96 protein-coding genes, 1 tRNA gene and 3 pseudogenes (1 of these 100 running past the window's edge) are annotated in these 115343 nt (G+C 40.3%); 38 read left to right on the top strand and 62 right to left on the bottom strand.

The window, feature by feature from the left end:
- A protein-coding gene (locus MTN97_RS08745; RefSeq protein ID WP_138627283.1) for an efflux RND transporter periplasmic adaptor subunit crosses the window boundary here: on the bottom strand, nt 1-757 show its 5' portion. It extends 260 nt beyond the left edge of the window; only the first 757 of its 1017 coding nucleotides appear in the window; its start codon is at nt 755-757; its stop codon lies beyond the left edge, outside the window.
- 220 nt (nt 758-977) lie between these two features.
- On the opposite strand from MTN97_RS08745, the gene MTN97_RS08740 reads away from it, so the two are divergent.
- Nucleotides 978-1415 carry a hypothetical protein gene (locus tag MTN97_RS08740; protein WP_248474193.1) on the top strand — a complete coding sequence of 146 codons (438 nt, stop codon included), beginning with the start codon at nt 978-980 and terminating at the stop codon, nt 1413-1415.
- 56 nt (nt 1416-1471) lie between these two features.
- On the opposite strand, the gene MTN97_RS08735 is transcribed toward MTN97_RS08740, so the two are convergent.
- Nucleotides 1472-2479 carry a rhodanese-related sulfurtransferase gene (locus MTN97_RS08735; protein WP_248474192.1) on the bottom strand — a complete coding sequence of 336 codons (1008 nt, stop codon included), beginning with the start codon at nt 2477-2479 and terminating at the stop codon, nt 1472-1474.
- A 205-nt stretch (nt 2480-2684) separates the two neighbouring features.
- Here MTN97_RS08735 and MTN97_RS08730 point away from each other — a divergent pair, with 205 nt between their 5' ends.
- On the top strand, nt 2685-4007 hold the full coding sequence (locus MTN97_RS08730; RefSeq protein ID WP_248474191.1) for a DEAD/DEAH box helicase: 1323 nt from the start codon (nt 2685-2687) through the stop codon (nt 4005-4007).
- Nucleotides 4008-4009: 2 nt separating this feature from the next.
- The gene (locus MTN97_RS08725) at nt 4010-4840 is read left to right on the top strand and encodes a S1 RNA-binding domain-containing protein (protein ID WP_248474190.1); all 831 of its coding nucleotides are present in this window, start codon (nt 4010-4012) and stop codon (nt 4838-4840) included.
- A gap of 55 nt (nt 4841-4895) precedes the next feature.
- Here MTN97_RS08725 and MTN97_RS08720 read toward each other — a convergent pair whose 3' ends face one another.
- From MTN97_RS08720 to gyrA, 10 genes are all read right to left on the bottom strand, one after another.
- Entirely contained in the window at nt 4896-5270 is a 375-nt protein-coding gene (locus tag MTN97_RS08720; protein ID WP_248474189.1) for a hypothetical protein, read from the bottom strand.
- A 90-nt stretch (nt 5271-5360) separates the two neighbouring features.
- Nucleotides 5361-6065 (bottom strand): orotidine-5'-phosphate decarboxylase, encoded by a 705-nt coding sequence (gene pyrF / locus MTN97_RS08715; protein ID WP_248474188.1) that lies wholly within the window; start codon nt 6063-6065, stop codon nt 5361-5363.
- Nucleotides 6066-6098: 33 nt separating this feature from the next.
- Nucleotides 6099-7235, bottom strand: coding sequence for a lipopolysaccharide assembly protein LapB (lapB, locus tag MTN97_RS08710; RefSeq protein ID WP_069439429.1), 1137 nt, complete (start codon nt 7233-7235; stop codon nt 6099-6101).
- Between the two features lie 2 nt (nt 7236-7237).
- On the bottom strand, nt 7238-7519 hold the full coding sequence (locus MTN97_RS08705; protein ID WP_036982773.1) for a lipopolysaccharide assembly protein LapA domain-containing protein: 282 nt from the start codon (nt 7517-7519) through the stop codon (nt 7238-7240).
- Between the two features lie 21 nt (nt 7520-7540).
- Nucleotides 7541-7828 carry an integration host factor subunit beta gene (gene ihfB / locus MTN97_RS08700; RefSeq protein ID WP_008114744.1) on the bottom strand — a complete coding sequence of 96 codons (288 nt, stop codon included), beginning with the start codon at nt 7826-7828 and terminating at the stop codon, nt 7541-7543.
- 67 nt (nt 7829-7895) lie between these two features.
- A complete protein-coding gene (gene rpsA / locus MTN97_RS08695; RefSeq protein WP_002961176.1) occupies nt 7896-9563 on the bottom strand; it encodes a 30S ribosomal protein S1 in 1668 nt (555 codons plus the stop codon).
- Between the two features lie 95 nt (nt 9564-9658).
- Nucleotides 9659-10369 carry a (d)CMP kinase gene (cmk, locus tag MTN97_RS08690; RefSeq protein ID WP_069439428.1) on the bottom strand — a complete coding sequence of 237 codons (711 nt, stop codon included), beginning with the start codon at nt 10367-10369 and terminating at the stop codon, nt 9659-9661.
- A 107-nt stretch (nt 10370-10476) separates the two neighbouring features.
- Complete coding sequence (gene aroA, locus MTN97_RS08685; protein ID WP_214552421.1) at nt 10477-11754, bottom strand: 3-phosphoshikimate 1-carboxyvinyltransferase; 1278 nt, start codon at nt 11752-11754, stop codon at nt 10477-10479.
- The gene (gene serC / locus MTN97_RS08680; RefSeq protein ID WP_069439426.1) at nt 11754-12836 is read right to left on the bottom strand and encodes a 3-phosphoserine/phosphohydroxythreonine transaminase; all 1083 of its coding nucleotides are present in this window, start codon (nt 12834-12836) and stop codon (nt 11754-11756) included. The genes aroA and serC overlap by 1 nt, the downstream gene beginning before the upstream one ends.
- 115 nt (nt 12837-12951) lie before the next feature.
- Nucleotides 12952-15651 (bottom strand): DNA topoisomerase (ATP-hydrolyzing) subunit A, encoded by a 2700-nt coding sequence (gene gyrA / locus MTN97_RS08675; RefSeq protein ID WP_069439425.1) that lies wholly within the window; start codon nt 15649-15651, stop codon nt 12952-12954.
- Between the two features lie 178 nt (nt 15652-15829).
- Between gyrA and ubiG the strand changes: the two genes are divergently transcribed.
- From ubiG to yfaE, 5 genes are all read left to right on the top strand, one after another.
- Nucleotides 15830-16540, top strand: a complete 711-nt coding sequence (gene ubiG / locus MTN97_RS08670; RefSeq protein WP_248474187.1) for a bifunctional 2-polyprenyl-6-hydroxyphenol methylase/3-demethylubiquinol 3-O-methyltransferase UbiG — start codon at nt 15830-15832, stop codon at nt 16538-16540.
- The gene (locus tag MTN97_RS08665) at nt 16540-17220 is read left to right on the top strand and encodes an HAD family hydrolase (RefSeq protein ID WP_248474186.1); all 681 of its coding nucleotides are present in this window, start codon (nt 16540-16542) and stop codon (nt 17218-17220) included. The genes ubiG and MTN97_RS08665 overlap by 1 nt, the downstream gene beginning before the upstream one ends.
- A gap of 410 nt (nt 17221-17630) precedes the next feature.
- On the top strand, nt 17631-19913 hold the full coding sequence (gene nrdA, locus MTN97_RS08660; RefSeq protein ID WP_248474185.1) for a class 1a ribonucleoside-diphosphate reductase subunit alpha: 2283 nt from the start codon (nt 17631-17633) through the stop codon (nt 19911-19913).
- Nucleotides 19914-19986: 73 nt separating this feature from the next.
- The gene (gene nrdB, locus MTN97_RS08655) at nt 19987-21117 is read left to right on the top strand and encodes a class Ia ribonucleoside-diphosphate reductase subunit beta (protein ID WP_036982786.1); all 1131 of its coding nucleotides are present in this window, start codon (nt 19987-19989) and stop codon (nt 21115-21117) included.
- Nucleotides 21117-21389: a class I ribonucleotide reductase maintenance protein YfaE gene (gene yfaE / locus MTN97_RS08650; protein WP_069439423.1), complete on the top strand. Its 273-nt coding sequence runs from the start codon at nt 21117-21119 to the stop codon at nt 21387-21389. The genes nrdB and yfaE overlap by 1 nt, the downstream gene beginning before the upstream one ends.
- Before the next feature lie 109 nt (nt 21390-21498).
- Here the strand turns inward: yfaE and MTN97_RS08645 are convergent, their stop codons facing one another.
- The 3 genes from MTN97_RS08645 to MTN97_RS08635 all read right to left on the bottom strand — a co-directional run bounded on the left by MTN97_RS08645 (nt 21499) and on the right by MTN97_RS08635 (nt 23046).
- The gene (locus MTN97_RS08645) at nt 21499-22095 is read right to left on the bottom strand and encodes a DUF1287 domain-containing protein (protein WP_138627291.1); all 597 of its coding nucleotides are present in this window, start codon (nt 22093-22095) and stop codon (nt 21499-21501) included.
- A 27-nt stretch (nt 22096-22122) separates the two neighbouring features.
- Nucleotides 22123-22260 (bottom strand): hypothetical protein, encoded by a 138-nt coding sequence (locus MTN97_RS18130; protein WP_248474184.1) that lies wholly within the window; start codon nt 22258-22260, stop codon nt 22123-22125.
- Nucleotides 22261-22620: 360 nt separating this feature from the next.
- Complete coding sequence (locus tag MTN97_RS08635) at nt 22621-23046, bottom strand: tetratricopeptide repeat protein (protein WP_008112472.1); 426 nt, start codon at nt 23044-23046, stop codon at nt 22621-22623.
- Nucleotides 23047-23253: 207 nt separating this feature from the next.
- Between MTN97_RS08635 and MTN97_RS08630 the strand changes: the two genes are divergently transcribed.
- Nucleotides 23254-23643 (top strand): YkgJ family cysteine cluster protein, encoded by a 390-nt coding sequence (locus MTN97_RS08630; protein WP_248474194.1) that lies wholly within the window; start codon nt 23254-23256, stop codon nt 23641-23643.
- Between the two features lie 151 nt (nt 23644-23794).
- Nucleotides 23795-26185: a TonB-dependent receptor gene (locus MTN97_RS08625; RefSeq protein ID WP_248474183.1), complete on the top strand. Its 2391-nt coding sequence runs from the start codon at nt 23795-23797 to the stop codon at nt 26183-26185.
- 78 nt (nt 26186-26263) lie between these two features.
- On the opposite strand, the gene MTN97_RS08620 is transcribed toward MTN97_RS08625, so the two are convergent.
- The 6 genes from MTN97_RS08620 to MTN97_RS08595 form a co-directional block, all read right to left on the bottom strand.
- Complete coding sequence (locus MTN97_RS08620; RefSeq protein ID WP_008112467.1) at nt 26264-26881, bottom strand: FKBP-type peptidyl-prolyl cis-trans isomerase; 618 nt, start codon at nt 26879-26881, stop codon at nt 26264-26266.
- A gap of 69 nt (nt 26882-26950) precedes the next feature.
- Nucleotides 26951-27274 (bottom strand): hypothetical protein, encoded by a 324-nt coding sequence (locus MTN97_RS08615; RefSeq protein ID WP_138627297.1) that lies wholly within the window; start codon nt 27272-27274, stop codon nt 26951-26953.
- 114 nt (nt 27275-27388) lie between these two features.
- Nucleotides 27389-27479, bottom strand: a tRNA-Ser gene (locus MTN97_RS08610).
- 98 nt (nt 27480-27577) lie between these two features.
- Nucleotides 27578-27955, bottom strand: coding sequence for a hypothetical protein (locus tag MTN97_RS08605; RefSeq protein ID WP_024601029.1), 378 nt, complete (start codon nt 27953-27955; stop codon nt 27578-27580).
- Nucleotides 27956-28158: 203 nt separating this feature from the next.
- The gene (locus tag MTN97_RS08600; RefSeq protein ID WP_248474182.1) at nt 28159-28707 is read right to left on the bottom strand and encodes an NAD(P)H nitroreductase; all 549 of its coding nucleotides are present in this window, start codon (nt 28705-28707) and stop codon (nt 28159-28161) included.
- A gap of 557 nt (nt 28708-29264) precedes the next feature.
- A complete protein-coding gene (locus MTN97_RS08595; RefSeq protein ID WP_248474181.1) occupies nt 29265-31226 on the bottom strand; it encodes an FAD-dependent oxidoreductase in 1962 nt (653 codons plus the stop codon).
- Nucleotides 31227-31548: 322 nt separating this feature from the next.
- Between MTN97_RS08595 and sppA the strand changes: the two genes are divergently transcribed.
- Together sppA and ansA are read left to right on the top strand one after the other, a co-directional pair.
- The gene (sppA, locus tag MTN97_RS08590) at nt 31549-33414 is read left to right on the top strand and encodes a signal peptide peptidase SppA (protein ID WP_248474180.1); all 1866 of its coding nucleotides are present in this window, start codon (nt 31549-31551) and stop codon (nt 33412-33414) included.
- 69 nt (nt 33415-33483) lie between these two features.
- The gene (gene ansA / locus MTN97_RS08585) at nt 33484-34494 is read left to right on the top strand and encodes an asparaginase (protein WP_248474179.1); all 1011 of its coding nucleotides are present in this window, start codon (nt 33484-33486) and stop codon (nt 34492-34494) included.
- A 67-nt stretch (nt 34495-34561) separates the two neighbouring features.
- Here ansA and gndA read toward each other — a convergent pair whose 3' ends face one another.
- Nucleotides 34562-35935: an NADP-dependent phosphogluconate dehydrogenase gene (gndA, locus tag MTN97_RS08580; protein WP_248474178.1), complete on the bottom strand. Its 1374-nt coding sequence runs from the start codon at nt 35933-35935 to the stop codon at nt 34562-34564.
- Between the two features lie 350 nt (nt 35936-36285).
- On the opposite strand from gndA, the gene pyk reads away from it, so the two are divergent.
- On the top strand, nt 36286-37722 hold the full coding sequence (gene pyk / locus MTN97_RS08575) for a pyruvate kinase (RefSeq protein WP_036982801.1): 1437 nt from the start codon (nt 36286-36288) through the stop codon (nt 37720-37722).
- Between the two features lie 61 nt (nt 37723-37783).
- On the opposite strand, the gene MTN97_RS08570 is transcribed toward pyk, so the two are convergent.
- The 10 genes from MTN97_RS08570 to thrS form a co-directional block, all read right to left on the bottom strand.
- Complete coding sequence (locus MTN97_RS08570; protein ID WP_008110464.1) at nt 37784-38608, bottom strand: LytR/AlgR family response regulator transcription factor; 825 nt, start codon at nt 38606-38608, stop codon at nt 37784-37786.
- Nucleotides 38605-39678 (bottom strand): sensor histidine kinase, encoded by a 1074-nt coding sequence (locus tag MTN97_RS08565; RefSeq protein WP_008110465.1) that lies wholly within the window; start codon nt 39676-39678, stop codon nt 38605-38607. Before MTN97_RS08565 ends, MTN97_RS08570 begins: the two co-directional genes overlap by 4 nt.
- 258 nt (nt 39679-39936) lie before the next feature.
- Entirely contained in the window at nt 39937-41493 is a 1557-nt protein-coding gene (locus tag MTN97_RS08560; RefSeq protein WP_008110467.1) for a SulP family inorganic anion transporter, read from the bottom strand.
- A gap of 114 nt (nt 41494-41607) precedes the next feature.
- Nucleotides 41608-42066, bottom strand: coding sequence for an Lrp/AsnC family transcriptional regulator (locus MTN97_RS08555; protein WP_008110469.1), 459 nt, complete (start codon nt 42064-42066; stop codon nt 41608-41610).
- Between the two features lie 84 nt (nt 42067-42150).
- Nucleotides 42151-42792, bottom strand: coding sequence for an MBL fold metallo-hydrolase (locus MTN97_RS08550; RefSeq protein WP_248474177.1), 642 nt, complete (start codon nt 42790-42792; stop codon nt 42151-42153).
- Nucleotide 42793: 1 nt separating this feature from the next.
- Nucleotides 42794-44611 (bottom strand): M14 family metallopeptidase, encoded by a 1818-nt coding sequence (locus MTN97_RS08545; RefSeq protein ID WP_248474176.1) that lies wholly within the window; start codon nt 44609-44611, stop codon nt 42794-42796.
- 306 nt (nt 44612-44917) lie between these two features.
- Nucleotides 44918-45280 carry a 50S ribosomal protein L20 gene (gene rplT, locus MTN97_RS08540; RefSeq protein ID WP_008110477.1) on the bottom strand — a complete coding sequence of 121 codons (363 nt, stop codon included), beginning with the start codon at nt 45278-45280 and terminating at the stop codon, nt 44918-44920.
- Between the two features lie 15 nt (nt 45281-45295).
- The gene (rpmI, locus tag MTN97_RS08535) at nt 45296-45496 is read right to left on the bottom strand and encodes a 50S ribosomal protein L35 (RefSeq protein ID WP_004587840.1); all 201 of its coding nucleotides are present in this window, start codon (nt 45494-45496) and stop codon (nt 45296-45298) included.
- Nucleotides 45497-45708: 212 nt separating this feature from the next.
- A complete protein-coding gene (gene infC / locus MTN97_RS08530; protein ID WP_008466946.1) occupies nt 45709-46269 on the bottom strand; it encodes a translation initiation factor IF-3 in 561 nt (186 codons plus the stop codon).
- Nucleotides 46270-46328: 59 nt separating this feature from the next.
- A complete protein-coding gene (thrS, locus tag MTN97_RS08525) occupies nt 46329-48239 on the bottom strand; it encodes a threonine--tRNA ligase (protein ID WP_248474175.1) in 1911 nt (636 codons plus the stop codon).
- 564 nt (nt 48240-48803) lie between these two features.
- On the opposite strand from thrS, the gene MTN97_RS08520 reads away from it, so the two are divergent.
- Together MTN97_RS08520 and MTN97_RS08515 are read left to right on the top strand one after the other, a co-directional pair.
- Entirely contained in the window at nt 48804-49250 is a 447-nt protein-coding gene (locus MTN97_RS08520) for a DUF3010 family protein (protein WP_248474174.1), read from the top strand.
- 330 nt (nt 49251-49580) lie between these two features.
- Nucleotides 49581-51314 carry an AMP-binding protein gene (locus tag MTN97_RS08515; protein ID WP_248474173.1) on the top strand — a complete coding sequence of 578 codons (1734 nt, stop codon included), beginning with the start codon at nt 49581-49583 and terminating at the stop codon, nt 51312-51314.
- Nucleotides 51315-51359: 45 nt separating this feature from the next.
- Here MTN97_RS08515 and MTN97_RS08510 read toward each other — a convergent pair whose 3' ends face one another.
- From MTN97_RS08510 to MTN97_RS08480, 7 genes are all read right to left on the bottom strand, one after another.
- Nucleotides 51360-51938: a GGDEF domain-containing protein gene (locus MTN97_RS08510; RefSeq protein WP_248474172.1), complete on the bottom strand. Its 579-nt coding sequence runs from the start codon at nt 51936-51938 to the stop codon at nt 51360-51362.
- A gap of 709 nt (nt 51939-52647) precedes the next feature.
- Entirely contained in the window at nt 52648-54000 is a 1353-nt protein-coding gene (gdhA, locus tag MTN97_RS08505; RefSeq protein WP_248474171.1) for an NADP-specific glutamate dehydrogenase, read from the bottom strand.
- A gap of 387 nt (nt 54001-54387) precedes the next feature.
- Nucleotides 54388-54861, bottom strand: coding sequence for a DUF1456 family protein (locus tag MTN97_RS08500; protein ID WP_248474170.1), 474 nt, complete (start codon nt 54859-54861; stop codon nt 54388-54390).
- A gap of 98 nt (nt 54862-54959) precedes the next feature.
- Entirely contained in the window at nt 54960-56204 is a 1245-nt protein-coding gene (locus MTN97_RS08495) for a lipoprotein-releasing ABC transporter permease subunit (protein WP_248474169.1), read from the bottom strand.
- On the bottom strand, nt 56194-56892 hold the full coding sequence (gene lolD / locus MTN97_RS08490; RefSeq protein ID WP_036982810.1) for a lipoprotein-releasing ABC transporter ATP-binding protein LolD: 699 nt from the start codon (nt 56890-56892) through the stop codon (nt 56194-56196). Before lolD ends, MTN97_RS08495 begins: the two co-directional genes overlap by 11 nt.
- Nucleotides 56885-58102: a lipoprotein-releasing ABC transporter permease subunit gene (locus MTN97_RS08485; protein ID WP_248474168.1), complete on the bottom strand. Its 1218-nt coding sequence runs from the start codon at nt 58100-58102 to the stop codon at nt 56885-56887. The genes lolD and MTN97_RS08485 overlap by 8 nt, the downstream gene beginning before the upstream one ends.
- Before the next feature lie 134 nt (nt 58103-58236).
- A complete protein-coding gene (locus MTN97_RS08480; protein WP_171034725.1) occupies nt 58237-59109 on the bottom strand; it encodes a LysR family transcriptional regulator in 873 nt (290 codons plus the stop codon).
- Between the two features lie 130 nt (nt 59110-59239).
- Between MTN97_RS08480 and MTN97_RS08475 the strand changes: the two genes are divergently transcribed.
- Both MTN97_RS08475 and fghA read left to right on the top strand, forming a co-directional pair.
- Nucleotides 59240-60361 (top strand): S-(hydroxymethyl)glutathione dehydrogenase/class III alcohol dehydrogenase, encoded by a 1122-nt coding sequence (locus tag MTN97_RS08475; protein ID WP_248474167.1) that lies wholly within the window; start codon nt 59240-59242, stop codon nt 60359-60361.
- Nucleotides 60362-60427: 66 nt separating this feature from the next.
- Nucleotides 60428-61270, top strand: coding sequence for an S-formylglutathione hydrolase (fghA, locus tag MTN97_RS08470; protein WP_069439408.1), 843 nt, complete (start codon nt 60428-60430; stop codon nt 61268-61270).
- On the opposite strand, the gene MTN97_RS08465 is transcribed toward fghA, so the two are convergent.
- Nucleotides 61224-61556 carry a hypothetical protein gene (locus MTN97_RS08465; protein WP_248474166.1) on the bottom strand — a complete coding sequence of 111 codons (333 nt, stop codon included), beginning with the start codon at nt 61554-61556 and terminating at the stop codon, nt 61224-61226. The genes fghA and MTN97_RS08465 overlap by 47 nt on opposite strands.
- A 270-nt stretch (nt 61557-61826) precedes the next feature.
- Between MTN97_RS08465 and MTN97_RS08460 the strand changes: the two genes are divergently transcribed.
- Both MTN97_RS08460 and MTN97_RS08455 read left to right on the top strand, forming a co-directional pair.
- Nucleotides 61827-62243 (top strand): MgtC/SapB family protein, encoded by a 417-nt coding sequence (locus tag MTN97_RS08460; RefSeq protein WP_036982817.1) that lies wholly within the window; start codon nt 61827-61829, stop codon nt 62241-62243.
- 127 nt (nt 62244-62370) lie between these two features.
- A pseudogene (locus MTN97_RS08455) lies at nt 62371-62849 on the top strand (DUF1624 domain-containing protein); the annotation flags it as partial.
- On the opposite strand, the gene MTN97_RS08450 reads toward MTN97_RS08455, so the two are convergent.
- On the bottom strand, nt 62841-63272 hold the full coding sequence (locus MTN97_RS08450) for a hypothetical protein (RefSeq protein ID WP_069439406.1): 432 nt from the start codon (nt 63270-63272) through the stop codon (nt 62841-62843). The pseudogene MTN97_RS08455 and the gene MTN97_RS08450 overlap by 9 nt on opposite strands.
- A gap of 281 nt (nt 63273-63553) precedes the next feature.
- On the opposite strand from MTN97_RS08450, the gene gloA reads away from it, so the two are divergent.
- Complete coding sequence (gene gloA, locus MTN97_RS08445) at nt 63554-64081, top strand: lactoylglutathione lyase (protein ID WP_248474165.1); 528 nt, start codon at nt 63554-63556, stop codon at nt 64079-64081.
- A 73-nt stretch (nt 64082-64154) separates the two neighbouring features.
- On the opposite strand, the gene htpX is transcribed toward gloA, so the two are convergent.
- From htpX to bioB, 5 genes are all read right to left on the bottom strand, one after another.
- Entirely contained in the window at nt 64155-65018 is an 864-nt protein-coding gene (gene htpX / locus MTN97_RS08440) for a protease HtpX (protein WP_248474163.1), read from the bottom strand.
- Between the two features lie 139 nt (nt 65019-65157).
- On the bottom strand, nt 65158-65841 hold the full coding sequence (gene bioD, locus MTN97_RS08435) for a dethiobiotin synthase (protein WP_036982820.1): 684 nt from the start codon (nt 65839-65841) through the stop codon (nt 65158-65160).
- Nucleotides 65842-65859: 18 nt separating this feature from the next.
- The gene (locus tag MTN97_RS08430) at nt 65860-66678 is read right to left on the bottom strand and encodes a methyltransferase domain-containing protein (protein ID WP_248474162.1); all 819 of its coding nucleotides are present in this window, start codon (nt 66676-66678) and stop codon (nt 65860-65862) included.
- Nucleotides 66675-67829 carry an 8-amino-7-oxononanoate synthase gene (locus MTN97_RS08425; RefSeq protein WP_036982824.1) on the bottom strand — a complete coding sequence of 385 codons (1155 nt, stop codon included), beginning with the start codon at nt 67827-67829 and terminating at the stop codon, nt 66675-66677. The genes MTN97_RS08430 and MTN97_RS08425 overlap by 4 nt, the downstream gene beginning before the upstream one ends.
- Nucleotides 67830-67884: 55 nt before the next feature.
- Nucleotides 67885-68925 carry a biotin synthase BioB gene (gene bioB, locus MTN97_RS08420; protein WP_069439402.1) on the bottom strand — a complete coding sequence of 347 codons (1041 nt, stop codon included), beginning with the start codon at nt 68923-68925 and terminating at the stop codon, nt 67885-67887.
- Nucleotides 68926-69019: 94 nt separating this feature from the next.
- On the opposite strand from bioB, the gene bioA reads away from it, so the two are divergent.
- The 6 genes and pseudogenes from bioA (at nt 69020) to MTN97_RS17900 (ending at nt 75543) form a co-directional block, all read left to right on the top strand.
- On the top strand, nt 69020-70321 hold the full coding sequence (gene bioA, locus MTN97_RS08415; protein WP_248474161.1) for an adenosylmethionine--8-amino-7-oxononanoate transaminase: 1302 nt from the start codon (nt 69020-69022) through the stop codon (nt 70319-70321).
- A 180-nt stretch (nt 70322-70501) separates the two neighbouring features.
- Complete coding sequence (locus MTN97_RS08410) at nt 70502-71314, top strand: hypothetical protein (RefSeq protein WP_036983462.1); 813 nt, start codon at nt 70502-70504, stop codon at nt 71312-71314.
- Entirely contained in the window at nt 71315-72361 is a 1047-nt protein-coding gene (locus tag MTN97_RS08405) for an extracellular solute-binding protein (protein ID WP_036982831.1), read from the top strand.
- On the top strand, nt 72361-73860 hold the full coding sequence (locus tag MTN97_RS08400) for an iron ABC transporter permease (RefSeq protein WP_036982834.1): 1500 nt from the start codon (nt 72361-72363) through the stop codon (nt 73858-73860). The genes MTN97_RS08405 and MTN97_RS08400 overlap by 1 nt, the downstream gene beginning before the upstream one ends.
- A 13-nt stretch (nt 73861-73873) precedes the next feature.
- Nucleotides 73874-74884, top strand: coding sequence for an ABC transporter ATP-binding protein (locus tag MTN97_RS08395; RefSeq protein WP_248474159.1), 1011 nt, complete (start codon nt 73874-73876; stop codon nt 74882-74884).
- 30 nt (nt 74885-74914) lie between these two features.
- Nucleotides 74915-75543, top strand: a pseudogene (locus tag MTN97_RS17900) (CatB-related O-acetyltransferase).
- Nucleotides 75544-75546: 3 nt separating this feature from the next.
- On the opposite strand, the gene MTN97_RS08380 reads toward MTN97_RS17900, so the two are convergent.
- Complete coding sequence (locus MTN97_RS08380; RefSeq protein ID WP_013464982.1) at nt 75547-75981, bottom strand: AAA family ATPase; 435 nt, start codon at nt 75979-75981, stop codon at nt 75547-75549.
- A 291-nt stretch (nt 75982-76272) separates the two neighbouring features.
- Between MTN97_RS08380 and asnS the strand changes: the two genes are divergently transcribed.
- Complete coding sequence (asnS, locus tag MTN97_RS08375) at nt 76273-77670, top strand: asparagine--tRNA ligase (protein WP_013464983.1); 1398 nt, start codon at nt 76273-76275, stop codon at nt 77668-77670.
- Between the two features lie 145 nt (nt 77671-77815).
- Here asnS and MTN97_RS08370 read toward each other — a convergent pair whose 3' ends face one another.
- From MTN97_RS08370 to MTN97_RS08355, 4 genes are all read right to left on the bottom strand, one after another.
- The gene (locus MTN97_RS08370; RefSeq protein WP_248474157.1) at nt 77816-78145 is read right to left on the bottom strand and encodes a hypothetical protein; all 330 of its coding nucleotides are present in this window, start codon (nt 78143-78145) and stop codon (nt 77816-77818) included.
- Nucleotides 78146-78274: 129 nt separating this feature from the next.
- Complete coding sequence (locus MTN97_RS08365; protein WP_248474156.1) at nt 78275-78586, bottom strand: hypothetical protein; 312 nt, start codon at nt 78584-78586, stop codon at nt 78275-78277.
- 118 nt (nt 78587-78704) lie between these two features.
- On the bottom strand, nt 78705-79631 hold the full coding sequence (locus tag MTN97_RS08360) for an electron transfer flavoprotein subunit alpha/FixB family protein (RefSeq protein WP_248474155.1): 927 nt from the start codon (nt 79629-79631) through the stop codon (nt 78705-78707).
- Nucleotides 79632-80381 (bottom strand): electron transfer flavoprotein subunit beta/FixA family protein, encoded by a 750-nt coding sequence (locus tag MTN97_RS08355; protein ID WP_013464986.1) that lies wholly within the window; start codon nt 80379-80381, stop codon nt 79632-79634.
- Nucleotides 80382-80600: 219 nt separating this feature from the next.
- Here MTN97_RS08355 and MTN97_RS08350 point away from each other — a divergent pair, with 219 nt between their 5' ends.
- From MTN97_RS08350 to MTN97_RS08320, 7 genes and pseudogenes are all read left to right on the top strand, one after another.
- The gene (locus MTN97_RS08350; protein WP_248474154.1) at nt 80601-82247 is read left to right on the top strand and encodes an electron transfer flavoprotein-ubiquinone oxidoreductase; all 1647 of its coding nucleotides are present in this window, start codon (nt 80601-80603) and stop codon (nt 82245-82247) included.
- A gap of 101 nt (nt 82248-82348) precedes the next feature.
- Complete coding sequence (locus MTN97_RS08345) at nt 82349-82813, top strand: acyl-CoA thioesterase (RefSeq protein ID WP_024602547.1); 465 nt, start codon at nt 82349-82351, stop codon at nt 82811-82813.
- 249 nt (nt 82814-83062) lie between these two features.
- Nucleotides 83063-83632, top strand: a complete 570-nt coding sequence (locus MTN97_RS08340; RefSeq protein ID WP_248474153.1) for an outer membrane beta-barrel protein — start codon at nt 83063-83065, stop codon at nt 83630-83632.
- Between the two features lie 172 nt (nt 83633-83804).
- Complete coding sequence (tsaA, locus tag MTN97_RS08335; protein ID WP_138627650.1) at nt 83805-84509, top strand: tRNA (N6-threonylcarbamoyladenosine(37)-N6)-methyltransferase TrmO; 705 nt, start codon at nt 83805-83807, stop codon at nt 84507-84509.
- 129 nt (nt 84510-84638) lie between these two features.
- The gene (locus MTN97_RS08330) at nt 84639-86363 is read left to right on the top strand and encodes a proline--tRNA ligase (RefSeq protein WP_214553274.1); all 1725 of its coding nucleotides are present in this window, start codon (nt 84639-84641) and stop codon (nt 86361-86363) included.
- 331 nt (nt 86364-86694) lie between these two features.
- Entirely contained in the window at nt 86695-86958 is a 264-nt protein-coding gene (locus MTN97_RS08325; protein WP_248474152.1) for a hypothetical protein, read from the top strand.
- 97 nt (nt 86959-87055) lie between these two features.
- Nucleotides 87056-87370: pseudogene (locus MTN97_RS08320) on the top strand (IS110 family transposase); the annotation flags it as partial.
- 400 nt (nt 87371-87770) lie between these two features.
- Here the strand turns inward: MTN97_RS08320 and MTN97_RS08315 are convergent.
- The 6 genes from MTN97_RS08315 to MTN97_RS08290 all read right to left on the bottom strand — a co-directional run bounded on the left by MTN97_RS08315 (nt 87771) and on the right by MTN97_RS08290 (nt 99831).
- Nucleotides 87771-89489 (bottom strand): alpha-amylase family glycosyl hydrolase, encoded by a 1719-nt coding sequence (locus tag MTN97_RS08315; RefSeq protein WP_248474151.1) that lies wholly within the window; start codon nt 89487-89489, stop codon nt 87771-87773.
- A gap of 25 nt (nt 89490-89514) precedes the next feature.
- Nucleotides 89515-91917: a glycoside hydrolase family 15 protein gene (locus tag MTN97_RS08310; RefSeq protein ID WP_248474150.1), complete on the bottom strand. Its 2403-nt coding sequence runs from the start codon at nt 91915-91917 to the stop codon at nt 89515-89517.
- 36 nt (nt 91918-91953) lie between these two features.
- Complete coding sequence (locus tag MTN97_RS08305) at nt 91954-93444, bottom strand: MFS transporter (RefSeq protein ID WP_248474149.1); 1491 nt, start codon at nt 93442-93444, stop codon at nt 91954-91956.
- Nucleotides 93434-95293: an alpha-amylase family protein gene (locus MTN97_RS08300; RefSeq protein WP_248474148.1), complete on the bottom strand. Its 1860-nt coding sequence runs from the start codon at nt 95291-95293 to the stop codon at nt 93434-93436. Before MTN97_RS08300 ends, MTN97_RS08305 begins: the two co-directional genes overlap by 11 nt.
- Before the next feature lie 138 nt (nt 95294-95431).
- Nucleotides 95432-96925 (bottom strand): tryptophan halogenase family protein, encoded by a 1494-nt coding sequence (locus tag MTN97_RS08295; protein WP_248474147.1) that lies wholly within the window; start codon nt 96923-96925, stop codon nt 95432-95434.
- 104 nt (nt 96926-97029) lie between these two features.
- Entirely contained in the window at nt 97030-99831 is a 2802-nt protein-coding gene (locus MTN97_RS08290) for a TonB-dependent receptor (RefSeq protein WP_248474146.1), read from the bottom strand.
- A gap of 641 nt (nt 99832-100472) precedes the next feature.
- On the opposite strand from MTN97_RS08290, the gene MTN97_RS08285 reads away from it, so the two are divergent.
- On the top strand, nt 100473-102113 hold the full coding sequence (locus MTN97_RS08285) for an alpha-glucosidase family protein (RefSeq protein ID WP_248474145.1): 1641 nt from the start codon (nt 100473-100475) through the stop codon (nt 102111-102113).
- Nucleotides 102114-102173: 60 nt separating this feature from the next.
- Here the strand turns inward: MTN97_RS08285 and MTN97_RS08280 are convergent, their stop codons facing one another.
- On the bottom strand, nt 102174-102728 hold the full coding sequence (locus tag MTN97_RS08280) for a TIGR00645 family protein (RefSeq protein ID WP_248474144.1): 555 nt from the start codon (nt 102726-102728) through the stop codon (nt 102174-102176).
- A gap of 243 nt (nt 102729-102971) precedes the next feature.
- Between MTN97_RS08280 and MTN97_RS08275 the strand changes: the two genes are divergently transcribed.
- On the top strand, nt 102972-103214 hold the full coding sequence (locus MTN97_RS08275) for a hypothetical protein (RefSeq protein WP_010389786.1): 243 nt from the start codon (nt 102972-102974) through the stop codon (nt 103212-103214).
- A gap of 165 nt (nt 103215-103379) precedes the next feature.
- Here MTN97_RS08275 and topA read toward each other — a convergent pair whose 3' ends face one another.
- Entirely contained in the window at nt 103380-106088 is a 2709-nt protein-coding gene (gene topA, locus MTN97_RS08270) for a type I DNA topoisomerase (RefSeq protein ID WP_248474143.1), read from the bottom strand.
- A 253-nt stretch (nt 106089-106341) separates the two neighbouring features.
- Entirely contained in the window at nt 106342-109053 is a 2712-nt protein-coding gene (locus MTN97_RS08265; RefSeq protein WP_248474142.1) for an Ig-like domain-containing protein, read from the bottom strand.
- Nucleotides 109054-109238: 185 nt separating this feature from the next.
- Here MTN97_RS08265 and MTN97_RS08260 point away from each other — a divergent pair, with 185 nt between their 5' ends.
- A complete protein-coding gene (locus tag MTN97_RS08260; RefSeq protein WP_013464802.1) occupies nt 109239-110570 on the top strand; it encodes a dicarboxylate/amino acid:cation symporter in 1332 nt (443 codons plus the stop codon).
- 72 nt (nt 110571-110642) lie between these two features.
- Here the strand turns inward: MTN97_RS08260 and sohB are convergent, their stop codons facing one another.
- Together sohB and MTN97_RS08250 are read right to left on the bottom strand one after the other, a co-directional pair.
- On the bottom strand, nt 110643-111659 hold the full coding sequence (sohB, locus tag MTN97_RS08255; protein WP_138626862.1) for a protease SohB: 1017 nt from the start codon (nt 111657-111659) through the stop codon (nt 110643-110645).
- Nucleotides 111660-111759: 100 nt separating this feature from the next.
- Nucleotides 111760-114198, bottom strand: a complete 2439-nt coding sequence (locus MTN97_RS08250) for a VolA/Pla-1 family phospholipase (protein ID WP_248474141.1) — start codon at nt 114196-114198, stop codon at nt 111760-111762.
- Between the two features lie 207 nt (nt 114199-114405).
- Between MTN97_RS08250 and MTN97_RS08245 the strand changes: the two genes are divergently transcribed.
- A complete protein-coding gene (locus tag MTN97_RS08245) occupies nt 114406-115152 on the top strand; it encodes a YciK family oxidoreductase (protein WP_248474140.1) in 747 nt (248 codons plus the stop codon).
- Nucleotides 115153-115343 lie beyond the last annotated feature (191 nt).

Here is a 115343-nt window from a genome sequence, read left to right as displayed (position 1 = left end):
GAACACGAAAACTCATGCCGGGTAAAAACTTTTGCTGCGGGTTTTCAAGCTGCGCTTTTACACGTAAGGTGCGAGTTTGTGGGTCTATTCGTGAATCTAGATAAGCAATTTTTGCGTTTACAGCATTTTGTGACTGCCAAGGGAATACTTTTACATTGCCTTTATTGCGCAGCATATAAACGGCCGATTCTGGGGCGTTAAAGTTTATATATAAAGCACGCGTATCATCAATACTTGCAATCGCCGTTTGGGGAGTAATTCTGTCACCCACTTCAACGTCGGTAAGTCCCATAGTGCCGTTAAAAGGCGCACGAACTTGGCGGTCTTCAAATTCTGTTTCTGCTTGGGTAAGGGTCACTTTTGCTAATTCAACAACTGTTTTTGCATCATCCACATCACTCTGTGGCACAGCCCCTTTTGCTTGGCTTTGCTTTAAACGTGCGAGGGTTCTTTGGGTGTCAGCAAGTTTTATTTTTGCCTCTTCAAGTGCCGCTTTTTGTCTGCGTGAATCAAGTTCGAGTAACACATCACCGGCCTTTACGCTATCACCCGGTTTAAAATGCACCGCCGTTACTTTATCGCCCACAGCCGGATATAAAATAACCGAATGAATTGCTTCGGCGTTACCGACAGCCTGAACTTGCTCTTTAGCACGTTCCATCGCTACCTGCTCCACCACGACATTGGCACTCTTTACAGATAAACTTAACGACATTAAAGAAAAAAACACGCTGGTAAAAAGAATTCGCGATTTCAAAGGAGCACCCTAATTAATTATTATTTGCATTATGTTACGCAGTTTAACAGCTCTATGATCAATAAATAGCTAAGTACGATAAATTAGCAAAACAATAAGCTGAAATTAAGCATGCTTGCCACTCTACATATTTTTACAGCTGCATACAAAATCCACACATATTTAAATTACATTTATGACTATGATTTAGCTCATCAATATTTTTAATAAAGGCACATTTATGAAAAAGAGTTTAATTATGGTGATCTTGCTATCAGGCTGTGCATCACAAGGGGTTGATCGGGCCGATCAAAATCAAGTCGTTAAACGTTATTATGCGTCTGTTGAATCAATACAAAAAGTAACACTCTCCTCAGAAGTGGGGACTGGAATAGCTGCTGGTGCGGGGTTTGGCTTTGTAGATAGCTTAGATGGCAACAAAGAAGAAATGATTGGCGGCGCGATTGTTGGTGGATTAGTCGGTGGATTATTTACTGCTTTATTTGAAGGGGGTAATAGCGCGTATCAGTATAATTTATATGCTGCTGATAAAGGTGAATTTACCGTTATTCAAAAGAAAAAGCTCGATAAAAACACAAAATGTGTGCTCGTCAATGCTGCAAATAAGGTCACGCTCTCTACTACAGATGCAAGCAATTGTGAAAAGAGTATAAAATAAAAAACCTCAGTTAAGACTGAGGTTTTTTTTAATAACGTACAAACTAAATGTACCGCTTATTTATTTCGCTGTGCGTCTTTTTGCGCTTTTTTAGCTTCTTTACGTTGTTGTAAAACAACTTGTGCTTCGTTACCAATGTGGCCTTCACCGCGCGCTTGAGCAAGCTCTATTTGCTTTTGGCGCTCTGCAAAGCGAGCGCGTTGTTCATCGGTTACATTGTCAATACAGTGGTGACACGACACCCCTTCCATGTATTCTGGCTTTTGCTTTTCTTCTTCTGTGATAGGCATGCGACATGCATGACACTGATCGTATGAGCCTTTTTGTAAGTCATGATTTACCGCTACACGGTTATCAAATACAAAGCACTCGCCTTCCCACATGGTTTCTTCTTTTGGCACTTCTTCTAGGTATTTTAATATGCCGCCTTCAAGGTGGTATACCTCATCAAAACCTTGCTCTTTCATATAGGCTGTTGATTTTTCACAGCGAATACCACCAGTACAAAACATGGCTACTTTTTTATGTTTTGATGGGTCTAGGTTTTCTTTGGCCCACTGAGGGAATTCACGGAATGTTTTAGTGTTTGGGTCTACTGCGTTTTGAAACGTACCAATTTCAATTTCGTAATCATTACGGGTATCAACAAGGATCACCTCTGGATCAGAAATAAGAGCATTCCATTCATGTGGTTTAACATAACTGCCCACTACTTTTAATGGGTCTACGCCTTCAACACCCATAGTCACAATTTCTTTTTTCAGCTTAACTTTAGTGCGGTAAAACGGGCATTCGTCATCGTATGATTCTTTCGTTACGATGTCATTTAGATTCTCTTGTGTATCTAACCATGCTAGTAAGTTATCTATTCCTTGGCGTTTAGCTGATACAGTACCGTTAATACCTTCAGCAGCAAGTAATAAAGTACCACGTACTTCGTTGGCTTCCATTACTTCTAAGAGTGGTTTACGTAGTGCTTCAAAGTTTGGTAAAGCTACAAATTTATACATAGCACATACTACAAAGTGCTCGTTTGTTACATCATTTTTATGAACAGCAGTCATTTTGCTTCCTATTTTGCTTTGATAGCCTTAAGTGGCGTTTACCGAATCGTAAATCCGGCGCATATGGGGCGCGTATTTTACGCTTTTTTTATTTAAATGCAAAAAAATGGATGATAATGCGCTTTTTACTGTTAGCGCAGTAGCTCAGTGGGCTATAATGCGCGAATAAATTTATACAGACTTGCTCATATTGGAGAAACATACATTGCACTTTACTGATCTTGGGATTGATACTCGCCTAGAAACACAATTAGCGCACCAAGGGATCACCCAGCCTACCGATATTCAAGCTCATGCTGTGCCAACGGCACTGGCGGGACATGACATTTTCGCTCAGTCAAAAACTGGGTCAGGCAAAACTTTAGCGTTTTTATTACCGGCTGTGCAGCGTGTAATGAAACAAAAAGCACTCAGTAAACGTGATCCTCGTGTACTTATTGTTGCTCCAACTCGTGAGCTTGCGACCCAAGTTTTTACTCAACTTCGATTACTTATTGCCGGTACCAACATAAAGGCCGTTAAAATCCTCGGTGGCGAAAATTTTAACGACCAAATTAAAGCACTGCGTAACGACCCTCATTTTGTTGTCGCCACACCTGGGCGTTTAGCCGATCATTTAAAGCAACGTTCATTACAATTAAGTGGCCTAGAATTACTTATATTCGATGAAGCTGACCGTATTTTAGATTTAGGTTTTACCGATCAACTTAAACTAATTAATGAACTGGCCGATCATCGTCTTCGTCAAACTTTATTGTTTTCGGCGACATTAGATCATGCTCAAGTTGATGCGTTATCGCGTAATTTATTAAAAAAACCAAAACAAATTATGCTCAGTGCGGCCAATGAACAACACAGTGATATTAAACAAACATTGTACTTAGCTGACCACCTTGATCATAAAGAAGCACTGCTTGAGCACTTTTTAAACCAAGATAACGTTGGCCAGTGCATTATATTTACTGCCACACGAGCTGATACCAGCCGTTTAAGTGAATCATTAAATAGTAAAGGCTTTAAATCTGTCGCATTAGCTGGGGATTTAACTCAAGGTAAGCGCCTTGATATTATGGATGCGTTTAGCCGTGAAAACTTTAAAATATTAATTACTACAGATGTTGCTTCGCGCGGTTTAGATTTACTCAGTGTTACCCATGTTATTAACTTTGATTTACCGAAACACGCCGAAGAATACGTTCATCGTATTGGTCGTACTGGTCGTGCTGGTTTTAAAGGTAACGCATTATCACTTGTGGGCCCTAAAGATTGGGCAAGTTACTTGGCAATAAAATCATTTTTAAATGATGAGTTATCGTTTGCTGCTGTTGAGGGTTTAAAAGCGAAATTTAAAGGCATTAAAGAGAAAAAAGTAGCGCCAATTAAACTGACTAAAAAAGCAGTGACTACTGATAAGCTACAGCCAAAACGAAAAGCAAAACCGAAAAAGCCAACGACCCCAATTAAAGCACCTCTTAATATTGATGGTGATACCCCGATGCGTCGTAAAAAAAAGCCTGAGCAGGAATAATTATGAGTTACCTAGGAACCACCCAAACCCTTTTTGTTAAAGAAGTCAGCAACGAAGGTGCCTATTTAGATGGGCATGACTTAGGTGAAGTTTTTTTACCTAAACATGAAATAAAACATGAGCTTGAAGCTGGCGATAGCATCAGCGTATTCATATTTTTAGATAATGCAAACCTGCCGACAGCCACAACTAAAAAGCCGCATGCTCAAGTCGGTGAATATGCCCTACTGCGTGTAAAAGAAATAAACAGCATAGGCGCGTTTTTAGATTGGGGCTTAGAAAAAGACGTACTCGCACCGTTTAATGAACAAAAACCACGTATGCAAGAAGGCTACTCATATTTAGTACGTTTATATCTTGATAACGCCAGTCAGCGTATTTGTGCCTCAACTAACTTTAACCGTTTTTTATCAAAAGATGAGCCTCAGTATAGTCATTTACAAGAAGTTGACTTAATTGTTGCAGGCAAAACTGATATTGGTTACAAGGTGCTTATTGAAGAATCTCATTTTGGCGTCGTGTTTTACAACATGGTGTTTAAGAACCTGTTTGTTGGTCAAAAGCTAAAAGGATTTATTCAAAAGGTACGTGAAGACGGAAAAATTGACGTCATACTTGAAAAACCAGGCATGGGTAAAGTAAGCAAGCTTGGTGAAAAAATAATGGAAAAACTAAAAGATGAAGGTGGCATATTAGCCATAGGCGATAAGTCTGAACCTGAATTAATTAAAAAAGTATTTTCGACCAGCAAAGCAAACTACAAAAAAGCCATTGGCGGTTTATTTAAACAAGGCTTAATTGATATTGAAGCTAAGTCTATTCGTTTAAAATAATTAAATAAAAAGCCACTTAAATTTTAAACCTAAGTGGCTTTTTAGTATCTGAAATTTATAACCTAATGTTTTTATAAGGTAAGGTACAGCGAGAATATTCATTTGAATATTCAATTAATACTTTTTTAGAATCTAAATTTAATGGCGCTAGCCTAAAAACTTTTTCTGTACACTCATTTTGCATTTCATCATGTGTCGCAACACAGTCTCTGCTGCTAACATCTATTCCTGCTAACACACCTTCATTGGTGTAACACAGATGCTGGGCATAATTTTGAGCAATTTTTTTAAACTTGAATAAATCAACGGGGTAACCAGATACCAAGTCAGTAACGTTTGAAACATCATCATACACTTTAGTTGAAAAAACATATTTATTAACAGCAAGGCCACTAATGATAATTACAACTAAAAATATTATTATACGCAAATCAAATCCCTCACTGCACACCCGTAATTTAAATGTAGCACAAAGAAAAGCAGTTGTAAGGAACTGCTCTTAATTATGCTAATTTTAAATTTAAGCTATTGATTCATTTACATCATTTAGTACTTTTACAGGGTTTTGTGCCTGGGTGATCGGACGCCCAATCACTAAATAGTCACTACCCGCTTCAATCGCTTCTTTAGGTGTCATAATACGTTTTTGATCGCCCGCATCACTGTCCGCTGGGCGAATACCTGGCGTAACTAATTTAAACTCTTTCCCTAAAGTAGCCTTTAAACTTTGCGCTTCTTGCGCGGAACAAACAACACCATCAAGCCCTGCTTGCTTTGTCAATTTAGCTAAATGCATAACTTGCTCTTGGGGAGATTTAGTTATACCTAAACGCTCAAGTTCAGCTTCGTCCATGCTGGTTAATACAGTTACTGCAATAAGTAATGGCGCTTTGTCGCCAAACTGCTCAAGTGCTTGTTTAGCTTTATGCATCATTTCATAACCGCCCGATGCATGTACATTGACCATCCATACACCCATTTTAGCCGCAGCAGTCACCGCTTTAGCAACGGTATTTGGAATATCGTGAAACTTTAAATCTAAAAATACATCAAAACCTAAATCGACCAATTCTTTAACAAATGCAGGACCAAAATAAGTAAACATTTCTTTGCCCACTTTTAATCGACAGGTATCTGGTGATAACTGTTTTACAAATGCTAAAGCAGTTTGCTGATCATCATAATCAAGCGCGATAAGAATTTTTTTTGATTTTTCGAAAGACATAACTATCCTACTAGTGAGCGAAAAGTATAAAGATTAAAATCCGTCTAAGCCTCTGCTAGGCACAATGGTTTCCCAGTGTTTACATGAAGGGCAATTCCAATAAATGGTGTAGCTAGTAAAGCCACAATGCTGACATTGAAAGTCGGGCTTAGTAGCGATATATGAGGTAACAAGTTTATCTATTTGATTAAGCACATCTTTTGTATTTTTATTTTCGGCGCTCATTAACTGCAATAAAAAACTAAAACCACGAATTGTGGGCTGACGTTTTAAACTATCAGTTAAAAACTCAAAGGCTTGTTCTGTATGGCCTTGCTCAAGCAACGCTTGGCAGTGTTGTATTTTTATCATTACTCCACCTTTTTCTAATAACTCCGCAACGAGTTCATGAAACTGATGGGTTAATTTTAGTTGCTTATAACTATGCGCTAACTTTTCAATAAACAATGGCGCAAAAAAAGTAAATTGGCAGATGAGTTCTCGCCAATAGTAAATTGCTTTTACGTAATCTTCTTTGGTGTAAGCTGACAGTCCAAGCTCATATAAAGGCCTAATTGTTTTAAAGTTTAAACTGATGGCTTTACGCATAAGTTGTGGGTTATTACTGGCAATGGCATGCTCACAGTAAAAATTAGCGATGGCTTTAAAGTGTTGTTCTTTTGAAAAAAGCTCAGTATGCGCTTCAAACATATTAATGCCTTTTTCCCATTCACGGGTTTGTGAATATAAAGAAATAATAGGATCGAGTGCATCTGCATGGCTATTTTTTACCAGCCATATTAAATGTTCCTCTGCGCTGTCTAATAAGCCAGCCATAATATAATCTTCGGCTAGTTCTAAACGGCTATTAGCGGCTTGTTTTTCGTTAAGGCTTGGGTGTTTTAGCAGCAGTTCGTGAATTTTTATTGCGCGGTCAAGCTCACCACGACGGCGAAACATGGTTGCTAAAGTAGAGTAATGTTCAACAGAGTCAGCAGCTACTTCGAGCAAATTAATTAAGTGCTCAAGCCCCTGATCTTCTTCTCTATCCAGTAAAAACTTTAAGCCTTTACTGTACTCAGAAGTAATTTGACGATTAAACTGATGAGCCTGATTTTTTGCACTGTTTTTCCCCATGATCCAACCATATCCGGCAGCAACGGGAAGCAGTAAAAACAACAGCTCAATCATAATTAGGTGTCTTTGTTGGCAATACGCTTATTATTATCTTTTTCAGGCGTTAATTGCTTTTTTAAACGGTAATTTTGCCACTTTAATTGCGTGAACAATTTAAAACTCACAAAACAACCCACTACAACACCTAGCAAAAAGCAGATACTTAGTATAACGGCTAAAGGTAATGTATTACTGGCTATTATGTAGTTAATTTGTGTTAATTGTGGATTTTGCGAACCCAATACAAACGCACCAATTAAAAAAAGTGCCGCCAGAATAATTTTTAATACCTTGAACAAGTAACTACTCCAATAATTTTACTAAGCAATGCTCTCGTTTACACGGTCACGTAGTTCTTTGCCTGGCTTAAAATGAGGTACATGCTTACCATCTAACTCTACAGTTTCTCCTGTTTTAGGGTTACGGCCTGTACGAGGCGCACGGTAATGCAAAGAGAAACTTCCAAAACCTCGGATCTCAATACGATCTGAAGAAGATAATGAGCCGGCCATTTGTTCAAGAATCTCTTTAACAGCGTTCTCAACATCTTTCACAGGAATATGTGAATGTTGTTCAGCAAGTGTTTCTATCAGTTCTGACTTAGTCATAGCGTTTCCTTAAAAAGAAATAGTGGAAGGGCATAAACTGCCCTTCCAATTAAAAGACTATAATTAATTAGTCTTTTTGTGCATTTGCGAAAGCAGCTGCCATTGCGTTTTCAAACACTGGCTCTTCTTTCTTAAGCTTCTCTAGTACTTCTTTCTCTTCTGCTTCGAAAAGAGCTTTAACAGATAAGCTTAAAGTGCGGTTCTTACGATCAACACCAACGTATTTAACTTCAATCTCGTCGCCTACAGAAACAACAGTAGTTGCATCTTCAACGCGCTCTTGAGCGATATCAGCTACACGGATGTAACCTTCAACGCCTTCGATAAGTTCAACAGTTGCGCCTTTCGCATCAACTTCAGTCACTTTACCTTTAACAATAGCACCTTTTTTGTTTGCATCAAGGTAGTTATTGAATGGGTCAGCTTCGATTTGCTTAACACCTAGAGAGATACGTTCACGCTCTGGGTCAACTTGCAATACGATAGCAGTGATTTCGTCGCCTTTCTTGAATTCACGTACAGCTTCTTCGCCAGGTGTATTCCAAGAAATGTCTGAAAGGTGTACAAGACCATCAATACCACCGTCAAGACCGATAAAGATACCGAAGTCAGTGATTGATTTGATCTTACCAGTAACTTGGTCGCCTTTGTTTTGTAGACGAGCAAATTCCTGCCAAGGATTAGCAATACATTGCTTAAGACCAAGAGAAATACGACGACGCTCTTCATCGATTTCAAGAACCATAACTTCAACAGTGTCACCTAGAGAAACAACTTTTGAAGGGTGGATGTTCTTGTTAGTCCAATCCATTTCAGAAACGTGTACTAGACCTTCAACGCCTTCTTCGATTTCTACGAAGCAACCGTAATCAGTAAGGTTAGTTACACGACCAGAAAGCTTAGAACCTTCTGGGTAACGACCAGCGATAGCTGCCCATGGATCTTCGCCAAGCTGTTTAAGGCCTAGAGATACACGAGTTTTATCTTTGTCGAATTTAAGAACTTTAACTGCGATTTCGTCGCCAACATTAACGATTTCTGAAGGGTGCTTAACACGCTTCCACGCCATGTCAGTGATGTGTAGTAGACCATCAACACCACCAAGGTCAACGAATGCACCGTAGTCAGTAAGGTTCTTAACGATACCTTTAACTTCTTGACCTTCAACAAGGTTAGCAAGAAGCTCTTCACGCTCTTGTGAGTTTTCAGATTCGATAACTGCACGACGTGAAACAACAACGTTGTTACGTTTTTGATCAAGCTTGATTACTTTAAATTCAAGCTCTTTGCCTTCAAGGTGAGTTGTGTCACGTACTGGACGAACATCAACAAGTGAACCAGGTAGGAAAGCACGGATTGAATCAACTTCAACTGTGAAACCGCCTTTAACTTTACCGTTGATAACACCAGTAACAGTTTCTTGCTCTTCACATGCTTTCTCAAGACGGATCCACGCTTCGTGACGCTTCGCTTTCTCGCGAGAAAGGATAGTTTCACCGAAACCGTCTTCGATTGCATCTAGTGCAACATCTACTTCGTCGCCTACAGCAACTTCTAGTTCACCAGCAGCATTTTTGAACTGCTCTGCAGGGATAGCACTTTCTGATTTAAGACCAGCATCTACAAGTACAATGTTATTCTCGATAGAAATAACTGTACCTTTAACGATAGAGCCTTGCTCTGCTTCAAAACCCTTTAAGCTTTCTTCAAATAACTGCGCAAAATTTTCTGACATACGAATATACGTCTCATATATTAATACCAATAAGCAACCATGCTGCATGGGGTTGTTAAAATAGCACTGGCATCCTGCTGGTGCATAAAATGTATTTAGCTTCGTTTAGGAAGCTTACCTTCTGAGATGCTCGCATCTAATAAAGTTATAACTTTATCAAACACTTGCTGAGCGTTAAGCTCGCTAGTATCAAGCTCAATCGCATCCTCTGCAGGTACAAGCGGCGCAACGGCACGATTCATATCGCGATCATCACGTGCTTGAATGTCCTGTAATAGACCACTTAGTGTAACATCAAGCCCGCGCTCATTCAACTCAACAAAACGTCTGCGAGCACGTTCTTCTGCACTTGCGGTTAGAAATATCTTTAATGGCGCATCTGGAAATACCACAGTGCCCATATCGCGGCCATCGGCAATTAAACCGTTTTCTGTTCTAAACGCACGCTGGCGGCGAAGCAACGCTTCTCGAACACGCGGTAATGCGGCTACTTTAGACGCTGCAGCACCTACTTCTTCATTTCGAATAGTGGTTGTGACATCTTCGCCTTCTAAAATAATCTTTCCTGCATTAGTGTCATTGTCTATCAAAAACTGCACATCAAGATTTGCAGCTAGTGGGACAAGTGCTTCCTCGTTATCTAAAGCAATTTGGTGATGAAGTGCTGCAAGTGATAGTACGCGATAAATTGCTCCGCTATCTAACACATCCCAGCCTAATTTTTCAGCCAATAGGCGACAAACAGTTCCTTTACCAGAACCACTTGGGCCATCTACGGTGATTACGGGCATTAATAACGCCGGCATTTAAAACCTCCTTCAATGCACACCAAAATAAACCGCCACATTATACGCCAATTAATAAAGATTATCCGCTTTTAGTATGTAACTTTTTATAAATACTTATAAATAGCTTATTTACTGACAGATGCTAACACTTTGAAAAATTTTGGGAATGTCTTATAAGTACAAGCCGGATCGTTAATCGTTATAGGCTTGCCCCCTACCGCTACCATTGCAAAGCACATGGCTATACGGTGATCGTCGTAGGTATCTACAGCCACATTATTAAAATGTTTTGGCGGTGTGATCTCAATAAAGTCGTGCCCTTCAACCACGTTAGCCCCTACTTTTTTAAGCTCGGTGGCCATCGCATGTAAACGGTCAGTTTCTTTTACCCGCCAGTTATAAATATTACGAATAGCGGTTGGCCCTTTTGCAAACAAGGCAACAGTCGCCAGGGTCATTGCAGCATCAGGTATAGCATTAGCATCAATATCAATACCGTTAAGCTCACCTTTACGAACAACTAAACGCTCGTCATACCAATCAATTTTGGCACCGACCTGCTCCATCACTTTAGCAAAGCCAATATCACCTTGAACTGATTTAGCGCCGACGCCTTTAATTTCTATTTCGCCACCGGCAATTGCTGCAGCAGCAATAAAATAAGAAGCCGATGAAGCATCACCTTCAACCATTATGCGCTCAACAGCTTGGTATTGCTGAGCACCTTTAACGAAGAACGTGGTGTAATTATCATGCTCAACAGCCACACCAAAGCGCGCCATCACATCCAGAGTAATATCAATATAAGGCTTAGAGACTAAGGTGCCTTTAATTTTAATGTGTGTATCGCCTTTAAATAACGGCGCAGCCATGAGCAGCGCCGTTAAAAATTGACTTGAAATACTGCCGTCAATTTCGACTTCACCGCCGGCTATTTGCCCACCGATAATTTTAAGTGGTGGGTAATCTTTATTTTTTAAATAACTAACATCCCCCCCGAGCGCTTGTAAAGCATCAACTAAATGCCCTATAGGGCGCTCTTCCATGCGCGGCTCGCCAATTAATTCATATTCACCAGATACTGCAGCAAGTACCGCAGTTAGAGGACGATACGCAGTGCCTGCATTTCCTAAAAATAATGGCTCATTGGGCGTTTTAAATACACCGCCGACCCCTTCCACAGTTGCCACAGTACGATCATCATTAAGGGTTACATTAACACCTAATAATTTTAATGCACCTAGCATATGGCGAATATCATCGCTATCAAGCAGGTTTTCTACAACGGTAGTCCCTTGAGCCAGCGCAGCTAATAATAAAATACGGTTTGATAGGCTTTTAGACCCAGGTAGAATAACACTGCCATTAACACGAGAAATTGGCTCTAAGCGTAGTTGTTCCATTAGCTGTGCTCCTTAGCAAATGCCGCCATAAAATCTACCAATGCTTGTACACCTTCAAGTGGCATAGCATTATAAATGCTAGCACGCATACCACCCACTATTCTATGCCCCTCTAGGGCAAGTAAACCGGCTTCTTTAGATTGCGTTACAAACTTTTCGTTTAAGCTTTCATCATTTAACCAAAATGGTACATTCATACGAGAGCGACAATGCGGCGCAACTTTATTGGTATAAAAAGGCGATTCATCAATAAAGTCATAAAGCAGCTTAGCTTTAGCAATATTTTGTGCTTCCATTGCTTTGACGCCACCATTTTGCTCTAGCCATTCAAATACTTCGGCTGCTAGGTACCACGCAAAAGTAGGCGGTGTATTAAACATGCTGCCTTGTTTTGCCTCAAGGGCGTAATCTAAAATACCCGGCTTAGCGAGCCCTTCACGCTCAAGTAGCGTTTTGCGAACAATCACAATAGCAATGCCCGACGGACCGATATTTTTTTGTGCACCCGCGTAGATTAAATCAAATTTATTAACGTCGATTTCGCGCGATAAAATAGTCGATGACATATCGGCCACAATCGGCGCCGTTGGATGACTGGGTACATCAAATATTTCAAGGCCGTCTACGGTTTCATTCGGGCAATAGTGAATGTAAGACGCATCTGCAGGTAAAACCCAATCGGCTACCTGCTTAATAGAAAACAGGCCGTTATCATCATTGCGCACATCAACAGCGTGTGTATTTGTAAACTTATCGGCTTCGCTGGTTGCACTTTTTGACCACACGCCGTTCTCACAATACACCGCTTTTTTTCCATCAACATGGAGGTTTAAAGGCACGGCACTAAATTGTCCTCGACCGCCGCCGTGCATAAACAGCACTTCAAACTCATCACTAATATTCATTAAACGACGCAGACTAGCTTCACACTTAGCCGTTAATGCTAAAAATTCTTTACTGCGATGGCTCATTTCCATTACTGAAACGCCAAGCCCTTGCCAGTCTAAAAACTCTTTTTGTGCTTTTTGCATTACAGCCGGTGGTAACATTGCAGGGCCTGCACAAAAATTATATATACTCATTACCTTTTCCTCATTCCAGTAATTTACTGTTTAACTTGAATTAAACTAATTCAAGTGTCTTTAGTTTTTTTCAACCATATAAAAAAAGCGGCCAAGGCCGCTTTTTTCAATCTAATTATTCTGAAGGAGGATTGTCATCCGCCACTTCATCAATAACTGTATCTACTGTTTCAACGTCTTCGATATCAACTAAGTCACTTTCAGTCACTTCAATCTCTTCGATACGTTGTAAACCAACTACTTGCTCTTCGTCAATAGTTCTGATCAAAATAACACCTTGGGTGTTACGTCCAACCGTAGAAACTTCATTAACGCGAGTACGTACTAAGGTACCACGATTCGAAATAATCATTATTTCGTCGTTGTCATCAACCTGTACAGCACCAACAACAGCACCGTTACGCTCACTCACTTTGATTGATACAACACCTTGTGTTGCACGACTCTTCGATGGGTAATCTTCAAGTTGAGTACGCTTGCCGTAACCATTTTCTGTCACTGTTAATATTGCGCCATCATTCTTTGGTACAATAAGTGATACAACACGCTGATCGTCTGGCATCTTAATACCACGAACACCCGTTGCAGTTCGGCCCATAGGACGTACACCTTTGAAACGGATTTCAGGTTTGCCTTCTTCGTCTAGTACTGGGTTACCATTTTCATCAACGACAGCCGTTTCTTCAGCCTCTTTAAAGCGAACAACTTTACCCGCATCAGTGAACAACATAATTTCGTTGCTGCCATCGGTAATATCAACACCGATTAAGCTATCACCTTCGTTTAAGTTAACCGCAATGATTCCGCTTGCACGTTGACGACTGTATGCCGTTAATGGCGTCTTCTTAACCGTACCGAACGCCGTCGCCATAAAGATGTATTTATCATCTTCATAATCGCGTACTGGCAGGATTGCAGTAATACGTTCATCTGCTTCAAGTGGTAATAAGTTAACAATTGGCTTACCGCGCGCTGCACGACTGGCAAGTGGCAACTGGTATACTTTAAGCCAATATAAACGACCCGCTGTAGAGAAACAAAGAATAGTATCGTGAGTGTTGGCAACCAATAAACGTTCAATGAAATCTTCATCTTTCATCTTAGTTGCTGACTTGCCTTTACCACCACGACGCTGGGCTTCGTAATCACTTAACGCTTGGTACTTAACGTACCCTTCGTGTGACAAGGTCACAACCACGTTTTCTTCGTTGATTAAATCTTCAAGGCTTATATCGTGTGCAGCGGCATTAATTTCAGTGCGGCGCTCATCACCATATTGCTCTTTAATTTCAACGAGCTCATCACGAATAACTTCCATTAAACGTTCCGGACTTGCCAAAATTAATAATAGTTCGGCAATTAGGTCGAGTAACGATTGGTACTCAGTTAGAATTTTTTCGTGCTCAAGACCAGTAAGTTTGTGTAAACGTAAGTCTAATATTGCTTGGGCTTGCTGCTCAGAAATATAATACTGACCATCACGAATACCCAGTTCGCTTGCTAACCAATCTGGGCGTGCTACGTTGTCTTCGCCTGCTTTATCAAGCATGGCTTTAACATTACCTAATTCCCAAGGACGCGCTGTTAGTGCAACTTTTGCTTCAGCGGGCGTAGGCGACTTACGAATAAGTTCGATAATTGGGTCAATGTTTGCCAGTGCAATCGCTAAACCTTCTAGCGTATGTGCACGGTCGCGAGCTTTGCGTAAATCAAATACCGTACGACGGGTAACAACTTCACGGCGGTGAATAATAAACTCTTCAAGCATTTCTTTTAAGTTGAAACACTTGGGCTGGTTATTAATTAACGCAACCATATTCATACCAAACACAGTTTGTAACTGAGTTTGTGAATAAAGGTTGTTTAGAATAACTTCACCTACGTCACCACGTTTGATCTCAATAACGATACGCATACCGTCTTTATCTGATTCATCACGTAATGCGCTGATCCCTTCAATTTTTTTATCTTTAACTAGCTCGGCGATTTTTTCAATCAAACGTGCTTTGTTAACTTGGTAAGGGATTTCATGAACAATAATTGTTTCACGGCCGGTTTTCTCATCGGTTTCAATCTCAGCTCGCGCACGCATGTACACTTTACCGCGACCGGTTTGATAAGCTTGTTCAATGCCTTTTTTACCGTTGATAATTGCCGCAGTTGGGAAATCTGGACCTGGAATATAATCCATTAACTCGGTAATGGTTAACTCAGGGTTTTGAATAAGCGCTAAACAGCCATTCACTACTTCTGTTAAGTTATGTGGCGGAATATTTGTCGCCATACCAACAGCAATACCTGACGAACCATTAACTAACAGGTTAGGTATTTTAGTCGGTAATACATCAGGAATTTGCTCTGTGCCATCGTAGTTAGGCACAAAATCAACCGTTTCTTTTTCAAGATCGGCTAATAATTCGTGCGACATTTTTGCCATACGTACTTCTGTATAACGCATTGCCGCTGCTGAATCACCATCAACCGAACCAAAGTTACCCTGACCATCAACTAACATATAACGAAGAGAGAATGGCTGAGCCATACGTACGATGGTGTCATAAACTGCACTGTCGCCGTGTGGGTGGTATTTACCGATTACGTCACCGACCACACGGGCCGATTTTTTGTAAGGCTTGTTCCAGTCATTACTAAGCTCGTTCATTGCAAACAAGACGCGGCGGTGAACAGGTTTTAAACCGTCACGTACGTCTGGTAATGCACGTCCTACAATTACACTCATGGCGTAATCTAAGTAGGAGTTTTTTAACTCGTCTTCAATATTGACTGGCAGAATTTCATTGGCGAGATCAGTCATTTGATATCACATTCCTTCAGTATCAGCTCTTAACAACCCAGTATTAGGTATTAAGAGTGTTTGTTATTATTTCTAAGCAGCCATGCTATCACAATTAATTTTAATTTACAGGCGCAAAACTTTGCGATTTATCAATTTAGGCCTATATAATGGCCTCAGATTGACGAGGAAGTATTTTATGACCGAACATCAAAATGTAGATAACGCAGAAATAGCAAAGTTTGAAGCCATCGCAGAGCGTTGGTGGGATTTAGAAGGCGAATTTAAACCCTTACACGAAATTAATCCATTACGATTAGATTTTATCGCTGACAAAACTAAAGGGTTATTTGATAAAGAAACCCTCGATGTAGGATGTGGTGGCGGTATTTTAAGTCACAGCATGGCACGAATGGGCGCAAACGTAACAGGTATCGATATGGGGCAAGAGCCTTTAACTGTCGCCAAGTTACACAGCTTAGAAACAAGTGTCCCCGTTGAATATATAAAAGTACCTGCAGAACAATTTGCTGATGAGCACCCTGAGCGCTTTGATGTGATCACTTGCATGGAAATGTTAGAGCACGTCCCCGACCCCGCTTCTATTATTCATGCGGTCGCTAAATTAGCAAAACCTGGGGCCGATGTTTTTTTCTCTACTCTTAATAAAACCCCAAAAGCTTACTTATACGCTATTGTCGGTGCTGAAAAACTGTTAAAAATGGTCCCTGAAGGTACCCATGATCATAAAAAGTTTATTAAACCTGCACAATTAATTGCATGGGCAGAGCTAGCTGGCTTAAAAGTACGTGCCAGTGCTGGTTTAAGTTATAACCCGCTTTCTAAGCAATACACAATGAATGATGATGTAAGCGTAAATTATATGCTGCATTTTGAGAAGTTAGTGTAATGGCAAGCTCGCAAACACCTGCTAGCCCAATTGAATATCAAGCACTGCTGTTTGACTTAGATGGCACTTTACTTGATACCGCTGATGATTTAGGCGCTGCACTTAATAGTGTGCTGCATAATCATCAACAACACCAAGTAGGCAGTGATATATATCGCCCCGCAGCTTCAAATGGCGCAGCAGCCTTACTTGCTGCTGGTTTTAAAGAAGGCTGGGCGCAACAACCGCAAGAGCAACTTTTAGCAGAGCTAGTTGCACACTACGCTGCCAATATTGCCACCCATACCCAATGTTTTGTTGGTATAGAGCAACTACTCATTGCACTTGGTAATAAAGGAATACCTTGGGGCATTATGACAAATAAGCCTGGTTTTTTAACCGATCCTTTAGTCAGGGCCATTCCTGCGTTAAAGAGTGCGCAAATTGTGATAAGCGGTGATACCTTAGCAGAATCTAAGCCTTCACCCCTTCCTTTATTACATTGTGCTGAGCAAATGAGTGTTGATCCTTCGCGTTGCCTGTATATAGGTGATGCACAGCGGGACATACAAGCAGGAAAAGCTGCGAATATGCACACCGCTACCGCACTGTGGGGATATGTACCGAGTGTAGACGAAGCACTGGCTTGGAATGCAGATTTTAATTGGCATAGCCCTATAGATGCTTTTAACCACATATAGTGCCATGTTAATTAATAAACACTACATATTGTGATTGTGTTAGTTTTTACGCAAAGCTTGATGATAAAAAAAGCAGACAAAAATTTTTTTTAAAAAGCGTAAATTTAATCTTTCCTTAGTTGATTTTTACAAATTTCAACTTAACCGAATGATCAAAGGTTAATGCCTACTAACACAATTACGTTATCCCAACGTTATCCACAATGAGAGCGGTTTCTGTCCCTTGCAAAAGATCACAGACCACACTATCTTGTGATCTCTAATTTGAACAACACCAGATATTGTGGCTAAATGTTATTCAATTAAATTTACCTAAGCGGTATAAATAACAATAAAAGAATAGGCACTAGGCATTTTAAGTGCACTCATTGGTCAAAAATATTTAATTCCCAAGGAATACAGGCAAAACTATGAACCAACAGTTATCTGTAAGCAAACGTGACGGCCGTAAAGAGCCGCTTGATCTAGACAAGATCCATCGCGTTATTGAATGGGCCGCCGAAGGTTTAAATAACGTTTCGGTTTCACAAGTTGAACTTAAATCGCATATTCAATTTTATGACGGTATTCGTACTAAAGACATCCACGAAACGATTATCAAAGCCGCTGCGGATCAGATTTCTAAAGAATCGCCTGATTATCAGTACCTTGCTGCTCGTTTAGCTGTATTCCATTTACGTAAAAAAGCCTATGGCCAGTTTGAGCCACCGCGTCTTTTTGACCATGTTACTAACATGGTTGAACAAAAACGCTACGATGCACATTTACTCGTTGATTACACAGAACAAGAATTAGATGAGCTAGATGCGTACTTAGATCATTCTCGCGATCTTAACTTTAGCTATGCAGCAGTAAAACAGCTTGAAGGTAAATACCTAGTTCAAAACCGTGTAACCGGTGAAATTTACGAAAGCGCGCAGTTTTTATATATCTTAGTGGCTGCAAGCTTATTCTCTGATTACCCTCGTGAGACACGTATTGATTACATCAAACGTTTTTATGATGCGGTTTCATTATTTAAAATTTCTTTACCTACGCCAATTATGTCGGGCGTACGTACGCCAACACGCCAGTTTAGCTCATGTGTACTTATTGAATGTGGCGATAGCTTAGACTCAATTAACGCTACATCATCAGCAATTGTTAAATACGTCTCTCAACGTGCTGGTATTGGTATTAATGCAGGTCGTATTCGTGCACTAGGTAGCCCTATTCGTAACGGTGAAGCGTATCACACTGGCTGTATTCCGTTTTATAAGCACTTTCAAACAGCGGTTAAAAGCTGTTCGCAAGGCGGTGTACGTGGTGGCGCAGCAACCCTTTTCTACCCGCTTTGGCATTTAGAAGTTGAAAACTTATTAGTGCTTAAAAACAACCGTGGTGTTGATGATAACCGCGTACGTCACTTAGATTACGGCGTACAGTTTAATAAACTCATGTACTCACGTTTAATTAAAGACGATTACATTACGTTATTCAGCCCCTCTGACGTGCCTGGCCTTTACGATGCATTTTTTGAAGACCAAGACGAGTTTGACGCGCTATATGTAAAATATGAGCAAGACGAGTCAATTCGTAAAAAACGAATTAAAGCGATTGAGCTGTTCTCTATGTTTGCTCAAGAACGTGCTAGCACGGGTCGTATTTACTTACAAAACGTTGACCACTGTAATACACACAGTCCGTTTATCTCAAAAGTGGCTCCGATCCGTCAATCTAACTTATGTTTAGAAATTGCGTTACCAACTAAGCCTCTTAACAACGTGAATGATGAAGAAGGTGAAATTGCACTTTGTACATTATCTGCGTTTAACTTAGGCGCCATTGAGTCTTTAGATGAACTAGAAGAGTTAGCTGAGCTTGCAGTTCGTGCACTTGATAACCTACTTGATTTTCAAGACTACCCTGTGCCGGCAGCCAAAAATGCCACTATGGGACGTCGTACGCTAGGCATAGGCGTTATTAATTACGCATACTACCTAGCTAAAAACGGTAAGCGTTATTCTGATGGCAGCGCAAATGCGCTTACGCACAAAACATTTGAAGCGATTCAGTACTACCTAATGAAAGCGTCTAATGAGCTGGCAAAAGAGCGTGGAGCGTGTCCTAAATTTAACGAAACAACGTACTCACAAGGTATTATGCCAACGGATACGTACAAGCGTGATTTAGATAAAATTTGTGATGAACCACTTCATCTTGATTGGGATACGTTACGTGCCAGCATTAAAGAGCACGGTATGCGTAACTCAACACTGAGCGCATTAATGCCATCAGAAACATCATCGCAAATATCTAATGCAACCAATGGCATTGAGCCACCGCGTGGCCATATTAGTGTTAAAGCAAGTAAAGACGGTATTTTAAAGCAAGTTGTCCCTGAGTACGAACGCCTTAAAGATAGCTATGAGTTACTGTGGGATATCCCATCTAACGATGGTTACTTACAATTAGTAGGCATAATGCAGAAATTTATCGACCAAACGATTTCAGCGAATACTAATTATGATCCAAATAAATACGAAGGCGGTAGAGTACCTATGAAAGTCTTACTAAAAGACTTACTTGGTGCCTACAAGCTAGGTGTTAAAACACTGTACTACCATAACACCCGTGATGGCGCATCAGATGCACAAGAAGACGCTCCAGAAGTGGAAGATGATGATTGTGCAGGCGGCGCGTGTAAAATTTAATAGTTAAACTTAAAGCGGGCGCCTTGCCCGCTTTGTCCTGACAGTTTTAGTGATAGTTTTTTGAGTGATAAACATGTCTTATACTACTTTTAGCAGAAATCATAATAACCAAATGCAAGAGCCAATGTTTTTTGGTCAAACCGTTAACGTGTCACGTTACGATCAACAAAAATACCCTATTTTTGAAAAGCTGATTGAAAAACAATTGTCTTTCTTTTGGCGTCCTGAAGAAGTTGACGTAAGTAAAGACCGTTTAGACTTTCAAGCGCTTCCCGAACACGAAAAGCATATCTTTTTAAGTAACTTAAAATACCAAACGTTGCTTGATAGTGTTCAAGGCCGTTCGCCTAACGTTGCACTATTGCCAATTGTGTCAATTCCTGAGCTTGAAACATGGATTGAAACATGGGCGTTTAGTGAAACCATTCACAGCCGCTCATACACACATATTATTCGTAACGTAACCCAAGCGCCTGAACTCATCTTTGACGACATTGTTAGCAATGATAAAATTAGTGAACGTGCCGATGCCGTAACCACTTATTACGACGATTTAATTAACTCAGTGTCGCTTTACAACCTTTACGGTGAAGGCAAACATGACATTAATGGTGAAACTGTTGTGGTTAACCTATTCGAGCTGAAAAAGAAATTGTACCTGGCAATGATGTCAGTGAACATATTAGAAGCCATTCGCTTTTACGTGAGTTTTGCGTGTTCATTTGCGTTTGCAGAGCGTGAGCTAATGGAAGGTAATGCTAAAATTATTAAGCTTATTGCCCGTGATGAAGCGCTTCACCTTTCAGGCACTCAGCATATTTTAAATATTATGCAAGATGGCAAAGACGACCCTGAAATGGCAATTGTTGCTGCACAGTGTCGTGAAGAAGCAATCAAAATGTTTGTTGACGCTGCAGAGCAAGAAAAAGAATGGGCAGAGTACCTGTTTAAAGATGGTTCAATGATTGGCTTAAATAAACATATTTTATGTCAGTATGTTGAATACATTACCAATGCGCGTATGACCGCGATTGGTCTGCCTGCACAGTTTGATAATAACAGTAACCCTATTCCATGGATCAACTCATGGCTTGTTTCTGATAACGTGCAAGTTGCTCCACAAGAAGCGGAAATTAGCTCATACCTTGTAGGTCAAATTGATTCACAGGTTGATGCAGCTGAATTTGGTGACTTTGATTTATAATGACTGATAGAATCACTGCAAGTGTCACGCTTGCAGATAACAGCCAGTGCTTAGATTTTACCGCTGGCTGCCCTTCTCTTTTACACTGCTTAGAATCGAATAAAATTGATGCTGCTTACCAGTGCCGTGAGGGATATTGTGGTGCGTGTCGTGCTACGCTTGTCTCTGGTGAAGTAAATTACAATGAAGAACCATTAGCCTTTGTGCGTGATGGTGAAATACTGTTGTGTTGCTGCAAGCCCAATGGTGATATCAGTATTAATTTAAAGTAACTGCATTGAGGTTAACAAACCACACAGTGTAATGCCTAACAGTTCACTTTATTCACTTACCTGTTTGCTGCAATTATTACTCAAGTAATCACTATTATAGCCGTGTTATTTACTCTGAATAAGCAGTAGGTACAAATCGGTAATGACCCGTAATTGTATGAGCAAAAAGCATATCGCTCATTTCAGGTCCGCGACCAATATTGTGCACAATAAGCGGGTGACCACTGTCCTGCGATATTTGATTAACAACCATACCTATGTGCGGTAAATTGCCTGGCAGCATCCAAGTGACTATGTCACCGGTTTTATATTCTGCTGCATTAAGCGATTTAGTTAACACTTGTGCATGCCGCTCAAAATAAACCTGTAAGTTAGGTACACGTCGATGATCAATGTTTTTATCTGGCTTGGTTAATCCCCAAATACGCTTAGAAGGATATGCACGAAAATTATTCTGCATGTCTTCATGAACTAACTTTTGTAAATCTATACCAAGCTGTCGATACGATCTAATTATAACATCAGTACACACACCAATATTAGCGGGCACATCGCCACCAGGGTATTCAAGCCTATGATAGGCGCCATCGTAAGTTACTTGTTGCGTTGTTCTATGGATCAATGCGTTGACAATATCATGATTAAAATCGGCTGCCTTTACATCAAAGGCAAGTAAAACAAGCGGATAGAGAATAAAGCGCGACATATAAATTCCTTTTATAATATTTATTAACTAAAGCTGTTGAGTAATATAGTCAGGAATATTAAGTTTATTTCCATTGCTGGTAAAGTGCGCACCAAGTTTATAGGCCATTTTTTCAAGCGGAGTATCATCATAACCACAGGTTTGGATTTCATTGATATAGCGCATAATAAAAGCGTGAGCACCGAGCTCGCGCCATTGAACGACATGAGCCAGCTCATGAAAATGCACTCTTAAATTACGCGCAACATGAGGTAATATGTAATAAGTGTCTTTATAGGTGATCCTGCTACATCCAAAGCCAGCAAATTCGCTAGCAAATGTATCACAGCATATTCTTTGATCAACTACTCGCTATTCGTTTTATCAATCCATTGTTCTATTTGCGCTAGCATGTTTTCTCCAAAAAATTGCTTAGTGACTTAATTTAAGCATAAACATTTAATGACGCAGAATTTGCTTTTATCAAAAAAAAGCGCCAATGGTATTATTACTGACGCTGATTATTAATAATGGCTATAAAGTTGTCTAACCTTCTTCTTCAACCAATGATTCTAATAACTCATGGATCTCTGATTTTAATTCTTTGTCTTCAATTTTATTCGCACTGATTTTAGCATCTTGCAGATTTTTAATTGCCGCTTCTTTATCACCCAGCTCAAGCTGTAAAGTAGCCATAGAAAAGGCAACAGACGACATATGATCTTTGTTATTAATTTCTATCGACTTCTGTAACGCTTTTTCGTAAGTCTCGATAGCTTCTTCTAGCTCTTCGGTAAAATCTGCTAATGTTTCCCACTGAACAGGGTGATCTTTCGCTGTATTTTCGTTTTCAATACAAATAGCTTTTAGCTCAGCATATAAAGATTCAAACTGTTTAGTATCATTTTTATTAGCCGCTGCCATCAGCTTTTCCGCCAAATCGTGAACCGCTTTGTATACTTTAGTATTCATAATTACTCGCTACCTTATTGACGCGCCTTTTTTGACTTATTAAAGGCATCGTATTCGAAATATATTCCCTAATAGTACATTATTATTAAGCGCTGCGTTGTTACAAAAGTATTATAAGCGATAAAAACAGAGGTTTAATTTAAAAACCTGGATATTACAGTGCTACACTTAACACTTAATTTAAGCGCAATAGTAAATACCTACCCTATGCAAAATTGCAATCAATGCGGTAAATGCTGCACAAAATATGGTGCGGCAGATTTAGATACAAATCAGGATGAAATTGCAATGTGGGCGTTATTCAACCCTAAAATATTTCAATACGTTAAAAACGATAAATTATGGTTTGACCCAACAACGGGTGAGCAATTAACGCAATGCCCATTTTTAGAGCTTGCCTATAGAGCATCTCCTGAAGAAAAAGATAAATATACTTGCAGTATTTATCATGACCGTCCTCAAGATTGCCGACACTACCCAAGTTTAATTTCAGAAATGATAAATGATGAATGTGAAATGCTTGAACCTGTCGATAAACAAAATCATTTTAAAGCACAAAAAAAGTTAGACATACTAATGATAGACAGTCGCTCTTAAATTTGACTGTAATAATACCGTGCTAGACTAAATTTATCGCTCTATTGTGTTATTCAACGCAAATTTTAAAGTTATAGTATAACATTGTTGATACCATAATTTTGTAGTGTTATATTATATCACAACATAACAACCACGATTCGAAGTAATTATGACTAAGCTAACACTCATATCCTCAGCGCTACTGTCTGTTTTGTGTTCTCACTCTGCCCTAGCAGCAACGATTAACGGCACAGTAACAGATACAAAAATGCAACCCATTGCCAATGCCACAATTCATGTTCATGGAAAGTCACAAAGCGTGAAAAGCAATGAACAAGGTCAGTTTAGTATTGACATAGATGCTAAAAGCCAATTACATATTAGTAAAGATAACTACATCGATTCACGTATATCACTTGAGAATGTAGACGATACAATTACTGTTACATTAAAGCCGTCTTCGGTTGAAACTGTAGTTGTGTATGCCTCGGCACTGCATAAAAATAGCTTAGAAATGATTTCACCTGTAAGCGTACTATCAGGGGATGAACTAAAAAATAAAGCGAAACCGACCCTCGGTGAAACACTTAAAGGAATACCAGGAGTAAACGCGAGTTATTTCGGCCCTGTCTCTTCAAGTCCGATTATTCGTGGCCTAGGTGGTCCTCGTGTTAAAATTACTCAAAACGGTTTAGATAGCAGTGATGCATCACGTATTGGTCCAGATCACGCAACATCAAGTGATAGCTTAGCCGCTGAACAAATTGAAGTACTACGAGGCCCAAGCACCCTACTTTATGGCTCTGGTGCGATTGGTGGTGTGGTAAATGTGGTTGATAACCGTATTCCAACCAATAATACTGACACACTCTCGGGAGCGGCGCAATACACACACGATACCGTTTCAAATGCGAACACCTATGCTGCAAAATTAGAAACAGGCAGCAATAACTTTAATTTTCATTTTGATGGCACCAAACGCAGTGGTGATGATTATCAAACGCCTCGCTTTAACCTACCGGATGAACATGAAGCAGGTGAAGTACACATTGAGGGCGATGAAGAAACAGCCACTTCAGTTGAAAATACCTTTATCGACAGTGAAACAGTAAACTTTGGTACCAGCTATGTCGGTGAGCATTTTACTGTTGGCTTTTCATACGGCAATATTGAAACAGATTATGGCATTCCTGGGCATTCACATGATCACGGTCATGCCCATCAAGAAGAAGGCGATCATGAAGATCATGCGGATGAAGAACATATAGAAACTCCCGTTTATGCTCATTTAGAGCAAGATCGTTGGCAAGGACTGGTAAGTTATGCATTTCATGATAACTGGATTGAATCTATTAACCTTCGTCTTGGCTACACCGACTATACGCACAGTGAAATTGAAGATGGCGCGATTGGCACCACATTTAGTAACGAAACCACTGAAGCACGTTTAAATGTAGAGCATCAGTTAGGCCAATGGCATGGCATGATTGGCTATCACTATAGTGAATCTGATTACGATGCAATTGGCGAAGAAGCGTTTACGCCTGCAAGTGTCACTACCACTCATGCGTTATATTTACTTGAAGAACGCACATTTGGCGATGTCACCGTAGAGCTTGGCGCCCGCCTAGAAGATTATGATATCAAAAGTGATGTAGATATACATCAGCACAGCCATGATGAACAACCTGTATCGGCAGATGAGACTATTAACTACACCCAAAGCTTTACTAATGTAAGTGCCTCAGCCGGTGCGATTTGGGAGTATATGCCAAGTCACAACCTAGCCGTTAGCTTATCACATTCAGAGCGTGCGCCACTTTCAGCTGAATTACTCTCTAATGGTTTGCATGTTGCCACAGGTACTTATGAGCTTGGTTTGGGCTATCATATTGAAGGGGCCGAAGCGCATTTTGAACCTGAAGAAATTAAACAAGAAACCTCTACCAATCTTGATATTAGTATACGTCGTTTTAGCGGTGACTTTGGCTACACCGTCAACTTTTTCTATAACGATATTAAAAACTTTTATTATCAACAAAACACCGGATTAGTGTTTGATGAGATGGATGGCTTTGAGTCTGCTGCCAATGGACACAGCGATGCAATTGATGTTTATCAATTTACCAGTAAAGATGCGCAGCTTTATGGTTTTGAATTTGATGCACATTATCAAATAAACCCCAGCGCCATGGTAAAAGTATTTGGTGACTCTACTCGTACCAAACTAAAAGATAATGAAGGTAATTTACCACGTATCCCTGCCAATAAATTGGGCTCAGAACTACAATATACCCTAGGTAATGCGCAATTTACCTTAACAGGAACCCATTACTTTGAGCAAAATGATATTAGTGCTTACGAAACGGCAACGGATGGCTATACATTAATTGATTTACAAGCCAATTATCAGCTTGATTTAGGTGCAGTGGATACACAGCTCTACTTAAGTGTTGATAATATTACGGATGAGCTTGGTTTCGTGCATAGTTCATTTATTAAAGATACGGCACCTCTTCCTGGGCGTAACTTCCAATTTGGCGTTAGAGGCTACTTTTAAAACGCGCTCATTTTTAATCAGACAATAAAAAACCGCATTCAAAATAATGAATGCGGTTTTTTTATAACTAAATTCTAATTAAAGAATTGCGTGTAACTCAACGTCAAATACAAGTGTTGAGTAAGGTGCGATTGCAGCACCGGCACCACGTTCACCATAAGCAAGCTCATGAGGAACGTATAAACGCCATTTAGTACCTACTGGCATCATTTGTAATGCTTCAGTCCAACCTTTGATCACGCCACCTACTGGGAATTCAGCAGGTTGACCGCGCTCGTATGAGCTATCAAAAACCGTACCGTTTACTAAAGTACCGTGGTAATCAACACGTACTGTAGACTCTGCAGTTGGCTTTTCGCCTTCACCTGTAGCAAGTACTTCGTACTGAAGACCTGACTCAGTAACTGTAATTTCAGGACGTTTTGCGTTTTCTTCTAAAAATGCAATACCTTCAGCAGCCAATACTTTAGCTTCTTCTTCACGACGAGCTTGGATCTCTTCGTTGATTTTCTCAAATGCAGCTTGGATCTCAGGGATCTCTACTTGAAAAGCACTGCCTGCATACGCATCTTTCATGCCTTCAAATACTGAATTTAAGTTTAAACCTTCAAAAGGGTTAGCCTTAAGTTGCTCACCCATTTGTAAGCCAATACCGTAACTTGCTTTTTCAGCATCTGTAGTAAAATTATCTGACATAATGTGTTATTCACGTTTTGTTAGTTAAAAGACCCGTATATGCTATCACAAAACAAAAGCCGTTTGGGGCTAGTTTTTATTGAGTTTTTCTTTAATTAAACCAATAGCAAAGGTACATACAGGTAAACTGAGCAAAATTCCAACAAGTAAGCTCATCGGCAACAATCCAGCCACGCCGATCAACAAAAGAGGCACAGCCACCAAACCGATAATGCCAATGTAAAACGCGCCCCACACTGGCCAAAAATGATCGTATTTTGTGATTAAATGCCCGGATAAAAGATTAAACCCGATGCCATATAAGAAAGTCATCATCAGCGCATTATCTGGGTATGCATCAATGGCCATTTTTTGTAATAACGATATGGCACTTTGGTAACAATAACCAAACACAGTCCATAGCAGGATGTGCTTAAGTAAACGTTTAGAAAAGGATAACTCCGGGGACTGTGACATAATAAAGCTCCAGATAGCAAAAAACCGCCAATAAGGCGGTTTTTTAAATAATGGTGGAGAGATAGGGATTTGAACCCTAGAGGGGCTATAAACCCCTGCCGGTTTTCAAGACCGGTGCATTCGACCACTCTGCCATCTCTCCGTACGGCGCGCATAATAAGATCATACGCTTAGCTTGTAAAGCCCTATTTTACTAAAACCGCTTAAATAGTTAAATATTAATCAGGATAGTCATAAACCCTAGTAATATTGTTTAGGTCTGCGGGCAATCCAAGAACATACTAAACACACCAGTAAGCTGGCAGTTAAAAATGCAATACTTTGAAATATTAAATCGAAGCGGTTTAAATCATCACTTGGGATCACAACTAACACAAACGAAGGTAGGACGGTGAATAATAGAACATAGCAGCATATTTTAAAGGCTCTGCCAAAATCAAATCGTCGAGACTGTTGCATCCACCATGTTAGCAGTACTAGGACACCCATCGCAGTTGCAGCAATAAAGTGAGCTGCTTGTGTATTCATTGCAACATAAAATGTCGCAAGCGCGCCAACAACACCCCAGATTGACCAAGCAAACCAGTTTTCTTTTTCACGTAAAAATAAATTTCCCATCATTTTCGTCTTCTTTATCGTTATTATTGGTAAGACTTTCCATACATTACCAAAAAACAACCGATTAAAAAACAAACTGAAGAAGATTTATTGCGTATGGTGCTTCCGTGCGCTTCTCGCAGCTACAATATTAACCGCGGTAGTGTAACACGATTAACTTAATAAATTATGACTATGTTGAATATAAAAAGTTCATCCTATTGCTACAAAAAACTAAAATAGTTTTCTGGTTTATGGCGCGGTGACTTTTTACACTCAACTGCTGGCGTCCCTAAATACAAATAACCCACTATTTCATCATCATTGTTTAAGTTAAGCGCTTGTTTAACACTGGGGCTTTGTGCAAAGTATCCTGTGCGCCAAATACCGCCAAGCCCTTGTGCAAATGCGGCTTGTTGCATAGCCAGCACGCCACAGCCTGCACTTTGAACTTGTTCTATTCTTGGTACTTTTGGATGTTGTTGATATTTTGCAATGGCAATAATGACCATGGGTGCTCTAAGGGGTAACTCTTTAGCACGATTAATTACTTTTTCAGCTTGCTGCTCGGCCAAAGCGCTTTGATAATAAATTTCACCCAACTTATGACGTGCATCCCCTTGAACAATAATATATTGCCAAGGCGCAATACAGCCATGATCGGGAACTCTGAGCCCAGCCTGCTGAATAATGTTTAGTTGTTCTTCATTAGGGCCTGGCTCTGTCAGTTTTGCATCTGACTGGCGGGTTAATAAAAGCTCAATAGCATCCATTATAATTACTCAAAAGACAAAACAATAGCATACCATTGAAACCCTTAGGTTAAAATATAATGGGCACCCCGCTGTTATTATTTGCTTATCAAGAAAGTACCAAGGTTAAAAAGCACACAAATAATATTGCAACCCAAATAGCCGTGTATTTGTGCCATTACAAAGTGGCGCTCGCCTTTTGCGTGTAATACCAATCCGCAATAATACTTAATCATTTTACGGGGCTAAACGTGTCGCTATCTGTGTTAAAAAATTCTCATTTAGAACAACTAAATAGCGAATTTTTTGCCTAGCTATCAACACGTTTTTCCAGCCTCAAAATAGATCACTTAATTAAGCGAATTGGTATAAATAATTAGGTTGAACTAATGAGAGGCTTTATAGATTTAATTTTGCCAGTTAAGCGTTGTAGCCGAGACACCATTGAAAATCGTAATAGCGTATTTATTAGTTATACAAGGAATGGGGTAAGGTAAAAAACAACAATATAAGGGTCTGATTATAAGTTAACTATCTTTAAAAAATAATCAGACCCGTGTACTTACTTAAATTGCATATTAGATACTGCGTGCAACTTGTAAGGCTTCGAATATAGCGCGCTTGGCATCAATAGCCGCTGCTAGTTTAGCGCCACCAATAACATGAACCTTGGCATTCTCTGCTTGCGCCTTAAATAGTTCGTCATTAGACACTTGGCCAATACAAGCAATCACAGTATCAACTGGCAATACTTGTGTTTCGCCAGCAACACTGATAGTTAGGCCGTTTTTATCAAAACGATGGTACTGACAATTGGCAATTTGCTTAACGCCATGTTGTTTAGCAACTTGACGATGTATCCAACCGGTTGTTTTGCCTAAATCACCACCAAAGCGCCCTTCACTGCGTTTAAGCATATAAAGTTGACGCTCATCTTTATGAGGCTGAGCATCGCACTCTATTCCCCACTGGGTTTTAAAGTCGCTGATACTTTGTGATTTATGTTCACTTAAAAATGCCACCATATCAAAACCGATACCGCCTGCGCCTAAAATCGCAATCGAATTACCAAGTTCAACCTCACCGCGAATGACTTCATCGTAGGCAAAAACACGTTTGTCATCACTACATTCTATAGAGGCTTCACGTGGCCTTACACCCGTGGCAAAAACCACATCATCAAACTGGCTTAGCATACCGTCATCAAATGCTTTGCCTAATTCAACGGTGACGTTTAAACGCTTAAGTTCATTGGTAAAATAAGCCAATGTATGGTTAAAGTCTTCTTTACCTGGTATCTGCATGGCTAAATTAAACTGCCCACCCATATGCTGCTTTTGGTCAATAAGCGTTACATTGTGACCTTTTTGAGCTAAGTAGCAACTTGAAGAAAGCCCAGCAGGACCCGCTCCAACCACTAATACATTTTTAGCTGTTGCGGCTTTTTCTAGAGGGTAATCAAGTTCAAAACCCGCTTGTGGGTTCACTAAGCACGTAGCACGTTTACCTTTAAATACATGGTCTAAACAGCCCTGATTGCACCCTATACAAATATTAATATGTTCAGAGCGCTTGGCTTGATATTTATTAAAAAAATCGGGATCTGCAAGTAAAGGGCGCGCCATAGAGATTAAATCAGCCTCACCCGCCGTTAAAATATCATTAGCAATCTCTGGTGTATTAATGCGGTTTACGGCAATAACAGGCACGCTAATGACATCTTTCAAACGCTTTGACGCTTCTTTAAATGCGCCTGGGGGTACCATGCTTGCAATTGTCGGTACCCGTGCTTCATGCCAACCAATGCCAGTATTAAAAATATCAACACCTGCTTTTTCAAGTGCAATAGCTTGTTGTGTTACTTCCTCAGGAGTTGAGCCATTAGGAATTAAATCGATTACAGACAGTCTAAAAATAATTAAAAATTTATCTGAAACTTTAGCTCTTACTGCTTTTACAATCTCAACAGCTAAACGCATTCTGTTTTCAAGACTACCACCAAACTCATCGTCTCGTTTGTTTGTATGCGGTGCCATAAATTCATTAATTAAGTAACCTTCAGAGCCCATCACCTCAACGCCATCGTAACCTGCTTTTTCTGCTAAATATGCAGAGTGAGCAAAATCTTCAATGGTTTTTTTGATTGAACTTAAAGACATAGCCTTAGGTTTATAGGGATTGATCGGTGCTTTTATAGCACTTGGGGCTTGATTGAATGGATGATAGGCATAGCGCCCAGCATGCAATAACTGCAGGCAAATTTTACCACCATGTTGATGAACAGCTTGTGTATAAGCACGGTGTTTAAAAACATCATAATAACTATTAAATGATGATGAAATAGGCGTTAACTTGCCGCGAAGATTAGGGCTATATCCCCCCGTAATGAGCATTGCTGTGCCACCTTTAGCACGTGCTTCATAAAAAGCACGTAGGCGTTTACGATTATGCCACCCCTCTTCGAGGCCGGTATGCATTGATCCCATTACTAAACGGTTGCGTAGTTGTGTGTGTTTTAGTTCTAATTTTTGTTCTAACATCCTGTGCCCCAATAACTGGTCTAACCTGTGTGCATTTAGTCAATTCTGCTTTAATGACCAACAATAAGCAATATATGAGCAGATTAAACTTAATAATTTTTTAACTTAAAACCTGTTGACTGCGTTTATCTTGACCAATAGCGTGAGTTAAAAGTAGTGACTACAGCCATAATTTCAGTAATTATTTATTAAATAAACACGTGTTTAATTTCAAGTGTAATTGAATTTATAAATGTTTCGTTACGATTTAGCAGTTAAATTTATTTATATTCTACGCTAAGATGGCAATAACGTTTTAGCTGTACCAATTTAAGGAGCTATTTTGATAGCAAAGGTATTTAAAGGTATATGGACGGGGATCAACTTCTCACGTCGTTTAATACTCAACGTATTGTTTTTATTTTTGGTCGTCATTTTTATCGTATCGGTATCAAGTGACGGTGATAAAATTATTGTCGAAGAGGGCTCTGTTCTTAGACTTAACCTTAATGGCCCTATTGTCGAAGAAAAAACCTATATAGACCCTGTTGAAGCCGCTATTAATGATGCAACGGCCAGTACTGACTCACCCAGTGAAATATTGCTCGACGATGTAGTTGAAGTAATTAATCAAGCAGCACAAGACTCACGTATAAGCGCTATTTTGCTTGATTTACAAGAAATGCCAAAAGCACATTTAAATAAGCTCAAACAAATTACACAGGCACTTGAAACATTTAAAGCAACTGGTAAAAAAGTGATTGCCTCAGGGTATTACTACACCCAAGCACAATATTACATTGCCGCACATGCAGACGAAATTGCGATGCATCCTTATGGTAGTGTGCTTATTGAAGGCTACGGTATGTACCCGCTTTACTTCAAAGACGCATTAGAAAAATTAGAAGTCACTCAGCATATATTTCGTGTAGGTACCTTTAAATCGGCCGTTGAACCGTTTATCAGAAACGATATGTCAGAGGCAGCTAAAGAAGCTAACCGCGTATGGCTAGGTGCTTTATGGAATGAATATAAGCAAGACGTTAGTGCTGTACGTCCTTTTGATGAGTCAAACTTTGATGAAACAATGGATGTTTATTTAGCTAAAATGCAAGCCGCTAATGGTGATGCCGGTAAATATGCACTGGATAACCAATGGGTTGATTCATTAAAAACCAATCAGCAAATTCGCCAGCAGTTAATTGAATTGGTTGGAGAAAATGAAGATGGTAAAACATTTAAACAAGTCTCTTTTGGTGAATACTTAAGTTTAGTAAAACCGCCTATTGAATTTGATAACCCTATGACTGAAAAAGTGGCTATTGTGGTTGCTAAAGGCACCATTGTTGATGGTGAACGCCGTGCTGGTGAAATTGGTGGTGATTCAACTGCAGCCCTCCTTCGCAAAGCGCGACTTGATGACAAGGTTAAAGCGGTGGTTTTACGTATAGATTCAGGCGGTGGCAGCATGTTTGCCTCAGAAGTAATTCGTGCTGAAGTACTTGCACTTAAAGCTGCTGGTAAACCCGTTATTGCATCAATGAGCTCAGTAGCTGCATCAGGCGGTTATTGGATTGCATCGGCGGCCAATGAAATTTGGGCAGCGCCGAGTACAATTACCGGTTCAATTGGCGTATTTGGTACCTTTATGACATTTGAAGATACTCTCGCTAAAATAGGCGTGTATTCAGATGGCGTAGCGACCACCGAATTGGCAGGTTTTTCAATCACTCGCCCACTTAACCAGAAAATGGCTAAAGTTATTCAAATGAGTGTTGAAGAAGCGTATGGACGCTTTTTAGATGTGGTTGCTGAGGCACGTAATATGACCCCAGAGCAAGTTGATAAAATTGCCCAAGGTCGGGTATGGATTGCCTCTCAAGCTCAAGAGCTTGGTTTAGTTGATAAACTTGGTAATAAACAAGATGCGATTAAAGCAGCTGCTGAGCTTGCTAAGCTTAACTATTATGACGTTAAAACAATTAAGCAATCGCTTAGCCCACAAGAAAAAATGCTTCAAGATATCTTCAGCAGTACCGCCGTTAAATCAGTACTTGGGCTTGAAACACAAAAAACAGCAGTATTAGCCAGCCAAGCTAATCTGCAAAGTGTTATTAAACAATTAAGCAGTGAAGTAGAAAACCTAAATGATTATAACGATCCACAAGGTGTTTATGCCCGCTGTTTAGAGTGTACAGTTGCACAATAGTGCCTTAACAGGCTGTATTGATTAGCAGTTAGCGTTATACTAAGCCCAGTTTTTTTACTGGGCTTTTTTATGAAACGTAAACGCATTTATATCGCTTACACTGGCGGTACCATAGGAATGAAAAAATCAATTCGTGGCTATATTCCTGCTGAAGGGTTTTTAACCGAAACCGTGGTTAATAACGCAGAGTTTAATCGTGAAGAAATGCCATTATTTGATATTCATGAATACTGCCCACTTATAGATTCTTCAGATATGTCACCGACTCATTGGCAACTCATCGCCGATGACATAAAAAGTAAATACCAAGATTACGATGGCTTTGTGGTACTGCATGGCACCGATACTATGGCCTATACTGCATCAGCTCTATCTTTTATGTTTGAAAACTTAACTAAACCTATTATTGTAACCGGCTCACAAATTCCGCTGTCTCAATTACGCTCAGATGGTCAAGTTAACCTCCTTAATGCCATGTATTTAGCAGCTAACTACCCCATTGCAGAAGTCAGCTTATTTTTTAATAATCAGTTGTTCAGAGGTAATCGTGCAACTAAAGCCCATGCAGATGGGTTTGATGCATTCGCCTCACCTAACTTAGAGCCGCTTGCGCTTTCAGGTATTAATATTCAGCTGATCAAAGGGCAATTAAGCCCGTATGTAGAAAATGAACTCCAAGTTACCCCTATTACACCGCAAGCTATTGGCGTGCTGTATTTATACCCAGGGATCAGCAAAGAAGTAGTAAAAAGCTTAGTTAATGGCAATATTAAAGCCCTCGTACTGCTAAGCTTTGGCGTAGGCAATGCGCCACAAGACCCTGAGTTTTTAGATATTCTGGATGAAGCAAGTAAGCGGGGTGTTATAATTACTAATTTAACCCAATGTTTAAAAGGTCAAGTGAACATGGGCGGTTATGCCACGGGTAATGCGCTGTTAAGCATAGGCGTGATCAGCGGTTACGATATGACCTTAGAAGCATGCTTAACTAAACTGCATTACTTGTTTAGTCAAAACCTAGAAATCGAAACAATTCGCCATTTAATGCAAGATAACCTGCGTGGTGAGCTGACCCGTTAAGTAATCAGTTAAGCGAATAACAAAAAAGGACGCTATATAGCGTCCTTTTTTGTTTACTTAGATTTTATTAACGAACTTTTGCGTCAATATCAACTAAGTCAGTTAAATGACACGTTTCACCACTGTGAGTTTTAATGCCGTGCTCACCAAAGTAATCACGCTGGGCTTGAACTAAGTGCCCATTACTTGGTGTTGTTAGCGTTGCTAAGTAGGTTTGTGTTGCACTAAGCACAGGAAACGCCAGACCCGTCATAACGGCTTGGCCAGTCACTTTACGCATCGCTAATGACTCTTTTTCAAGCGTGTCAATAAACTCAACGCCTTGCGCTACACTATCAAGGTAATCAGCACGGATAATACACCCTGCACGCCATGTTTGTAGCGTTTTCGCTAAATCAACTTTCCATTGATGAGTTCGTGAAGCGCCTTTAATTAATGCAAGTCCTTGACGGTATGCCAACAGGCTCGCAAGGGTAAATGCATCTTTAAGCTCGTCTAAATCAATATCTACTTGCGTGGTATTTTGTGCGCTGTACGTCATTTCTTGTGCGGCAGTGGTATTACACGCATTGGTTAAATGACGAGCTTGTACAGCAGCCACTAGCGACGGTACCGCAATACCTAATTCAAGGGCGTTTTGTGCTGTCCATAAACCGGTGCCTTTTGCGCCTACTTTATTGTCAATTAAATCTACAAGCGGAATATTATGCGAATTTTCAAGTGATAAAATATGGCTTGAAATTGACAGTAAATAGCTATTTAGCTGCCCTTGAGACCATTCGTTAAATATCTCTGCAATTTCTTTAGGTGAGCGATTAGTGCCGTGACGAAGTAGCTGATACACTTCAGCAATCAGTTGCATGAGTGCGTATTCAATTCCATTGTGAACCATTTTTACAAAATGGCCGCTGGCTGACTGGCCCACACGCGCAAAACACGACTCGCCTTTATAGCTTGCAGCAACCTTTGTAAACCATGGCTCGACACGCTCCCAGCCACCTTCAGAACCACTGGCCATCATAGCTGGACCGTGACGTGCACCCTCGGCACCGCCTGAAATACCCATAGTGGCAAATTCAAACTTATCTTGGTATTTGAGCTTACGGTTAATACCGTCTTTGTAATTACTGTTGCCACAATCAACAATAATGTCACTACACTGAACACCCGCTTCAATAAGCTCGTTGCAAACCGCATCAACTAACTCACCAGCAGGCACAAGTAATAAAATAGAACGCGGTGCTTCTAAACGCCTAACCATATCCCCTAGATCAGAGACAATGTGAAGTTTATCAGCCATGCCTTGTGATTTAGCACAACTTAGTAATTCTTCACCCGCATTTGGGTTTTTGTCATAAGCGACAAGCGTTATCCCTTTTTCAATCAAGTTCAGGGCAAGATTTTTCCCCATAACGCCTAACCCTACTAATGCAACTTGCATTTAGTGCCCTCCTCGGTAACAACTATTTGGTTAGTAAATTAAAATAATACCGCGTGCATTATACTCAGACCGCAGCCATGAGCAAAGCTACATGCATTTATTACAGTTAAAATAAACGCCGCAATTATATCAAACAACCGCTCTCTCAGGGGAAGAAATAGCAGTGCTATTTAAATTTTTAGATCATTGACGCCCTGTGACACCGGTGTCATAATGATGACATATTCATTTTGTATATAATAGTCGCAATGTTATAAAAATTGCATAAAACTAAAGATTGCTCTTTATTAGTAATCGCTAAAAACAAAATAACCGTCAACTTGCTTAAAAAAAGCACACAGGAGAATTTAATGTTAAGACGTACAAAAATAGTCGCGACACTTGGACCTGCAACAGATAGAGATAATAACTTAGAAAAAATTATTCGTGCAGGCGCAAATGTCGTTCGATTAAATTTCTCACACGGTGTTGCACAAGATCACAAAAACCGTGCACAAGCTGTTCGAGATATTGCAACTAAACTTGGTAAGCACATCGCGATTCTCGCTGACTTACAAGGCCCAAAAATTCGCGTTTCAACCTTCAAAGAAGGCAAAGTGACCTTATCTGTTGGTGCAAAATTTATTCTTGATGCCAAAATGGAAAAAGGCCAAGGCGATATTAACGCCGTCGGTATTGACTACAAAGAGCTACCACAAGATGTTGCCCCTGGTGATTTATTGCTATTAAACGATGGCTTAATTCAACTTACCGTAGAAAGTGTTGAAGGTCACTTAGTTCACACCATTGTGACTGTTGGCGGCGTCCTTTCTAATAATAAAGGGATTAACCGTTTAGGTGGTGGCTTAACGGCACCTGCATTTACGGAAAAGGATAAGGAAGATTTAATCACCGCTGCTGAAATTGGTGTTGATTACATTGCGGTTTCTTTTCCTCGCAGTGGCGATGATATGCGTTATGTACGTTCATTAGCGGAGGCTGCAGGCTCTAATGCACAGCTTTTAGCTAAAATTGAGCGTGCTGAAGCAGTAGAAACACAAGAAGCAGTTGATGACATTATTTTAGCGTCTGACGCTGTTATGGTTGCCCGTGGCGACTTAGGTGTTGAAATTGGTGATGCTGCACTGATGGGTAAACAAAAACTTATTATTCGTCGTGCTCGTTCATTAAATCGTACCGTAGTAACCGCTACGCAAATGATGGAATCGATGATCGATAACCCTATGCCAACACGCGCAGAAGTTATGGATGTTGCCAATGCAGTACTTGATGGCACAGATGCAGTGATGCTTTCTGCTGAAACAGCCGCTGGTGATTACCCGGAAGAAACCGTTGCGACTATGGCGCGTGTTTGTTTAGGTGCTGAATCGCAAAAAGAAACACACGTTTCTAAACATCGTTTAGACAGCCGTTTTTCTTCTAATGCCGAATCAATTGCCTTATCAGCTATGTATGCAGCTAACCACTTAGACTCTGTTAAAGCGATTATCACGCTTACTGAGTCAGGTAGCACGGCAAAATTGATGTCGCGTATTAGCTCTGGACTGCCTATTTATTCACTTTCACGTCATGCAAGTACATTAGGTCAAACAGCACTGTATCGTGGTGTTTACCCTGTATTTTTTGACTCTACAAAATGCGAAAAAGATAGCATGGTTAAAGATGCATTAAGCACACTCGTAGCCGCAGGCTCTTTACAAGCAGGCGATACCGTGATCATTACCCACGGTGATGCGATGGAAACGATTGGTGCAACCAACACGATGAAAATAGTCACGGTTTCGTAATCGTAACACGCATAAAAAACGCGAGCTAAAAGCTCGCGTTTTTTTATGCTATTTATTAAAGTTAGCTAGCTAATGCTGCTTTTACTTTATCACGGTAACTTCTACTTACTTTAAGCTCTTGTCCGTTATCTAACACTAATAAATATTCACCACTAACCTGAGTTACCAGCTTGCTAATTTGTTTGGTGTTAACAATCGCGCTGCGATGAACACGTACAAATAGGCTTGGATCCAATTCTTGTTCAAGCTCTTTCATAGTTTTACGTAATATATGCGTTTGCCCATCTTGGCAATGCAGACACATGTAATCACCTGCAGCATCTACCCACTGTATAGTAGCAACGGGTACTCTGACAATTTCCCCCTGCTCTTTTACAGCCAATGACTCAGGATAGCGACGATCAGTTAAAGTATCGCCAGTGGCTAATTTCTTTAGAATTTCTTCGCAGTTATTACCTGTTATCCCTGCTACGAAACTCGCTAGTTTTTTCTTATGGGCGTTATCCTGCTGAGTTTTTAAATAGGTATGCACTTTTTCTACCGCCTGTTTTAATCTGTTATCATCAACGGGTTTTAAAATGTAATCTAAAGCATGAATTTCAAATGCTTTAACAGCAAAGTGATCAAACGCCGTAACAAACACAATGGCAGGTAAATCTTTACTGCTTTCACTTAAAGCACGTGCGACTTCAAAACCGTTCATACCAGGCATTTGAATATCAAGAAAGACAAGATCAATTTTTTCGTTTTTACAACTTTCAATCGCATCAAAACCTGAGCTACACAGTTTGATCACTTCAATATCAGAAAACTCTTCAAGCCTGACGGCTAAACCTTTACGTGCTAATGGTTCATCATCAACAATAAGCGTTTTTATTCTTGTCATTTCTTCACAGCCTTCTCAAACGGGACACGCAGATTAACTTTTAATCCACTTGGCGTATTATGTGATAATACAAACGAGTAATTATTTTCGTAGAGCGTTTTTAATCTGTCTCGGGTGTTTGCCACCCCTACGCCTTGTGCATTAACTAACTGACCATTTTCAATATCAGTGCCAGGCCCATTATCGCCCACTTCAAGTAATAATTCATTAGCAAAAACTTGCGCTTTTATATCAATAACACCACCTTCTGACATATGGGCAATGGCGTACTTAATGGCATTTTCGATGATCGGTTGTAATATTAAGCTTGGCACTAATGCTTGTTTGGCCTGCTCACTCACGTCCACATTAACTTGTAAGCGCTCATCAAAACGTACACGTTCAATTTCTAAATAGAGCATTAATGCATGTAACTCTTGCTCCAGCGGCACTTTTTTAATTGGATCAGTATTAAGCGTATAGCGTAAAAAGTCACTCAATTTAGATACCATCAAGTTAGCATCTTTATTTTCTTTTACCAAAACTAAGGTTGATATTGCATTGAGCGTATTAAACAAAAAATGAGGATTTAGCTGGTATCTAAGCATTTTTAACTGCGCTTCGTGCGCCATTGTGGTTGCTTTTAAGGCTTTTTGACGTTCACTTTGTAATAACTGGTAATACTTAACACCAAAGTACAAACCACTCCAACACAAAATAATATAAACAGAATCAAGTCCTTGTTGTAAATAATAAAACCATTCTTCAGGACGGTATCCGTGGCGATAAATTTCCCACAGGTTAAACTTTTGCACCACGGCCCATAATGTACCGGTTATATAAGAGGCGCCAAATACAACAATAATTAATACCCAAGGTGAGGCATTCCAAATTTTGCGATAAATATAACGCAGAGGCACAGTCATTAAACAGCCCGCATAGGCATTTAGTAAAATAACGAATACGTAAATATCACGCATTTCGAATACTTTAGAACCAATGTAGTTAACTAACGCATAACCTATCCAGCCTGCAATTTGCAAAAGCCAGAAAAAACGTTGTCTGTTATCAATTAAAGACTGCCAATTCAAAATTAATTATTACCTTGTAAATTTGTCACTATTATATCGATTTATCGTCAGGTATAGCACTACCAACTGTCTTACTTTTTAATAGCCCTATCGCAAACAATAAATTAAATAAATACAGGATGGATGTTCAGTTCTGGTTTAGTTGTTACATTAGACAAACTAAAACTCGTGTTGCAATTACCCCTGGCGGATGGTTTAAAACGCATAAAAAAAGCGAAAGGCATCCACCTTTCGCTTATCAATGTTTACTTTTATTTTTCAAGCAAGCTTATCTGAAGCAACTTTATAAGTCGGATCTTCAATTACGTTCACTTCAACTAAGTCACGTGCTTTATGAAGTAGTTCTGTACAGTCTTTACTTAAGTGACGCAGGTGCAGCTTTTTACCCGCTTTATTGTATTTGTCAGCTAAACTGTCGATGGCCTCAATCGCACTATGATCCGCAACGCGGCTGTATTTAAACTCAACAATCACATCTTTAGGGTCGTTCTTAACATCAAATAAATCAGCAAAGTTTTTAACCGAACCAAAAAATAAAGGCCCATGTAGCTCGTACACTTTTGAACCTTCTTTATCAATATAGTTAGTTGTGTAAATATGTTTTGCATGCTGCCATGCAAACACTAACGCAGAGACAATAACACCTACACACACCGCAATCGCAAGGTCGGTAATAACCGTTACACCCGAAACTAATACAATTACAAAAGCATCAGATAAAGGCACACGTTTCATCATTTTGAAACTCGCCCATTCAAATGTACCCAGTACCACCATAAACATAACCCCAACTAATGCGGCCAGTGGAATCATTTCGATTAAGCTTGAAGCGAAGATAATAAATGCCAGTAACATCAATGCGGCACTAATACCTGATAAACGCGAACGTCCACCTGAATTAATATTGATCATGGATTGGCCAATCATGGCACAGCCACCCATTGCACCAAAAAAGCCACATGTGACGTTGGCCGCACCTTGGCCAATACATTCTTTATTAGAATGGCCACGGGTTTCTGTAATTTCGTCAATCAAGCTTAGCGTTAACAGCGATTCAATTAAGCCAATTGCTGCTAAAATAAGCGCATATGGAAAGATAATTTGTAGTGTTTCTAAATTAAAAGGCACCATAGGAATATGAAACTGTGGTAAGCCACCGGCAATGGTTGCAGCTTCATTTCCTGTCATGCCTTTTAAGAAATCAAGTACCGTACGTGCTTCTAAATCAAGACCAATCACTAAACCCGTTACAGTAACAATAGCAACCAGTGATGAAGGCACCGCGGTAGTTAATTTTGGTAAAAAGTGAATAATTGCCATCGTTAGCGCCACTAAACCTAACATGATGTAAAGCGCACTGCCCGTCATCCACATTTGGCCGCCAGCACCATCAGGCACTTTAAACTGTCCAAGCTGGGCTAAAAATATAACAATCGCTAAACCGTTAACGAAACCGAGCATAACAGGATGTGGAACCATACGAATAAATTTACCGAGCTTAAATACCCCAGCCAATATTTGTAGTAGCCCCATCAGCAACACAGTGGCAAATAGGTATTCCACTCCGTGATCAAGTACTAAACTTACCATCACAACCGCTAATGCACCGGTTGCACCCGAAATCATACCCGGACGACCACCAAAAATAGCCGTAATTAAGCCCACAATAAATGCAGCGTATAAACCAACAAGAGGTTCTACATTTGCAACAAAGGCAAATGCAACAGCTTCTGGGATCAAGGCAAGTGCCACTGTCAATCCAGAGAGAATATCGTTTTTAGCAGAGCTTGGCGCTCTGCTGAGTAAGTTAAACATTGAGTTCCTCAGTTTTATTTCGCTAACAAAAAAAGCGCTAGATTTTATCGAATTAGCGCTCATTTCACAATTATAGTTAATTCAGCCTGTGTGTTTTTAGCTGCTTAGTAAAGTTTAAAGTGGCAGTGCTGTGCTTCGTTTAACACACGTCATGGTCACATTAGAATGAACCTCTTGTACATATTCTAAGCTAAGCAAGTTATCGCGTACAAAGTGCTCATAACCTTCTATGCCTTGAGAAATAATACGCAACATAAAGTCCATAGTGCCAGCCATGGTGTAACATTCAGTCACTTCATCATAGCTAAGTATTAATTTTTCAAACTCAGCTAAATTCTTTTTACCATGGTTTGATAAACGTACATGGGCGTAAACCAACATATCAAAGCCCAGCTTTTTTTCATCAAGCAGTGCGACTTTACTTTTGATATAGCCATCTTGTTCTAATTTAGCAATACGACGCCAACAAGGAGACTGAGAAAGTCCGACTTTGTCTGCAATCTCAGCAGTTGATAAACTTGCATCTTGTTGTAAAAGTGCCAATATTTGGCGATCTACGTGATTTAGAGACATTTTATTTCTTATTTATCTAATAAATTGGTTAAATTATACAGCCTTTTTAAAAAGCAGTCTGCTTATTTTTAACAAATATGCACATCAACCAAACTGGCCACTTACAAATGGGTTAGTAGCCTGTTCATGAGCAACATGGGTGTTGTTACCATGACCACTTAAAATTGCAGTGTTCGGTGGTAATGTCATGATATGTTGCACTATAGAGTCGATTAGCTGCTTGCTGTCGCCTCTAGGAAAGTCGGTACGCCCTATTGAACCTTTGAAAATAACATCCCCGACGATAACCGTATTGTGTGCTTGTTGATAAAACACAACATGCCCTGGTGTATGCCCTGGGCAATGAAGTACTTTAAATTCAAGCAGCCCAACCTTGATACTATCACCATGAGCTAACCATTCATCAGGATAGAAGGAATTGATCGGTTTAAAGCCAAACATAGTGGCTTGCATCGGTAAATTGTCGAACCAAAAACGTTCATCCTCATGAGGCCCAATCATTTTTATCTTGTGTTGCTCGCGTAAATTATGCGCAGCGCCCACATGATCTAAATGCCCATGGGTTAACCAAATCGCTGCCAATGATAAATTATGCTGCTTAAGTGCTGCATTAATTTTGTCAGCATCACCGCCAGGGTCAACCACGACAGCTTGCTGGGTTTGTTCACATACTATAATGCGGCAATTTTGCATAAACGGGGTTACGGGAATAGTGATTATTTTCATCTTATATTTCTTTATCTTTTTGTGCTGGAATAACTATATTCTCTTCGTATGACATTAAAATTGGGTATTTTAAATAAGCTTGATCATAAAATGGGCTATGCTCATATAACCAATTTAAACGTGCATCAGCGTTCTTAGCAAAGTCTTTATCTTGGTTTACTTTTTTATCAAATTCTTGGGCTAATTTTGGGTCATCAGCAAGCATTTTTTCAGCAAACGGTATCAAAGCATAATTTTCCATATATTCAGTGCGCTGAAAAATACTATTAAACTCCCCCCAAGCAAAAAATGAATCTGGTGCCTCAGGATGTAGCAAGTGGACAGCTAACTCTCCTACCTTTTGCTGTGTACTCACTTCAAACCAACCATCTAAATCCACACTTGTAGCTGGTACATAATCAAAACTAGCCGACACTCTAAAACGCCCTTCAAATGGCGCTTTATCAAAACTATATTGCGCTACTTTTGCCATTTTTAATGGCTGAGTGTTGGCACCACTGAGCTTATTAACTGACACCCCATGCAGGACTAATTTCTCAATAATATCGGTGTAAACAGGTGGAATAAAAAATGATTTTGGTACTTCAACCCTGTGCTGCACCTCTTTTTGCCAAAAAATAGGCAGCTTGTCATAATCTTGTTTTTTACCCAAATAGCTTACTTCTTGTTGATTTGACAATGGGCTCAGGCTTTTAGAATAAGCAATACCTTTAAACGCGATATGATCAGGCTGCTCAGAGTAACCACGCTTAACAATTAATTGCTTAGGAACAAATTCTTGTTCTTTTTTTACTGCATTAGCGAGTTTATCTTTATGCGCTGATAATGCTTCAATAGCACCATCTATAAACACATAAGTCCCTAACACGCGTTGTTTGTATGGCTTTAAAGAATGGTTTTCAACTAAAATGGTAGGCAATGACTTTAAATCACCCCACCCGTTTGAAAACCGCGGTGTGGCAACCCAACCGGCCAGCCCCGATTTAAATTCTTGCTTATCCATAACGAACACTAAAGGGCCCGGAATATGGCCTTGCTCAGCGAGAGTTTGATCAATCACTGGTTTAAAATAACGGTTAAGCGCATCTGAAATGGCAGGCGACTCGCTAGCAAATACTGGGTTATAGCCGTAGGTGACATCGTATTGGTAATCAGCCCCATCAGTCACATGTACGTCTATATATAAATTCGGATTATAATCGTTAATGACTGCAAGTACGCTTTTAACCTCGGGGGTATCTAATTTAGTGAAATCACGATTTAAATTAAGATTATTTGCGTTTGTTCTAAAACCCATTTTGACAGGGCCACGCTGATTAATACGATTAAACGCACTACTACGCTCGTGACCATCAACGTTTAATATTGGAATAAATAAAATGTTTACCTTTTTTAATATATCGCGTCGTTTACCCGTAGCAATATCTCTAAGCAACATAAACATTGCATCTTTACCATCAATCTCACCAGCGTGAATACCAGCCTGAATAAGCACGGTTGGTTTGGTGCTATTGGCCATTTGCCCCGCATTAAAAAAACCTTGTTCGCTGGCAATCAACATTTTTATTGCTCGTTTACTATTACTATAGCCAATCGTTTTTGATTTAAATTGAGTGGGATTCGCCGCTACCAACCTATCAACAAATGCCATGGTATCAGCATAATTAGGAGACGAGACACCCGCAGAAATTTCAAAGTCTGTGGTTAAAGGTCCCTGTTGTTGTAATAGTGAGGTACTACTACCTTCCCATGGTAATAATGGCGGTAAATGATCGCTATTTGCCATACTTGCAGATAAAACCAATAAACTTATAAACATATACTTCTCTAGCAAACGCATTAATTAAAGAAATTATAGCAATTAAAGCTTTTTAGATGCCAAAACTGCGGTGGTTCAACAAAAAAATGCAGCCAACTGCAGTTCCCTTTGATTATTTGCTCAAGTACTGATAAAAACATAATTAATATCAACCTTAAGAGCAACAATGAACATGCCTAAAATTCTGGTTTAGCTAATTTAAGTTAAATGGATACACGGCACTAAAAGGTATGGCATAGCTAAAACTGTAGATTACAGGCACAAAAAAAGGAGCCATGGGCTCCTTTTCATTACTTATACAAAAACTTAAGCTGCCGCTAGGCCTTCTTTTGCTTTTGCTACAAGCGCTGCGAATGCAACTTGGTCGTAAACAGCGATATCTGCAAGGATCTTACGATCGATTTCTACAGATGTCTTTTTAAGACCATTGATAAAACGGCTGTAAGACAGACCATTTTGACGTGAAGCAGCATTGATACGTGCAATCCATAGTTGACGGAAAGTACGTTTCTTAGCACGGCGGTCACGGTAAGCGTATTGACCCGCTTTAGTAACAGCCTGGAAAGCTACGCGGTAAACACGTGAACGTGCTCCGTAGTAACCTTTCGCTTGTTTTAAAACTTTTTTGTGACGTGCACGTGCGACAACGCCGCGTTTAACTCTTGCCATTTCTAAAAACCCCTATTAAGCGAATGGTAACATACGTGAAACTAGACCATGGTCATTTTTATGAACCATCATCTTAGGACGTAGGTGTAACTTACGCTTAGAAGTTTTCTTAGTCAGAATGTGACGAAGATGCGCTTGTTTACGCTTGAAACCGCCAGAAGCAGTCTTTTTGAAACGCTTAGCTGCGCCTCTGTGACTTTTTAGCTTGTAAGCCATTGCAATAACTCCAATTGTATTGCTTTAAAATTAGTAAGAAGGCGTGAGATATATTGCTATAGCTCCACTTTAAAGGCCTAACTTACTGCTATGTTCCGGTGAAAACCCGATATAAATACCGCAATTTTACTTTAAAACCGGTTAACTCAGGTGGACATTTTCATATCACTTGCAAACCTGAGCTAAATTCGGTGCGTATTATCGCCTAATTATTACTTTTTAGCAACCGGCGCCATCATCATAACCATTTGACGGCCTTCAACACGATTTGGGAAAGATTCAACAACTGCTAATTCTTCTAAATCGGTTTTAATACGGTTTAATAATTCGATACCAATTTCTTGGTGAGCCATTTCACGACCACGGAAGCGGATAGTTATCTTAGCTTTATCGCCAGCTTCTAAGAACTTGCGTAAGTTGCGTAGCTTAACCTGATAATCACCTTCATCCGTACCTGGACGGAATTTGATTTCTTTAATCTGGATCTGCTTTTGCTTCTTCTTCTGCTCTTTTAGTTCTTTGCTTTTTTCAAAGATGAACTTACCGTAATCCATAACCTTACAAACAGGCGGCTCAGCATTTGGACTGATCTCTACAAGATCAACACCCGCTGCATCAGCCATAGCTTGCGCGTCTTTTAATGACTGAATTCCAGCTTGTTCGCCGTCGATGTCGATTAAACGAACTTCTTGCGCTGTAATTTCTTCGTTAATACGATTTTTTTGAGCTGTTTGTTGCCCTTTCTTGCCGCCTCTAATAGTACGTTCCTCCAAGAATATCAATAATATAAGCGTGTAGCTGGCTATTTTTGCTTGCCCTACACGCTCGATTTTTACTGTCGATTTTTGATTTCTTCACTGATTTTAGCTACAAAATCATCGACATTAAATTTGCCTAGGTCTTCACCTGTGCGAGTTCGTACTGCTACTTCTTGTTGCTCAACTTCTTTGTCGCCAACAACCAATAAGTAAGGAATACGCTTAAGTGTATGCTCACGGATTTTAAAGCCAATCTTCTCATTTCTCAAGTCAGCAGCGGCTCTAATTCCAAGTTTATTTAATTTTTGTACAATTTCCTGAACATACGGTGCTTGTTTATCGGTGATATTCATAATCACCACTTGCTTAGGCGCAAGCCACGTTGGGAATAAACCAGCATACTCTTCTGTTAAAATACCGATGAAGCGCTCAATAGACCCTAATATAGCGCGGTGTATCATAACAGGTGTGCGACGTTCGTTATTTTCAGCCACATATGTTGCGCCTAAACGACCCGGTAATGCAAAGTCTAGTTGCACTGTACCACACTGCCACGCTCTGTCTAAGCAATCGTACAAAGTAAATTCAATTTTAGGACCATAAAACGCCCCTTCACCTGGTAGGTAATCAAATTCAATGTCATTTGCCTTAAGTGCATCAGCAAGTGCAAGCTCAGCTTTGTCCCACATTTCATCTTCGCCAATACGTTGCTCTGGACGAGTTGAAAGTTTAACTACAATTTTTTCGAAACCAAATGTTTCATAGGTATCGTAAACCATTTTAATACAGGCCGATACTTCATCCATGATTTGCTCTTCTGTACAAAATACATGAGCATCATCTTGGGTAAAGCCGCGTACACGCATTAAGCCATGAAGCGCGCCTGATGGCTCGTTACGGTGACAACAACCAAACTCAGCCATACGTAGTGGTAAGTCACGGTATGATTTTAAACCTTGGTTAAATATTTGTACATGGCCTGGGCAATTCATTGGTTTAATTGCGTATTCACGCTTTTCAGATTCCGTGGTAAACATGGCTTCTGAATATTTTTCCCAGTGACCTGATTTTTCCCACAAAGAGCGATCCATCATCATTGGACCTTTCACTTCTTCGTATTGGTACTCACGTAATTTTTCACGCACAAAGTCTTCTAGCTCGCGGTAAATGCTCCAACCATCGTTGTGCCAAAATACCATACCTGGCGCTTCTTCTTGCCAGTGCCATAAATCGAGTGCTTTACCGATACGACGGTGATCGCGCTTCTCAGCCTCTTCTAAACGCTTTAAATACGCTTTAAGTTGCTTTTTATCGCCCCATGCTGTGCCGTAAATACGCTGTAGCATTTTGTTTTCACTATCACCGCGCCAGTATGCGCCGGCCACTTTCATAATTTTGAAGTTTTGACAAAATTTCATGTTTGGCACATGAGGACCACGACACATATCGATGTATTCTTCGTGATGATATAAACCTGGACGGTCATCTTGTGCGATATTTTCGTCTAGTATTTCAATTTTGTATGTTTCGCCACGCGCTGCAAAAGTGTCGCGCGCTTCTTGCCAGCTAACGGTTTTTTTCACTACGTCGTAGTTTGTTTTTGCAAGCTGTAGCATACGTTTTTCAATGGCATCAAGATCATCTTGAGATAACGAATGTTCCATATCAATATCGTAGTAAAAACCGTTATCAATTGTTGGACCAATCGCCATTTTTGCATCAGGGAAAAGTTGTTTAACAGCATGACCAATTAAGTGCGCACACGAGTGGCGAATAATCTCTAGGCCATCGTCGTCTTTTACGGTAATGATCTCAAGACGAGAATCGTCACTAATTAAATCACACGCATCTACGCGTTCGCCATTAACACGACCCGCAATGGTGGCTTTAGCAAGACCAGGGCCTATATCGTTTGCTACATCAAGCGTGCTTACAGGGTTTTCAAAACTACGCTGACTACCGTCAGGAAGAGTAATAACTGGCATTATAAATCCTTACATACAGTGGTGACACCTACAATGTATCACGTGTATTTTTAATTAATTAAATGAGAATGACTCGACAACGCTTTTACGAATAAGCATTGACTATTTTTCGCCGTAAATGGCTAATGTAGATGCTGAGTCTGCTCAACTACAAGAAAGTTATTGTCGCGTGCTGCAGCATTAATTACAAGTTTTAAGCTATTAAAAACCACCCAATTTTACCATAAAAATGCAATTAATAACGTTTAATAAGAGTCTGCTGAGTTTTCAGTATTAGGATTTGTTCAATCTAGGGGCGATTTAGTTAAAGCCCGGGAGCTATCACTTGGTGCTAAGTAAAAATTGAGCAACGCTCACACCTGTTTAAAGTAAACAAACCATAGCGCTGTCTTAGCTAAAAAAGGAGGGCTGCACATTTAGCCGCAAAGATAAACAGACCTTGTTACATCAAAATGACGAATGGACGTTAAGCGCTAACAATAACACCACTGTAAGTGCTTAAACTCGCATTTTAATGCGTGTTGCGTATAATAACGGGTAATTAAGTTATAGTAGAGATTAGCAATGAGAACATGTGGTGTAGAAATTACCGGTAGTGATGTACTACTTTGTATTTTAAGTAAAGATAATGACGTTTTTGATATTCGTGATGTACGCCAAACACGCTTTACCTTAGGTAACGGTAACGACACTGAAGTAATGCGTAAGTTTCAGTTTGATTTTGCCAAGTTAATGCAAGATTACCAAATTGATTCGGTTGCCATTCGCGAACGCCAACCTAAAGGTAAGTTTGCTGGCAGCGCTAAAGGATTCAAAATGGAAACCGCTATTCAGTTAATCGATAGTCTCGATGTACGCGTGTTTTCAACCACCGAAATAAAAGAACAAGTAAAACGTAATCCAATCCCCATCGCGTTTGAAGACACCGGTCTGAAAAAGTATCAAGAAAATGCATTTGTTAATGCTTACGTTTACATCATGAAAAAAACGTATCGCAGCGACGAAATGTAAATTAATTACACCCTCATAAAAACGCGTATTCGCTAGAGAGTACGCGTTTTTTTTGTTTAAATTCTATATAAAAACAGTAATACCAATTCGCTTAACTAAGTGATCTAATTTGAGGGAGGAAAATCGTGTCGATATCAAGGCAAAAATTTCGTTAGTTAGTTGTTCTAAATGAGAAATTTTTAACACAGCTAGCGTCTGATTTGCCCCCTCAAAATGATTTAGTATTATTGCGGGTTGGTATAATACATTAGTCTAACCCCCTTTCCTTTGTCGACAATTCGTGTTTATTTAAGCAGCAGGCCTCCCAAAAATAAAAACATGGAGTATGTCATGAAAGCGACACAAAAAGTGATAAAAGAAGTAGAGCAAATAAACACTATACCGCTATCAAGCAGCTATTTTAAAGGCATTCAGAGCACACCATTAGTAGAACAAACCATAGGCGATTACTTTGACACCATTGTCGACAATAACCCAGACGCTCTGGCCGTAGTCGTTGCCCATCAAAATATCCGTTTAAGCTATAAGCAATTTCAACAGCAGATTAATCAACTTGCTATGGGGTTACTGGCTTTAGGGGTAAAACCTGGTGAACGGGTCGGTATTTGGTCACCGAACAATATACAGTGGTGCTTAACACAATTTGCCACCGCTAAAATAGGTGCCATTATGGTATGCATTAACCCAGCGTATCGTCCAAGTGAACTGCAGTATGCACTAAACAGTGTGGAATGCTCTACGCTTATTACCGCCACTGAATTTAAAGGCAGCCACTATATTAATATGCTGCAAAGTTTAGCACCTGAGCTTAGCCGTTGTAACAAAGGTGAGTTAACCGCAGCCAAATTACCCTCTTTAAAAAATGTAATTTGTATTGGTGATAAACCCGTCGATGGTATGTTCTCATTTAATGAGGTTATGAGCATGCCCACCGATGCACATAAATTAGAACTTCAAGCGGTGGCTAAAACCCTCGATTGCAATCAAGATATCAATATTCAATTTACCTCTGGCACCACCGGAAACCCTAAAGGGGCTACGTTGACACATAAAAATATATTGAATAATGCGCTTTTAGTCGCACAAGCTATGCACTTTACTGAACATGATAGGCTCTGTATCCCTGTACCGCTTTATCACTGCTTTGGCATGGTTTTAGGCAGCTTATTGTGCGTAAGTAAAGGCGCTGCAACTATTTATCCAAGTGATTCTTTCGATCCAAAAACCACATTGGAGGTGGTACAACAAGAAAAATGCACCGGCCTTCATGGTGTACCCACTATGTTTATAAGCGAATTAGAGCTTAATAACTTTAGTGATTACGACTTAAGTACATTACGAACCGGTGTTATGGCAGGCTCAACCTGCCCCGAACAAGTTATGCGTAAAGTACAAACACTCATGAATATGAACCAAGTCGTTATAGCCTATGGACAAACAGAGTGTAGCCCAATCAACAACATCACTGAAACCGACTCATCAATTGAGCGTCAAGTCACCACCGTAGGACGAGCGCTTGCACACACTGAAGTAAAAATTATTGATGAAGTGGGTGAAGTTCAAAAAATAGGCCAACCCGGTGAAGTTTGTAGCCGTGGTGCCGGCATTATGCGCTGCTATTGGAACGATGAAGAAAAAACCAAAGCCACTATCGACAATGAAGGCTGGCTGCACTCGGGCGATTTAGGGGTAATGGACAGCGAAGGCTTTGTCAGCATTGTTGGCAGAATTAAAGACATGATTATTCGTGGTGGTGAAAACATTTATCCGCGTGAAATTGAAGAAGTGCTTTACACCTACCCGGGTATACAAGACGCCTCTATTTTTGGCATTAGTGATGAAAAATTCGGTGAAGAAGTCTGTGCTTGGATCCAACCCAAAGAAGGTGAAGTGCTTGATGAGCAAGCAATTCGTCTGTTTTTAAAGGACAAACTCGCCTACTTTAAACAACCTAAATACATTCGCTTTGTTGAAAATTACCCGATGACGGTAACCGGCAAATTGCAAAAATTTAAAATGCGTGAACAAATGCAAGAAGAGCTCGCCGAATCTGCATTTTCGTAATCCGATTAAATGCAAAGCACTATCAGCTTAGTGCTTTGCATTGTCTTACTCAATTTCAGGTTGTTTAGGGTCAACACTATCGGTAATACTGATATTTCGTCCTGCATTTTTAGCTTTATAAACCCCTACATCAGCTGTTGCCAACAATGATTTAATAGAAGGTCTGTATGTCGTGTATTGATCAATTGCAATACCGGCAGAGACAGTAATACGGTTAAAGGGTGAATACTGATGTGCAATCGGATCGTCTGCGAAGCGTTTAGGTAAGTCATTCAACCAGTCTAGCTCATTCGCTTGCAATGTTTTTACCAATATGAATTCTTCACCGCCAAAACGCACCACAATATCAGCGTCACAATGTTTTAGACGGTTTGCGACTGCTACTAATACGTTATCTCCCTCTAAGTGGCCGTAGTTATCCTTATAATTTTTAAAATAGTCGACATCAATCATGGCTAACCCTAAATATTGTGATGGCGCTAACTTGTTAATTAATGCTTTACAGCGTCTATCAAAACTATGCCGATTATGCATACCTGTTAATTGATCGGTATTGGCTTTTTCAGTTTCAAATAATTCCGCTTTATATTGCTTTCTTAACAGGGAATCTAGTTGGTATTGCACTATGGCCAATACAATAACTATGCTGAAATAAAAATGAAGTGTCCACGCAATAGAAGTAGAAGAAAAAAGCTCAATAAATATCTAGGTAATACCAATTAATGACCATAATATCCGTTTATGTCCTAAGTGCAGCATCGGTATGGCTATAAATGCAGCTGCTACAAGCATAGGCCCTCCCTCTCTCAACTCACCGTAACGCTGAACATATACCCAGAAGAAATAACTAAATAAAAAACAAAATAAAACCGCATAACTAAAAAAGCGCAAATGTAAGTACTCTCAACTTAGTGTTTTATTTATAATAATGAGAATTATCGATAACAACACCATGACTAGACGTAAAATTGTTATGGTTGAATTGGCAGGCTCTTGTTGATTAAACCAAGACATAAAAAATAAAAGACAATAAAAACAGTGTTACGAGGTAGAGTGATGCATCAGCAAGACGCATTGAGCTTTTATTAAGTTGATTTTGGAAGTCGTGCTCTGTCGCACTTGAAAAATAAAAAATTGCGGGAATAAGACGCACCTGCACTCTCCTTAATAAGCTCACTGATCCTTATCCACACTATAGTTTATTGTTATTAATTAGCGAGTTAAATTTACCTTATTAAATAATATTAAACATTATTTTTGCTATACCCTGAACAATCCCTATTCAGGATATAACGAATAAAAGTAGAGAGTTAATTAAATAGCCGAGGCGCTACTATACAACGCCTTGTTCAATCATTGCATCGGCTACACGTCTAAAACCGGCGATGTTAGCGCCTAGTAATAGATTACCGGGCTGATCAAATTCTTTTGCGGTGTCGTTGGCTGTGGTGAAAATATCTTTCATTATTTGCTTAAGCTTTTCATCAACTTCTTCAAACGTCCAGCTTTGCATACTGGCATTTTGTGCCATTTCTAATTGGCTGGTTGCTACCCCACCGGCATTCGCTGCTTTGCCAGGGCCATAAGCTATTTTTGCTTCAATAAAGCAGTCAATCGCCTCTTTGGTTGAAGGCATATTCGCCCCTTCACTAACTAAAATACAACCATTTTCAAGTAGTGCTTTTGCATCAGCTTGGGTCAATTCATTTTGTGTGGCACAAGGAAAAGCCGCATCCGCACTGTAACGCCATACAGCATGACCATCCTCTGGGTAATCATCGCAAGGGGTATACTTGGCTTGTGAATGACTATCTAAGTAGTCACTTAAACACCCTCTTGATTGCTCTTTGAGCTGTTTTATCAGCTTTAAATCAATACCATTCTCATCGTACAAAGTGCCTTTTGAGTCACTACAAGTAATTGGTGTTGCACCAAGTTGATATAACTTTTCCATGGCATAAATAGCCACATTGCCTGAGCCTGAAATTAAACAGCGTTTTCCTGATAAGCTGTCATCACGATCTTCAAGCATATAGTTAGCAAAATAAACTGCGCCATAACCCGTTGCTTCTTTGCGAGCAAGCGATCCGCCCCAAAGTAAGCTTTTACCGGTTAGTACGCCTTCATAGCGCCCTGTTAAGCGTTTATATTGGCCAAACATATAACCAATCTCTCTGGCACCTACGCCAATATCCCCTGCAGGTACATCGGTTGTAGGACCAATGTGGCGATATAACTCGGTCATAAAGGATTGGCAAAAACGCATTATCTCGCCATCAGAGCGTCCTTTAGGATCAAAATTAGCGCCTCCTTTTCCACCGCCTATAGGCAAACCAGTCAGTGCATTTTTAAAAATTTGTTCAAAGCCTAAAAATTTTATGATGCTGGCATTTACACTTGGATGAAAACGTAAGCCGCCTTTGTAAGGGCCCAGCGCTGAATTAAATTCGATTCGGTAGCCTTTATTCACTTGAATATTGCCCTCGTCATCAACCCAAGGCACGCGAAACATTAACTGGCGCTCTGGCTCTACCATTCTTTGAATAATTGCTTGTTGTTGGTAATGACTGGTTTGCGCAAATATAGGCTCTAGCGAGTCTAGCACTTCTTCTACCGCTTGATAAAACTCACATTGCGCAGGGCTCGTCTGCTTTAATTGCGCAATTGTTCTGTGTATATAATTCATATTTATTCTTCCATGTAGGTATTTTTTAATTTGAAATAGGAAAAATGATCAATGCTATTGCTAGTGAAGAAATTAATTATCCGATCATTATTTTTACACTTTAACATCATAGATAAACTGGATGCACGTGTTTGATGTTGAATTAAATTGTTGTTTCTTTTGTATAAAAACTCATTAAAAAAGAATTTATATGCTAAAAACAGCCGTTTGAATGAATAACATGTTAAAAGTATTAAAAAAATAGTAAAACAAAATACGACTCTACACTTTTGCGAGAGCGACAAAATAAAATGCTTTATGAGACTGAAGTTGTAGAAGAATAGACTGATAATTGAGTAAATGTGGAGAGGTCAAAATGGAGGTTGTATTCAACCTCCATAAAATACATTAAGCTTTTTCGCCATCTGGGCGAAAAGTACGCTGTACACCGGTTAAAAATAAACGCAAGATTTGATCGTTACACACACGGTAATGCTTGTTTTCAACTTTACGTGAAAATGCGCTTAGCTCATGTTTACTTAAATCAAAATCAACCAACGCCAAGGTCGCGATCACATCTTCTGCTTTCATATTTAAAGCAATACGTAGCTTCATAAAAATAATATTGTTGTTCAATTTACTTTCAGGCTCTGGCTGCTCACCTTCAAGCTTGCCGCGCTTGGTATTTATAAAACCATTTAAAAATACCGCAAATTCAGTGTCACTTATTGGGGTATACCCAGGCTCGCCCTCTTTAGTTAACCATGCAATCACCTGCTCAGTGCTTACGCTCTGCGCTGCTGCGGCGAAAACATCAACCATAGCTGAATCTGTTAAATCAAAGGTGTAGCGAATACGGCGTAAAATATCGTTATTTGTCAAAGTAAATTCCAAGGTAAATAAGTGCTCAGCAAACAAACGCTGTTAAGTAGCGGCGCAGTTTATCAGAGTTACACTTAGTGCCCTATTAAATACTGTCTTTAATTACCCAATACTTTTGCCGGATCAACTCGTGTTGCTTGCCATGCTGGATACAGCGTCGCCAATATTGCAAGCACAAAGGTGGCAATAACAGTTAACACTATATCTTGCCAAACTAATTTACTGGGCAAAAATTCGATAAAGTACACACCTTCTAGCGGGTTTTCACCCAGTAACAAGCTCAGCCAAGTAAATAGCTCACTAATATTAATTGCTAAAATCACGCCAACAATTGAGCCTAAAAGTACACCCACAAATGCTTGGGTTAAGCCTTGCATGACAAAAGTAGCCAATATGGTACTGTCTTTGGCACCCATGGTTTTTAAAATAGCAATATTGCCTTCTTTTTCACGCACTTCCATTACCAGTGAAGACACAATATTGAAACTCGCCACCGCGATAATTAAAAACACCACAATATAAACAATCGTGCGCACCATTTGAATATCTTGATACAAGCTACCTTGCGTTCTAAGCCAACTCGAAATATACACATAATCGGTAATAGTCTGGCCAACACGAAGCGCTATTTGATGCGCCGAAAACACATTATCAACACGCAAGCGTAACCCTGTTACTTGGCTTTGATCATAGCCTAAGGTTTGTTGTGCTTTGTTAAGATGAATAAAAGCAGCGCTGCTGTCGATTGGTCCGCCCATTTCTATAATGCCCGCAAGCGTGAGGGTAACACGTTTTGGGGCGAGTAATGACCGGCCTTTTTCACTAATTTGCGGGATTAACAAGGTCACGTTATCACCTAATGCGATATTAAGTTGCTTAACAATTTGCTTGCCTAAAATAACATCATCACCTGTTAACTGGCTGACTAATTTACCTTGTGTAAATTGGTTGATGGCTGACACGTCACCTTCCAACGAAGGCTCAACACCTCGGATCTCAACCGCTTTTAATTGGCTTTTAAATTGCGCCATACCATTAACGGCAATAAATGGGGCTGCGCCTGTTACGTGTGGTTGCTGTTTTAACTTTTCGACTTTGCTAGGCCAATCGGCAATCGGCCTACTTGGGGCAACATATTCAACTTGCGGCACGACACTTAATAAACGATGAACCAATTGTTGTTCAAACCCATTAATCACCGATAACGCCACAATTAACACTGCAACACCAAGTAAAATACCGATAGTGGATGCTTTGGCTATAAAACTTACAAAGGCATTTTTTTCATCTTTATGGCCTGAATAGGCTCTAAAGCGTTTACTAATAAAGGCACTAAGCAACATGGCTAGACTCTTTTATCGTTAGTTTACCATCATCTAAGTACGCTATTTTACCCAGCTTATCAGCCAGCTCTAAATCATGAGTAACCACCACAAAGCTGGTGTTTAAACTTTTATTTAGCTGATTAATTAAATCGTAAATTTTAATTGCATTTTGCTTATCTAAATTACCCGTTGGCTCATCAGCAAGCACCAGCGCAGGCTCTGTCACTAGAGCGCGTGCAATGGCAACACGCTGGCGTTCACCACCAGAAAGAGCCGATGGCTTATGGCTACTTCTATGTGCAAGGCCTACCTTATCTAGCATGTTAAGCGCTTTCTTATTGGCTTCTTTTGCGCTCAATCCTTTTATGAGTAATGGCATGGCAACGTTTTCAACTGCACTAAATTCCATTAATAAATGGTGGAATTGATAAATAAACCCTAAGTTTTTATTTCTGAAAGCCGCTTGCTGCGAGCGAGATAACTTAGCAACGTCTTGGTTTTTTATTTTTGCACTACCCGCACTGGCCGTGTCTAAGGTGCCTAAAATATGTAACAAGGTGCTTTTACCTGAACCTGAGCTGCCAACAATTGCCAGCATTTCACCTTGCGTTAAGGCTAAATCAACCCCTTTTAATACCTCAACCTGATTTTGCCCGTCTTGGTACACCTTACTTATTTTTTCACAACTAATTACTAAATCATTCATAACGTAATACCTCTGCTGGGTTTACTTTAGCGGCTTGGCGCGCTGGATATAAAGTCGCTAAAAAGCTCATTGCTAAGCTTAAAACGGCAATAACACTTAAACTAACCACATCAAATTTGACGGGGAGTGAAATTCCCGATAGTAAATTTAAACCAACCAAAGCCAGCAGTTCATTTATATATAAGCTTAATAAAATACCTAAAGAAGCACCCACGACTGTGCCAATTACCCCGTTATAGAGCCCTTGTACCATAAATACGGTTTGCACTTGGCTTGGTGTGAGTCCTAATGTTTGCAAAATTGCTACTTCGCTTTGTTTTTCACTGACCATCATGGTTAGTGCCGATACAATATTAAATACCGCCACCAGCACAATTAAGCCAAGGAGCATAGACATGATGCGTTTTTCCATCGCAACGGCGGCAAATAAAGTGCCTTGACTGCTTCGCCAGTCGGTGAGTTTAAAGTCATTGAGTATGTGTTGGCTGTCTTGCATAAATTGGTCAAGTGCAAACGGCTCATGCAGTGACACGCTTAAATTAGGTACGGTATTGTTGCTAAGTTTTAAAATCCGTTGTAGTGATACGCCACTGGTAAATGCCAACCCCATGTCTATTTCGGAGCCAGTTTCATAGATAGCAGCAATTTTAAATAAACGTTGGCTTGGCATGCGCCCAAGTGGGGTGTACGTAGATGCGTTAGGCATAATTACACGTAACTTATCACCTAAGCCAACGCCAAGTTTGAGGCTTAAATAACGACTTATTGCAATATTATAATTATTGTTTAGTACATTTAGCCAATTGCCTTGCACTATTTTGTCGGTGATTTTATATAGCGAGCCGTTGTTGTCGTAAAGCCCTTGTAATAACACCCCGTGAAGATCTTTATTGGTTTGCAATATGGCTTCACCATGGCGATATAAACTAACATGATCAACATACGGTGATTGCTCAAGCGCAGATTTTAACGAATTCATTTGCGCTTTGGAGTGATCTTTGGCTTGCACTTCAACATGTGGAATAAGCCCCAACATATTTGATTTTAAACTACTCTCAAAGCCGTTCATTACACTACTGACCGTAAAAAGCGCCATTAAACCAATCGCTATACCTGCAATAGAAAAAAACGAAATGAACGAAATAAACGCATTGCCTTTAGAGGAGCGGCTATATCTGAGTCCGATAAATAGGCTAACAGGTTGAAACATATTAATTAAACATTAATGCCAAAAGTGTGGCTTATAGTAGCACGAACTCAGCGCAATTGAATATCACCATAAATGTAAGAAATAATTTATAAATCTGACACTTGGCTATATTTTAAACAAGCCAGTAAACCCTGCTAAACTTTCAGCCCTGTTATTAAGTAATCCAGTAATACCCGTACATTAGTAGCCACAAATTGCCGTGACGGATATAGACCCCACACGCCCTCTTGTTGTGGTTGGTATGCAGTTAATATAGGCACTAACTGACCGGATTTAATTTCATTTTCAATATAGTAATCAGGCAACTGAACAATACCCAAACCTTTTTTAGCGCCGTCAACCAGTGCCCAGCCGCTATTACAATGCAATCGCCCTGCGACCTTAATATGTTTATCACGATTATTTTCATTTACTCGCCAATAACTACTATTGCCAATTAAACATTGATGATTATTAAGCTCCCCCAAAGTGTGAGGCTCACCAAAACGCGCTAAATATGCAGGTGAAGCACACATAATAAATCGTCGCGAGCTCAAGCGCCGCGCTTTTAAGCTTGAATCTTTTAAATGGCCTAGTCGAATGGCTAAATCAAAGCCCCCCTCTAATAAGTTTTCTTGCTCGTTAGAGAGCGTTGCAATTACTTCTACCTCAGGGTGATCATGCATAAATGAATGCACAATGGGCATAATAAAACTTTCACCATACATAACCGGTGCTGTTAATTTAATTTTACCTTTAGGTGAGGTTTGTACCGATGCTAAGCCTTGAGTGGCCTCGTCCATTGCGTGCTGTAAATGTTTAACTTGGTGTAAAAACTGCTCGCCCTCTTTGGTTAACACAACCTTTCGAGTGGTACGTGTTAATAATTGCGTATTTAACCGTTGTTCAAGCTTTGTAACATGGCGGCTAATATGAGCAACTGATAAACCTAACGTCTGTGCAGCTTGGGTAAAACTTCCCTCTTCGCCAACAGCAATAAACTCATCAATACCTTCCCAACGCATAATTATTACCATACTGTAAAAGTGTTTTATTAAATTGAAGATTATCATTATCTGAGAAACAAATACAATAACCTCATCACCCAAACAGTATGGGTCTATAATTCATATTCAAACCACTACAAAGGATATACACATGTCTGAATTTATAAAATCAAAAGCAGCGATTGCCTGGGGCCCTAATCAGCCTTTAAGCGTTGAAGAAGTTGATGTTATGATGCCTAAAAAAGGCGAAGTAATGGTAAAAATCACTGCCACTGGTGTTTGTCACACTGATGCTTTTACATTATCTGGTGAAGATCCAGAAGGTATTTTCCCTGCTATTTTAGGCCACGAAGGTGCTGGCGTTGTTTACGCTGTAGGTGAAGGCGTAACCAGTGTTGAGGTAGGCGATCATGTTATTCCACTTTACACTGCTGAATGTGGTGAATGTAAAATGTGTAAATCTGGTAAGACTAACTTGTGCTCTGCAGTACGTGAAACGCAAGGTAAAGGCCTAATGCCAGATGGCACTACACGCTTTTATAAAGATGGTGAGCCTATCTATCACTACATGGGTTGCTCAACATTCTCTGAGTACACCGTACTCCCAGAAATTTCACTTGCTAAAGTAAACAAAGAAGCATCACTTGAAGAAATTTGTTTACTTGGTTGTGGCGTAACCACAGGTATGGGTGCGGTAACAAATACAGCAAATGTTAAACCAGGTGATACTGTCGCTATTTTCGGCCTAGGTGGTATTGGTTTATCGGCTATTATTGGTGCAAAAATGGCGGGCGCGGGTCGCATTATTGGTGTTGATATCAACACCAGCAAGTTTGACTTAGCCACTAAGCTTGGTGCAACAGACCTAATTAACCCTAAAGACTTCGACAAGCCAATTCAAGAAGTGATTGTTGATATGACCGACGGCGGTGTTGATTACTCATTTGAGTGTATTGGTAATGTTGATGTAATGCGCTCTGCACTTGAGTGTTGTCATAAGGGTTGGGGAGAGTCTGTGATTATTGGTGTAGCCGGTGCTGGCCAAGAAATTTCAACTCGTCCGTTCCAACTTGTTACTGGCCGTGTATGGCGTGGTAGCGCATTTGGTGGTGTTAAAGGTCGCTCACAACTTCCTGAAATTGTAGAGCGTTACATGGCGGGTGAATTTGCGCTAAACGATTTTATCACTCATACCATGAGCCTAGAAGAAATTAACGATGCCTTTGATTTAATGCATGAAGGTAAAAGTATTCGTACTGTAATTCATTACTAATACGCTCATTTCACTTAATTACCATCACAAGCCGTTGCTATTAAGTAACGGCTTTTAAGGATTGTTATGTTAGAAAATATTTCAACAGCTAAAGTGGCTGGCGGATGGCATAAGCAATACAGCCATAGCGCCTCAAGCACTCGTTGCACTATGCGTTTTGCAGTGTTTTTACCGCCAGGCGCCAGTGAAACCAATAAGGTGCCGGTACTGTACTGGTTATCAGGTTTAACCTGTACCGATGAAAACTTTATGCAAAAAGCAGGCGCATTTAAAAAAGCATCGGAGCTGGGTATCGCCATTGTAGCGCCAGATACGAGCCCACGTGGTGATAACGTGCCAAACGAAGACAGCTATGATTTTGCACAAGGTGCTGGGTTTTACCTTAATGCTACAAAAGCGCCCTACAACACCCATTTTAATATGTATGATTACGTTGTTAATGAGTTACCGGCACTAATTGAGCAACACTTTCCTGTTACAGATAAAAAAGCAATTAGTGGTCATTCAATGGGCGGGCATGGCGCATTGATGATTGCACTTAAAAACCCACATTCGTACGCCAGCGCTTCGGCATTTAGTCCTATTGTTAATCCTATGGCGTGTCCGTGGGGTGTAAAAGCATTTACAGGCTACTTAGGTGACGACAAAACAACGTGGGCACACTACGATACTTGCGAATTAATGCAACAAGCCGAGCAAGCAAACTATTTACCTATGCTGGTAAGCCAAGGTGATGCTGATAACTTTTTAGAAGAGCAGCTTAAGCCGCAAAACTTGGTCGATATCGCTGATAAAAAAGCGTATCCGCTGCAGCTCGAAATGCACGCTGGCTACGATCATAGTTACTTTTTTATTAGTAGCTTTATAGACCAACACTTATTATTTCATCATCAGTTTCTAGCGGCTTAGATTCATTACTGTGTAGAGTAGATTTATCTACTTCTACACATTCTTTTAAGACCTTAGTAACCTGCCTACATTTTTTAATCACACCGTCATCTCCTTTTATAAATTCAATTATGGCTTTATCAGTTTCGTAACCAAGCTTGCTAAAACTAAAACTATCTTTATCCTTTACAAAACTATTAGTGCCATTGATGTTTGACTTGGATCTCGCCGTTTCATCCAAAAATATACCCATAACTGTGCAACCAGTTAATACATTTGAAAAGATAATAATTAATAAAATGCGCATGTAAACTCTCGTTGCAAATGAGCCAAATTATATACGACTTAAAAAGAAGTATTGTAAAAATATGTAAGCCCCACAATTTTACCTAATAGAGTTTGCTTGTGTGGTACGCAGCTGAAATTCATTGCTGGGTAAAAACGCACTTTATTGTGTAAATATTGCTAACGCCACTCATCCCCCTCGATAAAAAAAAGGTAACACAATGATTTTATTTAAATTAACACCTTGGTTCAATTTTTGCTACTTACTTAAAATTTATCCGTGGAAATAGCAATGGAAATTGATCTACAGTGGAGTGACATTATTGATAATTTGATTCATCTTGGCATGGCGTATTTACTTGCCCTGCCAATGGCATATGATAGAGAGCGTAGCCATAATGGTGCAGGTCTAAGAACGTTTCCTTTAGTTGCCGTCGCATCATGTGGTTATGCACTGATTGCAATGTCAGTTTTAGAGGGCGCAGAGGCGCAATCTAAAATGTTACAAGGTATTATTACAGGTATTGGTTTTATTGGTGGTGGCGCTATTTTAAAAAATAACCAGTCTACATCTGGAACAGCAACAGCTGCGAGTATTTGGAATATGGGTTTAATTGGTATCGCTATTGCGTACAGCCGCTATGAAATAGCTATTTTGTTGGCAGTAATAAACTTCATAACGCTTAGGTATGTTAAAAAATTTAAATAAGGAAAATTATAATTAATTGCTTAGCGCTGACGCGATCACCCTGTTAAATTCAACCCTCAAACTCGCCTTTTGATATAATATAACATATTATCAAGTTCATTTTTTTCATTCTTGTTAATTATATTTTATGTCATTAGCTTTATCGCAAAGTCGCTTGCATCATATTGATCTATTACGCGGCATTATCATCATATTTATGGTGATAGATCACGGCATGTATTATTGTCTAAATTATTCAGTAACTGATCCCATGACCTTACCCGGAACAGATGCGCTTACTTTTTTCACACGCTTTATATCGCATTTTGTGCGCCATTATTTGTATTTCTAGCAGGCCTCTCTGCCGCTATTACAGAGCATAAATACGCGTGTACTCGTCAGTTTGCTAACGCTTTAATAGTTCGAGGCTTAGTGCTTATTTTATTTGAGTTTACAATTGTATCATGGTCATGGAGTTTTAATCCTCTTTTCCCGATGTTATATGCTCAAGTAATTTGGGCGATTGGCTGGGGCTTTGTGGTGCTTGGCTTGCTTCGCTTAATAAGTATATACCCTGTATTTATAGCTGGGTTATTACTGGTATTTGGTCATAACTTATTAGATGGTTTCAACTCGATTTAAGATCTTGCGCAAAACCTCAATATTTGTCGATATTGTGTTGTTAAACCTTAGTGAAACTCCATTGGATTTAACTTCTCCGATAAGGATATCAATATTATTACTGTCATTTAGCTGCAAACGTGAACATAACCCCGCTTCTCTTTCGGATTCACTATGATTTGGGAATCTAACTCCCAAAATATCAACTTCTGAGCTAATCCTGCCATTAATATCATGATGAACAATAAAACCATCAGAAAAGTATCCGTTTAATCGTAAGTAAAGTTTTACTAGTCGCTCTTGAAGCTGTGATCTTTCTTTATCTGTTAACATTCCTATTAACTTTTGAGTTTTAACAGCTTGTTGAACACCACTTTGAGGGTTATAACACCCCAAAACGGCGTATATTACATTGCTTAATAATTCCACTAAACAACTTCAATTTATACAATTAATTACGTAGGCTGTAAAACACCTCTTGTTAAATACACCAAAGCGACTTTAAATAATGTTATTGGACAAAACACCTCAACTGCATAAATAAACAGTATCGATAAACATGCCATTTTTCGCTTATAAAACACTCAACTCATTGGCTAGTGATTTAGCTAGGTGGTTATAATTTTTGCTGTTGTATATTATGATGAACTCACACCCTGCCTTTTTAAATCCATTAAGGTTTTTTCAGTCATTTTATTAAGGATTATCTCATGTCTAGCTATAACGAATCCCCAGAGCAAATTGCACAAGCCACTGAGGGCTATGTGATGCAGCAAACTATGTTACGTATTAAAGATCCAAAACCGTCGCTGGCATTTTATGAAAACGTATTGGGCATGAAGTTGTTAGGTAAGTACGACTTTCCTGATATGGAATTTACCTTGTACTTTTTAGGCTACGAGCAAGATATGCCAAAAGGCGATGATAAACAAAAAACCCAGTGGGTGTTTCGCCGCCCTGCGCTGATTGAGCTTACACATAACTGGGGCACTGAAAACGACGACAGCTTTAGCGGTTATCACAGCGGTAATGAAGAACCAAAAGGCTATGGCCATATTGGTATTAGTGTACCCGATGTATACGCTGCCTGTGAGCGCTTTGCTAAGTACGATGTGGAGTTTGTAAAACAGCCAGATGACGGTTCTATGAAAGGCCTTGCCTTTATTAAAGACCCAGACGGTTACTGGATTGAAATACTCTCGCCGGAGGGCATTACTGACATTATTCAATCGCAATAAAAAACATTAAAAATAAAAAAGCCTGCAAATGCAGGCTTTTTGTTTACAAGTACTGTGAAAAACTTGAATTTTTTTAACGACGTAGTGCGTCTATACGTGCGTCAAGCGGCGGGTGAGATGAAAACAACTCAGCCATGCCTTTACCACTGGCAATACCGAAGGCCATCATTGAGCCTTCTAATTGCGATGGGTGGTTTTGCTTTAATCGCTCAAGGGCTGAACGCATTTTATCTGCGCCTACCAACTGAGCTGCGCCGCTATCGGCTGCAAATTCACGCTTACGGCTATAATGAGCAACCACTATGCTTGCCAGTACGCCAAATAATATTTGAAATAACATATCGAATAAGAAGTAAGTCCAGCTGCTGCCGCCCTCTTCTTCATCGCTATTGATGAAGTTGTCAACAATGCCAGCCAGTACTTTAGCGGCAAAAATAACAAAGGTATTCACAACACCTTGAATAAGCGTTAGCGTTACCATGTCGCCATTAGCCACATGCGATACCTCGTGCGCCAATACGGCTTCGGCTTGATCTTGGCTCATGTTGTGTAATAAACCCGTACTTACCGCCACCAGCGAATTATTTTTTCTCGGGCCCGTTGCAAACGCGTTCATTTCTGGGCTGTCGTAAATCGCCACTTCTGGCATGTTAATACCGGCTTTTTTAGCTTGAGCAGCCACAGTGTTTACCAGCCATTGTTCGGTTTCGGTACGAGGTTGGGTGATCACTTGCGCACCAGTTGATTTTTTGGCGATCCATTTCGACATAAATAACGAAATAAACGATCCACCAAAACCAAATACAGTCGCAATTAGTAAAATTCCGCCAAGGCTACGATGGCTTAAGCCCAGCGCACTCATTATTATTGAAAGCACCACACCTAATACCAACATAACCGCGAGGTTAGTTAATAAAAACAAAAATACACGTTTCATACGAGTTCTCCAAAAATAACATTTATTGCTGAGCGATTTACTATGTTTGATCGGCTTTGAGCAATCACTGCGTTATGACACACTATGTCATAACGTCAGCGCTATTCTGTGACAAACTATGTCACAACACAAGGGTTATTTATGGATTTATCGATAATATTTCAAGCAGGGTTTTATAAATTTGTAATTTAGGGGTTTGCTCTGTGTATGGGCTAATGGCAAGCAGTGGAAATGGTAAACGTGTTTTCAGTGAATCTAGGTTTGCTTGGAATTCATCCATAGTGGCATCAACTTGGTTTGCAATCCACCCTACACAATTAATCCCTAAGCTTTGCATGTGTGCAGCAGTGAGTAAAGCATGATTTATACAGCCTAGTTTCATCCCTACCACTAATATTACTGGCAGTTGCTCTGCTTTTACCCAGTCGTATAAATACTCGTTATTATTAATTGGTAATGCCCAGCCGCCTGCACCTTCTGTTAATAGGTAATCGGCGCCTTGTTGCTTAACATGTTGATAAGCCATGCTGAGCTTTTCTACTGTTATGTTTATACCTGCTTGCTCTGCAGCAATGTGCGGAGCTATTGGCGGCGCAAATGCAAATGGGTTAATTATGTCGTATTTAGCACTGACTGTGGCACTTTCCATTAGCATTAGTGCATCGGCGTTCACAAGCTGCTCAAACGCCATTTCACACCCAGAGGCAATCGGCTTAAAACCTATTGCGCGCTTTTTATGTTGCGCGAGTAACTTTAACAGCAAACTGGTTACATGAGTTTTACCGGCGTCGGTATCGGTACCGGTAATAAAAAACTGGTTCATGGCATGGCCTTATTATTTTTACTGGGCTTTTTCTAATGATAACAATACTACATGGTAAGATACATGGGCTTTATTGTTTATAATCGGATAAGCATCACATACTTTTTGCAGCGCTGATTTAGTTAATAAACCACGACGACTTGTTGCATGATTTTGTGTGGTGGCACCAATGGCTTTAATCGATTTTATAGCCGCTAATGCACTGCTGTGCTGATCGGTATAAATGACTTTTTTTGAGGTGGTGATCTTAAACCCGGCATTTTCGACCGATTGGTTTATATTATTATGGCTTGCAAACTGATTAATATGATTATGTGAATCAAGCACTGCAAAGGCGGTTTTGATCTCGTTTAATGACCCTGCAACAACCGTACTAATATAGGCTTGTCCGCCTGGTTTTAATGCTTGATAAAGCGAGTGCATTAAGATTTCAAAATTAGTAGACCATTGCAAAGCAAAATTACTAAATAGCACATCAATACTGTTAGCTTGCAGCGGTAAATTATCCATGTCGGCGCACAGTTTTGGGGTGTTTAAATCACTGCTTTTTAGCATGTTAAAACTTAAATCTATGGCAACAACTTGGCCAAATAATGTCCTTAAAGCCTGAGTATTAACAAGCGGCCCTGCGCCTAGGTCAACACAGAGCCTTTTAGGGTTTGCTCTAATGAGTTTAAATAAATCATTTGCCGCTTGTTTTTGCACATTGGCATGCTGGCTGTAACTGTTTGCTGCTTTTGAAAAGTTATGCGCTGTGGTTTTTTTTAAAGCCTGAGTCACTAAATACACTGTGGTGGGATTAAGTGGCTTAGTTTTAATTGCCTGCGGGCTTATCATGAAATGACCTTCTGTAAACTACCAACGAGTTGTTTTATATCGTCATGGGTGTGGGCTGCACTTAAGGTAATACGCAAACGCGAGGTATTGTGTAAAACAGTTGGCGGGCGAATAGCCGTTAGCCAAATGCACTGCTGCTTTAGTTGCTCACTGGCTTTTAACGTTTGCTCGGCGCAGCCTAAAACAATTGGTTGAATCGCGGTGTTAGAGTCCATTAGCGCAATGTGCTGCTCTTTTGCTAGGCGTTTAAACAGCGCAATATTAGCGTTTAATTTGGCTCGCTTGTCGTTGGCGCCTCTTATGCTCTTTATACGCGCTAAAGTATGTGAGGCAATAAACGGCGACATAGCGGTTGAGTAGGTATAATCACGATTAAACTGCAGCATGTAATCTATAAAATGCTGCGAACCTAATACGCACGCCCCACTACTAGCAACCGCTTTACCAAAGGTGATCACTAAGATATCGGGCAAGGTGCCGGCTGCAATTAAGGCTTCACAACTGCCAAGCCCCGATTTTCCTAAAGCACCAAAACCATGGGCATCGTCTATCATTAGCCAGGCGTTATGCTGCTTTGCTAAGGTTAATAGCGCTTTGATTGGCGCGGTATCACCATCCATGGAGAACACACCTTCAGATACAATGAGCTTATTTCGCGCTTTTGATTTTTCTAGCCGTGAGCGTAAATGGTTTATATCGTTATGGTTAAAGCGTATTAACGCGGCGTTGGCGTGTAATGCGCCATCAATTAAACTGGCATGATTGAGTTTATCTTGAAAAATCGCACTGTGTTGCGCTGTCGCTTTATCTTGAAATAGCGCTTTTATAACACTGCTATTAGCACTAAAGCCCGAATTAAACAGCATACCTGCCTCATAACCCAAAGCACTACATAAAGCTTGCTCAAGCGCTTGCTGTGGCTGTTGATAACCCGTCACTAGTGCTGAACTGTGGCTACCTAGTAACGGCGCGCTGGTTAATTCCACCGGCGAATCGCCAAACCCTAAATAATCGTTACTCGCAAAGTTAAGGTAGGTTTTATCATCAACCGTAATAGTGCGCGCTGTTGCGCTTTGTACTACATAGCGTTTACGCAAGAGCTGCTGTGCTTTGCGTTCATCTAAATGGGTGTTTATAAATTCAAATGACATAAATGCTTTAACCTTCAACGCAATACTTTAAACCATTAGCATAGTACTGAGCACTTTACGCTTCGTAAAACAATTCTGCGGTTGCTTTATCAGCCACTTGCGATGACAAAGACGCAGCAACGGCTTCATCTGAATAATCGTGGCGTGTTTCTGGGTTCATCCCGAGCTTTTTAATTAATTGCATGTCGGCATCGGCTTCTGGGTTTTCGGTAGTAAGAAGTTTATCACCATAAAATATAGAGTTAGCACCGGCAAAAAAGCACATTGACTGCATTTGCTCATTCATTGCTGTGCGTCCTGCTGATAAACGTACGTAACTATGGGGCATCATAATACGTGCTGTGGCAATGGTACGAATAAACTCAAACTGATCTAAGTCATCAACGTTTTCAAGCGGTGTCCCTTTCACCTTTACTAGCATATTAATTGGCACGCTTTCGGGCTGCTGGGGTAAATTAGCTAACTGCATTAATAAGCCATAACGGTCGCTTGCTTGCTCACCCATACCGACAATACCGCCGGAGCATACTTTCATACCAGCGTCTCGCACATTGCCTATAGTATCAAGGCGGTCTTGAAAGGTACGAGTTGATATAATTTGCTCATAGTATTCAGGTGAAGTGTCGAGGTTGTGGTTATAGTAATCAAGCCCTGCACTGCGCAGTTCATGAGCTTTTTCGTTATTTAACATGCCTAAAGTCATACAGGTTTCAAGGCCAAGGGCTTTTACTTCTTTTACCATTTGCGAAATGTATGGCATGTCTCTGTCTTTTGGATCTGACCATGCAGCCCCCATACAAAAACGAGTGGCGCCTTTTTGTTTTGCTAACCGTGCTTGCTCTACCACTTTTTCTACTTCTATTAGGCGCTCGCGTTCTAAATCAGTTTTATAATGCCCCGATTGCGGGCAATATTTACAGTCTTCTGGGCAGGCACCTGTTTTAATGGATAACAACGTAGAAATTTGTACTTCGTTTGGATTAAAATTAGCGCGATGCACAGAGGCGGCTTTAAATAATAAATCGTTAAATGGCATTTCAAATAAGGCTTTTACTTCCTGATGGGTCCAATCGTGTCGAACTGTTGCAAGCTCCATAATACTCTCTTTTATTTTTGCTCTTGGTGTTATTGGCTTAGAATACGTATTGCCGTACCATTGTCAACGAAGCCCACTTAGTTAAAGTTTACATATGAACAAAAAACAAACGATAGACCTTGATTTTGATCGTCAGCACATTTGGCACCCCTACACCTCAATGACTCAACCTATTCCGGTTTACCCCGTTACGCATGCAAATCACAACCTTATTTACTTAGAAACGGGGGAACAACTTATTGACGGTATGGCCTCATGGTGGAGTGCTATTCACGGCTATAACCATCCGGTTTTAAATGAAGCGATGCACGCCCAGATAGATAAAATGAGCCATGTAATGTTTGGTGGCATAACCCACCAGCCGGCAGTAGAGCTCTGTAAAAAGCTGGTAGCGATAACGCCAGAGGGATTAACAAAGGTGTTTTTAGCCGACAGTGGCTCAGTAAGTGTGGAAGTAGCGATAAAAATGGCGCTGCAATATTGGTTAAGCCAAGGGGTTACAACAAAACAAAAATTAATGACTCCGTTCAAAGGTTACCATGGCGATACATTTGCAGCGATGAGTGTGTGCGATCCTATTAATTCTATGCATAATTTATACGCTGGTTTTTTGCCTGAGCATATTTTTGTGCCAGCCCCTATTAGCCAATTTAATAGTGCGTTTAATCAAGCTGAGGCTGATGAACTCGAAAGCTATTTTTTAAAGTACCACCAGCAAGTCGCCGCGTTTATTATTGAACCTATAGTGCAAAACGCCGGGGGGATGAATTTTTATCATCCTGAGTATTTAGCCTGTGTGCGTAAACTATGCACTCAATATAATGTGCTGCTTATTTGCGATGAAATTGCCACCGGATTTGGCCGCACCGGCAAATTGTTTGCTGTAGAGCATGCCAATATAGAGCCCGATATACTGTGTATAGGTAAAGCGCTGACTGGTGGCGCAATGACACTTTCGGCAACCATAACTAGCGACAAAATAGCCACAGGGATCAGCGAAGGAGAAGCTGGGGTTTTGATGCACGGACCTACATTTATGGGAAATCCCCTTGCCTGCGCTGTTGCCTGCGCCAGTATTGATTTATTACTAAGCCAAAACTGGCAACACCATATCAGCGAAATAAATACTCAATTACAGCAGCTGCATAAATGCCAAGCGCTCAGCACCGTGGCGAATGTACGTACTTTAGGAGCTATTGGCGTAGTAGAGCTTACAGAAGAGGCTGGTAGCATTGATGTCGCTAAAATTCAGGCTTATTTTGTATCTCAAGGAGTATGGATACGCCCCTTTGGTAAGCTAATTTATCTAATGCCACCGTATATAAGTGACAAAAACAGTATTCGCGCTTTATGTGATGCTATTTATAACGCCATAAAAGGTAAACATTACGTATAGATAGGTTAACTATCATCAAGGATTACGTTAAAATTTATACAAATAATTAGTTTGCTGCCTATTCGTCCCAAAACATTGGTATTTTTAGCCCTGACCTGTCATTTAGTGTGTTGATCTGAGTGATCTTTAGGGATATGATAATGCCTATCATTTACAATAACATTTATGGACTCACTTGCTATGAAAATATTACTTAAGCCTGCCAAGACATTAAGTGCAAGTTTTTTACTCGCCTCTGCGATTTTTGCACAACCGGCACTTGCTAATGGCCCTATTGGTGAGCATGTTAATCACCTTCAAGCTAATTTAAAAACTTACAATGAAGACGTTGAATGGATGATCTCTAAAGTCGATACCATGGTAAGCGATTACGAGAAAAAAGGCGCAAAAGCAGTCAATAGTGATGATTTGGTTGAGTACTGGGAGTCAGTTAAATTCCACAGCGCCATAGAAACTAATTACGTGCCTGTCTATGCCTCTATTTGGCAAGGTTTGTATGGCATAAAAATGGCTATCGATAATAAAAAACCAGCGTCAGAAGTACGCAAACAACAACAAGCAATGAATAATGCCCTATGGCAAGGATTAGGCGCAGTTAAACTGGCAGCTAAGTTTCAACAAAAAGGGTTATTAGATAGCGTTAAAGCAACAGCAACCAAAGAAATGACGCAAAGCGCGACTATCGACGAAATTAAACATAAATTAGACCGAGTGGTCGCTAAATACGCAGAACGTTTAAGCGATGAAGCCACCAACATAGTGCACGACACTTACCTACATTTATTTGAAGGTGTTGAAGGTACACTAATTGAGCAAGACGCGAAGTTAGTAGAAATCCTAGAAAAAGACTTTAACGTCACACTTCCACAAGCAATTTCTAATAATAAAAGTGTTGATGAAGTTCGTGATGTGGTTGTTGATATGCAAACCAAACTAAGCCGCGCTCAAACGCTGATTGAAAAAGCAGAAAAAGCACGTAAGGATGTATTTTAAGTGAAACGCAGAACCTTTATTCAAGGCTTAGCTGCGTTAGGGGTAGCGGGTGCTTTACCGCTATCGCTTTCACGCGCTTTTGCCGCTGATATTGCTATTGCAAACCCCGTGTCTGTTGATACATTGCCTAAACTAAAAGGTGCATTGACGCTTTATTTAGGCCGTGGTGAAGGTGGCTTATACGAAAACGTATTACAAGCCATTCAAAAAAAGAACCCTGATCTTGACCTTGCCATTCGTCGCGGCCCTACCGCAGCGCTTGCCAACACCATTGTTGCCGAAGCAAATGCAGGGGTTAAACGTGCCGACTTATTTTGGGCAGTCGACTCTGGGGCAATTGGTTTAGTTACCGATGCCGGTCTTGCCAAGCCCATGCCGAGTGATTTATCAGCGCAATTACAGCCACAATTTAGATATGATGAATGGGCACCTGTTACTGGCCGTATTCGTACTTTACCCTTTAATACCGATCGCTTAACCAAAGAGCAAATTCCAACGAGCATTATGGACATTGCCGACAGTGATTTAAGTATTGGTTGGGCGCCTGCTTATGCTTCTTTTCAATCGTTTATTACTGCTATGCGGCTTTTAGAAGGTGATGATAAAACGGCTAAGTGGCTCAAAAAAGTTAAAAAACGATCTAAAACCTACGCCGGTGAACTCGGTGTGGTAATGGGCGTTGAACGTGGTGAAGTAGACATTGGTTTTGCTAATCATTACTACACGCTGCGCTTAAAATCAGGTAAGCCCGATGCAAAACTTGATTTAGCCTTTACGCAAAATGATGCTGGCTGTTTAGTTAACGCTTCAGGTATTTTATCGTTATCTGACGACCCACTGGCAATCAACTTTATGCGCTATTTACTTAGCATTGAAGTGCAAAGTTATTTAGCAAGCGAAGCCTATGAAATCCCACTGGTTAATGGCATTACTCAACCCGATGGATTGCCAAAGTTAACCAGTATTTCGCCACCTAAAATTGATTTAACCCAGTTGGCTGATTTACGCCCAACTATAGATTTAATGCGCAGCAGCGGCGTTTTATAATGCGAATACCTACATCTTACCCAATGGCGCTGCTTGCAGCGCTAGTGACCCTGACCCCTATTTTTGTTTTAATTACGCTTGCCTCTGACGCAAGCTCTTTTTTTGATAGCCATAATTTAACTATTTTAGGCAATACCCTGTCGTTAATGGGATTAACTGTATTAGGTTCAATTTTAATTGGTGTGCCCTTAGCATTCATTAGCGCCTATGTGCAGTTACCGTTTAAAAAGTTTTGGCTGGTGGTGTTTGCAGCCCCGCTTGCTATTCCCAGTTACATTGGCGCTTTTACGCTTTATGCTGCATTTGGTCCTGGCGGTGAAATAAACAACTTACTTGGTTTTGAAACCCCTTCTATGTATGGCTTAACGGGAGCCGCCATTGTCATGACCTTGTATACTTTTCCGTTTGTTATGATGACTACCCGTTCGTCTTTACTTAGTTTAGATGCCAGTATGGTCAACGCTGCTCGAACGCTGGGTATGTCAATGACGCAAAGCGTATTTAAAGTTATTTTACCCCGCGTAGTAAATGGCATTGCTGCAGGGTCGTTATTGGTTGCACTATATACCTTATCTGACTTTGGTACTCCCGCAATGATGCGCTTAGATACGTTTACCCGTGTTATTTATGTGGAATATAATGCTTTTGCCTTAAGCCGTGCGGCTATGTTATCACTGCAACTGATGGTGATTGTTGGCTTTTTATTAATGATTGAATCACAAATAAAAACCGCCTCAGAGCGTCAAGGTCGTTCGCTTATTTTATTCCCTAAAAAATGGCAACTAGGCGCTATGTTTGCCACCTTTGCACCTATTTTGTTACTCGCTATTGGCCTACCTTTAGCAGTATTTACTTTGTGGTTAGTGCGTGATGGCTTTAGCTCGTTTGATTTTAGTATTGCCTGGCATTCAACTTACGCTTCAGCCATTGCCGCTATTGTTACAGTTATTGTTGCCATTCCGGTTGCCCATGCGGCTTTAAGTGGTAAGGCTGGTAAAATAATGGAACGTGTTACTTACTTTGGTTTTGGTATTCCGGGTATTGTTATGGGCACAGCGCTTGTGTATGGCGGCTTACAACTACCCTTTTTATATCAAACGCTGGGCTTATTGATTATTGCTTATATGCTACGTTTTTTACCACTTGCGGTAGGTTCTGTGCGTACCAGCACCGAGCATCTTGACCCAAGCTTGGTAAAATCAGCGCGGGTATTAGGCGCAAGCCCGCGCGAAGCCTTTACGCGTATTACTTTACCCCTAACTATGCGTGGTATTATTGCAGGTGGCGCCTTGGTCTTTTTAGAGTCAATGCGTGAATTAGAAGCCACACTTTTATTAGGCCCCACTGGCTTTGAAACGCTATCTACCTACTTATGGCGTGTTTACGAAGCCGGTTATTTTGGCCGTGCTGCTATTCCTGGCTTATTGTTGGTAGTGATTTCTGCGGGTGCTTTAGCTATTATGATGTCTGGCGAAAAACGCAACCAGTTTGAACATTAAGGATTTATAAAAAATGCTATCTGTAAGTCAGTTGTCTATAGATTATGGCAGTAACCGTGTTGTTAGCGATTTAAATTTCACCTTAGGTGAAAGCGAAATATTAATGCTTGTTGGTCCAACAGGTTGCGGAAAAAGTACTATTTTACAAGCGTTAGCGGGGCTTTTACCAATTAGTGAGGGTGAAATTAAAGTAGCTAAATGGACAGCGACACCAAAGCATACTGTGGCGCCTGAAAAACGCAGCGTAGGTATGGTGTTTCAAGACTTTGCGTTGTTCCCTCATTTAACAGTTGAGCAAAACGTATGTTTTAAACTTAAAGACACCAGCCCTGCCGATCACTGGCTAAAACTTCTTGGTTTAGATGCATTTAGGCATAAAAAACCAGCCACACTGTCAGGCGGGCAAAAGCAACGCGTAGCATTAGCGCGTACCCTTGCCCACCAACCTGACTTTGTATTACTTGATGAGCCGTTATCTAACCTTGATGCTGCCTTAAAAGATATGTTGCGTTGGGATATCCGCAACGCATTAAAAGAAGCTGGTGTACCGGCAATTTGGGTAACGCACGATCAAGAAGAAGCGCTTTCGGTGGGCGATCGTGTGGGTGTTTTAAAAGGCGGTAAAATACAACAAATTGACACCCCAGAGCAGTGTTTTAGTACCCCAAACAACCGCTTTGTTGCGCGCTTTTTAGGTGAAGCCAGCTTTATAAAAGGAACCCTAAATAACGGCCAAGCGCTTACCGTCATTGGTAATGTGCCTGCAAACGGCATTGATTGTGACACTGGTGAGGTAGAAGTTTTACTTCGTCCAGATGATGTATTATTAGTACAAAGCAGTATTGGTAATAATGGTGAAGTAATTTGGGTACGCTTTGAAGGCGGTAGCCGTTTATGCGCGGTTAAACTTGCATGCGAAACCGTAGTAACTAGCCGAGTAAGCCATGAGGTGGTTGTACACCCAGGTGACAAGGTACATGTTTCGCTCAGTACATCTCACCCATTGGCGGCATTTAAAAGCTAGTAGCGTATTTATCTTACTTGAGAGGAAACCATGAACGGACCAAATCCAAACAATCCATCACCTATGGACGGTTTTCCTCAAGTAGGTTATTTAAAAAACTTTATTGAGTCACCTGATATAGAAGTGGGTGATTACACCTATTACGACGACCCTGATGGGCCTGAACATTTTGAAAAAATGTCCTTTATCATTTCGATTTTATTGGGGATCGTCTCATCATAGGTAAGTTTTGCGCCATAGCTAAAGACGTTACTTTTATAATAAATGGGGCTAACCATCAAACCTCCGGCTTTTCTTCTTATCCATTTTTTATATTTGGTAACGGTTAGGAAAAGTCTGCACCTCAACAAAGTGACTTACCTTTCAAGGGCAATACTGAAATAGGTAATGATGTATGGATTGGTTACAACGCCACTATTATGCCGGGGGTAAAAATTGGCAGCGGCGCCATCATAGCGAGTAAATCTGTGGTAACCAATGATGTACCTGCCTATAGCATTGTTGGCGGTAACCCTGCAAAAGCAATAAAAAAGCGTTTTGATGAAACAACTATCAATCAACTTTTAGCAATTGCATGGTGGGGCTAGAGCAGTGAAAAAATTGCCGCTCATTTAGATGCCATTACCCACGCTGATATAGACGTTTTAGCTAAAATTTAATAATTACCACTCAAACATGTAAGCCATTTTACTAATGGTTTTAAGCGGTATGTTATGACTATTGCGCTTGGCATATAAGTGTTGCATTGATTTGTCTTTTACTTCACCAACAATCACTTCTTTTACTTGATACCCTAAAGCTATCGCTGCTTGCGAATAGGCAATGAATTCCCATTTTTTAATGTTAGTGTTATCAACAATAACCAGTTCAATACCTTGTGCTAACGCGTTAATAAAACGTGCTAGGTTTAGGTTATGATATTGCGATAATTTAAACTTATCGAAATGATATTCACCCTGCTCGTTTACAAAGTAATCATCTGTTGAGCAAATAAAATAATTGCTTTCATCTGCGCCCGATAATTCGTCAGCGAGATTTTGCGCATAATATGACTTACCACTGCCTGGCAGTCCTCGTAAAATAAAAACTTGTTTCATAGCATCCATTTTTTATTAATGGTAAACGTTAATTCGGTTTGATTACTAATAATGCCACAAATTGATGAATTTTCAGAGTAACAAATGGTAATAGTAGCCATTTAACTCTAAAAACTGGTTAAAAAAACCGCGCGTGACTAAAAACTTTTAAAGAGTTGCCCACAACAGTTTTTTTATTTTACTTTACTAGGTATTATACAAGGTTCAAGTGCAGTGACCTTACATACATAAATGCATGAGTAACGCACAATTAATTTATATAGTTAGGCAACTTATATCATTGGAGTGAAGATGAGCCATTTAGCGATTTCAGAGCTATTAAAAGGCAATGTTGCGGTAGACAGCCAAGTAACCATTAAAGGCTGGATCCGTACACGCCGCGATTCAAAAGCAGGAATATCATTTTTAGCCGTTCATGACGGTTCGTGTTTTGATCCTATTCAAGCGGTAGTTCCTAATTCACTGAATAATTATGATGAAGTTACAAGCTTAACAGCAGGCTGTTCTGTGTCGGTTACCGGTGTATTAGTGCAATCTGCAGGACAAGGTCAATCTTTCGAAATTCAAGCTAATTCAGTGACTGTGTTAGGTTGGGTTGAAAATCCAGATACTTACCCAATGTCGGCTAAGCGCCACAGCATTGAATATTTACGTGAGCACGCTCACCTTCGCCCGCGCACCAATATGATTGGCGCAGTAACGCGTGTACGTAACTGTTTAGCGCAAGCGATTCATCGTTTTTACCATGAGCAAGGCTTTTACTGGATCAGTACACCAATCATCACAGCCAGTGACTGTGAAGGTGCGGGTGAAATGTTCCGCGTATCAACCCTTGATATGCAAAACCTGCCAATGACAGATAAAGGCGAAATTGATTACAGCGAAGACTTTTTTGGTAAAGAAGCATTCCTAACGGTATCTGGCCAGCTAAACGGTGAAACATATGCATCAGCTATGTCTAAAATTTACACCTTTGGCCCTACGTTCCGTGCAGAGAATTCAAATACATCTCGCCACTTAGCTGAATTTTGGATGGTAGAGCCAGAAGTTGCGTTTGCTGATTTAGAAGATATCGCAAAATTGGCTGAAAACATGCTTAAGTACGTGTTTAAAGCGGTATTAGAAGAACGCCGTGACGATATGGAGTTTTTTGCTCAACGTATCGAAAAAACTGCGATTAGCCGTTTAGAAGAATTTGTTGAAAAAGACTTCGCACAAGTTGATTACACAGATGCTGTAGAAATTCTAAAAGCATGTGGCAAGAAATTTGAGTACGCTGTTGAATGGGGTGTAGATTTACAGTCTGAGCACGAGCGTTACTTAGCAGAAGAACACTTTAAAGCACCGGTTGTTATTAAAAACTACCCGCGCGATATTAAAGCATTTTACATGCGTCAAAACGAAGACGGTAAAACTGTTGCGGCTATGGACGTAGTGGCACCTGGTATTGGTGAGATCATTGGTGGTTCACAACGTGAAGAGCGTCTTGATGTATTAGATGCACGCCTTGACGAAATGGGCTTAAATAAAGAAGACTACAGCTGGTACCGCGACCTACGTAAATACGGTAGCGTGCCACACTCTGGCTTTGGTTTAGGGTTTGAGCGCTTAGTTGCTTATGTTACCGGTATGGGTAACGTACGTGATGTGATTGCATTCCCACGTACTAAAGGCAGCGCAACGTACTAAGCCACGCTTTGTAACGTTAAATAAAAAACCAACCTAAGGGTTGGTTTTTTATTGTCTTTATCTAAATCTTTATAAATATCTTGCGTTTATAAAGCATATTTGACATTAACTAAAAGCCTATAACATGTAATAAAGCAAAGGTGAACTATGCCAATTTAGCACTCATAACTAAAGCGAGTTGCTCATACATCCCCCCCCCCAAGTTTAGCTCGCCAATATTAACTAGTGAATAGCTCAGTACCCACACACCCGATAACACATAAAAAAACAAAGGATTCGAGCCATACACAATTAATGGATTAACAAGACGTTCGGGTTTTACTATGTCGCAAAGCCACACAAAAAAGGCCAGTACAATACAGGCAATCCCTGAGGTGTAAATAACAAAGGTACTGGTCCAAAGCGGTTTATTAATTGGCATAATCAGCGAGCCTAATTGCTCTAGAGCAATACCGACAACCCCGATTAACAACAAACGCTTAATACTTGTCCATTGACTGCTAGAGCTGGTAAGTAGGCGGGTAACCTAAAAGCCAAATAAAACACTCACGACACTAGGTAAGGTGCTCAAAAGCCCTTCTGGATCAAACGCTAATCCTTTACTTCACCACAAATGCGGTTCACCTAACACCGCTATATAAACCCTTCTATCCAAGTTATTCTCTAGTGTATAGGCATTATTAGAACCAACACTTAAAAGCAGTAACCAATATGTAATTAAAATAACAACCGATAAGCTGATCACCCCTCGCCTATTGAGTAACAATACACAGATAGACGCTAAAATATAGGCAATGCCTATTCGCTGTAATACACCCAGTATTCTCAAGTTTTCAATGCTCGTGGTAAAGGGGTAAATATTTAACGCTAAGCCAATAGCAAAAATAATTGCTGCTCGTTTTATCAGCCGTAACACTTGGCTTGCATTAGCTGTGCTGTTGGTTTTTTTAATGAAAAAAGCCGCAGAATCAATAATGAAACGGCGGCTTTAAATCAGAATATTTAACTTTATATTATGCTGTGGTTATTAAACTTTATAAAGCTTGTTCAAGCTCAGGTAATACATCAAATAAATCAGCAACTAAACCGTAATCAGCCACTTGGAATATTGGCGCATCTGGGTCTTTATTAATGGCCACAATAATTTTTGAATCTTTCATGCCAGCTAAATGCTGAATAGCACCACTTATACCTACCGCTATGTATAAATTAGGCGCAACAATTTTACCTGTTTGACCTACTTGCATATCATTAGGAACAAAGCCTGCGTCAACCGCTGCACGTGAAGCGCCAATTGCAGCCCCCAGCTTATCGGCAATACCATTAAGAAGTGCAAAGTTTTCACCATTTTGCATACCTCGACCACCTGAAATAACCACATCAGCTGCAGTGAGCTCTGGGCGTTCAGATTCGGTTTGCTCAACACTAACAAAGCTACTTAACTGTGAATCAGAGACCGTATCTAAGGTTGTGACATTAGCTGGCGCTTGTTCGCCTTGTAAATCAAAGCTACTTGCACGCACGGTGATCACTTTTTTATTATCGAGTGATTTAACCGTTGCTATGGCATTTCCCGCATAGATTGGGCGTTTAAACGTGTCTGCGTCAATAACAGCAATAATTTCTGAAATTTGTGCAACATCTAATAATGCGGCAACACGCGGCATAAAGTTTTTACCTGTCGTTGTGGCACTTGCCACAATATGGCTGTACTCATCTGCAAGTGATAACACTAAATCTGTCATGCTTTCGGCAAGTTGATGCTCGTACACCGCGTTATCTGCAAGTAATACATTTGTAACACCCTCAATGCTCGCAAGTGACTCACTCATCGTACCTAAGTTTATGCCAGCTAACAATACATCGACATCAAAGCCTAATTTTTTAGCGGCGTTAATGGTTTTTGAGGTTTCTGGTTTTAAGGCACCGTTATCGTGCTCTGCAATTACAAGAGTTTTCATTTAAATCACCTTTGCCTCTGTTTTAAGTTTTTCCACAAGCTGTGCAACGTCTTCAACAATAATGCCGCCGCTGCGTTTTGCTGGTTCTTCTACACGAACGACTTCAATACGCGGTGTTAAATCGACACCTAACGAATCAGCCGCAATAACTTCTAGCGGTTTACGTTTGGCTTTCATGATATTAGGTAGCGACGCATAACGTGGCTCGTTTAAACGTAAATCGGTGGTTACAATCGCTGGTAAATTAAGTGCAACAGTTTGCAAACCGCCATCAACTTCGCGGGTTACATTCACTTTGCCATTTTCAATAACCACTTTTGAAGCAAATGTACCTTGGCCGCGATTAGTTAATGCAGCGAGCATTTGGCCCGTTTGATTATTATCAGAATCGATAGATTGCTTGCCTAAAATAACGAGCTCAGGAGATTCTTGCTCAACCACTTTCGCAAGTAACTTTGCAATATGAAGAGACTCTAGGTTTTGCTCGGTTTCAACATGAATCGCTTTATCAGCGCCAAGGGCAAGTGCTGTGCGTAATTGCTCTTGTGATGCTTTAGCGCCAATAGTCACAACAACCACTTCGCTTGCAGTACCCGCTTCTTTTAAACGAATCGCTTCTTCTACCGCAATTTCACAAAATGGGTTCATTGCCATTTTTACGTTTGTTAAATCAACACCGCTGTTATCAGGTTTAACGCGAGCTTTTACGTTGTAATCAATCACTCTTTTTATTGGTACGAGAACTTTCATAGGGACTCCATAATTATTTAAACCTATAAGCTAACGTATACGTCAACCTATTTATTTTATGAAATCAGACTACTTCCTGTTGACGTAAACGTCAACCTAAAATAACCTTAAACTATTCACAACCTGTAACGTTTAATTTGCATCACAAAATAACAGGTTGCTTAGCTTACTTTTTGCCTATAGGGCAAGAGTAAGTCCGTCATAGATAAAGAGGTTATTATGATTGAACGCGAAACCATGGAATTTGATGTTGTTGTTGTAGGGGCAGGCCCTGCTGGGCTCTCAACAGCAATTAAACTCGCGCAGCAAGCACAAGAAAAACAACAAGAGTGCATGATTTGTGTGGTTGAAAAAGGCTCTGAAGTGGGCGCGCATGTATTATCAGGTGCTGTTTTTGAAACCAAAGCATTGGATGAACTACTGCCAAACTGGCAAGAATTGGGCGCGCCTGTTACGACTAAAGTCCAAAGCGATGAAATTTATTGGTTTAATAACGAACAAAAGGCAACCTCTATACCTCATTTTGCAACCCCTAACACATTTCATAATAACGGTAACTACATTGTTTCTATGGGGAATGTATGTCGTTGGCTTGCTGAGCAAGCAGAAAACTTGGGCGTTGAAATATTTCCAGGCTTTAGTGCTCATTCACTTATTATTGAAGATGATGTTGTTAAAGGCATTATTACCGGTGATATGGGGCTGGATAAAAACGGCGACGAAAAAGACGGTTACATGCCGGGTATGGAGTTACGTGCTAAATACACGGTATTTGCTGAAGGCTGTCGCGGCCATTTAGGTAAGCAACTGATCAATCAGTTTGCTTTAGACGATGAAAGCTCGCCACAGCATTACGGTTTAGGCTTTAAAGAAATTTGGCAAGTAGATGAATCTAAACATCAGCTTGGTAAAGTAGTTCACGGAACCGGTTGGCCATTGAGTGGCGATACTGGCGGTGGTGCTTTTATGTATCATAGCGAAAACAACCAAGTGGTGGTTGGTTTAATTGTTGATTTAAATTATTCAAATCCACATTTAAGCCCATTTGATGAGTTTCAGCGTTTAAAACACCACCCGGTATTTAAAAAAACCCTTGAAGGGGGTGAGCGTATTGCTTATGGTGCGCGCGCCATTGCCAAAGGCGGTTTATACTCTTTGCCTAAAATGCATTTCCCGGGTGGCTTGTTAGTGGGTTGTGATGCAGGCACCCTAAATTTTGCAAAAATTAAAGGTAATCATACGGCTATGAAGTCAGGCATGATAGCCGCTGAGGTGATTTTTAATGCGCTACAAAACGATTTAGCTAACACGGATTTAACTCAGTACACCGCTGAGTTTAAAAAATCATGGGCGTATAAAGAGCTGTATCAATCTCGTAACTTTGGCCCCGCTATGCATACCTTAGGCAAATTTGCAGGCGGTGCGTATAACACCCTTGATCAAAACATATTTAAGGGTGCCCTACCGTTTAGTTTTAAAGATAACGTACCCGATCACGCCACTTTGAAAGACGCTGATCAAGCTCAAAAGATTGCCTATCCGAAGCCTGATGGCAAACTCAGCTTTGATAAGCTTTCTTCGGTATTTTTATCAAACACTAATCATGAAGAATCGCAGCCGTGTCATTTGAAACTTAAAGATGCATCAGTTCCGATTAAGGTAAATTTAGTTAAATTTGATGAACCTGCACAGCGATACTGCCCTGCCGGCGTTTATGAAGTACAAGAAGTCGAAGGCGAGCAAGCCTTCGTGATCAATGCGCAAAACTGTGTGCATTGTAAAACCTGTGATATTAAAGATCCGAGCCAAAATATCACCTGGGTCACTCCTGAAGGTGCCGGCGGTCCTAACTACCCCAATATGTAACAACCTTTCTAAAGAAATTATAAACTTATCCTAAATTGCAGGGGCTTCGGCCCCTTTTTTGCGCTATGCTGTTAAGTAATATGAATAAATGAGAGTATGTTATGGCGTCGTCGAGTGTAATTTTTCGTTTTTTAGCAGAGCCTACCGATGTAAATTTTGGTGGTAAGGTGCATGGTGGTGTGGTCATGAAGTGGATTGACCAAGCAGGCTATGCCTGTGCTGCAGGTTGGAGCGGTCATTACTGCGTAACCGTATCGGTTGCGGGCGTTAAGTTTAGCCGCCCTATTTTGGTTGGCCAAATTGTTGAAGTGGAAGCCAAAATTGCACACACAGGTAAAACCAGTATGCAAATTTTCATACAAGTACGCTGTGGCGACCCTAAAACCCAAAACTTAGTTGAAACTAATCATTGTGTAATAAGTTTTGTTGCTATGGATGAGACCGGTTACCCTGTTGCCGTTCCTGAATTCACATCTGTTACTGACGAAGATAAAAAGCTAGAAAATTATGCCATTAAAATGAAACAAATAGCGATAGAAACAGAAAACTTACTTTATCAAGTCTAATTCGGTACCTTTTGCAGGTATGTATAAACTACAGCAAGCTGTAAATTCTACAATTTTTATTTTTTACAAATTAACAGTACGCTTAACAGCTGGATGTTTTGCGTACTTAAACCACCAAAAAAGTTCAATAAATACACTTTAAGAGCAAATATTAAACAAAAAAATTATTGGCATGTTCACTGCAATAAGTAAATCGACGTTTGATGAATCTATCGAACATTAGATTTTATTTTTTAAAGGAGCTATACAATGATTAAAACACTTTCTCTTTCTGCACTTGCTTTAGCAACACTGGGTTTTAATTCAGCAGCACAGGCAGATGTTACCGACATGGACTCTCCACGTATTTATACGGGTATTGGTTACGGCCAATATTCATTTCAGTTTGAAGATAGCGAAAACGACACCGATTTCGATGACGACGCGCAAATGTTAAAAGGTTATATCGGTACTCAATTTAATGAACATATAAGCCTTGAACTTGCCTATCAAAATTTTGATGAAGTGAGTGACATAGACAGTAAAGCAGAAATTGATGGGGTATCACTAGCAGCGCGTTTTGCAGCGCCAATCACTGAAAATTTTTCTATCTATGCAAAAGGCGGTTGGTTCGAATGGGATGCTGATTTAACTCAAGAACTACCAGTAGGCAGCATTAGCGTATCACAAGACGGTGGTGACGTATTTTATGGTGCAGGTATTGAATATGCTTTCACAACCAATATGCAAGTGCGTTTAGAGTATGAGCGTTACGAATTAGATGATGATATCGACCCAGAAATGGACGTTGCGTCAGTATCTTTCCAATATATGTTTTAATAACAACTCAATAGTTGCAATGTAAGGGTAAGGCTAGGTTTAGCCTTGCCCTTTGTTATTCCACATTTAAACGAATCAGTCTAAACTCTCTTTATCCTGATTATATTAAGCTAATGCCACCAATGGTAATTACAGGTAGAATACCTCCCTATTTTATTTGTTAGCGAGCATTATGAGCGATTATCAGATTTCGGCTATTGGTCATATTCAATCACCGTATAAACAAAAGTTTGCCATTCCTAGACAACCTCGATTAGTGCCAGAAGCAAAAGCTAAACTTATTTTTGCTCCAGATTTTAATCGTGAAGAATTTGTTCGTGGTTTAGATGAATTTAGCCATATTTGGCTATTATTTCGTTTTCATGAAACCGCAGATAAAGGCTATTCAGCAATGGTGCGCCCGCCGCGCCTTGGTGGCAATGAGCGTAAAGGCGTTTTTGCCACACGCGCTACATTCAGACCTAACGCTATAGGGATGAGTGCTGTTAAGTTAGAGGGAATTGAATACAAAAAAGGGCAGTTAGCGTTATTGCTCGCCGGTATTGATTTACTTGATGGTACACCTATTGTTGATATTAAGCCTTATTTGCCCTATTCAGACGCTTTACCTGATGCCAGTGCAGGCTTTGCCGACACGCGCCCAGAAACTCACATGAGTGTTGAATTTAGTGAGCAAGCTTTGGAATTTATAAATAAACAAAGCCACTATCCTGAGCTACAAGCGTTTATCAGCAATGTGCTAAAACAAGATCCTCGCCCAGCGTATAAAAAGCAAAAACAAGGCATGCAAAGTTATGGTATGAATTTGTATGAATACAACATTACCTGGCAAGTGACTGACTCTCATCATCTGGTTACTCATATAGAGCCCAGTTAAACTAACTTTAAAACCCTGCTATGGCTATAAAATGCGATAAAAAATCACTTAGCGCTTTAGTGTCAATGCATCCGCTGGTAAACTGAGCGCCTTAATTAAAAGAACATATTACTCTATTTCGGAAAAAACATGCGTACTAGTCAATATATACTCGCTACACTTAAAGAAACGCCATCAGATGCGGAAATTGTATCGCATCAATTAATGCTTAGAGCCGGAATGATCCGTCGCGTCGCTTCGGGTTTATACACTTGGCTACCCTCTGGTTTACGTGTGCTTAGAAAAGTAGAAAACATTGTACGCGAAGAAATGGATAAAGCAGGCGCAATTGAAATGCTAATGCCAGTAATTCAACCGGCTGACTTATGGGAAGAATCGGGCCGCTGGAGTGAGTTTGGTCCAGAGCTTATGCGCTTTACCGATCGTCACAATCGTGAATTTGCTATGGGTCCTACCCATGAAGAAGTGATCACCGATTTTGTCCGCAAAGAAATTAACAGCTACAAGCAACTGCCTATTACTTTGTACCAAGTACAAACTAAAGTACGTGACGAACGTCGTCCGCGCTTTGGTGTTATGCGTGCTCGTGAATTTACTATGAAAGATGCCTACTCATTCCATTTAACCGATGAATGTTTAGATGCAACTTATCAAGTTATGCACAAAGCCTACTGTAATATTTTTGAACGTTTAGGCCTTGATTTCCGCCCTGTTATTGCTGATACCGGCTCTATAGGCGGTAGTGTATCGCATGAGTTTCACGTACTTGCTGAATCTGGCGAAGACGCTATTGCCTTTAGTGATGCTAGTGACTACGCCGCTAATATTGAAAAAGCAGAAGCGCTAGCGCCAACTGAATCGCGCCCTGAAGCAAGCAAAGAGCTAAAAGCATTCCCAACGCCAGATGCTAAAACAATTAATGAGCTGAAAAAACACTATGGTGTAAAACCACATCGCGGTGTTAAAACACTGATTGTTTATGGCGCCCCTGATGAAGACGGAAAACGTGGCTTAGTTGCACTAGTATTGCGTGGCGATCACGAGCTTAATGAACTTAAAGCTGAAAAACACCCACTGGTTTCTTCACCACTAGAGATGGCAACCGAGGCAGATATTGTCGCTGCCATTGGCGCAAAACCGGGTTCTTTAGGCCCTGTTGGCTTAAACATGCCAATTATTGTTGATAGAGCGGCGAATGTAATGGCTGATTTTGTAGCTGGTGCCAACAAAGACGATGAGCACTTTAGTGGTATTAACTGGGACCGCGACGTAACAGACTACGAAGTTGCTGATATCCGTAATATTGTTGAGGGCGATCCTAGCCCGTGTGGCCAAGGCACGTTGCAAATTAAGCGCGGTATTGAAGTTGGTCATATTTTCCAACTAGGTACTAAGTACTCAGAAGCAATGAAAGCAGGTGTATTAAGCGAATCGGGTAAAAACCAAACAATGACTATGGGTTGTTATGGTATTGGTGTATCGCGTGTTGTTGCCGCTGCCATTGAGCAAAATAACGACCAATACGGTATTACCTGGCCTAAAGCCATCGCCCCTTTCGATTTAGCAATTGTGCCAATGAATATGCATAAATCGCATCGTATCCCTGATATTGCTAATAATCTATATCAAGGTTTGAAAGATGCAGGTTTAGATGTGCTATTTGATGACCGTAAAGAGCGCCCTGGTGTTATGTTTAACGACATGGAATTACTCGGTGTACCTTACACGCTTGTAATTGGTGAGCGTAACCTTGATGAAAACAAGGTAGAACTTAAAAACCGCCGCACTGGTGAAAAACTAATGATAGATATTGATAGCGCGATTGAAACAATCAAAAATCAATTTAATGCATAAGCTTAAAGTTAATTAAAAAACCGCTGTATGATTTTTTCATACAGCGGTTTTTTATGACCGTGAATATGATGATTTAAGTTCAAAATGTGCGTCACTGATACTACTATCAATAATCAATTTAAAGCAGATGAAAATAGATTAAAACTACGTATCGTCCTTCGCTATTATGCCTTTTGCAATAGCCATGTTTTTAAGCTCATTTAAAAGCTCCCATATTTCTAGCGTTACATATTTACTAATTAACCTGAGCTGCACATAAGAAATGGAACTAAATGCCCTTGCGGTGATCAGATCTTTCGACCAAGAAACATAAGATTACCGAGGCAAGGGCATGAATAACTTAGATGCAATTTACCTAGATGTCGATGATTTTTGTTTATTGTTTGAACCTCAATGGCTTAAACACCTAATAGAATCAGGTGAAAAGCAACGCATTAAGCCATCTCGACTATCTTCTAGCGAAGTGATGACTATATTAATTGCTTTTAATCAATCAGGTTATCGCGATTTTAAAACTTACTACACCAAATTTGTTTGTCAGTATTGGCGACATTATTTTCCTGATTTAGTCAGTTATACACGTATGTTGAAGTGACTTCAGGCCACGTTACCTGCTCTGTGTAGCTATCTGAAGCAACGCTTTGATAAATCAACAGGCATTGCATTTATCGATTCCACTCCACTCAAGGTGTATCACAAAATGCGGAAATAGCCGAGCAAGACGCCTCCTTGTTGAAGGCGCGTACACTTATCGCTATGCAGCAAATATATCGACAGATATGCAAAAGCGACAAGAAGGTTTACCAAAGGACATTATCGATATTGCGTGGAAAGCACAACTTAGGCTCTGCAAGCGCTATAAAAAAATGATAGCCAAAGGGAAGCACTACAACCTGGTTGTCACCGCAATTGCCCGAGAAATGATTGCGTACATATGGGCCATTGCTAAAGAAGTGGTGCTTACGCCAGTGAATACAAAACTTAGATTGGCAAGAGTACCCGCATGATAAACGAATTAGAGTTAATGCAATTGCCTGCTATAATTATTTCTTGCTACTAAATATAATAAGAAAGAAGAAAGTGCGCTCATTTTCTTGAATATGTGAGCAAAACAACTAGGCTGTATATTTATACAGCCCTCAACATTGGTGATGCTATGAAAACGCGTTCCCCATTTTTAATTTATGTCGCTTATTATATGTTGGTACGTCAGTATTCATTACGTACCGTGGACACCTACCTGAGGTGGATTGCATCTTATATTCATTTTTATGATAAGCGCCATGACGCCAGAGGAAGTTAAGCGACTTATGACTCATTAAAATGCGCTATAAGTTGGGGGATGCAATTAAAGCATATTCACAAAAGGGGCTAACGTATGTTAACCCCAATTTGTGTATATTTTATTTAGAGTGCGTTGTTTAGTAACAACAAACCATAGGCTGCGAGTTGCTCGTCATTGAGGTCGTGTTGCCAGCTAGGCGTTAACCCCTCACGTTTTATGCTACTGATGCTTTGCGGGTTAGCGGTTAAGTTAAGTATAAACATACTTTTACTGCCGTTTAACTCGCGGGTTATTTCGACAAGGCCGTTGTTGTGTTGCGTTAATTCATAACTACCTTTAATACCCAGTTCTGGGCGCTGTTTTTTCAATGTGATTAAGTGCTGGTATATACGCCACAGTGAATCAGATTGTGCTTGTTGCGTTTTTACATTGCGATCAGCAGCATTAATTTGCTGTGCTAAAAATTCTGGCCACCACTGGGTGTAGTTATCACCAAACAGTTCAGCCTGCTCAACCCAACTTGTTTGAGCTTGAGTAAAGCCAGCTTGATTGCTGTTATCCCATTGCATTGGCGCACGTTTATACACGTCGTGACCTGTACCACCTTGTGTTAAGCCAATTTCTTCACCGTAATAAATATACGGAGTACCCGGAGAGCTAAATAACATGGCGGCAGCAAGTTTTGCTTTATCGTCATGCTCTGCAAGTTGATAAGCCACACGTTCTTGGTCGTGATTAGTTAAAAATGGTGCAAAAAAATCAAGTGGCGCAGTTGAATCTATACGCTGTTGTAAATTTTGTTTGAGCACATTGGCATCAACTTTACTGACTTGTTGGTTAGATTGCATGGTGCCAAATTGCGCTTCACCACTGACATCGGGTTTTAATAAGCCCAGTATTTTATAGCCCACTTCAAAATCAAAGCCTTGATCGAGGCCCTTACCTTCGCCAAAGTATTTTGCTGCAACGGGAATGTCAGCCCAAGCTTCACCCACTAAATATGCCTCTGGATCAACGCTTTTTACGTATTGGTTAAAGTGCTGCCAATATGCAATGGTTTCGTCGGTATCAGCTTGCGCATCTGCGCCACCTTCCATGGCAAAACGTACTGCGTCTAATCTAAACCCTGCAACGCCTTTATCGAGCCAAAACTTAGCCATTTTTTCCATTTCGGCAACAACATCTGGGTGGCGTAAATTCAAGTCAGGTTGGCTTGCTCCAAACGCACCATAGTAATACTGCTGGCGAGTTTCATTCCAATGCCATACAGCATCGGGTTGGTCGTTATTACTCCAAGCATGCCCCCAGCCGCTTCCAGCTTTTGGCATATCGTCGCGCCAAATAAAGTAATCTGTATAAGGGGCTTGTTGTTTTGCTGAACGCTGAAACCATTCATGGTTACTTGATATATGGTTTATAACTAAATCAAGTATGACTTTCATGCCTTTGTCGTCAGCAGCTTTTATAAAGGCTTCAAACTCGGCCATGCTGCCGTAGTCGTTTTCTACTTGGTAAAATTCAGTAAAATCATAACCATGATACGACGGCGCTTCAAACATCGGGGTTAACCACAATGCGTTAACGCCAAGCTCTTGTAGATACGGGAGCTTTTGGGTCATACCGTTAAAATCGCCATGGCCATCAGCATCGCTGTCGTAAAAACTGCGGGGCCAAATTTGGTAAAAAATGGCGCTTTCCCACCACGGGCTTGCTTGTTGTTTAGTATTTAATTGCGATGTTTCGGTATTATTCGTCTTGGTATTTAATGATGGTGCGTTCTGGCAGCCTGTTAGCATGATTGCTAATGCTAATGCTAATGCGCTCAAGGTAAATGTTTTCATTTCAGCCTCGTTAATTGGTTTGCAGTTATTTTAGTGCTTTAGTAACAACTGGATAATGATCCCATACTTGCTTGTCACTTAATGAGCGCACTAGTTTCACGTATTCCGCATGCGTCCACGCCAGTGGTGTGGCCGAGTTTGTACCCTCGCCTAACGTGTATCCTGCTTTATTTACGCCTACGCCATCCCATACTTGTTCTGGTAGCATCATACCTTCGTTAGCAAATTGCTCTAGCCCTTTTACATAGCTATTTTTAATAGCCTGCTGTTTTGTTGCATCTAAACTGTTATTGGCATTTGCAGCGGCAATTTCGTAATGACCACGTTCACCGGTAAAAAATGGCCAAACTCGCCCACGTTGCCCTGGGCTGTTTTTCCCACCTTCGGCGTAATTAGCGCCCGTTACTTCATCTTCACCGTACCCGTCGTTACCATAACGGCGGTAGCCTGCAAATGTGCCGCTGCCATCAGTAAACTCAAAGCTGTATTTAACTTGTAGGTTATCTGTTAGGGTTTCGTCATCATATTCTGGGAGGGTTTTTACTATGCTCGGCGCTAGTGCATCACGTACACCATAGCGAACGAGCTCTAAAAAGCCACCATCAAGTATTTGCTTTTTATTAAACCCGTCACGGCCATTATTAGCGTTAATTTTGGTATTTGAGTTAGCATCTTTGTCTTGGCCAATACGTATAAAATACTCGCCGTCTGATGCGTTTGATTCTAAATTACCTGCGGTGGTAAACATCATGCTTTCTATATCGGCGTTGTAACTTTTTGCTGTTGCAAGATAGCGTTTAGCATTCACCTCATCACCTGCCATTTTTGCAATATCAGCGGCGGTAATTAAACCAGCAACAACAGCGGCGGTGGTTGATGGCGAATACCCTTCTTGCTCCTCCCAGCGTTCTTGCTGAGTGGCTGGCGGCGTTATTTGTGTGTCGTTCCACAGAATGTTTGCACGGCCACCCTCAACTAAAAAGTCTGCCGCAGGCTTTAACATACGGCTATACCAATCGCTCAGCTCTGCATCTGTTAAAACATCAGCTTGATGGAGTTTCCATGCAAGCATAATAGGCATAGCAGTTTGGTCTAGCTGTACGCCTACCCATTCAAGTTCGCCATCTACGTGTGTTTTTTGTAAAAACCACCCTGTGTCGCCGTTGTTGCCCGGGGTTTTGCTGTTTACTTGTACTTTTTCAAGGTATTCAAATGCGGTTTTAGCTGTTGCAGTATCGCCCATGGCCATAAACGCCATGGCAACTTGATAAAAGTCGCGCACCCATACCGCTTTGTAACCAGTAGAGCCGGTTTTAGCTGATACGGTTTCGCCCCATGGGTTAGATAATGAGGCAATAAGTGCGCCTGCATGAGTTTTGTCTTCTTGCGCTTTAAGTACCATGGCACTAGTGTAAAGTAATTTGCCGTTATCAGCGGTTTGTTCGCTCATGTTATTTAGCGGTGCAAGGCTTTGCAGGTAGTCTTGCCAACCAAGCGCTTCGCCTTTACCGTTGTAATTATCAAGCACCGCTTGGTAACCTTTGGCTAACGTAGCTTGGCCTTGTTTAAAGCTGGTTTGTTCGCTATTACCAAAGCTTAGGGTTAAATCGAACTGGCTGTTTTCACCAATTTCACCCAGCTCTGCTAGTAGGCTAACATTACCCGATTGTTCACCGGTATTTTTATAAACCTGAGTAAGCTGCTGAGTTGTTTTAAGCTGGCTTAAACCATCGCTCACACCTGTAAAACCAACACTTGTTTGTTTAAATGGCTGAGCACCTTGCAATGAAAGGTAGCTGCTGTCTTGCCATGCCAGCAGCCCTTGTTCTGTAGTTTTAGCAAAATCATCAAGGCCGTTATTATCAACATACGGGTTAACGCTTACGTAGGCCTTCACACCTTCAAGCTGGGTATTAAAAATACTGCGTACAAATAAGCTTTGCCCATCAGGATCGGTAAATATGTGTTTTTCGAGGCTAAAGCGGCCTTGTTTATCTTTGCTTACTACTTTGTAAGCTAATGATAACGGGCGGCCTTTATCGTCTTTGTATAAGTAATCAATGGTAACGTCTAAATCGTCAGCTTCGGTGACTGTAAAATCTTTTCCGACTACAACAAATTGCATGTCTTTAATTTGCGCTTTATGAATAAGCCCGAACATGGTTTCGGTGATCATCCCTTTGGCAATCGAAAACCATACTTTTGATACTTTACCTGTAGGGGCCTCATCACTGTAATGGCCATTTTGATATTGCTCAAAAGATGTGCCAATACCGGTTTTACCTGCATAAGCCCAAAATGGCTCTGCCCCAGGGGCACCCGGCGCCGATATTTGCATTATAGAGCTGTTTGAAGGCTCTTGCTGCGCGCCACAAGCTGTTAAACCAAGCATTAATAAACTGGTGGTAATTGTATTTAATTTTTTCATTCTAAAGCCTTAATTAATTTCAGTTTACTCGTTACTTTATTGAGTGTGCTTAACACGCAATACCGCAACCGCTGCAAGTACAAACGACACGGCGCCCAGTACTAATGCGTAAATAGGTTGGTTTTCAAAAAAGTGGCGTAATATTAATCCCAGTACGCTGGCGGCTAATAATTGTGGGATCACAATGAAAAAGTTGAAAATGCCCATGTAAACGCCCATTTTATGACTCGGTACCGAAGTACTTAACATTGCATAAGGTAATGACAAAATAGACGCCCAAGCAAAACCTACGCCTACCATCGGCCAAATAAGTAAACTTGGATCTTTTATAAACATAAAGCTTGCTAGGCCCAACGCACCTAAAATAAGGTTAAGTGCATGTGCTACTTTTAAGCCGACGCGCTTAACGATGATCGGGATACATAAAGCAGCAATCGCGGCAAAGCCGTTGTAGGCTGCAAATAAAATACCCACCCAGTCTGCACCATTGTTATACGCCACTGAACTTGTATCGCTGCTACCATAATGAAAACTGGTTACCGCTGAAGTGCTGTAAATCCACATAGCAAATAACGCAAACCAACTAAAAAATTGTACCCATGCCAATTGCTTCATCGCCTCAGGCATAGTAAATACATCATTCACTACATTATAAAAACCGCCGCTAGTGTGCTGTTTAGCTTTTAATGCCGCTGCAATAAATTGAATAACACCAAAACTAACTAACCCAGCAGCCAGCAAGTAAAGTTCTTTTTCCAGATCCAGCCCTAATACAGTGGCTAAAACAAGCAAACCTAAGCCGCTAAAAATAACGCCGCCTTTGGTAAAATTAACGCTATTAGTAAGATTGGTTTGTGTTGTTTGTGATTCTTGTTGATTAAATTGTGCAAGCTGCTCGGGTGAGTACTCTTTTGTAGTGAAAATAGTCCAGCCGACTGCAATAAATAAAATAACACCACCAAAGTAAAACGAATACTTTACAGAGTCAGGAATTTGACCAATCGGTGCGGTATTAGCAATATCAAACCAGTTGGTCATCATCCAAGGGAGTGCTGATGCAACCACCGCTCCCACACCAATAAAAAAGCTTTGCATGGCATAGCCTGTGGCGCGCTGCTTGTTTGGCAAGTTGTCACCTACTAAAGCACGAAACGGTTCCATGGTAACGTTAATTGAGGCATCCATAATCCACAGCATACCCGCAGCAATCCAAAGCGTGGGGGAATTTGGCATAATAAAAAGCGATAACGTGGTTAATATAGCGCCGTATAAAAAGAAAGGACGACGGCGGCCTAATTTGCCCCAAGTTTTATCACTCCAATAACCAATAATTGGTTGCACAATTAAGCCTGTGAGCGGCGCTGCAACCCATAAAATCGGAATATCGTCGACATTAGCGCCAAGTGTTTGAAATATACGGCTTACGTTACCGTTTTGCAGTGCAAAGCCAAATTGAATGCCTAAAAAGCCAAAGCACATGTTCCATATTTGCCAAAAGCTTAAGGTTGGTTTGTTGTTATAATTCATGATCAGCCTTATTTGTTAAAACGGCACTACTGAGTGCATCAAGGGTCAGCGTAAAGGTTGTACTTTGTTTCTCATCGCTTACCAAAATACCGTTATGCGACTCTAGCAGGTCGTATAGCGTGGAGTTTGGTTTGAGCATGGTTGCTTGATTTGGCGTGAGCGTAATAGTGACTGTTTGCGCTTGCTGGCTAAAGTTACTTAGCACCCATAATGATTGCTGGCCTAAGGAGCGGACAAAACCTACCACTCTATCACTGTCTTTTACCAACAAGGGTGCCATATCACCGGCAACAACAGCAGGTAAACCATTAAGTGCCATAATTGAAATGTAATATTGACGTAACTGTGCTTGCTCAGGGGTTAAATTAGCGCCATCAAACTTGCCATTATTCATCCATGCTTGGTGCGCTGGTACGCCAATATAATCAAAAATACTGGTGCGTGTAGGCGAACCAAAGCCTGCGTTTTCTGACCCATCCTCACCGACATCTTGACCAAAATAAAGCAAGGTTGGCGAGCGACTAATTAAGTTAGAAACCACCATAGCCGGTTTACCCCATGCAGCGTCGCCGGCAAAGTCAGGACTTGCGATACGTTGTTCGTCATGGTTTTCTAAAAAGTGCAACATGTGCTGCTCAATGTCTGCCACTTCAGCTTGCGCTTTAAATAGCGTGTTAGCGGGTTGTTTACCTTGCATAACCCCTTTTAGGGTGTCGTAAAAGCCGACCTTATCATACAAATAGTCCATTTTACCTTGGTGAATATAGGTGCGGTACATCAACGGGTTATATACTTCGGCGAGTAAAAACGCATCGGGTTTATGTGTTTTTATTGATGAATTTAAAAAGCTCCAAAATTCAACGGGTACCATTTCAGCCATATCATAGCGAAAGCCATCAACCCCTTTATCTAACCAATAAAGGGCAATATTTCTAAATTTATACCAACTATTTGGCAGTTCTTTATCTTGCCAAAAGGCATAATGTGCACGGTAATCTTGGTTTTCAAGCGACTTAGGTAAAGTTGGAAACTCTAAACTGCCATCGGGTTTAACACCGTAGTTAACTTTTACCGTTTCGTACCAGTCGTTTATATCTGGATGTGGTGAGCGCGCTCCATTGCCAGTCCATTTTGCTGGCGTTTCACTAAATTGGCCATCGGCTAAAGGGTGTTTGTTGCCACCTAACACTTGGTAACTGTCGTTTGTTGGTACTTTAAATGATTCACCCGGTACATAGTAAAAATTATTATTTTTAGCATATGCCTTGCTGGTATCATCGTCTTCACCAAAGTCTTTCACGCCGTTAGGCTTTGCGATTGAGTGATAATCTCGAGCTACATGATTAGGAACAATATCAATAATTACTTTCATGTCATGCTCATGAGTACGCTCAATTAGCGCGCTGAACTCTTCAAGTCTATTGGTAACATTAATAGCTAAATCTGGATTTACATCGTAATAATCTTTTATTGCGTAAGGCGAGCCTGCACGCCCTTTTACCACATCAGGATCGTCTTGTTTTATACCATATGCAGTGTAATCACCCACCAAGGCATGATGCAAAACGCCGGTATACCAAACATGCGTAGTACCTAGCTCTTTAATGGCTTTAAGCGCTGCGTCGTTAAAGTCAGCAAACTTACCCACCCCATTTTGCTCTTTAGTACCCCATGGAATGTTTGCGGTTTGAGTATTACCAAATAAACGAGTAAATACTTGATATACCACTGGCTTAACTGGGTCTGTTTGCTTAACTAACAAGTCTGTTTTTGTTTGTTTGTCATCACTGCAACCGTGCACCAGCAATGCGCTGCATATAAGCAATGGCGTATAAAATCTTTTTTTCATTGTGTGTGTCATTTTTATTTCAGTGTTGTTATAGGTTCATACTAAAGCTAAATAAGGCTTGGTTACAGTTGCTGCATACGTATTCACAGCCATATTCAGTGACAATTAACCCGCAACTAAAGCACCACGTTACGCCACTTAGTTTACTTTTAACTTAGCTAAAAACTCTCTATGAGTGGGCAGCTTATCTACCGTTGAATTTATTAGGGTTTTTAACGTTGCGAATAAATCTGTTAGCTGTTTACTGCTTAATGAGTCAACAATACTGTTATAATCATCAGGTATTAGGCCTTGACCTATCATGACTTGTTGCCAAGCTACTTCTGCAAATAACTCATCGTTTTCGCGCACAACTTTGCCTGTTTGTTTAAATAAATCCATTTTATGCACTAACGATTGCGGAATTTCCATTTGCTTACATTGACGCCAAAATGGGGTGTCTTCTCGCTCAGTTAACTTATAGTGCAAAATAATGAAGTCACGAATATGCTCGATTTCACTGATGCTTTGCTTATTAAATTCAGTTACTAACGCATCACTAACGCCATTATGAGGAAACAACTTAATTAAACGTGTGACCGCACTTTGTATTAAGTGAATACTAGTAGACTCTAAGGGTTCTAAAAATCCACTAGAGAGCCCTACTGCGACTACATTTTTATGCCACTGCTTTAAACGTCGACCTGTTTTAAATTTAATTAAGCGCGGGCTTGTTGTTGGCTCACCCGGTAAGTTATTTAATAAAAGCGCGGTTGCTGACTCATCCGATAAATAACGGCTGCAATACACTAAGCCATTACCTGTTCGGTTTTGTAGCGGAATTTGCCACTGCCAACCTGCGTTATGGGCTATGGAGCGCGTATAGGGCTTTAATTCGTTGCTGCCTGTTGATTGCACTGCAACGGCACTATCGCAAGGTAAATAATGCGACCAATCAACAAACCCCGTATTGAGAGTTTGCTCAATTAAAAGTGCGCGCTGACCAGTACAATCTATAAATAAATCCCCTTGGATTTGGCTATTACCGTCAAGCATTAAGTTAGTGATATTACCTGTATCTGGGCATTGCTCAACGTGTTCTATTTTTGCATCAATGTGTTTAACGCCGCGTGATAATGCAAGATTTTTTAAATATTCAGCATACAAAGTGGCGTCAAAGTGAAACGCATAACTAAGCCCAGGTAATTGAGTATTAGGAATAGCATTTAGTGGCGTAAATTTGTTTTTTTTAGCGGCTTGATAGTTAAGAGAAAAATCCCATAAAGAGTCCTCGCTGCCATTAATGTGCCCTTTCACCCAAAAATTGTAAAAGTCACATAAAGGAAAATCTTTACCAAACGAGCCAAATGCATGCATGTAGCTATGCCCAGGTGTTTTCCAATTTTCGAACTCTATACCCAGTTTGATAGACGCATTAGTGGCATTGATAAAATCTTGCTCGTTTATACCCAGTGCGTTATTAAGTTGAATAATAGGCGGAATTGTTGCTTCACCAACGCCTATAGTACCAATGCTACTTGATTCAATAAGGGTAATATTAATTACTTTACCTAATACTTTATTAAGTAGTGCTGCGGTTATCCAACCGGCTGTTCCACCGCCTGCAATGACGACGTGTTTTATTGGTTTCATATTATTGCTCACGTTCATAAAGGTTGATAAAACTTAGGTAAAGTAGCTATAAAAAAGCCCTTGTAAAACTAATTACAAGGGCTAATATCTTAACTAAATTTCAGTTAAAGCTTGTAGCTAAATCCAAGAATAAAGTTACGCCCATAATCTTGGTAATCACGCACTTGTAAGGCATTATCACCACTTAGTGTTGTAAATGGTTCTTCAGTGATATTTTGTACTTGGAATGTCACATTTAAGCCATCTAAGCTCTCAACACCTGCTTCGCCAAAATCGTAACCAACTTGTACGTCCCAAATTGTTTCACCTAAGATATTCACTTGCTGTGTTTCATAACCTGCGTTGTAAATATCACCTTTAAAGTCGCTACGTTTACGCATACTAGTACGCGCTTGGAAGCCATAGTTTTCATAATAAAACGTTAAGCTTTGAATTTTATCCGACAAACCAGGTAGTTCGTATTCATTACCGTTTTGATCTTCAATATCTTGTTCAATTCCTGTATGGCTGGCAATTAAACCAAAACCTTCAAGTGAATCACTAAAGACGTTAAACGGTAGAGCAAGAGACAATTCATAACCCCAAAGGTCTCCACCACCGCCATTCACTTTACCTGACGCAGTACCGGTACTATTTTCTGGTATTTCTCCCGTTGAAGGATCAGCAACCCCTGACATATCAACTTCGTATACGCCATCAAATATCCATTGACTCAAGTCTTTATAAAATACAGCCGCTGAGAAGTAGCCTTCTGCACTAAAGTAGTTTTCATAAGTCAAATCAAAACCCGTTGCTTCTTTTGGTTCAAGTGTAGGGTTACCACCCGATACTGTCCAATAGTTGCCATTTTCATCAGGACGCTCTGAATTATAGCTCGCATTAACAGAAGCATTCATTTCATCTAGGCGGGCTCGTGAGATAGTTTTAGCGGCACCAAAACGCACGGTTTGATCTTCATCTAGCGCCAAAGATAAATTAAGACTAGGTAAAACATGGCTATAATCGTGTGACACATTGTTAGGAACAGCTTCAACTAGACCAGTCACGTCATTCGGCACAGCCGCAAAACCTTGCGAAGATTGCTCAGTTCTAACATAGCGAACACCAACGTTACCAGAAAGCGGCAAATTACCTACTTCTGCATTAATATCTGCTTGTACAAAAAACGCCGTAACTTTTTCTTGAACTGTGTACGATTGCGTAGTGTGCTTTATATCCGTTAAGCTTTCTTGAATTGAGTTATAATATCCATCGTCAACTAGTGCACGGGTATCATAGGCAATCATATCCCCCATACCGATAAAGTCTAAGCTAGCTGTTCCAAGGCGATATTGCTCTGGAACGACAAGCGTACCAGGATTATCTAATGAGAAATCGCTTAATGTTAAGTAATACCCTTCAGACTTTTTACTCTTCTCGCGGTCGCGGTATGACATACCAAGACTTACTTTGCTTAAGTAATCGTTTTCTAATAGCTTGCTTGCTGCTAGTTTTAAAGTATGTAGTTCATCATTGACTTCAGGTGCATTAATAAAGCCATCTTGTGCAGTGTTTTGATAAGCCGTATCATTTAAGCCGTACTTATTATTTAGCGCTGAGCTGGTTCCCCATGACAAAGGGCTACCTAGCTGAATTAAAGCATAATCACTATAATCTAACTCGTGGCTAAATTTGGCGCCGGTATTGCCGCCATTAAGTGAATAGCCAATGTTGTCAGCAACACCATTCGCTTCACCGCGGCCTGTGCCAGAATAACTTTGTAAGCTCCAGTCCTTACGCTCAACTTCAGATAAGCTCGCATCAAACTCTACCGACCACGAATCGTCAATGTCATATTTAGTATTAAAACCAAATTGCGTTAATTCAGCATCACGTTCTTCAACATCATTACGAACTACAACGCGTTGACCTTGCGTTGTTGCACTGGTAATAAACCCAGATTCTTCATCTATAGTTAGGCTATTTTGATCTATATTGCCTTGCCCACCCCAACCAGGAAAAAATGGAATTTCAATACCACGTAGGATTTTTTCATCGTTAAAATCTACATACAACGCATCAAATGTCATGTTTAAACGGTCGTTTGGTGCAGCTTCTACTACTAGCATCGCTGAATCACGTTCAAGTGTTGACGATCGTACGAAAGGTTTAGCGCCGCCTAAGATTGAATAATTCTGTCCATCAACGTCGAATTCAGGGTATCCCCAAGAATTCCAGCGTTTTTCTTGGTTTGGTGAGCTCATAGTATTGTAAGCAAATGCAACACCTATAGTGTCATCTGCAAACTGATCAATGTACGAAACCGTGCCACGAAAGCCTTTGTCATCACCATCTGGGTTTAGCTTATCAAAACCTGACTGCTCTAACTGACCATTAAACATGATCACGCGCTCGCCTTTACTTAAAGGTTTTACCGTTTGCATATCAATTACACCGGCAATACCTTCTGCTTCAATGCTAGCACTTGGCGTTTTATATACAGTAACACCACTCATAATTTCTGACGGGTAAAGGTCAAACTCAACACCACGGTTGTCACCAATAGATACCTGCTCACGGCCATTGAAGGTGGTTGCACTTTCGTTTTCACTAAAACCACGAACACTTACACGACTAGCACGACCATCAAGACGTTGTGCTGTTAAACCTGGTAAACGCGCGATTGATTCAGCAATAGATGTATCTGGAAGTTTACCAATGTCTTCTGCAGAAATTGACTCAACAACCTGTGTTGAAAAACGCTTAGTATTAATTGATTCAACAACACTACCGCGAAAACCTTTTACTTCAATAATTTCTACATCATCATTTTTTATTGTTTCTTCTTGTGCCGCAGTGGTGGCAAAGCTTGATAGTCCGGCAGCAGTTAATGCTAGCGTTAATATACTTGGTTTGAACATAGCCATAATGTTTTCCCGTTACCCATAATGTGATACCCGCTTACCTGCTATTAAGTTTGCGAGCTTAATTTGTTGTCAGGATGAATTCTAACGCTCGTATTATTTTATTAACAACTTTATGCATACGTATTCAAAGTTGCATTACACACATTAAATTAACATCAAGTTTACACGCCACTTTATAAGTTACTGTTTTATTATGATTTATTTTAGTGCAATTAGCATTTGTAGCTTTAATGATAGTCATTACTTATTTTTTGATAAAATAAGTGCGTCATTAAACATAAATAAAATGACACGAGGCTATTTTATTTTCTAATTTATTATTATCGAGGACATTTATTTAAGTACAATTGGTAAGACCAATTTTAATAATCACCAATTTACTGCATCCCCTTATTTTTAAGCACCTAAATAACGCAAACAATAAATTAACAAACCAAATTGGTAAAGAGATATTCAATAAACCGACGTTAAAATCGATGAAATAAGTGATTGATTTAACCTCTTTTAATGACCTTAAAACGGTGCATACGTATGCAGACTTTTTACAGTATGACCGGCTTCAAGTATGCTTTTTCAAATAAACGAGGATTAACACCTCAAAAAAAGAACAACACAAAGACAGTGTGAAAACGGAGAAAGGCATGACCCAAAAGCAATGGTATAAAGGTGCGGTTATTTATCAGGTTTATCCGCGTAGCTTTCAAGATAGCAACAACGATGGCATTGGTGACTTAAAAGGGATAATTAATCGCATTGATTACATTAAAAGCTTAGGGGTAGATGCTATCTGGATCTCACCTTTCTTTAAATCACCTATGAAAGATTTTGGTTATGATATTAGCGATTATCGCGATATCGACCCGCTTTTTGGTAACTTAAATGATTTTGATGAACTCATTGCGCAAGCACATCAACGCGATATTAAAATTATTATAGACCAAGTACTTAGCCACACCTCAGATCAACACCAATGGTTTATTGATAGCCGTGAAGATTTAACCAACGATAAAGCTGATTGGTATGTATGGGCCGATGCTAAAGAAGACGGAACAGCACCAAACAACTGGTTGTCTATTTTTGGTGGCGGTGCATGGCAATGGGAGCCGCGTCGTGGACAATACTACTTACATAACTTTTTCACGGAACAGCCTGATCTTAACTTTCATAACCCTGATGTTCGCCAAGCTGTACTAGACAATGTTGAGTTTTGGCTTAAAAAAGGCGTTGATGGTTTTAGGTTAGATGCAATTAACTTTTGTTACCATGACGCACAGCTTCGTGATAATCCTGCAAAACCAAAAGAAAAGCGTCAGGGCCGTGGTTTTAGTGAAGACAATCCGTATGCTTTTCAGTATCACTACTACAACAACACACAGCCAGAAAACATTGAGTTTATGCGTGATATTCGCACCTTACTCAATAAATACCCAGGAACCGTGTCACTGGGTGAAATTTCATCTGAAGATTCACTAGCCACCATGGCAGAATACACCCAAGGTGGCGATAAACTGCACATGGGCTATAGCTTTGAGCTATTAACGGATGATTACTCGAGCGAGTATATAAGAAATACCGTTACTACACTTGAACATCGTATGACTGAAGGCTGGCCTTGCTGGGCATTTAGTAACCATGACGTAGAGCGCGTTGCAAGCCGTTGGAGCGAAACGGGTGAAGTAAACCCTGCGCAATGTAAGATGTTAACAGCCCTATTGGCCTCGTTACGCGGCAGCGTATGTATGTATCAAGGTGAAGAGCTCGGACTCGGTGAAGCAAGCGTTGCGTTTGAAGATTTACAAGACCCATACGGCATTACATTTTGGCCAAACTTTAAAGGTCGCGATGGATGTCGTACCCCAATGCCTTGGGAAAACCGTAATAACTCACAAAGCAATGCACACAATGCAGGATTTAGCGAGGTAAAACCGTGGTTACCTGTTGATCAACAACACAAGCTCCAAGCAGTTGCTGAACAAGAGAATGATTCAAACTCAATATTAAATGCGTACCGTGAGTTTATGGCCTGGCGTAAAAACCAGCCAGTATTACTTGAAGGTGATATTGAGTTTATACAAACCGCCGAGCCAATTTTGGCGTTTTACCGCACGTTAAACGAAGAAAAGATGTTGTGTGTATTCAATTTAAGCGGGGCAAAAGCAGAGCTTGCAATTGATATTAGTGTTGAAAAAGAGCATAGCGCGCTTTCTCATTACAACGCGCAGCTTAATAATAAAACACTGACCGTTGAGCCATTTGGTAGTTATTACGCCAACTGCAGTTAATATTTAAAATTATTACAAATAAAAAACCCGAGCATTGCTCGGGTTTTTTATAACAAATTTTTAGTGGTTAATTGTTTTACTATTTAAATAATCAGTAAAAGCAAATAGTACACCTGATACCACAAACGTAACGTGTATCAGTACTTTCCAGAGTAATTCATTATTAGAATGAGACGTAGAACTTATAAATACCTTAAGCAGCTCAACGGCTGAAATGGCCACTATTGCACTGATCAGCTTCATTTTTAAACCAGAAAACCCGACCTTACCCATCCATACAGGGCGGTCTTCATGATTTTCGATATTAAGCTTAGAGACAAAGTTTTCGTAACCGCTAAAAATAATAATCAACAGCAGACCTGCTAACAATGCAGTATCAACTAAAGTTAAAATACCAACCAACAGCTCTTGATTACTAGCAGTAAACGTCGCTATCCCCATCAAATATAGTTGTTTAAAAAACTTTATAAGTAGTAAAACCACAGCAAATAATAAGCCGACAAAAAATGGGGCGAGTAACCAGCGTCCTTTAAATATAAACGACTCAAGGCCGTGTTCAACTTTATGAACAGGGTGTATTTTTTTATTTGTATTATTTGTGTGTGGCTCTGACATAGGGGCACCTAAAAATTAAAACGCGACATTAGCTTAAATTAAACGCTAACACAATCACTTCAGCCTAAAAGTAGGTACACAATATGCTTATCCTGACGATAAAAATTTTTCGTTTTCCTTTATGTGAATTGTGATTAAAAATCAGTTTACCAACAGAGATGTTCTGGCTTGGTTACACTTGTTTTATGTAGGCATTATTTGAATGCATAATTCGATTGTTACTCCATTTTTAGGAATAAAAAAATGAATAAAGCATTACTCGCGTTAATCGTTGCACCATTTTTCGCTTTATCAGCTGCAAATGCAGTGGCAAGCGATACTACAGACGCTTCAGCCGAAACGATTCAAGAGTTCACAGAAATGTGTATTAGCTGGGCTAAAGAAGACGACGTAAGCGATGAAGCAATTTATAACTATGTTTTAAAGTGTGTGAATGATGAACTAACATCTGAAGGCTATAACAAAGTCACTGCTGTTAAGATTTAATGAATAATTGAGCAGTTCAAACCTAAATTGGTTACATTTTAACTCTGTAAAATAAAAAATCAGGTTAAAAATGCCATTGCGATAGGTTTGATAATGCAAAAAAAACCGGAACTGTCACAGGCTGTGCGTTCCGGTTTTTTATTACTTAAAGCGGTTAATAATTAATTATTCATCGTCTTTTTTTACTTTTGCTTTCGCTTTACTTTTAGCAGGCGCTTTTTTAGCGGCGGCTTTCTTTTTAGGCGCGGCTTTTTTCTTAGCCTCTTCTACCCATTTACCACCTTCGTAGTGTGCCGTCCAACCAGTTGCTTTGCCATCAACTTCTGTCATCACATATTGGGCTTTATTTTTACGGCTATAACGCACTACCGCTAGGTTACCATCTGGATCTTTTTCTGGTGCATCCGCTAGGTAATAAAACTTAGGTGAAATACGGTCTCTAAAACGCTTTAGCTCAGCTACTTTAGGCGCGCGCGTCTCGCGTGATTTAGGGAAAGTGTTAGCCGCCAAGAAAATACCTGCAGCGCCATCACGTAAAACAAAATAAGCGTCAGATTTTTCACATTCAAGTTCAGGTATGTGCACAGGGTCTTCTTTTGGTGGCGCAGCTTCGCCGTTTTTAAGTAACTTACGCGTGTTTTTACACTCTTCGTTGTTACAACCAAAATACTTACCAAAACGGCCTGATTTGAGCTCCATGTCTGAGCCACATTTATCACACTCGATAATCGGACCATCATACCCTTTAATCTTAAAGGTACCTTGCTCAACGATGTACCCTTCACAAGCAGGGTTATTACCACAAACATGTAATTTACGGGTTTCGTCTATTAGGTAAGAGTCCATAGCTGTTTCACAGATTGGACAGCGCTTCATTTGCATTAATGTTTCTGTTTCAACGTCTTCAACATCAGCTGCAACCGCTTCATCACCCGACACTAAGTTCATAGTGGTAGTACAGCGCTCTTTAGGTGGCAGGTTATAACCAGTACATCCTAAGAATACGCCCGTTGAAGCAGTACGAATACCCATTTTTCTGCCACACGTTGGGCAGTCAATATCGGTTTCTACCATTTGATTAAGACGCATACCGCCTTCATCGGGTTCACCTTTGGCAATGTTTAACTGGGTTGAAAAATCGGCATAAAACTTATCAAGTACCTGCGTCCAAACACGCTTACCTTCGGCGATATCATCTAAACGGCCTTCCATTTTAGCGGTAAAATCGAAGTTCATTAAATCGGTAAAGTTTTCAACAAGGCGATCGGTGACAATCTCCCCCATTTTTTCAGCGAAAAAGCGACGATTTTCTACTCGTACATAACCACGTTCTTGTATCGTTGATATAATAGAGGCATACGTGGAAGGACGACCAATCCCACGTTTCTCAAGCTCTTTAACTAAGCTTGCTTCACTAAAACGAGCCGGTGGCTTGGTAAAGTGCTGCTTAGGATCAAGCTCAACTAATGTGAGCACCTCGCCTTGCTTAACAGCAGGCAGCGATTGCTCTTCTTCATTCTTTTTACGTACTGCCGGTTGCACTTTAGTCCAACCATCAAAACGTAAAACACGTCCTTTTGCTTTCAATGTAAAATCGTTGGCAGCGACCGTTAAGGTGGTTAAATCGTACTCAGCTGGCACCATTTGACAGGCCACAAACTGACGCCAAATAAGCTCATAAAGCTTTTTCGCATCGGCATCCACACCTTCAACATGCCCAGAAAGCACTGATACGCTAGAAGGACGAATCGCTTCGTGCGCCTCTTGTGCATTACCTTTAGAGCTATAGTTAATCGGATCAGCAGGTAAATACTTGGCACCAAACTCATTGGTTACGTATTCGCGACACATTTCAACCGCATCTTTCGACAAATTAGTTGAATCGGTACGCATATAAGTAATATAACCCCCCTCGTATAAACGCTGGGCAAGCATCATGGTCTTTTTAACGCCATAACCTAATCGGGTACTTGCTGCTTGTTGCATTGTTGAAGTAATAAATGGCGCACTTGGACGGCTCTTACTTGGTTTCTCTTCAACGCTGACAACTTTATATTCGGCATTCTCAAGGCTTTTAACTGCTGCACTAGCCTGAGCTTCATTTACTGGCTTAAATGGCTTGTCTGCTTGTTTAGTGACTTCTAAACGTAGGTCAGACTCGCTATTTTTAACATCGGCATGAATGTCCCAAAATTCTTCAGGAATAAATGCTTTAATTTCACGTTCGCGTTCAACTAATAAACGCACTGCAACAGATTGCACTCGACCCGCTGATAAACCACGCGCTACTTTAGCCCATAATAGGGGCGATACCATAAAGCCAACAACACGGTCTAAGAAGCGACGGGTCTGCTGTGCATAAACCATGTCGGTGTTTAACTCACCTGGGGTTTCGAATGCTTGTTGTATTGCATTTTTAGTGATTTCATTAAAAACAACACGCTTATATTTTTCTGGCTCGCCACCAATAATTTCTTGAAGGTGCCAAGCAATAGCTTCCCCTTCTCTATCCAAATCCGTTGCGAGATAGATTTTATCAGCGTTATGGGCAAGCTTTTGTAATTCTTGAACAACCTTTTCTTTACCCGGCAATATTTCGTAATGTGGCTCCCATCCTTTTTCAGGATCGATTCCCATTCGCGCGACTAAGTTAGTGTAGTCACGTTGCTGTTTATACGCTGCTTTCTCATCAGGTGGCATTTTACGCACTTCAGCAGGCGTTTTGCTTGCTGGTGCCTTGTTTTTGCCAGAACCTGAAGTAGGTAAATCTCGTACGTGTCCAATACTGGACTTTACGATAAAATCATTACCTAAGTATTTATTAATTGTTTTAGCCTTAGCAGGTGACTCTACAATTACTAGCGATTTGCCCATAGTTGCCTATTTCTAACCTAGTTTTTTAAATGTGTTTAGCCGACTCATGCGGCGCGAATATTTATAGGTATATCTACAAACACTAGTTCTTACAAGCTTTTAATACAAACTTTTCAGTATTTACTGAATAAACAAACAATTTCTGTTGTAAATTTAATCAAACCAGTGCTTTTTGAATAATTGATGTGGAATATATAGAATAGAAACAAAAATGCCAACCTTATTGGTTGGCATTTTCTATGCTTTATTAATTTTAAACCTTAGGCTCGTCTAAAATCGACATCACGGTATATTGAGTTTTCACCCCACCAGGGGTCACAAATTCGATGTATAAAAAGCCAGAATCAACATCATTTGGCTCAGCCTCTTTTGTAATATTTACTGAAACAGAGATAGGCACTTGTTGAGCAGTATTCACAACGGTGTAATCTGTTAACCCTCTTAACACACCATTGTCGGCAGTGACAGTAACTGTAGTACCTGCAGGCAATGGATTATTATGAATATCACTGAAGAAGATAGTCACTGAAATCGCGCTGTAAGGTGTGGAATTGCTAATATCAATAAGGTTTATGTCACACATACCCGCCATATCGGAAGCTTCTAAGCGAATACCATCACTTAAACTACAGTCATCTAAAGCCGTTACAGCTCTAATGTAAGGTGTACTTCCAGACATCACTAACTCTGAACGATCGCGTACATTTACTGTTTCGCGCGTACATGCATTTGCAGCAAGCGCCTCGTCACTACATAACAAGCCATTGTAAATGCCATCGCCGGAATCAAACTGACCATTATTTAGTGCACCAGAGCGCTCCACATACCATTCATCCTCACCGCCATTAGAATTTACAGGGTTCGCAGGTGCGGGTAAATTTCCGTCAAAAATACCGTTTTCATTAAAATCTATAAAGGCTTCAGGTAAATCTTGTAATGTAGAATCAAACTCGTTTTGATTAAATTCACCGTTAGCAGATACATCATTAAATGATTCTTCACCCACTGAGTATGCTAACAAGCTTACACGACCACCTAATGGATAATCTATTGGCGCATTACTTGGCGCATCCGCAAGTGATATCGGGTTACCACTACTATCAAGATAAGTAATTAGATTACCGTTTGTGTCTAGTTGTGACTCTCTGATACCTAATGTACAAGGTGCTGCTTGACCAAAAAAACGGTCACACTTATCAGCCACAGAGTTTTTATAAATGCTGTAATGATAAGGAATTGGGTTTTGGCTACGCCACTGCGCTTTACACACACCATCTATGGTGCGACAAAGTAATAAAGGTGTAAATTGTTGATCATCTATTGTGCCTACTGCACCACCTTCGCTGGCTATATAAATTGCCGTGTTATCAGGAACAAAATTATTAAAGTGATCGGCTGCAAATACAGTTAAGTCTGTTGTCACCCCGGCTTCATTTAATGACTCGGTATTAAATGTTTGCACTGCAAGCGTAAAACTGTCTTGATCTGGCACACCTGTGGTAATGGTTATGTCATTTGACACAATAGAAATCACATTATTTTGTGATGCGTCGCCAGCCTCAACTTGATGTGATGCAATAACAGATAAAACTCCTGCGGCTCTTCCTGAGCGGACATTTACAGTCACTAAACCTTCATTATTGGTAAACTGAAATGCACTGTCTAGCAACGCGCCGCCGGGGTTTTGCGAAAGAGCAAAATCAATTTGCTTTTGACCAACAGGGTTACCATTAATATCTAAAAGTTTAAAGGTAAGCTCTGAATTTTCAGTGAGAGTCTGACCGCCAGCTCCTTTAATAGCTAACACTTGATTGGTCACACCCATAAACGCGATTGAACCCGTTTGAGCGGCAGCTACATTAATATTAATTGTTTTAGTAGCAACGTTGCCACCGGTAACCACGGTTGCTGTAATCGTATCTATACCATTACAACCATCCGCTTTATAAGTTGCGCTTGCCGTGCCGCCAATGCTAGCTACCACACTATCGATAGTGGCTCTAGGAGTAGATTCTTCAGCACATGCCGAGGTAAATTGTACTTCAAGTGGAGTGGTGAATAAGTTATTGCTGCCATCTACAATCTGAGCGGTAATAATAGTAGTAGAACCTGCAGACAACACATCACCAATTGCAATACCCGCGCTTAAATTTACATTAACTTGAACAGCGTTAATTTCAAATAAAGCACTCGCAACGCCGCCCTGAGCGGTTAACTCAACTTGGCCAACACCTGAGCTACTGCCAGGCAATAAATTCAAAATAGCAACACCAAACGCATCCGTTTTAGCCGTTAAGCTTTCAGGTAATAAAATACCTAGCGTTGTTGTCGCTTGAACCAGTACATTACTTGCTGGCGTATTACTGCCAGGTTTGGTGATTTTTGCGTATACAATAGCTTGTTGCCCAAGTAAATTACTATTTTGAGAACAGTCAGATGGATCAAGCTCTATAGAATCTCTGTCTATATTTAACCAGCTATCAGGGCAGTTTTGTAAAATTTTAATGTCAATATTTGCGGTTGAGTCATTCGATTGAGGCTCATCACCTGCCGTGTAAAAGCCAAGTTTACTTGTTGCGTCTTCGTAGCTAGCAACAATGGTTCCTGCTCCTTCAACACTACCCGCGCTAAGCTCGATAGTTGCAACACCGCTGGAATTTGTTAAAGCGCTACCTGTAGCCGGTATAAAAGAACCCAGTGTTGTGGTAAAGCTTACCTCTTGACGCACAACAGGTTGACCATCACTTCCGGTTACCGTTGCAACCACCTCTAGCGGGTTATCGGCAGTAACAATTCTATCTTCAAAATCAAGTTCAACTTGAATTGCTTGTTCGATAGCGTCTCCACCGGTGCCTCCAGTATCACCGCCAACGGTTCCACTTTCTTTTTCCAGTGAGCCACCACCGCCACAGGCGATGAGTAATGTGCTGAGCCATATAATGCTGAGCAAACGAGTTAAAGGCATAGGTTTCTCCGTTGCGCTATTACTAAGTTAAACTTATTTACTTAATGTTAACCTATAACTTAGTCTAAAATCTCAGTTTTTTACTCCTTTTTTTGATAAAAATTTTTAAAAAGTTGACGTTTTTTCTGTAAAAAAAATTACATGCTGTTAGTCTATGCCAAATTTATAAAAAATAGATTGGAAATATGTCTAAAATCCGTTCAATGAGTTTAACTACTCGCATCATGATTGGTATGGTGCTTGGTGTTGCAGTAGGCTTTATATTTCAGGCTATATTAGCTGGTGAAGACGATTACCTAATCCCTCTTGGGTTATTCTCTTTGCCAATTAAAGCCTTTTTTGTTGATGGCCTTTTTCATGTAGGTGGGCAAATATTTATAGCCAGTTTGAAAATGCTGGTTGTGCCTTTAGTATTTGTATCACTGGTATGTGGTACCTGCAGTTTAAGCGATCCTAAGAAATTAGGCCGTTTAGGCGGTAAATCAATTGGTTTGTACTTAGTTACAACGGCAATAGCGATTACAGTGGCAATTACACTCGCGTTACTATTTAACCCAGGTGAAGGCATTGGGCTTCCTTCTCAAGCAAGCTATGATGCCAAAGAAGCGCCTACTTTAGCTCGCGTAATTATTGATATGTTCCCTACCAACCCTTTTGAAGCAATGGCCAAAGGAAATATGCTACAAGTAATTGTATTTGCTTTGTTATTCGGTATTGCAATGGCACTTAGCGGAAAAGCAGGTAAACGTGTCGCTACTGTATTTGAAGACTTAAACACCGTTATTTTAAAACTGGTTACTTTGCTAATGAATATTGCTCCTTACGGCGTATTTTTCTTAATGGCTAAGTTATTTACTACTATCGAGCTTAACTTAATTGTAAGCTTAGCTAAGTACTTTGGCGTCGTTGTTTTAGCCCTGTTATTGCATGCATTCGTAAACTACACCCTACTGCTAAAAATACTTACAGGCCTAAACCCGCTCACTTTCTTAGCTAAAATGAAGCACACCTGTTTATTTGCTTTTAGCACCTCAAGTTCAAGCGCAACTATGCCTATCACACTTGAAACTGCAACTAAGAAGCTAGGCGCTAATAACTCAGTGGCTTCATTTACTATTCCATTAGGCGCAACCATTAATATGGATGGCACTGCAATTATGCAAGGTGTCGCTACGGTATTTATTGCTCAAGTATTTAGTGTTGATTTAACTATTTCTGATTACTTAATGGTGATATTAACAGCAACGCTTGCCTCGGTTGGTACAGCGGGTGTTCCTGGTGTTGGCTTAATTATGCTGGCTATGGTACTAAACCAAGTAGGCCTACCGGTTGAAGGCATCGCAATTATAATAGGTGTTGATAGACTACTTGATATGACCCGCACCGCAGTAAATGTAACAGGTGACTGTATGGTAACCTGTGTAGTTGCTAAAAGTGAGGGTGAATTAGATGAAAGTATCTTTAACGACCCTAATGCAGCTAAAGACTTAGAAGACTATCACAAGTCAATTGACTAACCGCTTCTCTTGTTAGTTATAAAAAAAGCCTTGCTACTTTAAGTAACAAGGCTTTTTTATTGAGTTTTGTTATTAGGGATTTAACGCCTTAAATTTTGACATTAAACTTACACCTGCTTTATTCACTCCATGGCTAAGCCCTATTGCAAGCTTATCACTTAAACCTTTTTTAATTTTGTATTGCACTTTATAAATTTGATGCTGATGTTGCTGCTCTAACAATGCATCATCACTGGTTTTAATAGTATCAACCAACCCTTTTTCAATCGCTTGGGTTGCAAACCAATGTTCACCCGTTGCCACTAAATCCATGTTCAAACTGGGACGCTGTGTGCTTACAAACGTTTTAAACAACACATGAGTTTGCTCTATCTCTTCACGAAACTTTTCACGGGCTTTATCGGTATTTTCACCAAATAACGTTAGCGTACGTTTAAATTCGCCCGCCGTAATTTGTTCAAAATCAACATCGTTCTTCTTCAATATTTTATTAAAGTTTGGAATTTGTGCAATAACACCAATAGAGCCAACAATTGCGAACGGCGCTGCAATGATATGATCAGCCACACAAGCCATCATGTAGCCACCACTGGCAGCGACTTTGTCTATTGATACAGTCAACTCAATACCAGCTGATTTAAAGCGTTGTAATTGTGATGCAGCTAAACCATAGCCATGTACCACGCCGCCACCACTTTCAAGACGAACTAACACTTTGTCCTTTTCAGGGTCCGCGATTGAAATAATCGCAGTCACTTCTTCGCGTAAACTCTCTACTTCATGTGCATCCATGCTGCCGTTAAAGTCAATAACATAGAGTCGTGATTTAGGCTCTTCTTTTTCAGCTTTTTTTTGCTCTATTTTTTGTTGCTTTTGATAGGCTTTTAGCTCTTTTTTACCTAGCGTATTATTTAAAAAGCTTTCTTTTATATTAGTAAGCTGCTCTGATAAGTCATCTATTTCTATCTCACCTTTTTTTGCTTTTGGCTTAACAGCCGAGCTTACAATTAAGGTCAAAATGACAGCGATAGCAATAACAAAGGTAATGGTTTTAGCAAAAAACAAACCGTACTCGTATAAAAATTCCAACTGTGTTCTCCGTTTATAAATTTCAGTCAATTTAGCATGCTTTAAAATAAAAAAAAGCCACTATACAGTGGCTTTTAGTACTTAATTGAGTGGTTGATTATTAATTCGTCACAACCTCAGTGTTTTGCACCATTAAAAGGCGCCCTCTTGAAGCTAGGTAAGTAGCAACCTGCAATTGCATTTCAGCATTCGCAGCTGCACTACCCGCAACTGTAGACGACTCACCTTCATCTTGTGCTGGCGTTAATATTGACCCATGATGGCCGGTATTAAATTTAACTAAATAGCTAGAGCCCATTTCTGTTGGCGCTTGAGTGGTACTCACCGTGTCTAACCCCATAAAGTTAGCCAAAGGGACAGTACCTGCAATTGGGTTATTGGCAGTCATCGGCGGAATAACTTGATCTGGCTTGTTATTATCTGTGCCATCACCTACCACTACGTTCATGTATACAGGTGTTTCTAGTGCTTTAACCGTTGCTGCATAGTTAGTCGGGTCGCCACTATCTAATGCTGTTTGAGCTGCAAATACAAACTGCGTCATCACGCCCTTGATATTAGCAAGTTTATCAGTTTCTCCCGCCATCGTTAGTGCTTTTGCAAACTCAGTAAAGCCACATGAGATACTTGCTTGCGTTTGCGCTGACTCACCACAGTTAGAAACAGCGGGGCCATCTCTGAATGCCTTAAACTCTATCGATTCAGCAGTACCTGCTTGAGAAAGTACAGAGCCTTGAATAAATGGACCAAACGCTGCTGATTCTAGTAAGAAGCTTGCAATACCGCCACCACCACTTGCTAATGCTACAGCGTTAACCTTAAATAATGGGTCTACTTGGTCGGCCAATGGGCTATTAGCTTGTGCAATAAACGCAGGCGCTACAATTGATCCCAGAGAGTGTCCAATGTAAGACACATCTTGTGAATTCATTGCGCTATCACCGCTGAAGTTTAGACCTAAACGTAAACCAAGTAAGTCAGCACTTGACTGGCGTAGGCTATCTCTAGCTACTAATAATGAGCTCAAGTTCATGTAACTAAGTACAGAGCCTTTTCCCGAAGTTGCGTTAAAGTCATCGTTACCGTCTAAATCAACGTCTACACCACGCTCGCCATGACGAGGATGATCAATTGCAACTGTGGCAAACCCTTGCAGTGAAAGCTGCGCTGTTAGTGTTAACATGCTTTCTTTTTGTGTGGTTATACCGTGTTGCATAATCACTACTGGCCAACCACCTGCTGGCATAGCAGTAAATGGCTCTAAACCTAAACCTGTACGGTATGCATTAACAACCGGTAAAATCGGCTTAGTAATTTGCACTGGCACATTAGCCATACTTTGCACTTTAGGAAGTGAGTTATATTTAGTTAAGTGTTTAGTGCTATCAAGCCCTAAATCACGAAGCTGTCCATCACTTAAAGCAGCACACATTGCATCGTTAGTGCTAATAGGATCGGTTGGGAACGCTTCACCAGCTTGCGCTTTATAGCCTAAAATAGCGACAGCACTATCACACATACCTTGCCAGTAAGTATCGTTTAAATCACTGATCTCTTTACCTTCAGGCGTGCCTAAATACATAGGTAATTGAATGCTGCCTTTTTGATATTGCGCAGCTTGGAACACATCAGGTACAGTCACCCCCTGCAATGCAAAAGCTTGTTGTACGTTAGCCATAGGCTGAGTTGGAATTTGCAACGCAGGCGTTGGAATTGTTGGCTCTGTTAAGCTTGCTGCTAAAACCTTTTTAATCGTGCCAAGCACTGGTCCTGCTGATTGCATTGTCATGGCAGCAGAAAAAATAATATCGTCTTTTGTAATATCACCAGAGCTTACTACTACGTTTTCATAACTATTCACAGCTCCTTGCAGCGCAAGTTGTGATGGCGTTACTAAAGGCGCTTCTTGTTTAACAGTGGCATATGTTGAAGATGGTTCAATTGAGCGACCTTGTGAATCTTTCAGTTCAGTCGTTAGCACATTAATGTATGAACTACCGGCCTTAAATGGCTTAAGTGGAATAATAGCAACCGCGTCTCCAGAGCCTTGTGTAACAAAATCAACACCAAAGGTCAGTTCACCTACTAGTTTACATGCTGTACCAGCTGGTGCTTGCGAGCATTCGGCATCTGTTAGGCTTGCACCCATGATCACTTCAAAAATACGTACTGAGCCTGGTGAAGCTGCAGACGTTTCATCTAGACTAATGCCCGGTGGAAACGTTAAATCTATTTTAAAAGGAACTTGCGTAGACCAGCCATCAAGTGCCCCTAGTGCAAGTTGCGGATCTGCATATTCAGCTCGAGAGATAGAAACATTCTCGTCATTTAATTCCCCAGGAATATTGAGTGTGCCATCAAGCGTACCGCTCATTAATAAATCATTAGGAACCGAAATTACACCATTTGCAGGGTCAAACTTTACCGTAGCTTTTGGAATAACTTTAACCGAATCGTTTTTAACATCTTCTAACGTTTCTCCGCCGCCACAGCCTGCTAATGCAGCTGCAACTGAGAGCGAGAGTAGCATTTTTTTCATAGTGTTCTCCGCACAAATCTTATTTTTATAGTGTGTTTATAGTCAGTGTAATTAAGTTAAAATAATGTAGCTAGTATATTAATGAGACATTAGACCAGTTAAACTTAACGTAAACTTTCTAGTTTCGCCACCTAAATTTGTAATAAATTCGATTACTTGTCGATTTGCTATGTTAAAATCAAAAAAAATTTAAACATTGGTACTTTTATGCATACCTATCAAGCAACTGAAAACGCACTTAAAGACAAAGTAATTTTGATCACAGGCGCAGGTGATGGTATCGGCCGTGTCGCAGCTATTACCTATGCTAAACATGGTGCAACCGTTATTTTATTAGGAAAAACAACTAATAAACTAGAATGTGTGTATGACGAAATCGTCAATGCAGGCTACCCACAGCCAGCGATTGTGCCTATGGACTTAAAAGGTGCAACTAAGCAGAACTATCGTGATTTAGCCGCAACGATCGAAAGTCAATTTGGCCGCCTTGATGGACTATTAAATAACGCGGGTATTTTAGGTACTTTAGGGCCGTTAGAGCATTTTTGTTCATCAACATTCGAAAACGTCATGAAAGTAAACGTCACTGCACAAGCGATGATCACTAAAGCGCTATTCCCTGTCATGCGTAAATCAAAAAGTGCCTCAGTGGTATTTACCTCATCGGGTGTCGGTCGTAAAGGAAGAGAGTTTTGGGGACCTTATGCAATTTCTAAATTTGCAGTAGAAGGTATGATGCAAACATGGGCGTGTGAAGTTGAAAAAACGCCAATCCGTGTTAACTGTATTAACCCAGGCGCAACCCGTACATCAATGCGTGCAAGTGCATTCCCAGGTGAAAACCGTGATTTACTCGCAACACCTGAAGATTTAATGCCAACTTACCTGTATTTAATGAGTGATGACTCTAAAGATATCAATGGCCAATCGTTAGACGCACAAGCTAAAAAGTAATATTTAGTTTTAAACGTAAAAAAGCCGCTATAAAAAGTAACACCACTCGTTTAAGAACGAGTGGTGTTTTTTCGTTTATATCTAACCGGATATTTTTGTGTCTTTGCCAGCACTGCTCGCGGATAAGCTTTTCGCTTTCTTTTCTCCGGTAATATTAGCCGTTTACCGTTTTCACGTAGTTCTTTTAGCTT

Source organism: Pseudoalteromonas sp. 2CM36K, assembly GCF_023161865.1.
In the GTDB taxonomy this organism is placed as follows: Bacteria; Pseudomonadota; Gammaproteobacteria; order Enterobacterales; family Alteromonadaceae; genus Pseudoalteromonas; species Pseudoalteromonas tetraodonis.
Note: the sequence above shows the minus strand (reverse complement) of the source record. Positions and strands in the feature narration are given on the sequence as shown.

Bases quoted from the DNA above. Each gene is read 5' to 3' on its own strand.
- MTN97_RS08740 (WP_248474193.1), top strand. From the start codon at position 978: ATGAAAAAGAGTTTAATTATGGTGATCTTGCTATCAGGCTGTGCATCA.
- MTN97_RS08735 (WP_248474192.1), bottom strand. From the start codon at position 2,479: ATGACTGCTGTTCATAAAAATGATGTAACAAACGAGCACTTTGTAGTA.
- MTN97_RS08725 (WP_248474190.1), top strand. From the start codon at position 4,010: ATGAGTTACCTAGGAACCACCCAAACCCTTTTTGTTAAAGAAGTCAGC.
- pyrF (WP_248474188.1), bottom strand. From the start codon at position 6,065: ATGTCTTTCGAAAAATCAAAAAAAATTCTTATCGCGCTTGATTATGAT.
- lapB (WP_069439429.1), bottom strand. From the start codon at position 7,235: ATGATTGAGCTGTTGTTTTTACTGCTTCCCGTTGCTGCCGGATATGGT.
- ihfB (WP_008114744.1), bottom strand. From the start codon at position 7,828: ATGACTAAGTCAGAACTGATAGAAACACTTGCTGAACAACATTCACAT.
- rpsA (WP_002961176.1), bottom strand. From the start codon at position 9,563: ATGTCAGAAAATTTTGCGCAGTTATTTGAAGAAAGCTTAAAGGGTTTT.
- cmk (WP_069439428.1), bottom strand. From the start codon at position 10,369: ATGCCGGCGTTATTAATGCCCGTAATCACCGTAGATGGCCCAAGTGGT.
- aroA (WP_214552421.1), bottom strand. From the start codon at position 11,754: ATGGAACAACTACGCTTAGAGCCAATTTCTCGTGTTAATGGCAGTGTT.
- serC (WP_069439426.1), bottom strand. From the start codon at position 12,836: ATGAGTATATATAATTTTTGTGCAGGCCCTGCAATGTTACCACCGGCT.
- gyrA (WP_069439425.1), bottom strand. From the start codon at position 15,651: ATGACTGATCTCGCCAATGAAATTCTGCCAGTCAATATTGAAGACGAG.
- ubiG (WP_248474187.1), top strand. From the start codon at position 15,830: ATGACCGAACATCAAAATGTAGATAACGCAGAAATAGCAAAGTTTGAA.
- MTN97_RS08665 (WP_248474186.1), top strand. From the start codon at position 16,540: ATGGCAAGCTCGCAAACACCTGCTAGCCCAATTGAATATCAAGCACTG.
- nrdA (WP_248474185.1), top strand. From the start codon at position 17,631: ATGAACCAACAGTTATCTGTAAGCAAACGTGACGGCCGTAAAGAGCCG.
- nrdB (WP_036982786.1), top strand. From the start codon at position 19,987: ATGTCTTATACTACTTTTAGCAGAAATCATAATAACCAAATGCAAGAG.
- yfaE (WP_069439423.1), top strand. From the start codon at position 21,117: ATGACTGATAGAATCACTGCAAGTGTCACGCTTGCAGATAACAGCCAG.
- MTN97_RS08645 (WP_138627291.1), bottom strand. From the start codon at position 22,095: ATGTCGCGCTTTATTCTCTATCCGCTTGTTTTACTTGCCTTTGATGTA.
- MTN97_RS18130 (WP_248474184.1), bottom strand. From the start codon at position 22,260: ATGCGCTATATCAATGAAATCCAAACCTGTGGTTATGATGATACTCCG.
- MTN97_RS08635 (WP_008112472.1), bottom strand. From the start codon at position 23,046: ATGAATACTAAAGTATACAAAGCGGTTCACGATTTGGCGGAAAAGCTG.
- MTN97_RS08630 (WP_248474194.1), top strand. From the start codon at position 23,254: ATGCAAAATTGCAATCAATGCGGTAAATGCTGCACAAAATATGGTGCG.
- MTN97_RS08625 (WP_248474183.1), top strand. From the start codon at position 23,795: ATGACTAAGCTAACACTCATATCCTCAGCGCTACTGTCTGTTTTGTGT.
- MTN97_RS08620 (WP_008112467.1), bottom strand. From the start codon at position 26,881: ATGTCAGATAATTTTACTACAGATGCTGAAAAAGCAAGTTACGGTATT.
- MTN97_RS08605 (WP_024601029.1), bottom strand. From the start codon at position 27,955: ATGGGAAATTTATTTTTACGTGAAAAAGAAAACTGGTTTGCTTGGTCA.
- MTN97_RS08600 (WP_248474182.1), bottom strand. From the start codon at position 28,707: ATGGATGCTATTGAGCTTTTATTAACCCGCCAGTCAGATGCAAAACTG.
- MTN97_RS08595 (WP_248474181.1), bottom strand. From the start codon at position 31,226: ATGTTAGAACAAAAATTAGAACTAAAACACACACAACTACGCAACCGT.
- ansA (WP_248474179.1), top strand. From the start codon at position 33,484: ATGAAACGTAAACGCATTTATATCGCTTACACTGGCGGTACCATAGGA.
- gndA (WP_248474178.1), bottom strand. From the start codon at position 35,935: ATGCAAGTTGCATTAGTAGGGTTAGGCGTTATGGGGAAAAATCTTGCC.
- pyk (WP_036982801.1), top strand. From the start codon at position 36,286: ATGTTAAGACGTACAAAAATAGTCGCGACACTTGGACCTGCAACAGAT.
- MTN97_RS08570 (WP_008110464.1), bottom strand. From the start codon at position 38,608: ATGACAAGAATAAAAACGCTTATTGTTGATGATGAACCATTAGCACGT.
- MTN97_RS08560 (WP_008110467.1), bottom strand. From the start codon at position 41,493: ATGTTTAACTTACTCAGCAGAGCGCCAAGCTCTGCTAAAAACGATATT.
- MTN97_RS08555 (WP_008110469.1), bottom strand. From the start codon at position 42,066: ATGTCTCTAAATCACGTAGATCGCCAAATATTGGCACTTTTACAACAA.
- MTN97_RS08550 (WP_248474177.1), bottom strand. From the start codon at position 42,792: ATGAAAATAATCACTATTCCCGTAACCCCGTTTATGCAAAATTGCCGC.
- MTN97_RS08545 (WP_248474176.1), bottom strand. From the start codon at position 44,611: ATGTTTATAAGTTTATTGGTTTTATCTGCAAGTATGGCAAATAGCGAT.
- rplT (WP_008110477.1), bottom strand. From the start codon at position 45,280: ATGGCAAGAGTTAAACGCGGCGTTGTCGCACGTGCACGTCACAAAAAA.
- rpmI (WP_004587840.1), bottom strand. From the start codon at position 45,496: ATGGCTTACAAGCTAAAAAGTCACAGAGGCGCAGCTAAGCGTTTCAAA.
- thrS (WP_248474175.1), bottom strand. From the start codon at position 48,239: ATGCCAGTTATTACTCTTCCTGACGGTAGTCAGCGTAGTTTTGAAAAC.
- MTN97_RS08520 (WP_248474174.1), top strand. From the start codon at position 48,804: ATGAGAACATGTGGTGTAGAAATTACCGGTAGTGATGTACTACTTTGT.
- MTN97_RS08515 (WP_248474173.1), top strand. From the start codon at position 49,581: ATGAAAGCGACACAAAAAGTGATAAAAGAAGTAGAGCAAATAAACACT.
- gdhA (WP_248474171.1), bottom strand. From the start codon at position 54,000: ATGAATTATATACACAGAACAATTGCGCAATTAAAGCAGACGAGCCCT.
- MTN97_RS08495 (WP_248474169.1), bottom strand. From the start codon at position 56,204: ATGTTGCTTAGTGCCTTTATTAGTAAACGCTTTAGAGCCTATTCAGGC.
- lolD (WP_036982810.1), bottom strand. From the start codon at position 56,892: ATGAATGATTTAGTAATTAGTTGTGAAAAAATAAGTAAGGTGTACCAA.
- MTN97_RS08485 (WP_248474168.1), bottom strand. From the start codon at position 58,102: ATGTTTCAACCTGTTAGCCTATTTATCGGACTCAGATATAGCCGCTCC.
- MTN97_RS08475 (WP_248474167.1), top strand. From the start codon at position 59,240: ATGTCTGAATTTATAAAATCAAAAGCAGCGATTGCCTGGGGCCCTAAT.
- fghA (WP_069439408.1), top strand. From the start codon at position 60,428: ATGTTAGAAAATATTTCAACAGCTAAAGTGGCTGGCGGATGGCATAAG.
- MTN97_RS08465 (WP_248474166.1), bottom strand. From the start codon at position 61,556: ATGCGCATTTTATTAATTATTATCTTTTCAAATGTATTAACTGGTTGC.
- MTN97_RS08460 (WP_036982817.1), top strand. From the start codon at position 61,827: ATGGAAATTGATCTACAGTGGAGTGACATTATTGATAATTTGATTCAT.
- gloA (WP_248474165.1), top strand. From the start codon at position 63,554: ATGTCTAGCTATAACGAATCCCCAGAGCAAATTGCACAAGCCACTGAG.
- htpX (WP_248474163.1), bottom strand. From the start codon at position 65,018: ATGAAACGTGTATTTTTGTTTTTATTAACTAACCTCGCGGTTATGTTG.
- bioD (WP_036982820.1), bottom strand. From the start codon at position 65,841: ATGAACCAGTTTTTTATTACCGGTACCGATACCGACGCCGGTAAAACT.
- MTN97_RS08430 (WP_248474162.1), bottom strand. From the start codon at position 66,678: ATGATAAGCCCGCAGGCAATTAAAACTAAGCCACTTAATCCCACCACA.
- MTN97_RS08425 (WP_036982824.1), bottom strand. From the start codon at position 67,829: ATGTCATTTGAATTTATAAACACCCATTTAGATGAACGCAAAGCACAG.
- bioB (WP_069439402.1), bottom strand. From the start codon at position 68,925: ATGGAGCTTGCAACAGTTCGACACGATTGGACCCATCAGGAAGTAAAA.
- bioA (WP_248474161.1), top strand. From the start codon at position 69,020: ATGAACAAAAAACAAACGATAGACCTTGATTTTGATCGTCAGCACATT.
- MTN97_RS08410 (WP_036983462.1), top strand. From the start codon at position 70,502: ATGAAAATATTACTTAAGCCTGCCAAGACATTAAGTGCAAGTTTTTTA.
- MTN97_RS08400 (WP_036982834.1), top strand. From the start codon at position 72,361: ATGCGAATACCTACATCTTACCCAATGGCGCTGCTTGCAGCGCTAGTG.
- MTN97_RS08395 (WP_248474159.1), top strand. From the start codon at position 73,874: ATGCTATCTGTAAGTCAGTTGTCTATAGATTATGGCAGTAACCGTGTT.
- MTN97_RS08380 (WP_013464982.1), bottom strand. From the start codon at position 75,981: ATGAAACAAGTTTTTATTTTACGAGGACTGCCAGGCAGTGGTAAGTCA.
- asnS (WP_013464983.1), top strand. From the start codon at position 76,273: ATGAGCCATTTAGCGATTTCAGAGCTATTAAAAGGCAATGTTGCGGTA.
- MTN97_RS08360 (WP_248474155.1), bottom strand. From the start codon at position 79,631: ATGAAAACTCTTGTAATTGCAGAGCACGATAACGGTGCCTTAAAACCA.
- MTN97_RS08355 (WP_013464986.1), bottom strand. From the start codon at position 80,381: ATGAAAGTTCTCGTACCAATAAAAAGAGTGATTGATTACAACGTAAAA.
- MTN97_RS08350 (WP_248474154.1), top strand. From the start codon at position 80,601: ATGATTGAACGCGAAACCATGGAATTTGATGTTGTTGTTGTAGGGGCA.
- MTN97_RS08345 (WP_024602547.1), top strand. From the start codon at position 82,349: ATGGCGTCGTCGAGTGTAATTTTTCGTTTTTTAGCAGAGCCTACCGAT.
- MTN97_RS08340 (WP_248474153.1), top strand. From the start codon at position 83,063: ATGATTAAAACACTTTCTCTTTCTGCACTTGCTTTAGCAACACTGGGT.
- tsaA (WP_138627650.1), top strand. From the start codon at position 83,805: ATGAGCGATTATCAGATTTCGGCTATTGGTCATATTCAATCACCGTAT.
- MTN97_RS08330 (WP_214553274.1), top strand. From the start codon at position 84,639: ATGCGTACTAGTCAATATATACTCGCTACACTTAAAGAAACGCCATCA.
- MTN97_RS08325 (WP_248474152.1), top strand. From the start codon at position 86,695: ATGAATAACTTAGATGCAATTTACCTAGATGTCGATGATTTTTGTTTA.
- MTN97_RS08315 (WP_248474151.1), bottom strand. From the start codon at position 89,489: ATGAAAACATTTACCTTGAGCGCATTAGCATTAGCATTAGCAATCATG.
- MTN97_RS08310 (WP_248474150.1), bottom strand. From the start codon at position 91,917: ATGAAAAAATTAAATACAATTACCACCAGTTTATTAATGCTTGGTTTA.
- MTN97_RS08305 (WP_248474149.1), bottom strand. From the start codon at position 93,444: ATGAATTATAACAACAAACCAACCTTAAGCTTTTGGCAAATATGGAAC.
- MTN97_RS08300 (WP_248474148.1), bottom strand. From the start codon at position 95,293: ATGAAAAAAAGATTTTATACGCCATTGCTTATATGCAGCGCATTGCTG.
- MTN97_RS08295 (WP_248474147.1), bottom strand. From the start codon at position 96,925: ATGAAACCAATAAAACACGTCGTCATTGCAGGCGGTGGAACAGCCGGT.
- MTN97_RS08290 (WP_248474146.1), bottom strand. From the start codon at position 99,831: ATGGCTATGTTCAAACCAAGTATATTAACGCTAGCATTAACTGCTGCC.
- MTN97_RS08285 (WP_248474145.1), top strand. From the start codon at position 100,473: ATGACCCAAAAGCAATGGTATAAAGGTGCGGTTATTTATCAGGTTTAT.
- MTN97_RS08280 (WP_248474144.1), bottom strand. From the start codon at position 102,728: ATGTCAGAGCCACACACAAATAATACAAATAAAAAAATACACCCTGTT.
- MTN97_RS08275 (WP_010389786.1), top strand. From the start codon at position 102,972: ATGAATAAAGCATTACTCGCGTTAATCGTTGCACCATTTTTCGCTTTA.
- topA (WP_248474143.1), bottom strand. From the start codon at position 106,088: ATGGGCAAATCGCTAGTAATTGTAGAGTCACCTGCTAAGGCTAAAACA.
- MTN97_RS08265 (WP_248474142.1), bottom strand. From the start codon at position 109,053: ATGCCTTTAACTCGTTTGCTCAGCATTATATGGCTCAGCACATTACTC.
- MTN97_RS08260 (WP_013464802.1), top strand. From the start codon at position 109,239: ATGTCTAAAATCCGTTCAATGAGTTTAACTACTCGCATCATGATTGGT.
- MTN97_RS08250 (WP_248474141.1), bottom strand. From the start codon at position 114,198: ATGAAAAAAATGCTACTCTCGCTCTCAGTTGCAGCTGCATTAGCAGGC.
- MTN97_RS08245 (WP_248474140.1), top strand. From the start codon at position 114,406: ATGCATACCTATCAAGCAACTGAAAACGCACTTAAAGACAAAGTAATT.